Raw genomic sequence first — 115,343 nt, forward strand, 5'->3', positions numbered from 1 at the left:
AGCGCGGTGGTCCCACCTGACCCCATGCCGAACTCAGAAGTGAAACGCCGTAGCGCCGATGGTAGTGTGGGGTCTCCCCATGTGAGAGTAGGGAACTGCCAGGCATCAAATAAAGCAGAAGGCTCAGTCGAAAGACTGGGCCTTTTGTTTTTGCGTTTTAACAAGAACCCCGTCCCGAAAGGTGCGGGGTTTTTTGCTGTGTGGGGTATATATCTCCCCGGTGGCGCTGCGCTTTACGGGGCTACGGGTCCGACATGGAGCCACGCCCCGGTAGCCCGGCCAGGGGGGCTCAGCACCGCCTCCGGCGAAAATCCCACCATATCTCCCTCATCATCTTCATTCAAAGCAACATAAAACCCCGTCGTGGCAATCCCTTCGCCATAATCCACTTTTTCCTTGCTCCTGCGCTGGCGTTGATCGCGAAAACCGTGCTTACGAAAAAAAATGTGAATGCAATCACATATAAAGATATAACAATTATATAACATTTAGTTTACTAACTAATTTGTCTGCGTGACGTGGTACGCCCGACAAGACAGATTGCAGTCTTTGCTGGAGCAATATAACAATGACAGAGAGTAGCATTACCGAACGGGCCGCGCCGGAGCAGGCTGACACCCGTCGTCGTATTTGGGCAATTGTTGGCGCTTCCTCGGGAAATCTGGTTGAGTGGTTTGATTTTTACGTCTACTCATTCTGCTCGCTCTATTTTGCCCATATCTTCTTTCCATCCGGAAATACCACCACTCAACTTTTACAAACGGCAGGCGTATTCGCCGCCGGATTTCTGATGCGTCCTATCGGTGGCTGGCTGTTTGGTCGGATCGCTGACCGCCGCGGACGTAAAACTTCCATGCTTATTTCGGTCTGCATGATGTGCTTTGGTTCACTGGTAATTGCCTGCCTGCCGGGCTATGCAGTCATCGGCACCTGGGCTCCGGCGTTGCTTCTGTTGGCCCGTCTGTTCCAGGGGCTGTCGGTCGGGGGAGAATATGGCACCAGCGCGACCTATATGAGTGAAGTGGCGATTGAAGGAAAGAAAGGCTTCTACGCCTCTTTCCAGTACGTCACGTTAATTGGCGGACAGCTACTGGCGGTATTAGTGGTCGTGGCGCTCCAGCAGGTGCTGAGCGACGAAGATCTGCATGCATGGGGATGGCGTATTCCTTTTGCTCTCGGGGCAGTACTGGCCATCGTCGCGCTGTGGCTGCGTCGCCAGCTGGACGAAACCTCGAAGCAGGAGACCCGGGCGCTGAAAGAGGCTGGCTCATTTAAAGGGTTGTGGCGTAATCGCCGGGCCTTCGTGATGGTGTTGGGCTTTACCGCCGCCGGATCGCTGACCTTTTATACCTTTACTACCTATATGCAAAAGTATCTGGTCAACACGGCGGGAATGACGGCCAGCACCGCCAGCGTGATCATGACTGCGGCGCTGTTCGTTTATATGCTGGTTCAACCGCTGTTCGGCGCTTTTTCGGATAAAGTAGGCCGCCGTACCTCCATGCTGTGCTTTGGCGTACTGGCGACATTATTTACCGTGCCTATCCTGAGCGCCTTGCAAAAAGTGAGCTCCCCCTATGCTGCCTTCGGCCTGGTGATCTGCGCCTTGCTGATTGTCAGTTTCTATACCTCGATCAGCGGCATCCTGAAGGCCGAGATGTTCCCGGCGCAGGTTCGTGCGCTTGGGGTAGGGCTTTCCTATGCCGTCGCGAATGCCCTGTTTGGCGGCTCGGCGGAGTATGTCGCGCTGTCGCTTAAATCGGCGGGGATAGAGCACGCTTTTTACTGGTACGTAACGGTGATGGCGGCCATCGCCTTCCTGGTCTCCCTGATGCTGCATCGCAAGGGCAAAGGCCTGCGTCTTTAGCCGCTACTGGTGCGCCAGTTGCCACACAGCGTAGCCGGTGGTCGCGCCGGCTACATCCCAGGCGAAATCCTTCCAGCTCCAGCCGCTCCCTGCCGGGCGGCTGTCCCAAAGCTCTTTTGAGGCGCCGAGGCTGACAGAAAACATCAGGCCGATAGCGGCGCTGCGGTCCCGGCTGTAACCCTGATGTTGCGCATATTCATTGCCCGCGGCAGACAGCATCGCCGAGGCCAGAAAATGCTGGGCTTTGTCCTGACCGGACCATGCATCATTTGCCATGTGGCTGCAGCCCGTTAACATCAGCGAAGCAATCACGATTATTGTACGCATAGTGCTTCCAGAAAAAAGCCCCGTCGAGGCGGGGCTGATTGTCAGAGAATACGGCTGATCAGCCGGTCGATGCGGATCCGCCGCAGTCGGCGGATCAGTTTACGCACTTTCACCGGGTAGTCGGCAATACTTTGCAGATCCCGATAATGTTTCACCACCGTGGTGTGGGTGCGGATGAGATTCAGCTCTTTCTCCCGCATGGCCCCCAACTGCTGCTTTGGATCGTGGATCAGAATGGCATTTTCCAGATCGAGTCGCCAGGCGCGCGGGTTAAGGTTGTTGCCGGTGAGCAGCATCCACTCATCGTCAACCCACATGCCTTTCAGGTGGTAGCTGTTATCGTCATCCTTCCACAGGCGTACGATCAGCTGATCGGTATTCACATAATACTGCAGCCGGCTGAGGAAACGCCGCAGGTTGATTTCATACAGATAAGGAAGCGCGCCGATGATTTTAAACGGCTGATCTTCGGGAATATAGAAATCGTTAGCGGTTTTATCGCCGACAATAATCTCCACCTGTTTACCGTCGCGTAGCAGCTGGATGATATTTCTTACCAGCACGGCAGGAAGGTTGAAGTAGGGGGTGCAGATCGTTAACTTGTGCTCGGCACAGGGCATCAGGTGAAAGATAGTTTTGTTCAGCAGGCTGGATTTCCCCAGGCCTACCAGCGGGGTGACGGAGAGTTCTTCGTCACCGGCGGTGCCGACAAAATGGTAGCTGCGGTCGCGGAGCTCCTGACGGTACTGGCGAATGTCGTTTTTGATTTCCGGACTTTTTGGCCGATCCGGTCTGTCGAGACGATTCACACCGCGTCCCTGAACCAGATTATTGTCGACCCAGTCAAACATGACGTCCGCCATTTTGCCGTTTCGGATGCACTGATATCGATCATAGCGGTACTTATCATGCTGATGCAGATAAACATCGTTCAGGCTGGCGCCGCTGTAGAGGACGCAGTCATCGATAATAAAGCCTTTGAAATGGAGAACGCCGAGCGCCTCCCGGGTGTTAATCGGCACGCCGTAAACGGGGATCTCTACGCCCGGATTTTCAGTGGCCATCCGGCAATACCAGTCGGCGTTGGTGTTGGAGGCGGCGGCGCCGATACGGCCACGTTGAGCGCGGTGCCAGTCCACGAGGACGCGAACATCCAGTTGCGGACGCTGACGCTTGGCGTCATACAGGGCCTGCAAAATTCCTTTTCCGCCATCATCTTGCTCCAGGTAGAGCGCAATAATGCATATACGCTGAGTGGCGTTGGCAATCCGGGTCAGTAACGCTTCCCTGAAATCCGCAGGGGCGTAAAAGAACTCTACATCATCAACTGACTGAGAAAGCTTAGGGAGTTGGGCAAGGTGTTGTTGATGTTTATTACGCTTAAATTTTGACAACATCACAGTGCGTTTCTTCTCTGTTTATTGAAGGGTCTTCTGTACCATGCAGACGACGTAAGCGGGCAATAATACCATTACTACCCGCTAATGTGGTCAACAATTGCGGTCAGCGTCGCGCGATTATCCCTGATTCAGGGGCAGCGACAGACTGACAATCCCATCTTCCAGCTGAATATCAACGGTGAATCCCAGCTTTCTGGCGAGGCCGATCATGCCTCGGTTATTCGGCATCGTAATCCCATTCAGCCGTTGCAGGCCATGGCTTTGCGTATAGGCGATCAGCTTTTCCAGCAGCCTTCGGCCCAGGCCTAACCCTTTCAAATCTGAACGGACCAGCACAGCAAACTCGGCATCAATATTATCAGGGTCGGAGATCGCCCGCGTCACGCCAAGGATCTCGCTCTGTTCCGCGGTGGTCCTGACGGCGACAAACGCCATTTCTCGATCGTAGTCGATCTGGGTCATATTGGCTAAGTCGTCATGGGTAAATTCGTTGATCTCACTAAAATAGCGATAATAGAGATCTTCTTTGGTGACCTGGGCGATAAACGCGAGCAGCTGCGGTTCATCTTCCGGCAGGATCGGCCGGAACAGACAGCGATCGCCATTTTTCATCACCACCCACTCCTCCAGCTGGTGCGGATAGGGACGAATAGCGAGACGGCTTTCACTGTCGCCGCTGAAGGGAGCAAGCCCAAGGGTAACATCCAGCGCCGTAAACTCGTTGCCGGAGGCGAGCAGGGGATGAATATCCAGGCGCTGGATCTCCGGGCAGTCGACGATCAGGTTCGAGACCTGAACCAGCAGCTGGCTTAAGCCCGCGATATCCAGCGGTCGCAATGCGCTGCGGCCGCGGATCTTCTTATTTTTGATCGCCTGGATCACCAGATAACGCGCCAGGTTCATATTCAGCGGCGGCAGCGCCACGGCGGCCTGGTCCTCGGCCCGCCACTCCACGCCGCCTTCGCCCAACATAATCAACGGGCCGAAGAGAGGATCGTGCTCAACCACCACTCTCAGCTCCTGGGCGCCGGCGCGATTGGCCATACTCTGCACCAGCAGGCCATGAATGCGCGCCCGGGGCCAGGCCAGCCTGACGCGATCGATCATCGCATCCGCTGCCTGCTGCACTTCTGCCGCGGTACGTAGATACAGCATGACCCCCTGTACTTCTGATTTGTGGGGAATATCCGGGGAACGCAGCTTCAACGCAACCGGATAGCCTATCTGCTCAGCAATATGCACCGCTTCCGCGCTGTCAGCGGCGATCCAGGTTGGCAGTGTGTGGATGCCGTAGGCCCGGAGTACCGGGCTGACCTCGTGGGTATCCAGCGTGGTGGCACCGTCATCGATCGCTTGCTGGAGCAGGGCATGCGCCTCGCTGGTATTGGCGGTTAACGAGTCCGGCAGCACGGGGGTCTCGCGTAGCTGTTTCTGGTTGCGGCGGTACTCGACCATATGCATAAAGGCGGTGATGGTCCCCTCCGGCGTACGATAGGTGGGAAGCCCGGCATCGCTGAACAGCCGTCGCGCCTCCTGGGAGGAGAATTCGCCGCACCAGTTGGTCAGCACGGTGACATATTTGCCACGCGGATGGTGCTTCAGGGCGTCGATCAGCGCCAGGGCGCTCTCGGTGCCCGGCGCGGCGGCGCTGGGAGAGTGGATCACCAGCAGCGCGTCATAGTCCTGGCTGTTAAGCAGAATATTCACCGCCCGCTGATAATGTTCGCTGCTGGCGTCATCGCGTAGATCCAGTGGGTTGGCGATCTCGACGCCGCCCGGCAGCGCCTGGCGCAGGGCGTCGCGCGTCTCCTCGCTGAGGGTCGCCAGCTTACCGTTACGCAGCCAAAGCTCATCCAACGCCAGCGCCGCCGGCGCCGCGCCGTTGCTGATGATCATCAGTTTTTCACCGCGCAGCGGGCGCATATGGCTCAGGGTTTCTACGGCGGAGAAGAGCTCATGGGTATCCTGGACCCGCAGTAGACCAGCACGCTGGATGGCCGCATCCCATGCCGGATCCATCCCGGAGTTGACGTGCAACAGCTTCTGAGCCGCGGGACTACGGCCGCTTTTAATCACCAGGATCGGCTTGTTTCGCGAGGCGCTGCGCGCGGCGGAAACAAACCGGCGCGCGTCGCTGAGATGCTCAAGGTAGAGCAAAATGGCGCTGGTTTTGCTGTCGCGGGCCAGAAAGTCCAGCAGGTCATCGACATCTATATCCAGACTATCACCCAGCGCGATAAAGTAGGAAAACCCCATCTCGCGCTGTTGCGCCCAATCAAGGATGGTGTTGGAGACGGCAGCCGATTGCGAGATAAAGGCCAGTTTACCGCGATGGATCGGCACCGGCGAAAAGCTGGCGTTCAACCCTTGCCACGGCGCCAGCAGGCCGAGACTGTTGGGGCCGAGCAGGCGCATCTGATGGCGGGTGGCGCACGCCAGCAGCGCCGGATACTGCTCAGGCTGCGAAGAAAGAATGATGCAGGTCTTGCAGCCTTTCTGCCCCAGGGCTTCAAGCAACTCGAGATTACGCCGCGCGTTGGTACAGAGTACCGCCAGATCCGGCGTAAAGGGCAGGCTCTCGATGGTGGGCCACGCCAGCACCCCGAGCACCGCCTTCCAGGCGGGGGTTACCGGCAGCACCGGGCCATTGAAGCCACCGGCTAGCAGGTTGCGCATCATGAGATAGCCAGCGCGCTGCGGTTTCATTGATGCGCCAATAACGGCGATGGACTTTGGTCGCAGCAGTGCTTCCAGGCCTCGTTGGCTCATACCGGTCTCCTTTCATCCCAGTGACCGAATGATTTTAAACGTTTTCCACCTGGTCCGCTGTGATACTGCCCTTATGCTGGGTTTTTCCCGCCAGGTAACGGGTCCGGAAGCGGGTGAAGTGTTCGCCAAGCGCTGCGGCGGCCGGTGCATCGCCCGCCAGGTCCAGCAGGGCGATGGCCACTTCCGCGGTACAATATTGTCCATCGGCGTGCGCCTCGCGCAGATGGTAGGCTGAGATGCGGGACAGATCGACGGAGATTATCGGCAGCGCGTCCAGATAAGGGCTCTTACGGAACATTTTACGCGCTTCGGTCCAGGTGCCGTCGAGCATGATAAACAGCGGCGGTTTGCCAGACGGCGGCGCGCTCAGGACCTGGCGCTCCGGCCCGGCGTAGGAGGCGGGGAACACCACCATCGGCTGGTAATCGGGATGGGCGACCAGGTCAAGCAGCCCCTGCGGCGGCTCGGTTCTCGACCATTGATAAGCCTCGGTATTCGGCAGAATATCGGCGATGAGCCGACCGGTGTTGCTGGGCTTCATCGGTTCCGTATCAAACATCACCAGGCAAAAGCGGCTGGTGGACTGCGCCGGCGTTAACGTGGCGCACAGACACTGCTTGAGCGGCAGCAGACAGCGCTGGCAGCGGCGGATGCGATTACCGCGCGCAAGGAAAGGGCGGGTGGCTCGCGCGAGACGTTCGGCGCGCAGGCGAAGGACAGCGTTATCAGTCATGGGAGTCGCTAATGAAAAGCGCTATTGTCGCAGAGGCTAAAACGGGGCACAAGCGGTGCCCCGGAAGGATTACTGCTGTCCGGCTTCGTTCAGCCAGCTATCAAATGGCGCTTTTGGCACCGCGCCATTGAGCATGTCGATCACTTCGCCATTTTTGAACATCATAATGGTCGGGATGCTGCGGATACGAAACCGTGCGCTAAGCTCACGTTCCGCTTCGGTGTTAACTTTCACAAAGCGCATCTTCCCGCTACGCTCTTCCGCAACGTCTTCAAAGATCGGCGCGAAGCTACGGCAGGGACCGCACCATGGCGCCCAGAAATCAACAACGACCGGCAGATCGTCCTTTAAGAGTTTATCCAGCGTTGCCCCGGTCGCGTTGATGACGTCGCCGTCAAAAAGATCGTGACCGCAGCGTCCGCACTTTGCGCCATCCGCGCTACGATCGTCCGGGAGGCGGTTCAGAGCCTGACAACTGGCACAAACGGTATTCATAACTAACCTCTGGTTATGGGTTGCAACGTGGCACGTGGCCGATATGTTTCTGTGATGTTACATATTATCGATTAAGTGTTATTTAAGGACAATGCGTTTTGTTCGATGAGTGCAATAGAGGCCGGCTTTTAAACGAAATCATGGCGAAGCGATGACACATCGGGTAATCTGCGCGCTTCGCGCAGCGCAGGTGGAGAAAATTGATGAGCGACGAACTGAAAAATAAAAGCGGCAAGGTCAAAGTGATGTATGTCCGCAGTGATGATGATTCTGACAAACGCACCCATAACCCACGTACCGGGAAAGGGGGAGGTCGTCCAGGAAAATCTCGTGTTGACGGCCGCAGCCGCCCTGCGCGTGACGAACGAAACAGCCGCGGTGACGATCGTAAACGCGATGACCGCAAGCGTGATGAGCGCAAGCGCGATGATTTTCATCGTGACGATGCGTCCCCGTGGCGTACCGTTTCCCGCGCCCCTGGCGATGAGACGCCGGTAAAAGAAGATCACGGCGGGATCAGCGGGAAGAGCTTTATCGATCCGGAAGTGCTGCGTCGCCAGCGCGCGGAAGAGACCCGCGTGTATGGTGAAAACGCCTGTCAGGCCCTGTTCCAGAGCCGCCCGGAAGCTATTGTCCGCGCCTGGTTTATTCAGAGCGTGACGCCGCGTTTTAAAGAGGCGCTGCGCTGGATGGCGGCTAACCGTAAAGCCTATCATGTGGTTGATGAAGCCGAGCTGGCGAAAGCCTCCGGGACCGATCACCACGGCGGCGTCTGCTTCCTGATCAAAAAACGCCACGGCACCTCTGTTGCCCAGTGGGTCGCGAAGGCCGCAGAAGAAGATTGCGTTCTGGCGCTGGAAGACGTGGGTAACCCGCACAACCTCGGGGCGATCATGCGCAGCTGCGCGCACTTCGGCGTGAAGGGCGTTGTGGTTCAGGATGCCGGCGTGCTGGAGTCCGGCGCGGCGATCCGTACGGCGGAAGGCGGTGCGGAACATGTTGAGCCGATCACCGGCGACAGCTTCATCGATACTCTTGATCAATTCCGTCAGGCGGGCTACGCGATTGTCTCGACCTCCAGCCATAATGGTACCCCGCTGTTTAAAGCCGAGCTGCCGAAGAAAATGGTGTTGGTGTTAGGCCAGGAGCGCGATGGCCTGTCGGATGCAGCGATCTCCAGCGCGGACCTCAGCGTCGCCATCGATGGTACCGGCAATGTCGAAAGCCTGAACGTCTCTGTGGCGACCGGCGTTCTGCTGGCGGAGTGGTGGCGTCAGAACAAGGCGTAATACCTGTCCCTGAATAAAAAAAGCCAGCTGATGCTGGCTTTTTTTATGGCTGTCGATCACTCGCTTTCGGCGGGAAGGACCGGCATCCAGTCAATCGGCGCTTCGCCGCGCTCGGTCAGCCACTGATTGGTCTGCACGAAATGGTTGCTGCCAAAGAAGCCGCGATGTGCAGAGAGCGGTGACGGGTGCGGCGCCTTCAGTACGCAGTGGCGCTGGCGATCGATAATCGCGCCTTTCTTCTGTGCATGGGAGCCCCACAGTAGAAAGACCACCCCCTCGCAATGCTCATTGATTAACGCGATAACCTTATCGGTAAACGTCTCCCAGCCGAGACTGGCGTGCGAGTGCGCCTGCCCGGCGCGGACGGTCAGGACCGTATTCAGCAGGAGCACTCCCTGGCGCGCCCAGCTTTCCAGGTAACCATGGGTAGGGCGGGTAAAGCCAGGGATAGTGGCCTCGAGCTCTTTGTACATATTTAGCAGCGAGGGCGGGATGGCGACGCCCGGGCGAACCGAGAACGCCAGACCGTGGGCTTGCCCCGGGCCGTGATAGGGGTCCTGGCCGAGAATGACGACTTTGACATCGCCCAGTTCGGTAAAGCGAAACGCATTGAAGACGTCTTTTTGCGGTGGATAGATGGTGATCCCGGACTGGCGCTCTTCGGCGACGGTCTTCAGAGTATTGAGAAAATAGGGTTGTTGCTTTTCATCCGCCAGCACGTCATGCCAGGTTAAAGGGGTGGTCATCTTGCTCTCCTGCAAAGGGTCATTGCTATAGCTTAACGGCTTCTTTCTACAGAACAAAATCGGCACGGCTCAACGCGGGCCTTCATGCAAAAAAAATTGAAAATTTACAAAATTATTTATAGCAGCGCATGGCGTAACTTGATGTAAAACAATAAAATCCTTGCATACCCACTTAGAGTGAGTGGTTTTTATTGATTTACATCAAAGAATGCCGAGGGTACGGCTGATATATATACACTCATACAACAATGGTTTTACCAATTGGCCGCGAAGAGGCCAAAATCGAATAAACACTGCCTGGGAGGCATCAAATGATTACTGGTATCCAAATTACTAAAGCGGCAAACGACGACCTGCTGAACTCTTTCTGGCTGCTGGATAGCGAAAAAGGCGAAGCGCGCTGCCTGTGCGCCAAAGGTGGTTTTGCGGAAGATGACGTGGTGGCGGTCAGCAAACTGGGTGAAATCGAATACCGTGAAATCCCGGTAGACGTGAAACCAGAAGTTCGCGTGGAAGGCGGTCAGCACCTGAACGTTAACGTGCTGCGTCGTGAAACTCTGCTGGACGCGGTTGAGCATCCGGAAAAATATCCGCAGCTGACCATTCGTGTTTCTGGCTACGCGGTGCGCTTCAACTCCCTGACGCCGGAACAGCAGCGCGACGTTATCGCTCGTACCTTTACCGAAAGCCTGTAAGGCTAACGCCAGATGTGAAAACGCCGGGATAACCCGGCGTTTTTTTTTACTCTTCGTTGGGCGCTGATGGCGTCCCGGCTGCGCTTGGTTTCCGGCGCTTACCGATATTTTTTGTATCGCGGTGGCGCTTTTTCACCCGCGGCTTTTCTTTTTCTTTCTCTTTTTTCTCGGCGCGTTTCGCCAGCACTTTCTTCGATGGTTTACCGGTCAGCTTCTCGCTTGGCGCGCGGGTTTTTGGTCGCAATTCATCAATCACCCGAGCTTTCAGCGGTTCTTCAACGTAGCGGCCGATCTTGCCCAGCAACAGGTGGTCGTGCGCTTCAACCAGCGAAATCGCGGTGCCTTTCTTACCTGCACGCCCGGTACGACCGATACGGTGTAGATAGATGTCGGCGGTGCGCGGCATATCGAAGTTAAAGACGTGGCTGACGTCCGGAATATCGATACCGCGGGCGGCGACGTCGGTAGCGATCAGCACGTTTACGCGGCCATCGGTCAGACGCTTGATGGCTTCGTTACGCTTGGCCTGCACCATCTCGCCTTCCAGCCAGCAGGTGTTAATCCCGGCTTCACGCAGCCAGTTGGCCAGCTCATGCACGCGCTCGCGCTTGCGCACAAAGACGATAGCGCGGGTAGCTTCCGGCTGTTGCAGCAGATTCACCAGCAGTTTGGTTTTATGTTCGATATCGTCAGCGCGGTAGTACCATTGATGGATTTTCTTGCGCTCGCGAGTCGACGGGTTAGCGGAAACTTCAACCGGCTCCTCCAGAAGACGTTCGGCGAAGTCTTTGATCGCATCGCCTTCGAGCGTCGCGGAGAACAGCATGGTCTGCTTGCGCCAGCGGGTTTCACCGGCGATGGTTTCGATGTCCTGCGCAAAGCCCATGTCCAGCATGCGGTCGGCTTCATCGAGGATTAGGGTCTCGACGGCGCGGCAGTCGAAGTTCTCTTCTTTTATATACTGCAGCAGGCGACCAGTGGTGGCGACCACGATGTCCTGGTTTTCGCTGAACACTTCCGCGTGGTTCATGTAGGCTACGCCGCCGGTAATGGTGGCGATATCCAGATGGGTATGCTTTGCCAGCTCGCGGGCGTGGTCAGCCACCTGCATCGCCAGCTCGCGGGTCGGCGTCAGGATAAGAATACGCGGCGGGCCGGATTTCTTACGCGGGAAATCGAGCAGGTGCTGCAACGCTGGCAGCAGATACGCCGCCGTTTTACCAGTGCCGGTCGGCGCTGAACCGAGGATGTCACGGCCATCGAGCGCAGGCGGAATAGCGGCGGCCTGAATGGCTGTCGGGCGAGTGAAACCTTTATCCTGGAGGGCCTCCAGCAGGTTTTCGTCGAGTTCAAGTTCGGAAAAAGTCGTTACAGTCATGTTCTACCTCTGAGTGGGCCGCCGATTATAGACGTTACTGACGTAATGTTCATCTGTTTGTAAGGCTATCTGTTCTCCGGTATTGTGCATAGCCTTACGTTCAGGAGTTTTTGTCGGCAAGGTTATTGAGGATGTCTCAGTCGAAGTTTGCGCTGCCGCGCAATGGTTTTACCTTCAAACAGTTTTTTATCGCCCACGATCGTTGCGCGATGAAGGTGGGTACCGACGGCATTTTGCTCGGCGCCTGGGCGCCGATTGCCGGGGTGAAGCATGTGCTGGATATTGGCGCCGGCAGCGGCCTGCTGGCGCTAATGCTCGCCCAGCGTACCGGCGATGATGTATGTGTCGATGCGGTTGAACTGGACGCAGAGGCCGCCGCCCAGGCGCAGGAAAATGCTCTCGCGTCGCCATGGGCTTCGCGGGTTGAGGTCTGTCAGGCCGATATTCATCAGTGGCAGCCGCCGCAGACCCGACGCTATCAACTGATAATCAGTAACCCGCCCTTTTTTGCGGAAGGGGTGCCTTGCGCCACCTCGCAGCGGGAGCAGGCGCGGTATACCACTACGCTCGATCACACTTCTCTGCTGACCTGCGCCGCTGAACATATCACCGAAGAAGGCTTTTTTTGCGTGGTGCTGCCGGTAGATATCGGTAATGCGTTTATCGAACGGGCAACCGCGATGGGCTGGCACCTGCGACTGCGCACTGACGTGGCGGAGACCGAGCTGCGGCCGCCGCACCGGGTGCTGCTGGCTTTCTCCCCGACGGCGGGGGAGTGTTTCAGCGACAGGCTGGCGATTCGCGGGCCAGAGCAGCAGTATTCTGAAGGCTTTACCGCTCTGACCGAGGATTTTTATCTCTTTATGTGAGCCAGGGGCGACAGTATCGACGGGCCGCTGTTCGGCAGCGGCTGCGGATAGTCGAGGGTGTAATGCAGACCGCGGCTCTCTTTGCGCAACATCGCGCAGCGTACGATAAGCTCCGCCACCTGCACCAGATTGCGCAGCTCCAGCAGATTATTCGAGACGCGGAAGCGGGCGTAATACTCATCCAGCTCCTGCTGCAGCATGGTAATGCGCCGCAGGGCGCGCTCCAGCCTGCGGGTGGTGCGCACAATCCCCACGTAATCCCACATCAGCAGCCGCAGCTCGTGCCAGTTATGCTGGATAACCACCAGTTCATCCGGGATCTCCACCTGACTTTCATCCCACGCCGGCAGGGTGCTAACCTTCTGGGCCAGCGGCAGGCGTCGGGCAATATCTTCCGCGGCGGACCAGCCGTAAACCAGGCACTCCAGCAGCGAGTTCGAGGCCATACGGTTCGCGCCGTGCAGCCCGGTATAGCTGACTTCGCCGATAGCGTATAACCCATCGACGTCGGTGCGGCCATTATCATCCACCATCACGCCGCCGCAGGTGTAATGTGCGGCAGGGACGACCGGTACCGGATCTTTGGTTAAATCAATTCCCAGGCCGAGCAGCTTCTCGTAAATCATCGGGAAGTGCTGGCGAACAAACGCCTCGGGTTTATGGCTGATATCAAGGAACATACAGTCCACGCCAAGGCGCTTCATCTCATGATCGATGGCGCGGGCGACGATATCGCGTGGGGCCAGCTCGCCGCGCTCGTCAAAGTCCGGCATAAAGCGGGTGCCGTCCGGGCGTTTAAGGTGGGCGCCTTCGCCGCGCAGCGCTTCGGTAAGCAGGAAGTTGCGCGCCTGCGGATGATACAGCGCGGTGGGGTGAAACTGATTAAATTCCAGATTCGCCACCCGGCAGCCCGCCCGCCAGGCCATCGCGATACCGTCTCCGGAAGAGACGTCGGGGTTAGTGGTGTATTGATAAACCTTGGCGGCTCCGCCGGTGGCGAGCACCACCGCCTTCGCGCTGCAGGTTTCCACGCGCTCTTTATTGCGGTTCCAGATCCACGCTCCGACCACCCGGCGCGTGCCTGGCAAGCCAATCTTATCCGATACGATCAAGTCGACGGCATTGCTGCGCTCAAGGATGCGGATATTGGGGTGGGCGAGGGCTTTATCGACCAACGTCGTCTCCACCGCTTTGCCGGTAGCGTCGGCGGCGTGGAGAATGCGCCGATGGCTGTGGCCCCCTTCGCGCGTGAGATGATAGCTCTCTTCGCCATTGGCCTGGACCTGAGTGTCAAACAATACGCCCTGATCGATAAGCCACTGGACGCATGATCTGGCATTGCTGGCGACGAAGGTGACCGCATGGCGATCGCATAACCCTGCGCCGGCAATCAGGGTATCTTCGACATGGGATTCAATACTGTCCGTCTCGTCGAAAACGGCGGCAATCCCGCCCTGGGCATAGAACGTAGAACCTTCGCTGATCGGCCCTTTACTCAGCACGGTCACCGAACTGTGCTCTGCCAGGCGCAGCGCAAGGGAGAGGCCGGCAGCGCCGCTGCCGATAATCAACACATCACAAGAGAAGTCAGGAGTGGTATTCATCGTCTTTGTTTAATTTACTAAACACATTTAGCTCACAATAGCACCAGCTCGTGAGGAATCGTACATTTTTTTTGGCGGGCGTTGTGACGGCTAAACAGCAGGCGAGCGGAAACGGTCTGGAGCACGGCGAAAATGAGACGCGTGGCAGGTTGATAGCATTGGATTTTATAGTGAAATAAACGCCGTGTTACGATACCCTTCAGACGGGCCTGCGCTTTTTCTTATTGACTAACCTATCGTTTAGCAACCAGGGCATATAATGATTGATAACGATCTGCCGCCGTTGCCAGACAAAAAACAAAAAGCGTAACGGAACTTTATTGTTTTCATACACTCCAACAGTCAGCTTGCTCATAATGCAGATTTTGGGTGGTGTTTTGAAGACGCATGGGAATTGGGTTTGGGGAGACATTACCTCGGATGAGCGAGCAGTTAACGGATCAGGTCCTTGTTGAACGGGTCCAGAAAGGAGATCAGAAAGCGTTTAATTTGCTGGTAGTGCGCTATCAGCATAAGGTCGCGAGCCTGGTTTCCCGCTATGTACCGCCGGGCGATATCGCTGACGTCGTTCAGGAATCGTTCGTTAAGGCATGGCGTGCGCTGGACTCTTTCCGGGGAGATAGCGCTTTTTACACCTGGTTATACCGTATCGCCGTCAATACGGCGAAGAATTATCTGGTTGCTCAGGGACGCCGTCCGCCGTCCAGCGATGTTGACGCCAACGAGGCGGAAAACTTCGAAAGCGGCGGAGCGTTGAAAGAAATTTCGAACCCTGAGAACTTAATGTTGTCAGAAGAACTGAGACAAATAGTTTTTCGTACCATTGAATCGCTCCCGGAAGATTTACGCATGGCAATTACGTTACGGGAGCTGGATGGCCTGAGCTATGAAGAGATAGCCGCTATCATGGATTGTCCGGTTGGGACGGTGCGTTCGCGTATCTTCCGGGCGCGAGAAGCTATTGATAATAAAGTTCAACCGCTTATCAGGCGTTGACGATAGCGGAATACTGGAAAAGGGTATCAGGCATGCAGAAAGAAAAACTTTCGGCTTTAATGGATGGTGAAACGCTGGATAACGAACTGCTCAACGAGCTGAGTCGTTCTTCTGAGATGCAAAAAACCTGGGAGAGTTACCACCTTATCCGCGATACGCTGCGTGGCGATACCGCAGAGGTGCTGCAATTTGATATCTCCGCCCGGGTGATGGCCGCCATTGAAAATGAGCCCGTTCGTCAGACGGCGCCGCTTATTCCTGAATCTCAGCCCGCACCACACCAGTGGCGGCAGATGCCGTTCTGGAACAAAGTGCGTCCGTGGGCCAGCTCACTGACCCAGATGGGCGTTGCCGCCTGCGTATCGCTTGCGGTTATCGTCGGCGTCCAGCACTATAATGGGCAGTCTGATGCCGCTCAGCAGCCAGAGGCGCCGGTGTTCAATACGCTGCCAATGATGGGCAAAGCGAGCCCGGTAAGTCTTGGCGTACCGGCTGACGCATCAGCAGGTAGCGGCCAGCAGGCTCAGGTCCAGGAACAGCGCCGGCGGATTAACGCCATGCTGCAGGACTACGAACTGCAGCGCCGCCTGCACGCTGAGCAGCTTCAGTTTGGCCAGGCCCAGACTCAGCAGGCCGCAGTCCAGGTGCCGGGTTATCAAACTTTAGGAACGCAATCGCAGTAATGAAGCAACTTTGGTGTGCCATGTCGCTCATGGCAGGCAGTCTGTTGTTCTCTGTCAACGCCTCGGCTGATACATCGTCCGGGGCGTTGTTGCAGCAGATGAACCTGGCCAGCCAGTCCCTCAACTATGAGCTCTCGTTCGTCAGCATCAGCAAACAAGGCGTTGAGTCGCTGCGCTATCGTCACGCGCGACTGAACAATCAACCGCTGGCGCAGCTTCTGCAGCTGGACGGTCCGCGCCGGGAAGTGGTCCTGCGCGGTACGGAAATCAGCTATTTTGAACCCGGCCTCGATCCGTTCACCCTGAACGGCGACTATATCGTCGATTCGCTGCCGTCGCTGGTTTACAGCGATTTCAAACGTCTCAGCGCAGCCTATGATTTTATCTCCGTGGGCCGTACCCGTATCGCCGACCGCCTCTGCGACGTGATCCGCGTCGTGGCTCGCGACGGCACGCGCTATAGCTTTATCGCCTGGCTGGACGCTGAGACTAAGCTGCCGCTGCGCGTTGATTTACTCGACCGCGACGGTGAAACACTGGAGCAGTTCCGGGTCGTCTCTTTCAACGTTGGTGATAACGTTAGCGCCAGCATGGAGACGCTGGCAAAAGCGAATTTGCCGCCGCAGCTGTCGGTGCCTGAAGGGGGCGACAAAGCCAACTTCAACTGGGCGCCGACGTGGCTCCCTCAGGGCATGACTGAGGTTTCCAGCAGCCAGCGTCGTCTACCCACCTTTGATGGTCCGGTAGAATCACGTCTCTATTCCGACGGCTTGTTCAGCTTCTCGATCAATATCAACCGCGCCACCGCGGCCAGCAGCGACCAGCTGTTGCGCACCGGCCGACGCACCGTCAGCACGACGGTACGCGATAACGCGGAGATCACCGTGGTGGGCGAACTGCCGCCGCAGACGGCGAAGCGTATCTCAGACAGCATTAAATTCAAGGCAGTACAATGATCAAAGAGTGGGCCACCGTGGTTTCCTGGCATAACGGCGTGGCGCAGGTGCACTGCGACGTTAAAGCCTCCTGCAGCAGTTGCGCCTCCCGCGCCGGCTGCGGCAGCCGGGTATTAAACAAGCTGGGGCCGCAGACCAGCCATACCATCAGCGTGCCCTGCGAGCAGCCGTTGACGGCGGGGCAAAAAGTGGAGCTGGGGATCGCCGAGAGCAGTCTGCTGGGTTCGGCGCTGTTGGTCTACATGGCGCCGCTGGTGGGGCTGTTTGTGATGGCGTCGATTTTCCAGGTGCTGTTTGCCAGCGATATCGCGTCACTTTGCGGCGCGCTGCTGGGCGGCGTCGGCGGGTTCCTGGTGGCGCGCGGTCTGTCGCCGCAGCTGGCAGCGCGCCAGTCGTGGCAGCCGGTGATCCTGAGCGTCGCGTTGCCGCCGGATCTGGTGCGTATCGAAACGCCTTCCTCCGACATGGGTCAGTGATTTCACTGGCCCTTATCTGTATTTACCCTTCCTGTTACAACGCCACAATTTCTGCGGTTATGCTGGATCTAACAGCATTTCCTGGTTTCAAGGATGTAGTGTAGAATGCGGCGTTTTCGGATTAAAAAACGTCAGGCACAGTACAGCGGCCTCATGATACTCGTAAGGCATAATTAACTCTAAATATGAAGAATATACGTAACTTTTCGATCATCGCTCACATCGACCACGGTAAGTCGACGCTGTCTGACCGTATCATCCAGATTTGCGGTGGCCTTTCTGATCGTGAAATGGAAGCCCAGGTTCTGGACTCCATGGATCTTGAGCGCGAACGCGGGATCACCATCAAGGCGCAGAGCGTCACCCTGGACTATAAGGCCAACGACGGTGAGACCTATCAGCTGAACTTTATCGACACCCCGGGCCACGTGGACTTCTCCTATGAAGTCTCCCGTTCCCTCGCCGCGTGCGAAGGCGCGCTGCTGGTGGTTGACGCCGGGCAGGGCGTAGAAGCCCAGACTCTGGCCAACTGCTACACCGCCATGGAGATGGACCTGGAGGTCGTTCCGGTACTCAACAAGATCGACCTGCCTGCGGCCGACCCTGAGCGCGTAGCGGACGAGATTGAAGATATCGTCGGGATCGATGCCCACGATGCGGTGCGCTGCTCGGCGAAAACCGGCGTCGGCGTGACCGACGTGCTGGAGCGTCTGGTGCGCGATATTCCGCCGCCGGAAGGCGATCCGGACGCGCCGCTGCAGGCGCTGATTATCGACTCCTGGTTCGATAACTACCTCGGCGTGGTGTCGCTGGTGCGGATTAAAAACGGCACCATGCGCAAGGGCGATAAGATCAAGGTCATGAGCACCGGCCAGGTCTATAACGCCGACCGTCTGGGCATCTTTACCCCGAAACAGGTTGACCGTACCGAGCTGAAATGCGGCGAGGTTGGCTGGCTGGTCTGCGCGATCAAAGACATCCTCGGCGCGCCGGTGGGCGATACCCTGACCGCCGCCCGCAACCCGGCAGACAAAGCGCTGCCTGGCTTTAAGAAGGTGAAACCGCAGGTGTATGCCGGCCTGTTCCCGGTGAGCTCCGATGATTATGAAGCTTTCCGCGACGCGCTGGGCAAACTGAGCCTCAACGACGCCTCTCTGTTCTACGAGCCGGAAAGTTCTACCGCGCTGGGCTTCGGCTTCCGCTGCGGCTTCCTCGGCCTGCTGCACATGGAGATCATTCAGGAGCGTCTGGAGCGTGAATACGATCTCGACCTGATCACTACCGCGCCGACGGTAGTGTACGAAGTGGAGACCACCTCCAAAGAAGTTATCTACGTCGACAGCCCGTCCAAGCTGCCGCCGCTGAATAATATTCAGGAGCTGCGCGAGCCGATCGCCGAGTGTCACATGCTGCTGCCGCAGGAGTTCCTCGGCAACGTGATCACTCTGTGCGTGGAGAAACGTGGTGTGCAGACCAACATGGTTTACCACGGTAAACAGGTGGCGCTGACCTACGAAATCCCGATGGCGGAAGTGGTGCTCGACTTCTTCGACCGTCTGAAGTCTACCTCCCGCGGCTATGCGTCGCTGGACTACAACTTCAAACGCTTCCAGGCGTCGAACATGGTACGCGTCGATGTGCTGATCAACGGCGAGCGCGTCGATGCGCTGGCGCTGATCACCCACAACGATAACGCGCCGTATCGCGGCCGCGAGCTGGTGGAAAAGATGAAAGATCTTATTCCGCGTCAGCAGTTCGACATCGCGATTCAGGCGGCCATCGGCAACCACATCATCGCGCGCTCTACCGTGAAACAGCTGCGTAAAAACGTGCTGGCGAAATGCTACGGCGGTGACGTCAGCCGTAAGAAAAAGCTGCTGCAGAAGCAGAAAGAAGGTAAGAAGCGTATGAAGCAGGTCGGTAACGTTGAACTGCCGCAGGAAGCGTTCCTCGCCATTCTGCACGTTGGTAAAGACGGCAAATAACCCTAAGGAGTTGGCATGGCGAACATGTTTGCCCTGATCCTGGTGATTGCAACCCTGGTGACGGGCGTTTTATGGTGCCTGGACAAGTTCATTTTTGCACCGAAACGTCTTGAGCGTCAGGCCGCTGCTCAGGCAGCGACCGGCGAGCAGCTGGACAAAAAGACGTTGAAGAAAGTCGGCCCGAAACCGGGCTGGCTGGAAACCGGCGCATCGGTTTTCCCGGTGCTGGCGATCGTTCTGGTGGTACGTTCATTCATTTATGAGCCGTTCCAGATCCCATCCGGTTCGATGATGCCGACTCTGCTGATTGGCGATTTCATCCTGGTGGAGAAATTTGCCTACGGCATTAAAGATCCTATCTATCAGAAAACGCTGATCGAGACGGGTCATCCGAAGCGCGGCGACATCGTGGTGTTTAAATATCCGGAAGACCCGCGCCTGGACTACATCAAGCGCGCGGTGGGGCTACCGGGGGATAAGGTCACCTACGATCCGATTGCCAAGCAGGTCACTATTCAGCCGGGCTGTAGCTCCGGACAGGCCTGCGGCAACGCGCTGCCGGTGACTTACTCCAACGTGGAGCCGAGCGATTTCGTTCAGACTTTCTCCCGCAGCAACGGCGGCGAGGCGAGCAGCGGTTTCTGGCAGCTGCCGAAGGGCGAAACCAAAGCCGACGGCATTCGCCTCACCGAGCGTCAGGAGACGCTGGGCGACGTCACGCATCGTATTCTGATGGTGCCGATTGCTCAGGATCAGGCTGGCATGTATTACCATCAGAGCGGTCTGCCGCTGGCCACCTGGATTGTGCCGCCGGGTCAGTACTTCATGATGGGCGACAACCGGGATAACAGCGCCGACAGCCGTTACTGGGGCTTTGTGCCGGAAGCAAACCTGGTCGGAAAAGCCACCGCTATCTGGATGAGTTTTGAAAAGCAGGAAGGTGAATGGCCGACCGGTGTGCGGTTATCGCGCATTGGTGGAATTCATTAATTTCATCTGCTGAATTCACGCCGCTGCTGTTATCGCAGCGGCGTGAATTATTTAGTATTTAAATCCATTCAAACTAACGACATCCCGTGTCGTTGCGTATAGAATATCCCCCCGAAGTTTTTGGTTGTCGCTCTGCCGGGTGACACTGCACACGAAAGCGTATTGGTCTGTTTCAACTTCCTGTTTGAAGCGTATGCTCAGGTCGGTTTCGTGTGCTGCATCTTTGACGCATTCATTTATTGGTAACGCATGAACCCCATCGTAATTAATCGGCTTCAACGAAAGCTGGGCTACACTTTTCATCATCAGGAGCTGTTGCAACAGGCATTAACTCACCGCAGTGCCAGCAGCAAACATAATGAGCGCCTGGAATTTTTAGGCGACTCCATTTTAAGTTTCGTGATCGCTAACGCGCTGTATCATCGCTTTCCTCGCGTGGATGAAGGCGACATGAGCCGTATGCGCGCGACGCTGGTGCGCGGCAACACGCTGGCGGAAATCGCCCGCGAGTTTGAGCTGGGCGAATGCTTGCGCCTCGGGCCGGGCGAACTGAAAAGCGGCGGTTTCCGTCGCGAATCGATTCTCGCGGACACCGTTGAAGCGTTAATTGGCGGGGTTTTCCTCGACAGCGATATTCAGAACGTTGAACGCTTAATTCTCTCCTGGTACCAGACTCGTCTGGACGAAATCAGCCCGGGCGATAAGCAAAAGGATCCGAAGACGCGTCTGCAGGAGTATCTGCAGGGTCGTCATCTGCCGCTGCCGTCCTACCTGGTGGTCCAGGTGCGCGGCGAAGCGCACGATCAGGAATTTACTATCCACTGCCAGGTCAGTGGCCTGAGTGAACCGGTGGTTGGCACAGGTTCCAGCCGTCGTAAGGCGGAGCAGGCTGCCGCCGAACAGGCGCTGAAAAAGCTGGAGCTGGAATGAGCGAAGAAAAAAGTTATTGTGGGTTTGTCGCCATCGTGGGTCGTCCAAACGTTGGCAAATCCACGCTGTTGAATAAGCTGCTTGGGCAGAAGATCTCGATCACCTCCCGTAAAGCGCAGACCACCCGTCACCGCATCGTCGGCATCCATACCGAAGGGCCGTATCAGGCGATTTACGTCGATACTCCGGGCCTGCATATGGAAGAGAAGCGCGCCATTAACCGCCTGATGAACAAAGCGGCCAGCAGCTCGATTGGCGATGTTGAACTGGTCATCTTCGTGGTGGAAGGCACCCGCTGGACGCAGGACGACGAGATGGTGCTCAACAAGCTGCGCGACGCGAAAGCGCCGGTGATCCTCGCGGTCAACAAGGTAGATAACGTGCAGGAAAAAGCGGATCTGTTACCGCACCTGCAGTTCCTCGCCAGCCAGATGAACTTCCTTGATATCGTGCCGATGTCGGCGGAAACGGGGACCAACGTCGACACCATCGCGGCGATCGTGCGTAAGCATCTGCCGGAAGCGATCCATCACTTCCCGGAAGATTATATTACCGATCGTTCCCAGCGCTTTATGGCCTCCGAAATCATCCGTGAAAAACTGATGCGTTTCCTTGGCGCTGAGCTGCCGTACTCCGTCACCGTGGAAATCGAACGTTTTGTGACCAACGAGCGCGGCGGTTACGACATCAACGGCCTGATCCTCGTCGAGCGTGAAGGGCAGAAGAAGATGGTGATTGGCAACAAAGGCGCCAAAATCAAAACCATCGGTATCGAAGCGCGTAAGGACATGCAGGAGATGTTTGAAGCGCCGGTGCACCTTGAGCTGTGGGTTAAAGTGAAATCCGGCTGGGCCGATGACGAGCGCGCCCTGCGCAGTCTCGGTTATGTTGACGACCTCTGAGTTAACGCAACGTGGATGGATGGCAGCGCGCCTTTGTCCTGCATAGCCGACCGTGGAGCGAAACCAGCCTGATGCTGGACGTCTTCACGGAAGAATCCGGTCGCGTGCGCCTGGTTGCCAAGGGCGCACGCTCCAAACGCTCGAATCTTAAAGGCGCTTTACAGCCCTTTACCCCCTTGCTGGTTCGCTTCGGCGGCCGCGGCGAAGTCAAAACCCTGCGCAGCGCGGAAGCTGTCTCGCTGGCGCTGCCGCTCAGCGGCATCACCCTCTACAGCGCTCTTTACGTTAACGAGCTTATCTCCCGTGTGCTGGAGCACGAAACGCGCTTCTCCGAACTCTTTTTTGACTATTTGCACTGCATTCAGGCGCTCGCTGGGACCAGCGGCTCGCCGGAGCCGGCGCTGCGGCGCTTTGAGCTGGCACTGCTCGGGCACCTGGGCTATGGCGTGGATTTTCTCCACTGCGCCGGGAGCGGCGAGCCGGTGGACGACACCATGACCTACCGCTATCGCGAAGAAAAAGGCTTTATTGCCAGCCTGGTGATTGATAACAACACGTTTACCGGGCACCATTTGAAAGCGTTGGCGAGTCGCGAGTTTCCTGATGTTGATACGCTGCGCGCCGCGAAGCGCTTTACCCGTATCGCCCTGAAGCCTTATCTCGGCGGCAAACCGCTCAAGAGCCGGGAATTGTTTCGCCAGTTTATGCCCGCGCGAAAGGCGCGAGCGGATAATACGAAGAATGATTAACGAGGATTGTCATGGCTGAATTACTGTTAGGGGTCAATATTGACCATATCGCGACCTTGCGTAACGCCCGCGGCACCGCCTACCCGGATCCGGTTCAGGCGGCTTTCATTGCCGAACAGGCCGGCGCCGACGGCATTACCGTGCATCTGCGCGAAGACCGCCGCCATATCACCGATCGCGATGTGCGTATCCTGCGCCAGACGCTGCACACCCGCATGAATCTTGAAATGGCGGTCACCGAAGAGATGCTGACGATCGCCTGCGAAACCAAACCGCATTTCTGCTGCCTGGTGCCGGAGAAGCGCCAGGAAGTGACCACCGAAGGCGGGCTGGACGTCGCCGGCCAGCGCGACAAGATGCGTGATGCCTGTCAACGCCTGGCGGATGCCGGCATCCTGGTCTCCCTGTTTATCGATGCGGATGAAGCACAAATTAAAGCGGCAGCGGACGTTGGCGCGCCTTATATCGAAATCCATACCGGCTGCTATGCCGATGCTAAAACCGACGCCGAGCAGGCGAAGGAGCTGGAACGCATTGCCAAAGCGGCCGCCTACGCCGCCAGCCTCGGCCTGAAGGTTAATGCGGGTCACGGTCTGACCTATCACAACGTGAAAGCGATTGCCGCGCTGCCGGAAATGCATGAGCTGAATATCGGCCACGCGATTATTGGCCGCGCGGTGATGAGCGGCCTGAAAGAGGCGGTCGCGGAAATGAAGCGTCTGATGCTGGAAGCGCGCGGCTAATGGCCATTCTCGGGCTGGGTACCGACATCGTCGAGATCGCCCGCATCGAAGCGGTGATCGCCCGCAGCGGCGATCGCCTTGCCCGCCGGGTGCTGAGCGACCATGAATGGAGTATCTGGGAGCAGCATCAGCAGCCGGTGCGTTTCCTGGCGAAACGCTTTGCGGTCAAGGAAGCGGCGGCGAAAGCGCTGGGGACCGGGATCCGCAACGGGCTGGCCTTTAATCAGTTCGAAGTTTACAACGATGAGCTGGGCAAGCCGAAGCTGCGGCTATGGGGTGAGGCGCAACGGCTGGCGGAACGGTTGGGGGTGAGCCATATTCATGTCACGCTCGCCGATGAGCGCCATTACGCCTGCGCCACGGTGATTGTCGAAAGCTAAGCGCGACGGCGGTTAAATTTTATCCGCGTGGTGCATCAGGACGAATTTATCCCACAGCTGTTCTTCACTCTCGACGTGTGCCGGATCTTTCAGAATAGTATTCGGGATCGGGCACACCTTCTGGCAGGTGGGCGTATCGTAATGGCCCACGCATTCGGTGCAGCGGTCGCTGTTAATTTCATAAATGCTGTCACCCATCGAAATGGCCTCATTGGGGCACTCCGGCTCGCACATATCGCAGTTGATGCATTTTTTGGTAATTAACAGCGCCATCAGGAAAATCTCAGAAACAACACAAACAGGGCGGGCATTATACGCCCATTTTCTGCTCAGACCAGCTTTTTCACCAGCGCTTCGCTATGGCGAATGCGCTCCGGCGCCCGCTCCAGATCCTGCTGCACCAGCCCCATAAACAGCAGGTCGGTGAGCATCATTTGCGCGCTGGTGGAGGAGATGGCCGCGCTGCGCGTCGCCTGCTCTTCGGCGATAGTATACAGGCAGTGGGTCGCCTGCTGCTGCAGGGCGTTAGGGCTAAAGCCGGTGATCGCCAGGATCTTACAGCCGACGCGCAGCGCTTCACCGGCCGCCATATTGATCTCCCGACGCTCGCCGGAGTAAGAGATCGCCAGCAGCAGATCGTCGCTGGACATGGCCTGCACCGTCGCCAGCAGAGCGTGCATATCCTGCTCAGAGACAGCGTTGACGCCGATCTTCATCAGCTTCCAGCTAAAGTTACGCGCCACCAGGCCGGACGCGCCAATCCCGGTGACGATCACCCGCCGGGCGTTGCGCAGCAGCGTGACGGCTTCCCGCAGCGTCTCTTCAGTGTTGACGTCCAGCGAGGCATGCATGGCGGCGACATTGTCTTTGATGAGTTTCTCGCCCACCAGACGTAGCGGGTCGTCACCGCGAATGTGGTTATGTACCGGGACGGAGTGCGGATCCGGGCTGCTGGCCAGCGCTTCACTCAGCGCCAGCTTCAGCGCCGGAAAGCCTTTGAACCCCAGTTTTTGGGCAAATTTAACCACGCTGGACTGACTCACCCCGGCTTCCGCCGCCAGCTGCTGCGAGCTGAGGTGCCGGGTGTCATCGGGTTGGCTCAGAATAAAATCGGCCAACTTTTTGTCGCTCGCCGCCAGGGTGGGATAGCGCTGACGAATACGCGTTAAACAGTTCATTGGAGCTCCACTGGAGCCGTCCGGCTCGTGACTGAAAGAATTTTTATTCGATTATAAGGGGTATACCACGAATTAAAAATTCATAAGCCACAATTTTTCCTTCGCCTGCTAATTTAATTCTTCCTTAACGGCAGGGATGTTTTCCCTCTTCATGGCATAAGACTGTTAAGCTTACCCTAACGAGAAGCGAATCCTGAGAGAAGGGGGCAGTTTGCAGCACAGTGAACGGAGAGTGGTGTTTTTCGATCTGGACGGAACCTTGCATCAACAGGATATGTTCGGCAGTTTTCTGCGCTACCTGCTGCGCCATCTGCCGCTGAACCTGCTGCTGGTGGTGGCGATGGGGCCGGCGATCCTTGCCGGGCTGGCGGTGTGCGGGCGGGCGGCGCGCTGGCCGATGAGCCTCCTGCTATGGGCGTCAACCTTTGGCCGTCGCGAGGCGGTACTGAAGCGGCTGGAAGCGGAGTTTGTCGGCTGGTTTCGTCATCATGTGACAGCGTTTCCCGTGGTTCATGCGCGGCTGACGGCCTACCTGACCAGTACCGATGCCGACGTCTGGTTGATCACCGGCTCGCCGCAGTCGCTGGTGGAACAGGTCTATCGCGATACCCTCTGGCTGCCGCGGGTGAATCTGATAGCCAGCCGCACCGCGCGCCGCTGGGGCGGCTGGGTATTGACCCTGCGCTGCCTGGGCCATGAAAAGGTGGTGCAGCTGGAGAAAAAGATTGGCGCACCGCTGCAGCTGTATAGCGGCTATAGCGACAGCGAGCAGGATAACCCGTTGCTCGGCTTTTGCCAGCATCGCTGGCGGGTCACTCCGCAGGGAGAGCTGCAGCAGCTGGAGTAATAGTGTGTAATTGATAGCTCCCATGTATAATGCGCCCCGCTTTTTCTGCTGGAGTGGCCGCTGTGTCTGACCTCGAACTCAATGATGAATACTGGATGCGTCATGCCCTGACGCTGGCGAAGCGCGCCTGGGAAGAGGGTGAGGTACCGGTGGGCGCGGTGCTGGTGCATAACAATCAGGTCATTGGTGAGGGCTGGAACCGGCCGATAGGCCGTCACGACCCTACCGCCCATGCGGAAATTATGGCCTTACGCCAGGGCGGACTGGTGCTGCAAAACTACCGCCTGATCGATGCCACGCTATACGTGACCCTCGAGCCCTGCGTGATGTGCGCGGGGGCGATGGTGCACAGCCGTATCGCCCGCCTGGTGTTTGGCGCCAGGGATGCCAAGACCGGCGCCGCCGGCTCGCTGATGGATGTTCTGCACCACCCGGGAATGAACCATCGGGTTGATATTAGCGAAGGCGTGCTGGCGGAGTCCTGCTCTGCCATGCTGAGCGATTTCTTCCGCTGGCGGCGGGAAGAGAAAAAAGCGCTGAAGAAAGCCCGGGAGCAGAACGGGGAAAGTTAATACAGGTGGCCCGGGAGTTTCATCCGGGCATTATCCATCTGTTTATCGGCGCGAAACTTGAAAAAGGGCAGGGTGGTCTCCTGCGGCTGTTCGAGCTCATTGGGGAGCACGGCCGGGTAATCTTCCGCCAGGGCCAGCGTTTGCTGCTGCTGGCGCTCCTTCTCTGACAAATAGCCGACAAGGCTTATCTGATATTTGCGGATGTTTTCCACATAGGCGTAGGCCTCATGGCCGCGGGCATAGCCGTATTTTAGTTTGCTGTAATAGGGTTTCTGGCTCAGCAGCGGTAAACGCAGCTTAACGTCCGCCCAGCTGTTAGGATTGCCTTTCTGTTTGCGGGTGAGCGCCATGGCGTCCAGCATATGGGCATAGCCCATATTGTAAGCGGCCAGCGCAAACCAGATGCGTTCATCTTTCGGGATCGAATCCGGCACTTTATCCATCATATCCTGTAGATAGCGCATGCCGCCGTCGATACTCTGCGCCGCATCGGTCCGGTCAGTCAGCCCCAGACTTTGCGCCGTATTGCGCGTGAGCATCATCATGCCGCGCACGCCGGTAGGCGAGGTGGCCTGTGGATCCCAGTGGGATTCCTGCCAGGCGATGGCGGCCAGCAGGCGCCAGTCGATCTCGCGGGCGTACTTTTCAAACAGCGGCTGCACCTCCGGAAGAATGTTTTCCACCGCGCGCAGGAAGGTGCGGGTATCGACGTAATCAAAATCGTTGCCGTGGCCGAGGTACTTCTCCTCGAGGCGCGCCAGGGTGCCGTCTTCATTGATGTTGTTGAAGAAATCAAGCATCGCCGCCGACAGGGAATTATCATCGTCCCGGGCGCTGAACCAGGTGACCGGCTGTTCGTCGGTGATATCGAGGGCTACCGCCAGCTCCGGATGGACGCGCTGAAACAGGCTGACGGCCACCGAGTCGGCGATGGTGTAATCGAGTTTGCCGTCAATCACCGCCTGCATCAGCGCCGTGGTGCCGCGCTTTTCGTCCACGCGCCAGGCAAGATCTGGGTATTTCTCCGCTTTCAGTACCTGCAGGTCGTTGATCGCCACGTGGCCCGGAGCGATGGCGAGCTGCTCGGCGGTCAGCGCCGCGAGGGTGCGCGGCCGGGTATTGCCGACGCGGTAGACCAGCTGTTGCGAAACAGAATAGTAGGTGGGGCCGGCCTGATAGTTTTTCACCCGCTCCTGGTTATAGACCAGCCCGGCAGCCAGCATATCGGCCTGACCGTCGTCGAGGTCGTCAAACAGCTGGCTGATGTTCTGCCGGACGGTTATCTTAAGCGTCACGCCGAGGTAGTCGGCAAACTGCTTCGCCAGTTCGTAGTCCAGGCCGAACGTTTTATTGTTCATGGTGGTAAAGGTCATCGGCGAGTTGATGGTGCTGATGCGCAGCTCGCCGCGAGCGATAATACCCGCCACCCGGTTCTCGGGTTTACCGGACCAGGGGATCGACGGCCACAGGGCAGCCGCCAGCAAAAGGGTGACAATGCCGATCAGCAGATAATTAATCTTTAATTTTTTCAGCGCGTTAATCTTCTGCAGCTTCAGGTTCCTCAGCAGGCGATGTCCGGAAAAAACGCAAGGTTGTCGTCGAATGAGCGGCATTCTGCTTAAGAATGCGCCAGTTGGCAACTTATTCGCGATAGGCGTCACATTTATTGATAAACAGCATCAATGATTTTATTTCTACGCAAACGGTTTCGTCGGGGCGCAGGATTCACTATAATGACGCCCGTTTCCCCCCCTGGCTCACCCTGAAAGCTTCGAAGACGAGAGACTTATGATGGAAATTTTGCGTGGTTCACCTGCACTGTCGGCATTCCGTATTAATAAACTGCTGGCACGATTTCAGGCGGCCAACCTTCCGGTAAGCGCCATATACGCCGAGTATATTCATTTTGCCGATCTGAACGCCCCGCTGAGCGCTGACGATCGCGAGCGCCTGGCGCGACTGCTTAAATATGGCCCGAGCTTAAACAGCCATACCCCGACCGGTAAATTACTGCTCGTGACCCCTCGCCCTGGCACCATCTCTCCCTGGTCTTCTAAAGCTACCGATATCGCCCATAACTGCGGCCTGGCTCAGGTTGTGCGTCTGGAGCGCGGCGTGGCGTATTATGTTGAAGCCTCGACCCTGAGCGAAGCGCAGTGGACCGCGGTGGCGGCGGAACTGCACGACCGCATGATGGAGAGCGTCTTCGACGCGCTGGAAGCGGGCGAAAAGCTGTTCGCTCACCATCAGCCGACGCCGGTGACCAGCGTTGACCTGCTGGGCGAAGGGCGTCAGGCGCTGATTGACGCCAACCTCCGTTTGGGTCTGGCGCTGGCAGATGACGAAATTGACTACCTGCAGGACGCGTTTACCCGTCTGGGACGCAATCCGAACGACATCGAGCTGTACATGTTCGCCCAGGCGAACTCAGAGCACTGTCGCCACAAGATTTTCAACGCCGACTGGATCATCGACGGCGAACAGCAGCCAAAGTCGCTGTTCAAAATGATCAAAAACACCTTCGAAAAAACGCCGGACTACGTCCTGTCGGCCTATAAAGACAACGCCGCGGTGATGGAAGGGTCTGAAGTGGGGCGCTATTTTGCCGACCACCAGACCGGGCGCTACGACTTCCATCAGGAGCCGGCGCACATTCTGATGAAGGTGGAAACCCATAACCACCCGACGGCCATCTCCCCATGGCCGGGCGCGGCAACCGGCTCCGGCGGCGAGATCCGCGATGAAGGCGCCACCGGCCGCGGCGCGAAGCCGAAAGCGGGTCTGGTGGGCTTCTCGGTTTCCAACCTGCGCATCCCGGGCTTCGAACAGCCGTGGGAAGAAGATTTCGGGAAACCGGATCGCATCGTCACCGCCCTGGACATCATGACCGAAGGCCCTCTGGGCGGCGCGGCGTTTAACAACGAATTTGGTCGTCCGGCGCTGAACGGCTACTTCCGCACCTATGAAGAGAAAGTCACCAGCCATAACGGCGAAGAGCTGCGCGGCTACCACAAACCGATCATGCTGGCCGGCGGTATCGGTAACATCCGCGGCGAGCACGTGCAGAAGGGCGAGATTACCGTCGGCGCGAAGCTGATCGTGCTGGGCGGCCCGGCGATGAACATCGGCCTCGGCGGCGGCGCGGCGTCTTCCATGGCCTCCGGTCAGTCCGATGCCGACCTCGATTTCGCCTCCGTCCAGCGTGACAACCCGGAAATGGAGCGTCGCTGTCAGGAGGTGATCGACCGCTGCTGGCAGCTGGGCGACGCCAACCCGATCCTGTTTATCCACGACGTCGGCGCCGGCGGTCTCTCCAACGCCATGCCGGAGCTGGTCAGCGACGGCGGCCGCGGCGGTAAATTCCAGCTGCGCGATATCCTGAGCGATGAGCCAGGCATGAGCCCGCTGGAGATCTGGTGTAACGAATCGCAGGAACGTTATGTCCTGGCGGTCGCCCCGGAGCAACTGCCGCTGTTCGACGAGCTGTGCCGCCGCGAGCGCGCGCCTTATGCGGTTATCGGCGAAGCCACCGCCGAGCAGCACCTGAGCCTGAGCGACAGCCACTTTAACGATCAGCCGATCGATCTGCCGCTGGACGTCCTGCTTGGTAAAACGCCGAAAATGACCCGCGACGTGCAGACTCTGAAAGCCCAGGGCAGCGCGCTGGATCGCCAACCGATCACCATCGCCGACGCGGTTAACCGCGTACTGCACCTGCCGACGGTGGCCGAGAAAACCTTCCTCGTGACCATCGGCGATCGCACCGTGACCGGCATGGTCGCTCGCGACCAGATGGTCGGCCCGTGGCAGATCCCGGTGGCCAACTGCGCGGTAACCACCGCCAGCCTCGACAGCTACTACGGCGAAGCGATGGCGATGGGCGAGCGCGCCCCGGTTGCTCTGCTGGACTTCGCCGCCTCCGGCCGTCTGGCGGTTGGCGAAGCGCTGACCAACATCGCTGCCACGCAGATTGGCGAGCTGAACCGCGTGAAGCTGTCGGCTAACTGGATGGCCGCTGCCGGCCACCCGGGCGAAGACGCTGGCCTGTATGAGGCGGTGAAAGCGGTGGGCGAAGAGCTGTGCCCGGCGCTGGGCCTGACCATTCCGGTCGGCAAAGACTCAATGTCGATGAAAACCCGCTGGCAGGAAGGCAGCGAGCAGCGTGAGATGACCTCTCCGCTGTCGCTGGTGATCTCCGCCTTCGCCCGTGTCGAAGATGTTCGTCATACCGTCACGCCGCAGCTCTCGACGGAAGATAACGCCCTGCTGCTGATCGACCTCGGTAAAGGGCACAACGCGCTGGGCGCGACGGCGCTGGCGCAGGTCTATCGCCAGCTCGGCGACAAGCCGGCTGACGTGCGCGATGTCGCGCAGCTGAAAGGCTTCTGGGATGCGATGCAGGCCCTGGTGGCGCAGCGTAAACTGCTGGCCTACCACGACCGCTCCGACGGCGGCCTGCTGGTCACCCTGGCGGAAATGGCCTTTACCGGCCACTGCGGTGTGGAGGCGGATATCGCCGCGCTGGGCGACGACCGTCTGGCGGCGCTGTTCAACGAAGAGCTGGGGGCGGTGATCCAGGTCCGCGCCGCAGACCGTGAGGCGGTGGAAGCCATTCTGGCGGTTAACGGTTTGGCGGACTGTGTGCATTACCTCGGTAAAGCGGTCGAGGGCGATCGCTTCGTGCTGACCGCCGGCGGTCAGACGGTGTTTAGCGAAAGCCGCACCACGCTGCGCATGTGGTGGGCGGAAACCACCTGGCAGATGCAGCGTCTGCGCGACAACCCGGCCTGCGCCGATCAGGAGCACGAGGCGAAAGCCAACGACGCCGACCCGGGCCTCAATGTGAAGCTCTCGTTTGATATTAATGACGATGTCGCCGCACCGTACATTGCCACCGGCGCGCGTCCGAAAGTGGCCGTCCTGCGCGAGCAGGGTGTGAACTCTCACGTTGAAATGGCGGCGGCCTTCCATCGCGCTGGCTTTGACGCCATTGACGTGCATATGAGCGACCTGCTGGCGGGCCGCACCGGTCTCGGCGATTTCCATGCCCTGGTGGCCTGCGGCGGCTTCTCCTACGGCGACGTGCTGGGGGCAGGTGAAGGCTGGGCGAAGTCGATTCTGTTCAACGAGCGCGTGCGCGATGAGTTCGCGACCTTCTTCCATCGTCCGCAGACCCTGGCGCTCGGCGTGTGCAACGGCTGTCAGATGATGTCCAATCTGCGCGAGCTGATCCCGGGCAGCGACCTGTGGCCGCGCTTTGTGCGCAACCACTCTGACCGCTTTGAAGCGCGCTTCAGCCTGGTGGAAGTGACGCAAAGCCCGTCTCTGCTGCTGCAAGGCATGGTTGGCTCACAGATGCCGATTGCGGTCTCCCACGGCGAAGGTCAGGTGGAAGTGCGCGACAGCGCGCATCTGGCCCAGCTGGAGAGCAAAGGCCTGGTGGCGCTGCGCTTCGTGGATAACTTCGGCAAAGTGACCGAAACCTATCCGGCGAACCCGAACGGTTCCCCTAACGGTATCACCGCCGTGACCAGCGAAAGCGGGCGCGCGACCATCATGATGCCGCACCCGGAACGCGTCTTCCGCACCGTAAGCAACTCCTGGCACCCGGAAAACTGGGGCGAAGACAGCCCGTGGATGCGTATCTTCCGCAATGCGCGTAAACAGCTGGGTTAATTTTCCCGCAGCGTGTCACGCGAACGTATCGGCCCCCTGCTCAGGCAGGGGGCTTTTTTTTATCTGTGACGGCCGGCACGCCAGGGTGTCGGGAATCACCGACAACCGGCATATTGCAGTGTCGCCAAAAGGCGACACTTAAGTTATTGATTTAAATGATGAGTAACTTGGGATACATTTGGTGTCGCTAATTGGCGACGCTATGGATAAAAAGTGTACTGCGCTGGGGTGGCTGGCTTTTATGGTTAAAGCCATATATATCAATGTGTTAATAAAATGTTTGGAAAGGTGGCATAGTTCATGCATAATAATAACCAGTGGCTCATTCACCTTCTTATGTCAGCCCCTTCGGGACGCGCTACATAAACTTCGAATGACGCACAAACAGGTGCCTGCCGTCCAACTCCTGATAATAGCCTGGCTTTATCAGACATCGGGCGAAACGTCGAGTAAGGCACCGCCTCATTTCTGAACAAAGCCAGGCCTTGCGCCTGGCTTTGTTGTTTCTGGGGCGCCGTGGCGACGGGTATCGCTTTTCTCCGGCGCGCTCCTCAGTTAGCATCGACCAGAGCTAATGATTGAGACCACACCTTTGAAGCGACTCTCTCTTTTTCCCCGTTCGCTGCGTCAGCTGGTGACGCTCTCCTTTGTGCTGATCCTGCTGCCGTTACTGGTGCTGGCCTGGCAGGCCTGGCAGAGCCTCAATGCCCTCAGCGCCCAGGCGGCGTATATCAACCGTACGACGCTGGTCGATGCCCGCCGCAGTGAGGCGATGATCAATGCCGCGCTGGAGATGGAACGCAGCTATCGCCAGTACTGCGTGCTGGACGATCCGACGCTGGCGCGCGTCTATCAAAACCAGCGGCAGCGCTACAGCCAGATGCTGGACGCGCACGCCGGCGTGTTGCCGGACGAAAAGCTCTGGCAGGCGCTGCGCCAGGATGTCAGCGATCTGGCGCAGCTGCAGTGTAACAACAGCGGCCCTGACGCCGAGGCAGCCGCCAGACTGGAAGTTTTCGCCAGTAATAACAGCGACATGGTCCAGGCGACCCGGGCGGTGGTCTATTCCCGCGGCCAGCAGCTGCAGCAGGAGATTGCCGAGCGCGGCCAGTTTTTCGGCTGGCAGGCGCTGGTGCTGTTTCTGCTGAGCCTGGCGCTGGTGCTGCTTTTCACCCGCATGATCATCGGCCCGGTGAAAGGTATCGAAAGAATGATCAATCAGCTGGGCGCAGGGAAGTCGCTGGACGACGCGGCATTGTTTACTGGCCCGCGCGAGCTGCGCTCGGTGGGCAAGCGCATCATCTGGCTCAGCGAGCGCCTGGCATGGCTGGAGTCGCAGCGGCATCAGTTTCTTCGCCATCTGTCGCATGAGCTGAAAACCCCGCTGGCCAGTATGCGTGAAGGCACCGAGCTGTTGGCCGACCGGGTCGCCGGACCGCTGACGCCGGAGCAGCAGGAGATCGTCGAGATCCTCGACAGCAGCAGCCGCAACCTGCAAAAGCTGATTGAACAGCTGCTGGACTACAACCGCAAACAGGCCGACGGCCCGGTAGCCCGGGAAGCAGTGGATCTGGTGGAGCTGGTGGAAAACGTCGTGGCGGCGCACAGTTTGCCTGCGCGGGCTAAACTGATGCATACCGAGCTGGCGCTGCGGGCGCGGCATTGTCTGGCGGAGCCTGCGTTATTGATAAGCGTAATGGATAATCTCTACTCCAATGCGGTGCACTATGGCGCTGAATCCGGTAACATTCGTATCCATAGCTACCGGCACGGAGAGCAGGTGCGTATTGATGTCGCCAACAGCGGCGAACCGATCCCGGCCGCGGAAAAGAATATGATTTTTGAGCCTTTTTACCAGGGAAGCCACCAGCGTAAAGGGGCCGTTAAAGGCAGTGGGCTGGGGTTAAGCATCGCCCGCGATTGTGTCCGTCAGATGCAAGGGGAACTCAGTCTGGTTGACGCCCCCGCCGGGCAGGTCTGTTTTCGCATTACGCTTCCCTCAGCGCCGGAATAATCCAACTAATGAATCGATATCGGGGAACTATGTCCCAATTCCTGGCCTGGCGCCGTTCCCTTAGCGGATGGCTGCTCTCAGGCATTGCTTGTCTGACGCTGGCGGGGTGTTCCGCCGGCTTCTCGCCGCATAGTGCGGAAGGTGCCGCCGCCCCCGGGCAGGCGCAGCACCAGGTGGCCGATTTTGTCGCCGTGGACTGCGCTGATATCTGGGCGCACAGCAGCGATGCCAGCGACAAAAACCCCCTCTACTGGCTGCGGGGCATTGACTGCGCCGATCGTCTCGCGCCGGTGCAGGCGCGAGCGGAGGCGAAACGCCATACCGACGACAGCTGGCAGGACGCATTCCGCCGCGGCATTCTGCTTGCCGATGCCAAAATTACCCCTGACGAGCGCCGCGAGCTGGTGGCGCGTCTCGACACCTTCAGCCCGCAAATCGCCGTTCAGGTCCGCCCGCTATATCAGCTCTGGCGCGACGGGCAGACCCGTCAGCTGCAGCTGGTGGAGGAGCGAGCCCGCTACGCGAAGCTTCAGCAGTCCAGCGATAGCGAGCTGGAGACGTTGCGCCAGCAGGAGCAGTCGCTGCGCCAGCAGCTGGAGCTGACCACCCGTAAGCTGGAGAATCTGACGGATATTGAACGCCAGCTCTCCAGCCGCAAGCCGGGCGGCAATTTCGGCAGCGAAAAAGTACCGGAGGTGATCCATGACGATCCGTAAACCGGCGCGTTTGCTGCTGGTGGATGACGATCCGGGGCTGCTGAAGCTGCTCGGCATGCGTCTGGTCAGCGAAGGCTATAGCGTGGTCACCGCCGAGAGCGGACCTGAAGCGCTGCGCGTGCTGGGACGTGAGAAAGTGGATCTGGTGATTAGCGATCTGCGGATGGATGAAATGGACGGCCTGCAGCTGTTCAGTGAGATCCAGAAGGGGCAGCCCGGCATGCCGGTGATCATTCTCACCGCCCATGGCTCGATCCCCGACGCGGTGGCGGCCACCCAGCAGGGCGTCTTCAGCTTCCTGACCAAGCCAGTTGATAAAGACGCCTTGTATAAAGCCATTGATGAGGCGCTGGAGCAGCGATCGCCAGCCACCGACGAAGCGTGGCGCCAGGCGATTGTCACCCGCAGCCCGCTGATGCTGCGCCTGCTCGAGCAGGCCGGGATGGTGGCGCAGTCCGACGTCAGCGTGCTGATTAACGGCCAGAGCGGGACCGGGAAGGAGATAGTCGCCCAGGCGATCCACAACGCCAGCCCGCGTCATGACAAGCCTTTCGTGGCGATTAACTGCGGCGCGCTGCCGGAACAGCTGCTCGAGTCCGAACTGTTCGGCCATGCTCGGGGCGCCTTTACCGGCGCGGTCAGCAACCGCGAAGGGTTATTCCAGGCCGCCGAAGGCGGCACGCTGTTTCTCGACGAGATCGGCGATATGCCTGTCGCCCTGCAGGTGAAGCTGCTCCGCGTCCTGCAGGAGCGTAAGGTTCGCCCGCTCGGCAGCAACCGCGATATCGAGATCAACGTGCGGATCATCTCCGCCACCCACCGCGACCTGCCGAAGGCGATGGCCCGCGGCGAGTTTCGCGAAGATCTGTTTTATCGCCTCAATGTGGTTAACCTGAAGATCCCGCCGCTCTCCGAACGCACGGAAGATATTCCGCTGTTGGCCAACCATCTGCTGCGTCAGTCCGCCGATCGCCATAAGCCGTTCGTGCGGGCATTTTCCAGCGATGCAATGAAGCGGCTGATGGCCGCCAAATGGCCGGGCAATGTGCGCCAGCTGGTGAACGTGATTGAGCAGTGCGTGGCCCTGACCTCGTCGCCGGTGATCGGCGATGCGCTGGTGGAACAGGCGCTGGAAGGCGAGAACACGGCGCTGCCGACCTTCGTGGAAGCGCGCAATCAGTTTGAGCTGAACTACCTGCGCAAGCTGCTGCAGATTACCAGAGGCAACGTCACCCACGCCGCGCGGATGGCTGGACGCAACCGCACCGAATTCTATAAGCTGCTGTCGCGCCATGAGCTCGACGCCAATGACTTTAAAGAGTAGCTCCGCAACATAGCGCAAGATATGATACGGTAAGCAACCGGTTACGCGACTAAGACAGGAACACCATGAAAAAGATTGATGCGATTATTAAACCTTTCAAACTGGATGACGTGCGTGAAGCGCTGGCCGAAGTCGGCATCACCGGGATGACGGTAACGGAAGTGAAAGGCTTTGGCCGCCAGAAAGGGCACACCGAACTCTACCGCGGCGCGGAATATATGGTGGATTTTCTGCCGAAAGTGAAAATTGAAATCGTGGTGACCGACGATATCGTCGATACCTGTGTGGATACCATCATCCGTACCGCGCAGACCGGTAAAATCGGTGACGGCAAGATCTTTGTCTTCGACGTGGCGCGGGTCATTCGTATCCGTACCGGCGAAGAAGACGACGCGGCGATTTAACGCTCGCCGCTCGTTGCAGTATTGCCGGGTGGCGCTGCGCTTACCCGGCCTACAAATCCCCGCGGCGTCGGGGCTTACAGCACCTTATGCGGGCCGAAGCATTCGTAATGAATGTGGTCTTTATTGACCCCTAATTCTACCAGCTGCTTCGCTGCAAACTGCATAAACGCTACCGGGCCGCAGAGATAATACTGCATCTGCGGGTCGCGAATAGTTTCCGCCACCGCCGCTAAATCCATCAAACCTTCGCTATCAAAACGTCCTGCCTGACGGTCAGCCTCGCTCGGGTTGCGATACCAGACGTGAGCGGTAAACGCCGGCAGCGCCGCGCCGAGCGCCTGCACCTCATCGGCAAAGGCGTGGACCTCGCCATTTTCCGCCGCATGGAACCAGTTCACCTGACCCTGATGATGGCTCTTCGCCAGCGCATCCAGCATCGCCAGCATCGGCGTTTGCCCGACGCCGCCGGAGATCAGGGTGACCGGCGTCTGCGGTTCGACGTTAAGGAAGAAGTCCCCGGCCGGCGCGGCCAGATAGACCACATCGCCTTCGCTGGCATGGTTATGCAGCCAGCTGGAAACCTGGCCGCCTTCCTCGCGTTTAACCGCGATGCGGTAGCCCTTGCCGTCCGCTTTGCGGGTCAGGGAGTACTGGCGAATTTCCTGATATTCGAAGCCTTCCGGCTTCAGCCAGATGGCCAGATACTGGCCAGGCTGGTAATCGGCGACCGGCTGGCCGTCGACCGGCTCGAGCTCAAAGCTGGTGATAAGCTGGCTGCGCGGGGTTTTCTTCACGATGCGGAACGCGCGGGTCCCTTCCCAGCCGCCGGTTTTACGGGCGTTTTGCTGATAGATCTCGGCTTCGCGGCCGATAAAGACGTTCGCCAGCACCCCGTAGGCTTTACCCCAGGCATCGAGCACTTCCTGGCCCGGACTGAACATTTCATCGAGGGTCGCCAGTAGATGGCTGCCAACAATATTGTACTGCTCCGGTTTGATCTGGAAGCTGGTGTGTTTCTGGGCGATCTTTTCCACCGCCGGCAGCAGGGCAGGCAGGTTATCGATATTGCTGGCGTAGGCGGCAATGGCGTTGAACAGCGCTTCACGCTGGTCGCCGTTGCGCTGGTTGCTCATATTGAAGATCTCTTTGAGCTCCGGGTTATGCGCGAACATCCGATCGTAGAAATGGGCGGTTAACTTTGGTCCAGTCTCTACCAGCAGAGGGATGGTGGCTTTGACCGTAGCGATGGTTTGAGCGTCGAGCATAGTGTGCTTCCTTGGGTGTTATCTTAATGATGTATTTTAAATGCATCTTAAGGAAATAACCCTGCGTTGTAAATGGTTCTTTAACACTTTCCGCCGTTGCAGTTACAACATGAAGAATTTGCATCACAATCCTGAAAAGAAATCCGTTGATACTGAGAGAGGCGTTATTGCTCAAAGCCTTGTGTCATGCGGAGCCAAACGTTTGCGTAAAATCCTTTGTCAAGACCTGTTATCACAGAATGATTCGGTTATACTGTGGGCCGTTGTCCAATCGGACCGCCTTTTTAGGCCGAAATTTTATTGTTAGCTGAGTCAGGAGATGCGGATGTTAAAGCGTGAAATGAACATTGCCGATTATGATGCCGAACTGTGGCAGGCTATGGAGCAGGAAAAAGTACGTCAGGAAGAGCACATCGAACTGATCGCCTCCGAAAACTACACCAGCCCGCGCGTAATGCAGGCGCAGGGCTCTCAGCTGACCAACAAATACGCTGAAGGATATCCGGGCAAGCGTTACTACGGCGGCTGCGAATACGTCGACGTGGTTGAGCAACTGGCTATCGACCGCGCGAAAGAGCTGTTCGGCGCTGACTATGCTAACGTCCAGCCGCACTCCGGCTCCCAGGCTAACTTTGCCGTCTACACCGCGCTGCTGCAGCCGGGCGACACCGTGCTCGGTATGAACCTGGCGCAGGGCGGCCACCTGACTCACGGCTCCCCGGTTAACTTCTCCGGCAAACTGTACAACATCATCCCTTACGGTATTGATGAGTCCGGCAAAATTGACTACGACGACATGGCGAAGCAGGCTCAGGAACACAAACCGAAGATGATCATCGGTGGTTTCTCCGCTTACTCCGGTATCGTTGACTGGGCAAAAATGCGTGAAATTGCTGACAGCATCGGCGCTTACCTGTTCGTCGATATGGCGCACGTGGCAGGCCTGATTGCCGCTGGCGTATACCCGAACCCGGTTCCGCATGCTCACGTCGTGACCACCACCACCCACAAAACCCTGGCGGGTCCGCGCGGCGGCCTGATCCTGGCGAAAGGCGGTAGCGAAGAGCTGTATAAGAAGCTGAACTCTGCGGTATTCCCAAGCGCGCAGGGCGGCCCGCTGATGCACGTTATCGCGGCGAAAGCGGTGGCGCTGAAAGAAGCGATGGAGCCAGAGTTTAAAGTTTACCAGCAGCAGGTTGCGAAAAACGCCAAAGCAATGGTGGAAGTGTTCCTGAACCGCGGCTACAAAGTGGTGTCTGGCGGTACTGAGAACCACCTGTTCCTGCTGGACCTGGTGGATAAAAACCTGACCGGTAAAGAAGCTGACGCTGCCCTGGGCCGCGCCAACATCACCGTCAACAAAAACAGCGTGCCGAACGATCCGAAGAGCCCGTTCGTGACCTCCGGTATCCGCATCGGTTCTCCGGCTGTGACTCGTCGCGGCTTTAAAGAAGCGGAAGTCAAAGAGCTGGCTGGCTGGATGTGTGACGTGCTGGACAATATCAATGACGACGCGGTCATTGAGCGCGTGAAAGGTAAAGTGCTGGATATCTGCGCCCGCTTCCCGGTATATGCGTAAGCGTTAGCGTTGACATCAAAAAGGCCGCTTATGCGGCCTTTTTTGCATCTGCAGATTAGCGGCGGTCGAGGGAGATCGCCCCGGGGCCGGTTACCGCTAGCAGCAGGAAGGCGCCGGCGATGCTGACGTTTTTCCAGAAGTTAATCATGTTCGGCAATACCGCATCGCCAGTCATATCCCAGTAGTGATGGCCAATCACCGCCGTGCCGAGGGTGTAGAAGATAAAGATGACCGCCAGCGGGCGGGTGAAAAAGCCCAGCACAATTAAAATCGCGGCAGGCACTTCCATAATGACGGCGATAATCGCCGCCAGGGTCGGCATCGGCGCGCCGGAGGCGGCCATGTATTGCACCGTACCGCTAAAGCCCAGCAGTTTGGGGTAGCCAAAAAGTAGAAACAGAACCACCACGGCGATGCGGGCGATGAGCAGTAGCAGAGAGCGGGATGCGCCAAAATCAAAATAGCGGAGTGTGTTCATAATCAGCTCGTTATGAGAGACGTGTGATTTAAACGTAATACACAAAGTTGCCAGCCGCCATAGCAGGAAAATAATAATGTCGCGCTTCGTTTCATTAGGATTTCGCCGTATCGTTGGTCGCACTTTGATGCCCGGTTATCGGATTTTATTTAATACAACCGGTGACGGAGTGGGGAGTGCTCCGTGATGCGCGTCACGATTTAAAGACAAATGTACTCAACTTCCATATAGAGAGTGAGACACAGGTTTACTCACGATGGGGTTTATCGCCAGACTATCGCCACCATTCGGGAGGAAATCATGGTCTTGCACTCCACGCGCTGGCTGGCGCTCAGTTATTTCACTTACTTTTTTAGCTACGGTATTTTTCTGCCCTTCTGGAGCGTCTGGCTGGCCGGCAACGGGCTGACCCCGGAAACCATCGGCATTTTGCTTGGCGCCGGTCTGGTGGCCCGTTTTCTCGGCAGTCTGCTGATTGCCCCGCGGGTGAGCGATCCCTCCCGGCTGATCGCCGCGCTGCGCGTGCTGGCGCTGTTAACCTTGCTCTTCGCGCTGGCCTTCTGGGCCGGCACCCACGTAGCATGGCTGCTGGCGATTATCATCGGCTTCAACCTGTTCTTTTCACCGCTGGTGCCGCTGACGGATGCTCTGGCCAATACCTGGCAAAAGCAGATCACCATGGACTATGGCCGGGTGCGGCTATGGGGCTCCATCGCCTTTGTGATTGGTTCGGCGCTGACCGGTAAGCTGGTGAGCCTGTTCGATTACCGGGCGATCCTGCTGATGCTAAGCCTGGGCGTCGCCTCGATGCTGCTCGGCATGTTGCTTAAGCCGTCGGTGATGCCTCAGGGGGCGTCGCGCCAGCAGCAGGGGGCCGGAATGGCGGCCTGGCTGACGCTGGTGCGCCAAAGCTGGCGCTTTCTCGCCTGCGTTTGTCTGCTGCAGGGGGCGCACGCCGCCTACTATGGCTTTAGCGCCATCTACTGGCAGCAGGCCGGCTATTCTGCCTCGGCGGTCGGTTATCTGTGGTCGTTAGGTGTGGTGGCGGAAGTGGTGATCTTCGCGCTAAGTAAAAAGGTGTTCCGCCGCTTTAGCGCGCGGGATCTGCTGCTGCTCTCTGCCCTGTGCGGGCTGGTTCGCTGGACGCTGATGGGCTGGACCACAGCGCTGCCGGGGCTTATCCTCGCGCAGATCCTTCACTGCGGGACCTTTACGGTGTGTCATCTGGCGGCGATGCGCTATATCGCCGCCCGCCAGGGCAGCGAAGTGATCCGCCTGCAGGCCGTCTACTCCGCGGTGGCGATGGGCGGGAGTATTGCCATCATGACCGTCTTCGCCGGTTTCCTCTATCAGCACCTGCACCAGGGCGTATTCTGGGTGATGGCCCTGCTGACGCTTCCGGCGATGGCTATACGGCCAAAAGCGGTGGCGGCCTAGTCCTCGAGCATCGCGCAGATATGCTGCTGCTGGCGTTCGGTGAAGCAGTTCTCCGCGTGGATCAGCGGCGGTGAAAACAGCGGCAGCGCCGTCGCATAGGGAGTGACGATAAGCGTCACCCCTTTGGGCGCGCCTTCCTTCTGAAAGCGCTCTACGCTCTGGTATTTGATATTCAGCGGCAGCAGCGTCAGTTCGCGCAGCTGCTGCTCCAGGGCCGCTTCCATATCCGGATTATCATCGGTCAGCAGCAGAACCTGCTTCTCATGCAGGTCGCTTTTCTGCATCAGCCAGGCGCCAAAGATCACCGCGATTAAGCTGGTCTCTTCCTCATTAAAACGGACGTGCCAGGCCTCCTCGAATTCGCTCAATGCCGCCTGGGTGGTGCGTAGTAAACGAGGATAGAGCCGGCTCACTTCCTCCGTGAGCGTGCTGTCGATGCCGATGGCAAACACGCTGCGGATCAATGCCTGCGACAAGTGAATATAAAGCTGGTCGCTCAGCCCCTGCTCGTCACTGAACGACCTGCCGGCGAGCATCTGGAAGCGGTGGATCAGGCCGGAAATAGCCAGCCGCAGGCGTCGATCCTGCGGGTGACCATCGCGAAGCGGATCGGGGGTTTTGAGCATCATAAACAGCAGCGAGAGGAAAAAAGGCTCTCCGACATGCGGCGGAGCGCCGACCCGGCGCTGCCAGTGGCGGACAATCTCCTGCGCCAGAGTGAACTCGGCGGCGGTCTGCGCCCAGCGTTGCTGTTCATCATTGAAGTCGGGTGAATAGCCCCGGTGATGCTCAAGCAGGCAGTACTGCAGGTACAGGCGCAGAAACTGGACGTCCCGGCAGTCGAACTGGCGATTGAGCGCTCGCGCGCAACGGTTCACCAGCGCCTGCAGGTTGGTATCATCGTACAAGGTACGGGCGATGCCTTCCTGTTTAAGCTGCGTTTTCAGCGCCGGGGTAAAATGATGGTTAACGAACTGCGGGCACAGGCGCAGGCCCCGCCGCAGCGCATGCAGCAGGCATAAACGTTGGTCGAGCGCGGCGCCTTCAATCCGATAGCTGCCGTCCACCTGTGACCGAAGGGTCAGGCGGTGGTAACGCTGAATTTCGCGTCCGGTCTCCTCGATATCCTGCCGGGCCGTGGTCTCATCAACGAGGTTGATTCTGCCAAGCCGTTCAGTCGTTACCGACTGTCCGGGCAGATAAAACATCAGGAGCACCTGGCTACGGCGCTGTGGACTGGAAAGCGCAGATGGTGGTTCAATGACGGTCATCATCTGGTAAGTTCCAGTTAGGGTTTCCGCTAAGGATAGACAATGACGGCGGCGGGGGCAGGGAAGTGCGCCCGCTTTAGCTCAGGATTGCTGGCGAAGTTCACAGAATTTTTCACGTGAGGAACAGATGAACAGAGTGAAACAATGCACCAGCGCGGCGTTTTTCATGGTTTTATCATGGACAGCCGCTGCGCATCCGCATAGCTTCATCAGTTTGCAGAGCGAGCCGGTGGTCAAAGACGGCCTGCTGAGCGCCTTTAAAATGCGCTGGACAATGGATGAAATAACCTCCTCGGATCTGCTTTACGACGCCGGAAACGCTAAACCGGGTAGCGAAGTATGGAAAAAACTGGCGGCGGAGGTGATGGCCAACGTGCTCGGCCAGCACTATTTCAGCGAGCTGTGGCACAACGGCCAGCGGGTGAAATTTGACAATCGCCCCGACGGATACGGTCTTGAGCGCGACGGCCTGCAGGCGGTACTGACCTTTACCCTGCCGCTGGCGACGCCGCAACCCGTTGCCGGGCAGACGTTTACCTTTTCCACTTTCGATCCGACCTACTATGTCGATATGTTTTATGACAAAGATAGCGATTTTTCCCTGCCCGCCGCGCTGCAGGCCGTCTGTAAGGCAACGGTGATGACGCCAAAACCGAATGACAAAATGCTCTCATACGCCCAGTCGCTGGATAAAGCGGATGCGCCGCCTGAGGATATGGCGCTGGGCAGCTATTTTGCCCAGAAGGTGACGCTGACATGTCAGTAATTTTTACCCTTCGCGCGCGAACTTCGCGCTGGAAAGCGCTGTGGCCGCTGGCGCTGCTGCTGGCCGTGAGCGTAACGGGCGGCATCTGGCTGTGGCTGGCCTGGCCGCAGGTGCTGATGCAGAGCGCGGTCTGGCAGCGCGCGCTCAATCTGGAGCTCAGCCGCCTGCTGCAGGCGGTGGCGGAGAACCCGGCTGCGGCGGGGCTGTCGCTGCTTGGATTCAGCTTCGTTTACGGGGTGCTGCATGCCTTAGGGCCCGGCCACGGCAAAATTGTCATTACGACCTGGCTTGCCACCCATCCCTCAAAGCTGAAATCGAGTATTAACCTGACGCTGGCCGCCTCTTTGTTGCAGGGGCTGGTGGCTATCGCGCTGGTGGTGGTGGTGCTGGCGCTACTGCAGCTGCCAGCGCGCCAGCTGCATCTCAGCAGTTTCTGGCTGGAGAAGGGCAGCTATTTGCTGGTGGGCGCGTTAGGTCTGCTGCTCTGCTGGCGGGCGCTGAAAAAGCTGCGTCTGCTGCTGAGCCGGCCAACGTTTACCGCGTTCACCCCGCATCATGTTCATAACGAACACTGCGGCTGCGGGCATCAGCATCTCCCGGCCCCGGAGCAGCTGCAGGCCGGCGACGACTGGCGGGCTCGCACCGTGATTGTCCTGTCGATGGGCATGCGTCCCTGCTCGGGGGCGATCATGGTCCTGCTGTTCAGCAAAGTGATCGGAGTGTTCAGCTGGGGGATGGCGGCGGCGCTGGCGATGGCGGCAGGGACCTCATTGACTATCACGGCGCTGGCGCTGCTGGTGCACAGTTTTCGCCAGCTGGCGGTGAAGCTGGGTCAGCATCAGGCACCGCCGCTGTGGCGCCAGGTAGGCTGGCTGACGCTGGCGCTGGCCGGCGGCGTCATTTTGCTGGCGGCGGCAGGCGTGATGTGGTTCAGCGCCGTCCCGGCCGGCGGCGGGATCCGTCCGTTTTAGCCAGGCGTCGGGCGCAAATCCGAAAGTGGGCGCCGGCGCTTGCCGCTGACGCGGCGATGCTCTAGTTTTCCGCTTTTCGGCGGATGACAAGGAGTCGCTATGGCCGCAAATATCGTTTCTCCCGCGCAGAACGGGCGGTTCTATTATGGCTGCGCCGGCGCCGCCGGGCTGCTGGCGGGCCCGGCGATCGTCTTCTGGTTTCCAGCCCTGGCCAGCTGGTGGCCGTCCGATCTGGTGCGCGTCTACCACGCCATGCCGTATGTTATGCGATTCGGGGTGACGAGTGTCGCGGATATCCCGCTGGTGGCCTACGCCACCCTGACGCTGTCAGGCTTCGTGCTGGCCTTTTGCCATCCCGGGCACAGTAAACTGCCCATCGTCGCCTGGGCTGTGCATAACCAACCCTCGCCGCGGGAGATGGTCGACTGGATCCTGCGCAGCTGGGCGTTGCAGTTGGGTTTTCTGGTGATCATTTTCTGGCGTTTCGCGTTTATGAGTAAGCTAAGCAGCGACAGGCTAATGCAGATTGCGGGCATCTGTAACGACGTTTGCTATCTGGCCACGCTGGTGCTGGCAGCAATACTGCTGCGCGACGGCTGGCGCGGCGTTAAAGGCGTTGCCGCACCGGCAGGCAATATTCGCATTCCGCTGATCGTTGCCCTGAGTTTTTATCTGCCGTTTCAGCTGGTATGGATTTTACTCAGTGCGCAGCAGTATGAGCTGCCGCTGTGGGGATGGCTGCTGCTGGTTCCGGCGATGGTGGGCGTGCTGCTCGCTCGCCTGGCGACGGTAGGAATCGCGCTGTGTTTCCGGTGCTGGCTGGGGCCGCAGGGCTGCCTGCGCTGGCGCGGACCGCTGGCTTTATTTAGCGGCCTGACGGTGCTCTGTATTGGCGGTAATGCGGTGATTCGCCAGATCCTGAGGATGCTGTCATGACATAAAAAAAGGAAGCCGCGGCTTCCTTTTTGACATCAGTAAGAGATTAACGCTTCAGCGCATCGCTCAGCTGCTCGCGCATGTTCGCCAGCATCGCTTTTACCACGCGCGGGTTACCGGCAACGATGTTGCCCGTCAGCATATAGTTATGACCGCCGGTGAAGTCGCACACGATAGCGCCTGCTTCACGAGCGATCAGCTCGCCTGCGGCGAAATCCCATGGTTTCAGGGCGATTTCAAAGTAACCGTCAACGCGGCCGGCGGCAACGTAGGCCAGATCCAGTGCGGCGGAGCCGGTACGGCGGAAATCGGCGCATTCGGTGAACATGTTGCCGAGAATATTCATGTAAGTGGTGGCGTGCTGCTTCGCCTTGAACGGGAAGCCGGTCGCGATGATGGTGCCGTCGAGGTCGCGAGCGTTGCTGCCGCGCAGACGGTAGCCGTTCAGCTGCGCGCCCTGGCCGCGGGTCGCGGTGAACAGTTCGTTACGCATCGGATCGTAAACCACCGCGACTTCAGTACGGCCTTTGATGCGTACGGCGATGGAAACAGAGAAGTGCGGCAGACGTTTAACGAAGTTGGTGGTGCCATCCAGTGGATCGATAACCCATTGAACATCCTGCTCTTCACCAGCGTGTTCACCGCTTTCTTCGGTGATAATGGTGTGCTGCGGGTAAGATTTGCGAATGGTTTCGATAATAATCGCTTCGGCGGCTTTATCGACGTTGGTCACAAAATCATTGCTGCCTTTCTGGCTGGTTTCTACGGTGTCTGGCGTTTCGTAGTGTTTGGCAATTAAATTACCCGCCTTGCGCGCGGCGCGCACGGCGATGTTCAGCATCGGATGCATCGGTCTCTCTCACTGGATGTTAAAGAACGGGAAAAAACGGCGCATATAATAACAGCGAAATCTGCTTATGTCTCCGTTTTATGGTAGCATGCCCGAATAATCTTTAGCCGAAGAACCATAATGCTGCAAAATATTCGAATCGTACTGGTAGAAACTTCCCACACCGGCAATATGGGCTCCGTTGCCCGCGCGATGAAAACCATGGGCTTAACCAACCTGTGGCTGGTCAATCCGCTGGTGAAGCCTGATTCCCAGGCCATTGCGCTGGCCGCGGGTGCCAGCGACGTCATTGGCAACGCGCAGATCGTCGATACCCTTGATGAAGCGCTGGCGGGCTGTAGCCTGGTGGTTGGCACCAGCGCGCGCTCCCGCACGCTGCCGTGGCCGATGCTCGACCCGCGCGAATGCGGTCTGAAAAGCATCGCCGAAGGCCAGCATGCGCCGGTGGCGCTGGTGTTTGGCCGCGAGCGCGTTGGCCTGACTAACGATGAACTGCAGAAGTGTCACTACCATGTGGCCATCGCCGCCAACCCGGAGTACAGCTCGCTGAACCTGGCGATGGCGGTGCAGGTTATCGCCTACGAAGTGCGGATGGCCTGGCTGGCGGCGCAGGAGCAAGCGCAGCCGGCGGTTGAGCACGAAGAAGCGCCGTACCCGCTGGTGGATGACCTGGAGCGTTTCTACGGCCATCTTGAGCAGACGCTGCTGGCGACGGGCTTTATCCGTCCGAACCATCCGGGGCAGGTGATGAATAAACTGCGTCGTCTGTTCACCCGCGCGCGTCCGGAAAGCCAGGAGCTGAACATCCTGCGCGGCATGCTGGCGTCTATTGAGCAGCAGAATAAAGGTAAGTAAGAGCGTTAACGCCGGATGGCGCTTCGCTTATCCGGCCTACGAATCTACATCTCTGTTGTAGCCCGGGCGAGGCCTTTGGCCGACCCCGGGAGCGGCTCGAAATTAATAACGGCACGGAAAGCCAAATACCTGACTAAAACAGTCAAGTAAATAGTTGACCAAATTACTCGGGAATGTCAGACTTGGCCCTGCTATGCAATACCCATATTAATAAAAAGCCCGGCCAGGGGCGAGTTTGAGGTTAAGTAAGACATGAGACTGACATCTAAAGGGCGTTATGCCGTGACCGCGATGCTTGACGTTGCGCTCAACTCTGAAACGGGCCCGGTGCCGTTGGCAGATATTTCAGAGCGTCAGGGAATTTCGCTTTCCTATCTGGAACAGCTGTTCTCTCGCCTGCGTAAAAATGGCCTGGTTTCCAGCGTTCGTGGCCCAGGCGGTGGTTATCTGTTAGGTAAAGATGCCGGCAGTATCGCCGTCGGCGAAGTCATCAGCGCCGTGGACGAATCCGTTGACGCCACCCGTTGCCAGGGCAAGGGCGGCTGTCAGGGCGGCGATAAATGCCTGACTCACGCGCTGTGGCGCGATCTGAGCGAGCGTCTGACCGGCTTCCTGAACAATATCACCCTCGGAGAACTGGTGAATAACCAGGAGATCCTCGATGTTTCCGGTCGTCAGCATCAGCACGAAACCCAGCGCAATGCGCGCACCCAGGACGCGATCGACGTTAAACTGCGCGCCTGAGTGACCCGTCCCGTTTCGGGCTGCGGCTGACAGGGCGAGGCAGCGCGAAACGGCGGGACAACGATTATAAAGAGCTTTCAGAATCAGGCCGGGATGCTCCGACATTCCGTGTACTCGGTCGTACATCAAGCCGGTTGCCTGATTCCTTGCATTGAGTGATGTACGGAGTTTAAGAGCAATGAAATTACCGATTTACCTCGATTACTCCGCAACCACGCCGGTGGACCCGCGTGTTGCCGAGAAAATGATGCAGTTCCTGACCATGGACGGGACCTTTGGTAACCCGGCCTCCCGTTCCCACCGTTTTGGCTGGCAGGCTGAAGAGGCGGTTGATATCGCCCGCAATCAGATTGCCGAGCTGGTCGGTGCCGACCCGCGCGAAATCGTCTTTACCTCTGGTGCGACTGAATCCGACAACCTGGCGATCAAGGGTGCTGCCAACTTTTATCAGAAAAAAGGCAAGCACATCATCACCAGCAAAACCGAGCATAAAGCGGTTCTGGATACCTGCCGTCAGCTGGAGCGCGAAGGCTTCGAAGTGACCTACCTGGCGCCGCAGAGCAACGGGATTATCGATCTGAAAGAGCTGGAAGCGGCGATGCGTGACGACACCATCCTGGTTTCCATCATGCATGTGAATAACGAAATCGGCGTGGTGCAGGATATCGCTACCATCGGCGAGATGTGTCGCGCCCGCGGTATCATTTACCACGTAGACGCCACCCAGAGCGTGGGCAAGCTGCCTATCGATCTCAGCCAGCTGAAAGTGGACCTGATGTCCTTCTCCGGTCACAAAATCTACGGTCCGAAAGGCATCGGCGCGCTGTACGTGCGTCGTAAGCCGCGCATTCGTATCGAAGCGCAAATCCACGGCGGCGGCCACGAGCGCGGTATGCGTTCCGGTACTCTGCCTGTTCACCAGATCGTCGGCATGGGTGAAGCTTACCGTATCGCCAAAGAAGAGATGGAAAGCGAGATGGCGCGTCTGCGCACGCTGCGCAACCGTCTGTGGAACGGCGTGAAGGATATGGAAGAAGTGTACCTCAACGGCGACCTTGAGCAGGGCGCGCCGAACATTCTTAACGTCAGCTTCAACTATGTTGAAGGCGAGTCGCTGATTATGGCGCTGAAAGACCTGGCGGTTTCCTCCGGTTCAGCCTGTACTTCCGCGAGCCTTGAGCCATCCTACGTGCTGCGCGCGTTAGGCATGACTGATGAACTGGCGCACAGTTCTATTCGTTTCTCTTTAGGTCGTTTCACTACCGAAGAAGAGATTGACTACGCCATCAACCTGATTCGTAAATCCATTGGCCGTCTGCGCGAGCTTTCTCCACTGTGGGAAATGTTCAAACAGGGCGTGGATCTGAACAGTATTGAATGGTCACATCACTAATTCGGCACCAATAAGGAGAATTCATCATGGCATACAGCGAAAAAGTTATCGATCATTACGAGAACCCGCGCAACGTCGGCTCTTTTGACAACAGCGACGAGAACGTCGGCAGCGGCATGGTCGGCGCGCCGGCCTGCGGCGACGTGATGAAGTTGCAGATTAAAGTCAACAATGAAGGTATCATTGAAGACGCGCGCTTCAAGACCTACGGCTGTGGTTCTGCTATCGCTTCCAGCTCCCTGGTCACCGAGTGGGTGAAGGGTAAATCCCTGGACGAAGCGCAGGCGATCAAGAACACCGATATCGCCGATGAACTGGAACTGCCGCCGGTGAAAATTCACTGCTCTATTCTGGCGGAAGACGCGATTAAAGCCGCGATTGCGGATTACAAAAGCAAACGTGAAGCAAAATAATTAGTTGAGGTTTTGTTATGTCGATTACTCTTAGCGACAGTGCAGCAGCGCGAGTCAATGCCTTCCTGGCAAACCGCGGAAAAGGGTTTGGCCTGCGCCTGGGCGTGAGAACCTCCGGCTGCTCAGGTATGGCCTATGTACTGGAGTTTGTTGACGAGCCGGCGGCTGAAGACACCGTGTTTGAAGACAAAGGCGTGAAGGTCGTGATCGACGGCAAAAGTCTGCAATTCCTCGACGGCACGCAGCTGGACTTCGTCAAAGAAGGCCTTAACGAAGGGTTTAAGTTCACCAACCCGAACGTCAAAGATGAGTGCGGCTGCGGCGAAAGCTTTAACGTATAATCGGTACACCCCAACCCCACCGCGGTCACGCCGCGCGTGGGGTTTTCGTTTAGATGCATGACCCTGAGGTTACTATGGACTATTTCACCCTCTTCGGGTTACCAGCCAGCTATACCCTCTCGCTTGAACAACTGGCTGTCCGGTATCAGGATCTGCAGCGCCAGTACCATCCGGATAAATTTGCCAGCGCGCCCGCTGCGGAGCAGCTTGCGGCGGTTCAGTATTCCGCCACCATTAACCAGGCCTGGCAGACGCTGCGCCATCCCCTGACCCGCGCAGAATACCTCCTCTCGCTGCATGGCTTCGATCTGGCCAGCGAGCAGCATACCGTTCGCGATACCGCGTTCCTGATGGAACAGCTGGAACTGCGCGAAGAGTTGGATGAGATCGGCCAGGCGAAAGACGAAGCGCGGCTGGAAAGCTTTATCAAACGAGTGAAAGCGCTGTTTGATACCCGCCATCAGCTGATGGTTGACCAATTGCATAATGAGAGCTGGGAGGCGGCGGCGGACACGGTGCGTAAGCTCCGTTTCCTCGATAAACTGCGCAGCAGTGCTGAAGAACTCGAAGAAAAACTGCTCGATTTTTAATTTTCGGAAGCAATTATGGCCTTATTACAAATTAGTGAGCCCGGCCTGAGCGCCGCGCCGCACCAGCGTCGTCTGGCGGCCGGTATCGACCTGGGCACCACCAATTCTCTGGTGGCTACCGTGCGTAGCGGCCAGGCCGAGACTCTGCCCGATCATCAAGGCCGCTATCTGCTGCCGTCGGTGGTGAACTACCACGCATCGGGGCTGACCGTCGGCTATGACGCCCGGCTGAACGCCGCCCAGGATCCCGCCAACACCATCAGCTCCGTGAAACGGATGATGGGGCGCTCCCTCGCCGATATCCAACATCGCTATCCGCATCTGCCGTATCAGCTGCAGGCCAGTGAAAACGGCCTGCCGATGATCCAGACCGCCGGCGGCCTGCTGAACCCGATTCGCGTCTCCGCCGATATTCTGAAAGCGCTGGCAGCCCGGGCCACTGAAGCGCTGGCCGGCGAGCTCGACGGCGTGGTGATCACCGTTCCCGCTTATTTTGATGACGCCCAGCGTCAGGGGACCAAAGACGCGGCGCGTCTGGCGGGTCTGCACGTGCTGCGCCTGCTTAATGAACCGACCGCGGCGGCTATCGCCTATGGCCTTGATTCCGGCCAGGAAGGGGTGATTGCGGTCTACGATCTCGGCGGCGGTACCTTCGATATCTCTATTCTGCGCTTAAGCCGCGGGGTGTTTGAAGTGCTGGCTACCGGCGGCGACTCGGCCCTCGGCGGGGATGATTTCGATCATCTGCTGGCGGACTACCTGCGCGAGCAGGCGGGCTTCAGCGACCGTAGCGACAACCGCCTGCAGCGTGAGCTGCTGGATGCCGCCATCGCGGCGAAAATTGCCCTTAGCGATGCCGAGGTGGCGCACGTTGAGGTCGGCGGCTGGCAGGGCGATATCACTCGCAGCCAGTTTAACGATCTGATCGCCCCGCTGGTAAAACGCACGTTAATGGCCTGCCGCCGGGCGTTGAAAGACGCTGGCGTTGAGGCGCAAGAGGTGCTGGAAGTGGTGATGGTCGGCGGTTCGACCCGCGTGCCGCTGGTGCGCGAGCGCGTAGGCGAATTCTTCGGCCGCACTCCGCTGACCGCCATTGACCCGGACAAAGTCGTCGCCATTGGCGCGGCGATCCAGGCCGATATTCTGGTCGGCAACAAGCCGGACAGCGAACTGCTGCTGCTCGACGTTATCCCGCTGTCGTTAGGGCTGGAAACCATGGGCGGTCTGGTGGAGAAAGTGATCCCGCGTAATACCACCATTCCGGTGGCCCGCGCCCAGGAGTTCACCACCTTCAAAGATGGCCAGACGGCGATGTCCATTCATGTGATGCAGGGCGAGCGTGAGCTGGTGCAGGATTGCCGTTCGCTGGCGCGCTTTGCGCTGCGCGGTATCCCGGCGCTGCCGGCGGGCGGGGCGCATATTCGCGTCACCTTCCAGGTGGATGCCGATGGCCTGCTGAGCGTCACGGCGATGGAAAAATCGACCGGCGTGGAAGCCTCTATTCAGGTGAAACCGTCTTACGGTCTGACCGATGGCGAAATCGCCACCATGATTAAAGATTCGATGAGCTACGCCGAACAGGATATTCAGGCGCGCATGCTGGCTGAACAGAAAGTAGAAGCCGCACGCGTCCTGGAAAGCCTGACAAGCGCGCTGGCCGCCGACGCCGCGCTGTTAAGCGCCGCGGAGCGTCAGGCTATCGATGCTGCTGCGGAGCAGGTACGCGCCGCCGCGGCAGGCGACGACGCCGACGCCATTAAAGAAGCGATTAAAAATATCGACACACAAACCCAGGAATTCGCCGCCCGCCGTATGGATCAGTCGGTCCGTATCGCGCTGAAAGGCCAATCCGTGGACGAGGTTTAAAATGCCAAAAATTGTATTTCTGCCCCACCAGGACCTGTGTCCGGATGGCATCGTTGTGGAAGCTGAGACCGGTGAGACTATTCTGGATGCGGCGCTGCGTAGCGGCATCGAGATTGAACACGCTTGCGAAAAATCCTGTGCCTGCACCACCTGCCACTGCATCGTACGTGAAGGCTTTGACTCGCTGGCGGAAAGTACCGAAGATGAAGACGATATGCTGGATAAAGCCTGGGGACTGGAGCCTGACAGCCGCCTGAGCTGCCAGGCGCGCGTCACCGACGAAGATCTGGTCGTTGAGATCCCGCGTTACACCATCAACCACGCACGCGAGCACTAATATGGCACTGAAATGGACCGACAGTCGTGAAATCGGCGAAGCGCTGTATGACGCTTACCCTGACCTCGACCCAAAAACCGTTCGCTTTACCGACATGCATCAGTGGATTTGCGATCTGGAAGAGTTTGATGATGATCCGAACGCATCCAATGAAAAAATTCTCGAGGCGATTCTGTTAGTCTGGTTAGACGAAGCCGAATAATTTTCGCGTCATGATTTATGCGGCGGTATAAAGTCGGATGAATCATCGAGCGAGAGAACGTTACGGGCTGCCATACGGTGGCCCGTTTGCTAAGAAGGATAATGATAATGACCGAAGCCATGAAGATTACGCTTTCCACTCAGCCAGCCGATGCGCGCTGGGGAGAGAAGGCGTCTTACAGCATTAATAATGATGGCATTGCCCTGCATCTCAACGGTAAAGACGACCTGGGCTTGATTCAGCGCGCGGCGCGTAAAATTGACGGCATGGGCATCAAGCATGTCGCGTTAAGCGGCGAAGGCTGGAACACCGACCGCGCGTGGGCGTTCTGGGCGGGCTATAAAGGCCCGAAAGGCACCCGAAAAGTTGAATGGCCGACCCTGGACGATGTGCAGAAAAGCGAGCTGGATAACCGTCTGACCATTATTGACTGGGTGCGCGACACCATCAATGCGCCGGCGGAAGAGCTGGGCCCGGAGCAGCTGGCGCAGCGCGCCGTCGACCTGCTGTGCAGCGTGGCGGGCGAAAAGATGAGCTATCGCATCACCAAAGGCGAAGATCTGCGTGAGCAGGGCTATCTCGGCCTGCACACCGTCGGCCGCGGCTCCGAGCGTCCGCCGGTTCTGCTGGCGCTGGACTATAACCCGACCGGCGATAAAGAAGCCCCGGTATACGCCTGTCTGGTAGGTAAAGGCATCACCTTTGATTCCGGCGGCTACAGCATCAAACAGAGCGCCTTTATGGATTCAATGAAGTCTGATATGGGCGGCGCGGCGACTGTCACCGGCGCTCTGGCTTTCGCCATTACCCGCGGGCTGAATAAGCGCGTGAAGCTCTATCTGTGCTGCGCCGACAACCTGATCAGCGGCAACGCTTTCAAACTGGGCGATATTATTCATTATCGCAACGGCAAAACCGTCGAAGTGATGAACACCGACGCCGAAGGTCGTCTGGTGCTGGCGGATGGCCTGATTGACGCTTCGGCGCAGAAGCCTGAGCTGATCGTCGATGCCGCCACCCTGACCGGCGCGGCGAAAACCGCCCTCGGCAACGACTACCACGCGCTGTTCAGCTTTGACGATGCGCTGGCGAATCGCCTGCTGGCGAGCGCCCAGGCGGAAAATGAAGCGTTCTGGCGTCTGCCGCTGGCCGAATTCCACCGTAATCAGCTGCCGTCTAACTTCGCGGAACTGAACAATACCGGCAGCGCCGCCTATCCGGCCGGCGCCAGCACCGCGGCGGGCTTCCTGTCCCACTTCGTGGAAAACTACCACCAGGGCTGGCTGCATATCGACTGTTCGGCAACCTACCGCAAATCGGCCGTTGAGCAGTGGTCGGCGGGCGCGACGGGGCTTGGCGTACGTACTATCGCCAATCTGCTGACGGCTGAGTAATGGCCTTGCCGGGTAGCGCTACGCTTACCCGGCCTGGAAAATCCGCAGGCCCGTGCGGACGTCGCGCCGCCGGGCGATTTTTGAAGTAGCCAAACTATGTCCGAAACCAAAAACGAATTAGAAACCCTGCTGGAAAAAGCGGCTACCGAGCCCGCTCATCGTCCGGCATTTTTCAGCGCGCTGCTTGAGGCCACCGTCTGGGTACCGGGCAGCGCAGCCGATGGCGAGCAGATTGTCGAAGATAGCGCGCTGGATCTGCAGCACTGGGAAAAAGATGACGGCACGTCGGTCATTCCGTTCTTCACTTCGCTGGAGGCCCTGCAGCAGGCGGTGGAAGACGAACAGGCTTTCGTGATGATGCCGGCCCGCACGCTGATGGCGATGACTCTCGGCGAATCGCTGTTCCTCAACCCGAAGCTGCCGAGCGGTAAAGAATTCACCCCGCGGGAAATCAGCCATCTGCTCGGGGAAGAGGGCAGCCCGCTCAGCACCCAGACGGTGCTGGAGGGGGGCGAAGCGCTGCTGCTGTCTGAAGTCGCCGAGCCGCCGGCGCAGATGGTGGATTCGCTGACCACGCTGTTCAAAACGCTGAAAACCGTCAAGCGGGCGTTCCTGTGCTCGATCAAAGAGCACGCCGACGCGCCTGCTAATCTGCTTATCGGCATTGAAGCGGAAGGGGATATCGAGTCCATTATTCAGACCACCGGCAGCGTGGCCACCGATACCCTGCCCGGCGATGAGCCGATCGATATTTGCCAGGTGGTAGACGGCGAGAAGGGCATCAGCCACTTTATGATTGCCCATATCACGCCGTTCTATGAAAAGCGCTGGGGCAGCTTCCTGCGCGATTTCAAACAAAACCGCATTATCTGACAGCGGGGGCGGCAGCCCCCGGTTTCGCTATACTTTCAGCTCGATGCCAAAGCGGGTTGGTAAAGATTAATGCAGGGCGGCAACGATTCGCGGATAGGCTGACACCATGTGATAGAGCAGAAATCCCGCCACGCACAGCGTGACGATGCCGTTGAAGAGCGCCATATCCCCGCGCCAGGCCCGGCACCTTTCCTCTCCCAGCAGATAGCGTAGCGCTGCTACCAGCCCGGCGACCAGCATAAACGCCAGTAACACCCCCACCATCTGCGCGCTGACAATATACCAGCCCAGCGGCGTGGCGTATTCACGCCCCGGGCGCTCATCAGCGCGATCTGCGCCGGCAAAATCGTCTGGAACCCGAGGGTGAGGAGCATCAGAAGGCGCAGATCCGCCAGCTGAGCATCGAATCTGCGGGCCAGACGTCGGGCGTCACGCAGCAGCAGCCCTCCTGACGTCACCGCCGCGGCAACGCTGATGTGCTGGAGAATAAAAATATATAACGCCAGGGTCCCGGATCCGACCCGGGACAAAAAGAACAGATTGCAAAAGACCATGACCAGCAGGCCAAATTTCGTCACCCAGGCACGGAGTACCTCGCCGGGCCAGCGGCGGCTTGACGCCGGGTTGTGCATCATCCATGCGGCAAGCGTCGATTTACCGTAACCGGGCGCGAGCAGCACCATCAGAAAACCCAGCAGCGCCTGATGACCATAGGTGATCAGCGGGACGTCTGCCAAAGTGACGCCGATAAAGCGGGTATAGGCGGAAACGGGCGCGGGAACCAGGCTTAACCATGTTCGGTTCCATTGCGGCCAAAAATAGAGGATCGCGCCGCCGACCAGCAGGCCAGCGATGCCTCCCAGCCAGGGAAGGCGCGGGGAATAAGCAGAATGTGGGTTGGAGACTAATGCCATTTTCACTCCTTGTGGTGACATCAGGTTAGGGATTAAGCGCTCCCTCCTGGAGCTGGCCCCGACGGCGCCCGTTAAGCGCGCTTTCGGCGGGAGATGGTGAATTAGTCAGGGCAACCTTCGAGCCTGGCGTAAAGATCCTCATGAAGATATTCCAGCTCCAGCAAGGCGCCATCGCGTGCCTGGTTGAGGGCTTGCTGATGCTGCCATTCGTCGTGGCTCTCCTCTCCACCGGCAAAAATCTCCTGCAAATATTCAATCAGTGACGATTCTGCCAGCCAAAGGTCATTCTCTTTACCCTCGAAGCGGACGACAGGATATTCACCCTGTTCATCACGCTCGGTGACATAGATAAATACCTGCTGATCCCCAGGATGGCAGAGGCGAATCAGGGCAGGAAGACGCGGATCGTCGTTCCAGACGGGCATCAGCTCTTCAATATCCAGCCCGATCATATCAAGGCCATTCATATAATAAGCATCTTCATCCAGCGAGTCGGAAAGCAGGACGCCATGTTCATCAATGGCGTCCAGAACCGATTCCAGCACCCGTTGACCGTGGGGGCTTGTCAGCTGGCAATCGTAAGCCAGCAGCGCTTTCAAACTTTCCGGAAGCGCCACGGTTTCGCTATTTTGCGGATCGCGGTATTTCCGTACTCACAGGCGATCCACTTCCTCTACGGGCATCGGTTTTGGGGTGGGATTGCGGTTGTGCTTGTGTACGACATCCATGAGATCCGGTAATGAAAAAGCCATCATTCAATTTCCTTATATAGTGGGCGGCAGTAAAGCGAACACGGCAGGCGCAAGCCCTGCGGCAGCACAGAGTAACCGGTTTAGCGGCTGGCAGGAGAAAGAGGCGGGGAAAATCAGAAATTATTTAGTGGCCGCGGAACGGGGCGCCCGCGGCCATACGGCGTTTACTGAGCGGCAGGAGCCGGTTCAATCGGCAGATCGCTGCGCGCCCCCCATTCGCTCCATGAGCCGTCGTACAGGCAGACGCCGTTCACGCCAAGCGTGGTGAGCGCCAGCACCACCACCGCCGCCGTCACGCCGGAGCCGCAGCTGGCGATAATGGGCCGGTCAAAATCGACGCCCTGACGCAAAAAGATGTCGTTCAGCTCGTCGACGGTCTTCAGCTCGCCGTTAATCACCAGATCCGTCCACGGCACGTTAAGCGCGCCGGGGATATGCCCGCGCCGCAGGCCCGGGCGCGGTTCGTCAGCCTGGCCGTTAAACCGGGCCGCCGGACGCGCATCGACAATCTGCGCCGACCCTTCATGGCTGACCAGCAGCACGTCGGTCAGGCGCTTAATTTGCTGAGGATCGAAGCGCACGTCGAATTCCCCTTCGGCCACCTCCGGCACCCCTTGTTCCAGCGGCAGTTCGTCGCGGCGCCAGCCCTCCAGTCCACCGGCCAGAATCGACACCTTCTCCACGCCAAAGGCGCGCAGCATCCACCAGGCGCGAGGCGCGGAAAACAGATTGCCTTCGTCATAAACCACGAGGTGCTTATCGCTGCAGACGCCCAGTTCGCGCATGGCGACGGCAAACGCCTCGGCGCGCGGCATCATATGCGGCAGCGGGCTGGTGTGCTCGGACAGCGCCTCGATATCGAAAAACAGCGCGTTCGGCACATGGCCGGCGCGGTACTCCGCGGCCATATCGCGCAGGGCCTCCTGTCCGGCGGGCGCCATGCGGGCGTCGATAATCTGGATCTCCGGGTCATCAATATGTTCCGCCAGCCAGTCGGCGGCGACAAAAAACGAGGTGGACATAGGTGCCTCCGTTTTACTATTCATGACTGAATTGTCGGCGTTTTATCGGGTGCTGACAAGTTAAGGACGCCAGAGTGGGGACGACGTCACGGCACTTTTCTGATTAATCGGCAGAAACCCGCGTCATCACTGTTGAGAAGCGCCGCCTTAACGCATAATAAAAAGTGATAATTTGCATCAGGCCCACCGGCCGAGGGGTTAGAAGGATGAAACCATTTCGTTTAGCGGCGCTGTCACTGGCGCTCCTTACCGCATTTTCATTAACCGGGTGTGATGACAGCGGTGCACCGCAGGCTACGGCCCCGACGCCGGCCGCCGATAGCGGCCCTGGCGCGGCGGCAAAACCGGACAGCGCCCAGCTGGCGGCGCTGGCGGAAAAAAGTCAGGGCAAAGCGCTGACGCTGCTCGACGCCTCGGAGGTGCAGCTGGATGGCGCCGCGACCCTGGTGCTAACCTTTTCCGTGCCGCTGCAGCCGGACCAGGATTTCTCCCGCAGCGTACACCTGGTGGATAAGAAGAGCGGTAAGGTAGATGGCGCCTGGGAGCTGGCGCCGAACCTCAAAGAGCTGCGTCTGCGTCACCTGGAGCCAAAGCGCGAGCTGATTGTCTCGGTCGACCCGACGCTGGTCGCCCTGAACAAGGCGACGCTCGATAAACCATTCGAGAAGACTCTGACCACCCGTGATATCGCGCCAAGCGTTGGGTTTGCCAGCCGCGGCTCGCTGCTGCCGGGCAACGTGATCGCCGGGCTGCCGGTGATGGCGCTGAACGTCGATAACGTCGACGTGAACTTCTTCCGCATTAAGCCGGAATCGCTCTCGGCCTTCGTCAGTCAGTGGGAATACCGCAATTCATTAAGCAACTGGGAATCCGACGAGCTGCTGAAGATGGCCGATCTGGTATACAGCGGCCGCTTTGACCTCAATCCGGCGCGCAATACCCGCGAAAAGCTGCTGCTGCCGCTGAGCGACATCAAGCCGCTCCAGCAGCCTGGCGTCTACGTGGCGGTCATGAACCCGGCGGGTCATTATAGCTACAGCAACGCGGCGACGCTGTTTACCCTTAGCGACATCGGCGTGTCGGCGCATCGTTACCATAACCGGCTGGACGTCTTTACCCAGAGCCTGGAAAACGGCGCCGCCCAGTCTGGTATCGACGTCCAGCTGCTCAACGCCAAAGGGCAGACCCTGGCGCAGGCGAAAAGCGATAGCCAGGGTCACGTCACCCTGCAAACCGATAAAGAAGCCGCGCTGCTGCTGGCGCGCAAAGAGGGGCAGACCACGCTCCTTGACCTCAAACTGCCGGCGTTGGATCTGGCGGAGTTCTCCATTGCCGGCGCGCCTGGCTTCAGTAAACAGTTCTTTATGTTTGGCCCACGGGATCTCTATCGTCCGGGCGAAACGGTGATCCTCAATGCGCTGTTGCGCGATAGCGACGGCAAGCCGCTGGCGGAACAGCCGGTGAAGCTGGAGGTGGTCCAGCCGGATGGCCAGGTGATCCGCTCGGTGATGAGCAAGCCGGTTAACGGCCTGTACCAGTTTACTTATCCGCTCGACAGCGGCGCGGCCACCGGCATGTGGCACATTCGCGCCAGCACTGGCGACAATCAGCCCCGCGAATGGGATTTCCACGTCGAAGACTTCATGCCGGAACGCATGGCGCTGAAGCTGACGCCGCAGGCGGCGCCTGTCGCGCCGAATGCCGATGTCGCCTTTGGCGTCAGCGGCGCTTATCTCTACGGCGCGCCGGCCAGCGGCAACCAGCTGCAGGGCAAACTGTTCCTGCGCCCGCTGCGCGACGCCGTCGCCGCTCTGCCGGGCTTCCAGTTCGGCGATATCGCGGAAGAAAATCTCTCCCGCAGCCTTGATGAAGTCCAGCTGACGCTGGATGAAAACGGCCATGGTGAAGTGACGACCTCAAGCCAGTGGCAGGATAGCCATTCGCCGCTGCAGGTGGTGTTGCAGGCGAGCCTGCTGGAGTCCGGCGGGCGTCCGGTCACCCGTACGGTTATGCAGCCGATCTGGCCTGCCGAGGCGCTGCCGGGGATCCGCCCGCAATTTACCCTGCAGGACGTTTACGACTACCGCACTGACACCACGGTGAAGCAGCCGGTGGTGGATGAAAACAGCAACGCCGCGTTTGATATCGTCTATGCCGACGCCAAAGGCGAGAAAAAAGCCGTTTCCGGTCTGCAGGTACGGCTGATCCGCGAGCGCCGCGATTATTACTGGAACTGGTCCGACAGCGAAGGCTGGCAGTCGCAGTTCGATCAAAAAGATCTGCAGGAGGGCGAGGAGTCGCTGGATTTGCAGGCCGGCCAGATCGGTAAAGTGAGCTTTCCGGTAGAGTGGGGCTCCTATCGCCTGGAGGTGAGAGGACCGGACGATGTCGTCAGCAGCGTGCGCTTCTGGGCGGGCTACAGCTGGCAGGATAACAGCGAAGGCACCGGCGCAGCGCGCCCGGACCGGGTCACCATGAAGCTGGATAAACCGAGCTATAAGCCGGGTGACACCATCAGGCTGCACATTGCTGCCCCGGCGGCGGGTAAAGGCTACGCGATGGTGGAATCCAGCGAAGGGCCGCTGTGGTGGCAGGAGATTGACGTACCTGCCGAGGGGATGGACCTGTCGATCCCGGTGGATAAAGCCTGGAATCGCCACGACCTCTACCTCAGCACGCTGGTGGTTCGTCCTGGCGATAAATCCCGCTCGGCGACGCCGAAACGCGCGGTGGGCCTGCTGCATCTGCCGCTGGGCGATGAAAACCGTCGCCTGACGCTGGCGCTGGAGGCCCCGGATAAAATGCGCCCCAACCAGCCGCTGACGGTGAAAGTGAAAGCCAGCGTCAAAGAGGGCGAGGCGCCGAAACAGGTGAACGTTCTGCTCTCGGCGGTCGATAGCGGGGTGCTGAATATTACCGATTACGCCACCCCGGATCCGTGGAACGCCTTCTTTGGCCAGAAACGTTATGGGGCGGATATCTATGATATTTACGGCCAGGTCATTGAAGGACAGGGACGTGTGGCCAGCCTGCGCTTCGGCGGCGATGGCGACGAGTTAAAACGTGGCGGTAAACCGCCGGTTAACCATGTGACCATCATCGCCCAACAAGCGCAGCCGGTGGTGCTGAACGATCAGGGCGAAGGGACGGTGACGCTGCCGATCGGTGATTTTAACGGCGAACTGCGGGTGATGGCTCAGGCCTGGACGGCGAATGACTTTGGCAGCAGCGAAGATAAAGTGGTGGTGGCCGCCCCGGTCATCGCCGAGCTGAACACTCCGCGCTTCCTCGCCAGCGGCGACACTACGCGTCTGGCGCTGGATCTCAGCAACCTGACCGATAAACCGCAAACCCTGCAGGTGCATCTTGCCGCCAGCGGGCTGGTGTCCTTGACCGAGGGTCAACTGCCGCCGGTGCAGCTGGCGCCGGGGGCACGCAGCACGCTGTTTGTGCCGGTGAGCGCGCTGGCGGGCTTCGGCGATGGCCAGGTGAACGCCACGATCAGCGGCCTGAGCCTGCCGGGGGAAACCTTCGCCCCGCTGCAGAAACAGTGGAAAATCGGCGTTCGTCCGGCGTTCCCGGCGCAGACCGTCAACAGCGGCGCCGTGCTGCAGCCCGGCGAAAGCTGGCAGGCGCCAGCGGCACAATCGGCAGGTTTCGCCCCGCAGACGCTGCAGGGCCAGCTGCTGCTCAGCGGCAAGCCGCCGCTGAATCTCGCGCGTTATATCCGCGATCTGAAAGCCTATCCTTACGGCTGCCTTGAGCAGACCGCCAGCGGTCTGTTCCCGTCCCTGTATACCAGCGCGGCGCAGCTAAAGGCGCTGGGCATCAGCGGCGATAGCGACGAAAAACGCCGCGCGGCAATCGATGTCGGCATCTCGCGCCTGCTGCAGATGCAGCTGGAAAACGGCGGCTTTGCGCTATGGGATAAAGAGGGGCCGGAAGAGTACTGGCTGACCGCTTACGCCATGGATTTCCTCGTTCGCGCCGGCGAGCAGGGTTACAGCGTGCCGGTCAACGCTATCAATAAAGGCAATGAACGCCTGCTGCGCTACCTGCAGGAGCCGGGGCTGATGACCGTACGCTACAGCGACGACGCCCAGGCCAGCCGCTTTGCCGCTCAGACCTATGCCGCGCTGGTGCTGGCGCGTCAGCAAAAAGCCCCCCTCGGCGCCTTGCGTGAAATCTGGATCCGTCACGACCAGGCGCGTTCCGGCTTGCCGCTGCTGCAGCTCGGCATCGCGCTGAAAACCATGGGCGATGCGCCGCGCGGCGACGCCGCCCTGAAGCTGGCGGTTGCCACCCCGCGTCAGGATGAGAATCGCTGGCTGGGCGATTACGGTAGCCCGCTTCGCGATGACGCCCTGAAGCTGGCGCTGCTGGAAGAGAATAAGCTGCTGCCGGAGGTGCAAAATCAGCTTTTGAGCACGCTGTCGGAAGAGGCCTATGGCCAGCGCTGGCTGTCGACCCAGGAAACCAACGCCCTGTTCCTTGCCGGACGGACGCTGGCCGACCTGCCGGGCAGCTGGCAGGCGCAAACCTCGCTGCAGGCGGAGCCGCTGACCGGCGACAAAGCGCAAACCCGCAACCTCGACGGCGATCGGCTGGCGGCACTGCAGGTGAGCAACACCGGCAGCCAGCCGCTGTGGCTGCGCCTCGACAGCAGCGGCTATCCGCAAAGCGCGCCGCAGCCGGGCGGTAACGTCCTGGGGATTGAACGAACTATTTTCGATACCCAGGGGCAGCAGAAATCGCTGTCATCACTGCGCAGCGGCGAACTGGTACTCGTCAAGCTGGAGGTGACCGCCAAACGCAACGTGCCTGACGCGCTGGTGGTTGATCTGTTGCCAGCCGGTCTGGAGCTGGAAAACCAGAATTTGGCCAACAGCAGCGCCAGCCTGCAGGAGAATGGCGAAGCGGTGCAAAACCTGCTTAACCAGATGCAGCAGGCGGATATTCAGCATATCGAGTTCCGCGATGACCGCTTCGTCGCCGCAGTCGCGGTCAATGAAGGTCAGCCGGTGACGCTGGTCTATCTGGCGCGAGCGGTGACGCCGGGCACTTATCAGGTCCCGCAGCCGCAGGTGGAATCGATGTATGTGCCGCAGTGGCGGGCGACCGGAGCGGCCAGCGGCCCGCTCACCGTGACGCCGTAAATGCGCGTATTGCCTCGGGTAAAACGCTGCTGGCGCGGGCTGGCGGCGTTTATTTTTCTGCTGTGGCTGGCGGTGCTGGCTGCCGATCGCCTGTGGCCGCTGCCGCTGCGGGACGTTACGCCCGCCCGCGTGGTGGTGGCGGAAGACGGGACGCCGCTGTGGCGGTTTGCCGACGCGCAGGGCGTCTGGCGTTATCCGGTCACTCTCGCCGACGTGTCGCCGCGTTATCTTCAGGCGCTCATCCAGTATGAAGACCGCTGGTTCTGGCGCCATCCGGGGGTCAATCCCTTCGCTGTAGTGCGCGCCGCCTGGCAGGATCTTACCTCCGGGCGGGTCATTTCCGGCGGCAGCACGCTTACCATGCAGGTGGCGCGCCTGCTCGATCCCCACCCCCGCACTTTCGGCGGCAAGCTGCGCCAGCTATGGCGTGCGCTGCAGCTGGAGTGGCATCTGTCAAAAAGCGACATTCTGACCCTCTATTTGAACCGCGCGCCGTTTGGCGGCACCCTGCAGGGTATCGGCGCGGCCAGCTGGGCCTATCTCGGGAAGCCGCCTGCCAGGCTTAGCTACGGCGAGGCGGCGCTGCTGGCGGTGCTGCCCCAGGCGCCCAGCCGTTTACGTCCGGACCGCTGGCCGCAGCGGGCCCAGGCGGCGCGCGATAAAGTGCTTGCGCGTATGGTCAGTCAGGGCGTCTGGCCGGAGCAGGCGGTAAAGGAGGCGATGGAGGAGCCGGTGTGGCTGTTTCCGCGCCAGATGCCGCAGCTGGCGCCGCTCTTCGCCCGTCGGGCGCTGGCGAGCAGTGGTGATGAAAAGGTGGTGACGACCCTCGATGCCGGACTCCAGCGGCAGCTTGAGGATCTGGCGCTGAACTGGAAATCGCGCCTGCCGCCGCGCAGTTCGCTGGCGATGGTCGTGGTCGATCACACGGATATGAAAGTCCGCGGCTGGGTGGGTTCGGCGGATATTACGGACGACAGCCGCTTTGGCCACATTGATATGGCGTCGGCGGTCCGTTCGCCGGGGTCGGTGTTGAAACCCTTCATTTATGCGCTGGCGATGGATGAGGGGCTGATTCATCCGTCGTCGTTATTGCAGGATGTGCCGCGGCGCTTTAGCGATTATCGCCCCGGTAACTTTGACAGCGGCTTTCACGGCCCGGTGAGCGCCAGCGAGGCGCTGGTGCGCTCCCTGAATCTGCCGGCGGTCCAGGTGCTTGAAGCCTACGGGCCCAAACGTTTCGCGGCGAATTTGCGCAATGCCGGGTTGCCCCTGATGCTGCCCGCCGGCGCCGAGCCAAATCTGTCGTTGATCCTTGGCGGCGCCGGGGCGAGGCTGGAAGATATCGTCGCGGCATACAGCGCCTTTGCCCGCCACGGGAAGGCGGCGCGGCTGCGCATGAAGCCCGGAGACCCGCTGGTGGAAAAGGCGCTGCTATCCCCGGGGGCGGCGTGGATCGTCCGGCGCATCCTGGCCGGCGAAGCGCAACCGGTTCCCGATGCCTCACTCCCGCAAGTGGCGCCGCTGGCCTGGAAGACCGGCACCAGCTACGGGTATCGCGATGCATGGGCGGTGGGTCTCAATGCGCGTTATCTGATAGGCATCTGGACCGGGCGTCCGGACGGTACGCCGGTGGTGGGGCAGTTTGGTTTCGCCAGCGCGGTGCCGTTGCTCAATCAGGTCAATAATCTGCTGCTCGCCCGCCCGGCGATGAGCCGCGGCGGCCTGCCGGTCGATCCGCGCCCGGCAACGGTCAGCCGCGGGACGCTATGCTGGCCCGGCGGCCAGGCGCTGCCGGCGGGCGACAGCAACTGCCGTCGTCGCCTGGCCAGCTGGCTGCTGGAAGACAGCCAGCCGCCGACCCTGCTGCTGCCGGGGCAGGAGGGCGTGCGCGGGATCCGCTTCCCAGTGTGGCGTAATGAACACGGCGAACGGGTGGCGGCGGATTGTCCCGGGGCGCGCGAAACGGTGGTTGAGGTTTGGCCGCTGCCGCTGGAACCCTGGCTACCGCCGGGTGAGCGTCGCGCCGCGCGTCTGGGGCCGGCATCAAGGGCATGTCCGCCGCTGCAAACTCAGGATGTCGCACCGCTGGTGCTCTCCGGGGTCCGCGAGGGGGCGGTGATTAAACGTCTGCCGGGCGAGGCGCGGGTGATGTTGCCCCTGCAAACCAGCGGCGGGGAAGGGCGGCGCTGGTGGTTTATCAACGGCCAGCCGATAGATGCCGCCGGCGCGAGAACCACGCTAACCCTGGATAAGCCCGGCGAGTGGCAGCTGGTGGTGATGGATGAGGCAGGGCAAACGGCGGCCGCGCGTTTCACCCTGCAATAACCAGGGTAAATTTGTTGTTGGCGGTTTGTGTTTTCAATACTCATCTTATTTTAACAAAATGTTACCTTCATCCGTAGGCAGGGGCGGGGATGCTCATTATAATGCGCGCCAGGCCATACGATCGTATGTGCAACAACAGAACATTTAATTAGAGGTAATCATGGCTATTGAACGTACTTTTTCCATCATCAAACCAAACGCGGTGGCAAAAAACGTTATTGGCAGCATCTTTTCCCGCTTTGAAGCTGCAGGGTTCAAAATCGTCGGCACCAAAATGCTGCACCTGACCGTTGATCAGGCTCGTGGTTTCTATGCTGAGCACGAAGGTCGCCCGTTCTTCGACGGTCTGGTTGAGTTCATGACCTCCGGCCCGATCGTGGTTTCCGTCCTGGAAGGCGAAAACGCGGTTCAGCGTCACCGTGACCTGCTGGGCGCGACCAACCCGGCAAACGCGCTGGCGGGTACCCTGCGCGCTGACTACGCTGACAGCTTCACCGAGAACGGCACCCACGGTTCCGACTCTGTAGAATCCGCTGCTCGCGAAATCGCGTTCTTCTTTGCTGAAGGCGAGGTTTGCCCGCGCACTCGCTAATCCTCGTCGTCTTTTCGACCGTCGCGGCGTTGGCTGCGCGCGTTCACCCCGGTCACATAGTTATCTATGCTCCCGGGGATTAATGAGAGGCTCCTGCCTCTCACCGGAGGCCAGCCTACGGCTGGTCAAATTCGTTCCCGACGAATTTGTCACTTGCTTGCCGCCTTGCGACAATCGAAAAGCCTTAGAGGATTGAGCAGTCAGTTACAGATTTTTTATCATTGCTTTGTGCAAACGTGGCAATGATGCGCCAGAATTTGTAGAATATAGCGCCCCTGGACGAGCTGTCGCTCTCCGGGGCGTTTCTTTTTCAACCCACCTGGGGCCATAACGTGTAATAACGAGGCCGGAAAACATTATGTCTGAACAAATTGTCACGCCTGATACCGCCGCTCTGACGGTGCCGAACAAAGATGCCAAAATCAACCTGCTGGATTTAAACCGTCAGCAGATGCGCGAGTTTTTCAAAAACATGGGCGAGAAGCCATTCCGCGCCGATCAGGTGATGAAATGGATGTATCACTACTGCTGCGACGACTTTGATGAGATGACTGACATCAACAAAGTCCTGCGCAGTAAACTGAAAGAAGTGGCGGAGATCCGCGCCCCGGAAGTAGTTGAAGAACAACGCTCAACCGACGGGACCATCAAATGGGCGATTGCCGTTGGCGATCAGCGCGTCGAGACCGTCTATATCCCGGAAGAAGACCGCGCCACCCTGTGCGTCTCCTCCCAGGTAGGCTGCGCGCTGGAGTGTAAATTCTGCTCCACCGCCCAGCAGGGCTTTAACCGCAACCTGCGGGTTTCCGAAATTATCGGCCAGGTCTGGCGCGCGGCGAAAATCGTCGGCGCGGTGAAGACCACCGGCGTACGTCCGATCACCAACGTGGTGATGATGGGCATGGGCGAGCCGCTGCTGAACCTCAACAACGTCGTTCCGGCGATGGAAATCATGCTCGACGATTTCGGCTTTGGCCTCTCCAAACGTCGCGTCACCCTGTCGACTTCCGGCGTGGTGCCGGCGCTGGATAAACTCGGCGATATGATCGACGTCGCGCTGGCGATCTCCCTGCACGCGCCGAACGATACCATTCGTGACGAAATCGTCCCGATCAACAAAAAGTACAACATCGAGACCTTCCTCAACTCGGTGCGCGGCTATATTTCGAAGTCCAACGCCAACCAGGGCCGGGTGACCATCGAGTACGTGATGCTGGATCATGTCAACGACGGCACCGAGCACGCCCACGAACTGGCGGCGTTGCTGAAAGATACGCCGTGTAAGATCAACCTGATCCCATGGAACCCGTTCCCGGGCGCGCCGTATGGCCGCAGCTCCAACAGCCGCATCGACCGTTTCTCCAAAGTCCTGATGGAGTACGGCTTTACGACCATCGTGCGTAAAACGCGCGGCGACGATATCGACGCCGCCTGCGGTCAGCTGGCGGGCGATGTTATCGACCGTACCAAGCGCACGCTGCGTAAGCGGATGCAGGGCGAAGCGATTGACGTAAAAGCGGTCTGACAAATGATGGCCCGTGCAGCGCAGGCGGCACGGGCCATATTTATGACCTATAGCCAGGCGAAATACGCTGATTCGGTTAATAATTACGGTGCGTTTTTGTCGACTTTGAGGCAGTATGTAGCGGCACAACAACCGCTTAGCATTCAATTTTGATTCGTCTCTGTGATCGCGCGGCTGACAGTCCTATACTGTGAGGCTGACGTACCACAGATGTCTCGCGGCGCCGGCTTTTTCCCGCGCTGAACTTTAAATTTCACGTACCAGTAGTTGTAGCGAATGAATACTGAAGCCACTCAAGATCATCAAGAAGCAAACACCACGGGCGCGCGTCTGCGTCACGCCCGCGAACAACTCGGACTTAGCCAGCAAGCGGTGGCAGAACGCTTATGCCTGAAGGTGTCCACGGTTCGTGATATTGAAGACGATAAGGCGCCTGCCGACCTCGCTTCCACCTTCCTGCGCGGGTACATCCGCTCCTATGCTCGCCTCGTACATATTCCAGAAGACGAGCTGCTGCCGATGATGGCCAAGCAAGCGCCCATCCGTGCGGCGAAAGTCGCGCCAATGCAGAGCTTCTCTTTAGGTAAACGTCGCAAAAAACGCGACGGCTGGCTGATGAGCTTCACCTGGCTGGTGCTGTTTGTGGTTATCGGCCTGAGCGGCGCCTGGTGGTGGCAAGACCATAAGGCGCAGCAGGAAGAGATCTCCACCATGGCCGATCAGTCTTCCGCTGAGCTGAACAGCGGCGACACCAGTAGCCAGAGCGTGCCGCTGGATACCAGCGCCCCGGCAGCCCCGACCGCCGATAGCGCTGCGAACAGCGCGCCAACCGATACCGCCAGCGCCCCGACCACCAGCGCACCGGCTCAGACGCCAGCGGACAATAACGCCGTTGTCGCGCCTTCCCAGGCCAATGTCGATACCGCAGGCGCAGCCCCGACGGCGCCGGCTACCCCGGCCACGCCATTGCCGACCGATCAGGCGAACGTGACGAACCCGGCGGCATCGGCGCAGGATCTGGTGATGAACTTTTCCGCCGACTGCTGGCTGGAAGTGAGCGATGCTACCGGCAAAAAATTGTTCAGCGGCCTGCAGCGTAAAGGCGGAAATCTGAACCTGAGCGGTCAGGCGCCGTATAAGCTGAAAATTGGCGCCCCGGCTGCGGTAGAGATCCAGTATCTGGGCAAGCCTGTCGATTTAAGTCGTTTTATCAGAACTAACCAGGTTGCGCGTCTGACCCTTAATGCCGAATCATCACCGGCGCAGTAACAGACGGGTAACGCGGGAGATTTTTCATGCATAACCAGGCTCCGATTCAACGTAGAAAATCTAAACGTATTTACGTTGGTAATGTGCCAATTGGCGATGGGGCCCCCATCGCCGTTCAGTCAATGACCAATACGCGCACCACTGATGTGGCTGCGACCGTAAATCAAATCAAAGCGTTAGAGCGCGTAGGCGCGGATATTGTCCGCGTCTCTGTTCCGACGATGGACGCCGCTGAGGCGTTCAAATTGATCAAACAGCAGGTCAACGTCCCGCTGGTCGCCGATATCCACTTTGACTACCGTATTGCGCTGAAAGTCGCAGAATATGGCGTCGACTGCCTGCGTATCAACCCAGGCAACATCGGCAACGAAGAGCGCATCCGCATGGTCGTAGATTGCGCACGGGATAAAAACATCCCGATCCGCATTGGCGTCAACGCCGGCTCGCTGGAAAAAGATCTGCAGGAAAAATATGGCGAGCCGACGCCGCAGGCGCTGCTCGAATCTGCCATGCGCCACGTTGATCATCTCGATCGCCTTAACTTCGATCAGTTTAAAGTCAGCGTTAAAGCCTCTGACGTCTTCCTGGCGGTAGAGTCTTATCGCCTGCTGGCGAAACAGATCGATCAGCCGCTGCACCTCGGGATCACCGAAGCGGGCGGTGCGCGCAGCGGCGCGGTGAAATCGGCGATCGGTCTTGGGCTGCTGTTGTCCGAAGGGATCGGCGATACGCTGCGCGTCTCGCTGGCGGCGGATCCAGTGGAGGAGATCAAGGTTGGCTTCGATATCCTCAAATCGCTGCGTATCCGTTCCCGCGGTATTAACTTCATCGCCTGCCCGACCTGTTCGCGTCAGGAGTTTGACGTTATCGGTACGGTGAACGCCCTGGAGCAACGTCTGGAAGATATCATCACCCCGATGGATGTTTCGATCATCGGCTGCGTGGTGAACGGCCCGGGCGAAGCGCTGGTTTCCACCCTCGGGGTGACCGGCGGCAACAAGAAAAGCGGCCTGTATGAAGACGGCGTGCGTAAAGATCGCCTAGACAACAACGACATGATCGACCAGCTTGAAGCGCGGATCCGCGCCAAAGCCTCGATGCTCGATGAAGCCCGTCGGATTGACGTTCAACAGCTTGAAGCAAAATAACGTGTTGGGAAGCGATACGCTTCCCGTGTATGATTGAACCTGCGGGCGCGAGGCGCCGGGGTTCATTTTTGTATATATAAAGAGAATAAACGTGGCAAAGAACATTCAAGCCATCCGTGGCATGAACGATTATCTGCCGGGCGAAACCGCTCTCTGGCAGCGCATTGAAGGCTCACTGAAGCAGGTGCTCGGTAGCTACGGTTACAGCGAAATCCGTTTGCCGATTGTAGAGCAGACCCCGTTATTCAAACGCGCGATCGGCGAAGTGACCGACGTGGTTGAAAAAGAGATGTACACCTTTGAGGACCGCAACGGCGACAGCCTGACGCTGCGTCCGGAAGGGACTGCGGGCTGCGTACGAGCCGGCATCGAACATGGTCTGCTGTACAATCAAGAACAGCGCCTGTGGTACGTCGGGCCGATGTTCCGCCACGAGCGTCCGCAGAAAGGCCGTTACCGCCAGTTCCATCAGATCGGCGCCGAAGTTTTTGGCCTGCAGGGGCCGGACATCGATGCGGAGCTGATCATGCTGACCGCGCGCTGGTGGCGTGAGCTGGGCATCTCCGATCACGTTAGCCTTGAGCTGAACTCCATCGGTTCGCTGGAAGCCCGCGCCAACTACCGCGACGCGCTGGTGGCTTATCTCGAGCAGTTTACCGATAAGCTTGATGAAGACAGCAAACGCCGGATGTATACCAACCCGCTGCGGGTGCTGGACTCCAAAAACCCGGACGTGCAGGCGCTGCTGAACGACGCGCCGGCGCTCGGCGATTATCTCGACGAAGAGTCGAAAGCCCACTTTGCCGGCCTGTGCGCGTTGCTTGACGATGCCGGGATCCGCTATACCGTCAACCAGCGCCTGGTGCGCGGTCTCGACTACTATAACCGCACCGTGTTTGAGTGGGTGACCACCAGTCTCGGTTCCCAGGGCACCGTCTGTGCCGGCGGCCGTTACGACGGTCTGGTTGAGCAGCTTGGCGGTCGTGCCACCCCGGGCGTGGGCTTCGCCATGGGGCTGGAACGTCTTGTTTTACTGGTCCAGGCAGTGAATCCGGAATTTAAAGCCGATCCTGTTGTCGATATATACCTGGTAGCCTCCGGAACCGATACTCAGTCCGCCGCCATGCGTCTGGCTGAGCAGGTTCGCGATGCGCTACCCGGCGTGAAACTGATGACCAACCACGGCGGCGGCAACTTTAAGAAGCAGTTCGCCCGCGCTGATAAGTGGGGCGCACGCGTCGCGCTGGTGCTGGGTGAGTCAGAGATCGCTGACGGAAACGTGGTAGTGAAGGATTTACGCTCAGGTGAGCAAACTACCGTAACGCAGGAGAGCGTTGCCGCGCATTTGCGCACACTTCTGGGTTAATCTCCCGGGAATTATTAGTCAGGAGAAGGACTGCGTGGAAACTTTTAACAACGAGAACGATCAGGTCGATGCGCTGAAGCGCTTCTTTGCCGAAAACGGCAAAGCGCTGGCGGTCGGGGTGATTTTAGGGATTGGCGCGCTGGTTGGCTGGCGCTACTGGACCTCCCATCAGCAGGATACCGCCAGAGACGCGTCGCTGGCTTACGAACAGGCGACTTCCGCGCTGAAATCAAATACGCCAGAAGTGCTGTCAGGGGCGGAGAAGTTCGCGGCTGACAATAAAAATACCTACGGCGCCTTCGCTTCTCTCGAGCTGGCACAGCATTTTGTTGAACAGAACGATCTGCCGAACGCCGAAAAGCAGCTTCAGCAGGGGCTGGCTGCCGCGTCTGATGATAATCTGAAATCGGTTATCAGTATGCGTCTTGCCCGCGTTCAACTGCAGATGAAGCAGGCTGATGCGGCGCTGAAAACCCTCGACAGCATTAAAGGTGAAGGCTGGACCGCTATTGTGGCTGATTTGCGCGGCGAAATTCTGTTGAGCAAAGGCGATAAGCAAGGGGCCCGTGCGGCGTGGGAAGCTGGCGTGAAAAGCGATGCTTCTCCTGCGCTCAGCGAAATGATGCGTATGAAAATGAATAATTTGTCCATCTGAGAGGGACTCGATGCAATTGCGTAAATTACTGTTGCCAGGGCTGCTTTCCGTTACCTTGCTGAGCGGGTGTTCGCTGTTTAATAGCGAAGAAGATGTGGTGAAAATGTCACCGCTGCCGACGGTAGAAAACCAGTTTACGCCGTCCACGTCCTGGAGCACCTCGGTTGGCGATGGTATCGGCGAATTTTACTCTAACCTTCATCCGGCCTTCGCCGACGGCGTGGTTTATGCCGCTGACCGTAAAGGCACCGTCAAAGCGCTGAACGCCGACGACGGTAAAGAGGTATGGTCGGTGAATCTTGCGGAGAAAGATGGCTGGTTCTCGCGTACCCCGGCGCTGCTTTCCGGCGGTGTGACCGTCTCGGGCGGCCATGTTTATATCGGCAGTGAAAAAGCGCAGCTGTATGCGCTGAATACCAGCGATGGTACCGTGGCCTGGCAAACCCGCGTCGCCGGCGAAGCGCTGTCGCGCCCGGTGGTGAGCGATGGCATGGTGCTGGTCCACACCAGTAACGGCCAGCTGCAGGCGCTGAATGAGACCGATGGCGCCGTGAAATGGACGGTGAACCTGGATATGCCTGCGCTCTCCCTGCGCGGCGAATCCGCTCCGGCCACCGCCTACGGCGCGGCGATCGTGGGCGGCGACAATGGCCGCGTCAGCGCGGTATTGATGCAGCAGGGGCAGATGATTTGGCAGCAGCGTATTTCCACGGCCACCGGGCCGACGGAAATCGACCGTCTGAGCGACGTCGACACCACGCCGATTATCGTCAACGGCGTTGTCTATGCGCTGGCTTATAACGGTAACCTGACCGCGTTGGATCTGCGTAGCGGCCAGATTATGTGGAAACGCGAGCTGGGTTCGGTGAATGATTTCATCGTCGATGGCAACCGTATCTATCTGGTTGACCAGAATGACCGCCTGCTGGCGCTGACTACCGATGGCGGCGTGACCCTGTGGACACAAAGCGATCTGCTGCACCGTTTGCTGACCGCGCCGGTGTTGTATAATGGCAATCTGGTGGTCGGCGATAGCGAAGGCTATATGCACTGGGTGAACCCGGAAGATGGCCATTTTGTGGCGCAGCAGAAAGTGGACAGCTCCGGCTTCCTGACCGACCCGGTTGTGGCCGATGGTCGACTGCTGATCCAGGCGAAAGACGGTACGCTGTACGCGATTACGCGTTAATTACCGCTGTCGTGAGTGATTAAGAAACGGCCCCTGGCAGACAGGGGCCGTTTTGACTTTTTTAAAAACGTCGTTATGACGATGTTGCTTAGTGATTGTATGAGGCATTTAACATGATACCTGTGGTCGCGCTTGTCGGGCGCCCTAACGTTGGAAAATCCACGCTCTTTAACCGCCTGACGCGCACTCGTGATGCGCTGGTTGCGGATTTCCCGGGGCTGACTCGTGACCGTAAGTACGGTCGGGCCGAAGTCGAAGGCCGCGAATTCATCTGTATCGATACCGGTGGTATTGATGGTACGGAAGAGGGCGTGGAAACCCGGATGGCGGAGCAGTCGCTGCTGGCAATCGAAGAGGCCGATGTGGTGCTGTTTATGGTCGATGCGCGCGCGGGCCTGATGCCGGCGGACATCGCGATCGCTAAACACCTGCGCTCTCGTGAAAAGCCCACCTTCCTGGTGGCTAACAAAACCGACGGCATCGACGTCGACCAGGCGATGGCGGACTTCTGGTCGCTTGGCCTGGGCGATATCTATCCTATTGCCGCTTCGCACGGCCGCGGCGTGACCAGCCTGCTGGAGCAGGCCCTGCTGCCATGGGTAGATGAGGTTAATCCGCAGGAGGAGGTGGATGAAGACGCCGAATACTGGGCAAAATTCGAAGCTGAGCAGAACGGTGAAGCGGAAGAAGAGCCTGAAGATGACTTCAATCCGCAGGATCTGCCGATCAAACTGGCGATTGTCGGACGTCCCAACGTCGGTAAATCGACGCTCACCAACCGCATCCTCGGCGAAGATCGCGTGGTAGTTTACGATATGCCGGGCACTACCCGCGACAGCATTTACATCCCGATGCAGCGTGACGAGCGCGAATACGTGCTCATCGATACCGCCGGGGTGCGCAAGCGCGGCAAAATTACTGACGTGGTGGAGAAATTCTCGGTCATCAAGACCCTGCAGGCGATTGAAGACGCCAACGTCGTGCTGCTGGTGATTGATGCCCGTGAAGGCATCTCCGATCAGGATCTGTCGCTGCTGGGCTTTATCCTCAACAGCGGTCGCTCCCTGGTGATCGTCGTCAACAAATGGGACGGTCTGAGCCAGGAAGTGAAGGAGCAGGTGAAAGAGACCCTCGACTATCGTCTGGGCTTTATCGACTTTGCCCGGGTGCACTTCATCTCCGCCCTGCACGGCAGCGGCGTCGGCAACCTGTTTGAATCGGTACGTGAAGCCTACGATAGCGCTACCCGCCGCGTAAGCACCGCGATGCTGACCCGGATCATGAACATGGCGGCGGAAGATCATCAGCCACCGCTGGTTCGCGGCCGACGCGTGAAGCTGAAATATGCCCATGCCGGGGGCTACAACCCACCTATCGTGGTGATCCACGGTAACCAGGTGAAGGATCTGCCGGATTCCTACAAGCGCTACCTGATGAACTATTTCCGTAAATCCCTGGACGTGATGGGCACGCCAATCCGTATCCAGTTCAAGGAAGGGGAAAACCCGTTCGCCAACAAGCGCAACACCCTGACGCCGAACCAGATGCGTAAACGTAAGCGCCTGATCAAGCACATCAAGAAAAGCAAATAATCATTAAACCCGCTTCGGCGGGTTTTTTGTGGCCGCCGCGCCGGTAAATGTCAAAACCTTGCGCCATAATCCCGCGATACTTCGCCGGAAACAGACCGGCTCAAAAGTGGACTTATTATGCAGATTGGTTTTATCGGCCTTGGCGCGGTGGTGGAAACTGCCTATTTACCGGCGCTGCGCCGCCTGGGATACCGTATTGATAGCTGCCAGGGCTATGATCTGGATAGCAGCAGAGCGCTGCCGGGGATCCAGCGCCGCAATTCGCTGTCGGCGCTGCTGGCCGAACCCCTGGATACGCTCTTCATTACCACCTCATCTCTCCAGCACTTGCCTGTGCTGGAGAGGGCGTTAGCCAGCGCCATTCCCCGCATCGTGGTGGAGAAACCGATTGTGGCCAACCTTGAGCAGGCCGCCCGGCTGCGGGCGCTGCTGGCGCCGGCCAGGGAGGCCGGTCGCGTGCTGGCCCTCGACCACTGGATGGCGCGTGGGTTAGCGCTGAACGCTCTTGCTCCGCCGTGGCAGGCGGAAGAGGAGGCCAGCGGCCTGCCGCCGCCGCACCTTTCAGCGCAGGATATCGTCTGGATCGAAGGCTATTTGCTGGAGCCAAGCGGCTTTAACGCTGCCGGAGAACCGGTCGCGCTCAACTTTGCCACCGGCGAGCTGGATACCCGGCAGCTGCGTCATCCCGACGGCGTGATCCTCGATATCGGTACCCATGTCCTGGCGATGCTGCGTGAAACCCTGCTCGGCTGCGGAGGCGATGTGACGCTGGAGCTCGCCGTCCGGGCGGTGAAAGACCGTCTCGGCCGGGACATTGCTCATGGGGATATGGTCACCGCCGAGGGAGAGGCGCATCTGCAGGGACGTCTGGGCGATATCCCGCTGAATATCTGGCTTAACAAATATGCTGGTCCCGCGGGCGGGCAAAAGGGAATGCGGATAGGGCTGCGGGATGGGCGAATGCTCGCCCTCGATCGCGCCCCTGATGGCGAGGTGGCGACGCTACAGGACGGTGAGCGGATCCAGCGCTGGACCCGGCCCGGAGCGATCTATGCGCACTGTCTCGATGAGCAGATCCTTGGCGCGGAGAATGTGTTTACCCGGGCGACCGAAAGCGTGGCCGGGCTGACGCGGCGTCGGCTTGAGGAAGTGGAGTGGCTGCTCAGGTTGCAGCAGCAATTACGCGGCCCTCATTAAACCCGGAACATGGTAAAATAGATGCAGATAAACGTTGAAAGGAATGGTTATGGAACTTGATTGCCCTCTGTGCCACGCGCCGTTAGATGTCAAAGGCAGCAGCGCGCATTGCGCTCAGTGCGAAAGGGTATTTGCCCTTGAAGCGCGCTGCCCGGAATGCCACCAGCCGCTGGAGGTGCTGAAAGCGTGCGGCGCGGTGGATTACTTTTGCCAGCACGGGCACGGCCTGATCTCAAAAAAACGGGTGGAATTTATTCCGCTGGTTTAGGCGGCGATGGCTTTCTGGCCCGCGTTTTTTTCACCGGCGCAATCTGCCTCACTTCGCTTTCGACCCAGCCGTCTTTCAGGCGGGTGGTGAGCAGATCGCCGGTTTTGACCTGTTTTGTCTGCTTTAGTACCGTGCCGTCGCTCACCGAAGTGACGCTATAGCCGCGCGCCAGGGTGGCTAAGGGACTCACCGCCTCCAGATGGGTCACCGCGTGACCAAACCGTTCACGCCGCTCGCTGAGGCGGCCACGCATCGTTTCCGCCAGCCGGTATTCCAGCTGCTGTAGGCGCGATTGCGCCCGGTGGATGCGCGGCTGCGGGTTGTAGTGATTCAGGCGCTGAACAGTACGCTTTTGCCGCTGATCGGCGCGTTTAAGCTGCGATTCCACGGCGATGCGCATCCGCTGGCGCAGGCGTTCCAGAGCGGTCTGCTGGCGGGCCAGCCGCAGCTGCGGGTGCTGCTGCTGCAGACGATGGAACAACTGGGTAAAACGGCGCTGGCGACTGGCGAGGAAATAGTCCATCGCCATCTCCAGCCGCTGCTGCCCGGCCTGCAGCTGGCGCAGCAGCTCCTGCTGATTGCGGCTGACGATCTCTGCGGCGGCAGAAGGGGTCGGCGCGCGCAGGTCGGCAACAAAATCAGCGATAGTGACGTCGGTTTCATGGCCAACGGCGCTGACGATAGGGATCTGGCTGGCGAAGATAGCTCGCGCCACCCGCTCATCGTTAAAACTCCACAGATCCTCCAGCGAACCGCCGCCGCGTCCGACAATCAGCACGTCACACTCCCGGCGCGCGTTGGCCAGCGCGATGGCGCGCACAATCTGCCCGGGAGCATCGTCACCCTGAACCGCGGTCGGGTAGACGATCACCGGCAGCCCGGGGTCGCGGCGCCTGAGGACATGAAGAATATCGTGCAACGCGGCACCGGTTTTCGAGGTGATGACCCCGACGCAGCGGGCGGGGGAGGGGAGCGCCTGCTTATGTTTTTGATCGAACAGCCCTTCCGCGGTTAACTGCGTTTTCAGCTGCTCATACTTCTGCTGCAGCAACCCTTCGCCGGCGGGCTGCATGCTTTCAACGATAATCTGGTAGTCGCCGCGCGGCTCATACAGGGTGATGTTGGCGCGAACCAGCACCTGCTGCCCGTGCTGCGGGCGGAACGTGACCCGGCGGTTGCTGTTGCGGAACATCGCGCAGCGCACCTGGGCGTTATCGTCTTTTAAGGTGAAGTACCAGTGGCCGGAAGAAGGCTGGCTGAAGTTAGAGATCTCGCCGCTGATCCAAACCTGGCCCATTTCGCGCTCAAGCAGCAGACGCACCGTCTGATTGAGGCGGCTTACGGTAAAAATTGCGGGGGATTGAGAGGGTAACATGTGAGCAAGATCAAACTTTAAATCAGCAGGTTATTCAGTCGATAGTAACGCGCTCAGAGGGGATGGCAAGTATTATTTGCAAAAAAGGGTAGATGCAATCGGTTACGCTCTGTATAATGCCACGGCAATATTTATCCACCCTGGTCGAGATATTGCCCATGCTACGTATCGCTAAAGAAGCCCTGACGTTTGACGACGTCCTCCTCGTTCCCGCTCATTCTACCGTTCTGCCGAATACAGCCGATCTCAGCACTCAGCTGACGAAAACCATTCGTCTGAATATTCCTATGCTCTCCGCAGCCATGGATACCGTAACGGAAGCGCGTCTGGCTATTGCCCTGGCACAGGAAGGCGGCATCGGCTTTATTCACAAAAACATGTCCATCGAGCGCCAGGCGGAAGAAGTTCGCCGCGTGAAGAAACATGAGTCCGGCGTGGTCACCGACCCGCAGACCGTTCTGCCGACCACCACCCTGCGTGAAGTGAAAGAGCTGACCGAGCGTAACGGCTTCGCCGGCTACCCGGTGGTTACCGAAGAGAACGAGCTGGTCGGCATCATCACCGGCCGCGACGTGCGTTTCGTTACCGATCTGAACCAGCCGGTCAGCGTCTATATGACCCCGAAAGAGCGTCTGGTCACCGTGCGTGAAGGCGAAAGCCGTGAAGTGGTCTTCGCTAAGATGCACGAAAAACGCGTTGAGAAAGCGCTGGTTGTGGATGAGAGCTTCCACCTGCGCGGGATGATCACCGTAAAAGACTTCCAGAAAGCGGAACGTAAACCGAACGCCTGTAAAGATGAGCAGGGCCGTCTGCGCGTAGGCGCTGCGGTTGGCGCCGGCGCGGGCAACGAAGAGCGCGTTGACGCGCTGGTGGCAGCGGGCGTTGACGTCCTGCTGATTGACTCCTCTCACGGCCACTCCGAAGGCGTTCTGCAACGTATTCGTGAAACACGTGCGAAATACCCAGACCTGCAGATCATCGGCGGCAACGTCGCCACTGGCGCAGGCGCGCGCGCGCTGGCGGAAGCCGGCTGCAGTGCGGTGAAAGTAGGCATTGGCCCGGGCTCCATCTGTACTACCCGTATCGTGACCGGCGTAGGCGTGCCGCAGATCACCGCCGTTTCCGACGCGGTGGAAGCGCTGGAAGGCACCGGAATTCCGGTTATCGCCGACGGCGGTATCCGTTTCTCCGGCGACATCGCCAAAGCGATCGCGGCCGGTGCGGCGGCAGTGATGGTCGGCTCCATGCTGGCCGGTACCGAAGAATCCCCGGGCGAAATCGAACTCTATCAGGGGCGCTCTTACAAATCCTATCGCGGGATGGGTTCCCTCGGCGCGATGTCGAAAGGCTCCTCTGACCGCTACTTCCAGAGCGATAACGCCGCTGACAAACTGGTGCCGGAAGGTATCGAAGGCCGCGTGGCCTATAAAGGCCGCCTGAAAGAGATCATTCACCAGCAGATGGGCGGCCTGCGCTCCTGTATGGGTCTGACCGGCTGTGGTACCATTGACCTGCTGCGTACCAAAGCTGAATTCGTACGCATCAGCGGTGCGGGCATCCAGGAAAGCCACGTTCACGACGTGACCATCACCAAAGAGTCCCCGAACTACCGCCTGGGCTCCTGATTTCTTCGCCCGACCTTGCGTCGGGCGATTTATTTACTCTGTTTCACTTGCCTCGGAATTAGCGTCAATGACGGAAAACATTCATAAACATCGCATTCTCATTCTCGACTTCGGGTCACAGTATACTCAGCTGGTGGCGCGTCGCGTGCGTGAACTGGGCGTCTACTGTGAGCTGTGGGCATGGGATGTCACGGAAGCACAGATCCGCGAATTTAATCCAAGCGGCATCATTCTTTCCGGCGGCCCGGAAAGCACCACCGAAGAGAACAGCCCGCGCGCGCCGCAGTATGTGTTCGAAGCCGGCGTGCCGGTATTTGGCGTCTGCTACGGTATGCAGACCATGGCGATGCAGTTGGGCGGCCATGTAGAAGGCTCTAACGAGCGTGAGTTTGGCTACGCGCAGGTTGAAGTGGTTAACGACAGCGCGCTGGTGCGCGGTATCGAAGACTCCCTGACCGCGGACGGCAAACCATTGCTGGACGTGTGGATGAGCCACGGCGACAAAGTCACCGCCATCCCGTCTGACTTCGTCACCGTCGCCAGCACCGACAACTGCCCGTTCGCCATTATGGCCAACGAAGAAAAACGCTTCTACGGCGTGCAGTTCCACCCGGAAGTGACCCACACCCGTCAGGGTATGCGTATGCTGGAGCGCTTCGTGCGCGACATCTGCCAGTGCGAAGCGCTGTGGACCCCGGCGAAAATCATCGACGACGCCGTTGAGCGTATTCGCCAGCAGGTTGGCGATGACAAAGTAATCCTCGGCCTCTCCGGCGGCGTGGACTCTTCGGTGACCGCGATGCTGCTGCACCGCGCCATCGGCAAAAACCTGACCTGCGTATTCGTGGATAACGGTCTCCTGCGTCTGAACGAAGCCCAGCAGGTGATGGAGATGTTTGGCGACCACTTTGGCCTGAACATCGTTCACGTGGAAGGCGAGCAGCGCTTCCTCGACGCGCTGGCAGGTGAAAGCGATCCGGAAGCGAAACGTAAGATCATCGGCCGCGTCTTCGTGGAAGTGTTCGACGAAGAAGCGCTGAAGCTGGACGACGTCAAATGGCTGGCGCAGGGCACCATCTATCCTGACGTTATCGAATCTGCCGCTTCCGCCACCGGTAAAGCGCACGTCATCAAATCTCACCACAACGTGGGCGGCCTGCCGAAAGAGATGAAGATGGGGCTGGTTGAGCCGCTGCGTGAGCTGTTCAAAGACGAAGTGCGCAAGATCGGTCTGGAGCTGGGTCTGCCGTACGATATGCTCTACCGTCATCCGTTCCCGGGCCCGGGCCTCGGCGTGCGCGTGCTGGGCGAAGTGAAGAAAGAGTACTGCGACCTGCTGCGTCGCGCGGACGCTATCTTCATCGAAGAGCTGCACAAAGCTGACCTGTACAACAAAGTGAGCCAGGCGTTCACTGTATTCCTGCCGGTTCGCTCCGTCGGCGTGATGGGCGATGGCCGTAAATACGACTGGGTGGTTTCCCTGCGTGCGGTGGAAACCATCGACTTCATGACCGCGCACTGGGCGCACCTGCCGTATGATTTCCTCGGCCGCGTCTCTAACCGCATTATCAATGAAGTGAACGGTATCTCCCGCGTGGTGTATGACATCAGCGGTAAGCCGCCAGCAACGATCGAGTGGGAATAATCCCCGGCGTTAGTTGAATAAAATGAAACCCTCTGTTGTTACAGAGGGTTTTTTAATTTATGCCCAGCCTCAATCCCGTCATCCCTCACCGCTATCCATCACTGGGTGGTTTCCTGTGTCCCCGGTGAATGTACCCGTTTATGGTTCCGGCAGATGTTCAGCCGGCCCACGTTTTGCCCCCGGGCAGAGGGCTGGACGCTTGTCCGGCTCTGTTTTACCCACCGATCGCGCCATCGCCAGCGCCAGTCCGGCAACGATCAGCGTTAACCCGGTGGAAATCCACATTCCACCCACGATACCCAGCCGATGGTTCAGCCATGCATAGGTAAAGGGGGCGGCCGCCGCCATCAGTTGCCCGGGGATCAGCAGGAGACCCGTGCGGCTGGCGTAGCTTTCTGCGCTAAACAGCGCCAGCGGCAGCGTCGCTTTCACAATCGTCACCAGCCCATTTATCGCGCCATAGCCGAGCACAAACCCGGCTGCGCACCCGGCATACGCCGTGCTGCTGACACCAAGGAGAAAACAGAGCGGCATGGCGAGCGCGGTAAAACGCGTCAGCGCGAGCGGGGTGATGCGTCGACCGGCCAGCACTTCCCCCAGCCGGGCGCCGGTCTGGCCAAATCCCCACAGCATTCCGGTGGCAACCGGCAGGCCAAAGTGGCTGATAAACTCCGGCAGATGGGTGGAGGTGCCGGTGGAGATGAAGGTGATCAGCGCAATAAAGAGCGCATAACGTATGCCGTTACGCCGATCGCCATCCGCTGTTGGGGCTTTCGCTTTCGTCGATGAGCCGAGCCGCTGACGAGGCAGCTGATAACTCAGCCATGCGCTCAGCAGGCCAAACAGCGCATAGACCCGCAGGGCATCCTGCCAGGACATCACGGTGAGTAAAGCCTCCCCCAGCGGCCAGAAGAGGGCAGAGGCCAGACCGCCGGCGAGGGTGATTTGAGAGATGGTTTTCCGCGCCTGCTGGCCGTAAAGGTTCACTACCGCGGCGAACAGGGCATCATACAACGACAGCCGCATGCCGACGCCGGTCAGCAGCCAGGCGCCGTACCAGCCGACCAGCGAAGGGCTCCAGGCCATCATCGCGCAACTGGCGGCTATCAGTAAGGTTCCGCTGGTGACCACCAGTCGTCCGCCAAAGCGAGCCAGCAGCCTGGCGACCAGCGGGGAGACCGCCGCCATGATCAGCATCGCAAGCGTCAGGCCAAGATAGATCTGCGGCGAGCTCCATCCCTTGTCGGCGGCGATAGCTCCGGCAAAGGTGCCGGGCATATAAAAAGAGATACCCCAGTTGATCAGTTGCTGAGCGCCCGCGGTGAAGGCGAGGCGTCGGGGAATAGCCGGTGTTCCCATGGTTTTTCATTCCGTTAAGAGAGTTGTCCTGAGCATACCCGGCAGGCTATTGTTCTGGCAGAGCGGCCACCTTATGCGCGGTATAAGAGAAACTTTGCATGACAACACTGAACCTGGGAAACCTGGCGACCTTCCGGCTGGTCGTACAGCGCGGCAGCTTCTCAGCCGCCGCCGACGCGCTGGGGATCTCCCAGCCTGCCGTCAGCCTGCAGGTGCGTCAGCTGGAGCAATTTTTACAGACCCGACTGCTGGAGCGCACCGGGCGCGGGATCAAGGCGACGACGGCGGGAATGGCGCTGCTGGCCCACGGCGAGCAGATCGATCGGGCGGTGAATAGCGCGGTGCAGTCGGTCAGCGCATTTAGCCAGGAAGTTAATGGCTCGTTGACGCTGGGGACCGGCGCGACGGCCTGCATTCATCTTCTTCCGCCGCTGCTGCAGCATCTTCGTCAGCAGCACCCGCTGCTGACGGTGGGGGTAACCACCGGCAACACGCTGGATATCGTCCGGGCGGTGGAGGAAAACCGGCTCGATCTTGGGCTGGTCACGCTGCCCGTTCAGGGACGCAGTCTGGCGGTGACCGCCGTGGTGGACGAGGAGTTCGTGGTCATCCATCCCAGCCACGAGGCGGGGATCCCGGCGGTGTGTACCCCTGAGGAGCTGCAGGCGCTGCCGCTCATTGCCTTCGAGGCGGGCAGCGGCACGCGGGATCTGATTGACCGCTGGTTCCGTTCGGCGGGCCTGGCGGTCACGCCGGTGATGCAGCTGGGGAGCATCGAGGCGATCAAACGCATGGTGCGGGCCGGGCTGGGCTACAGTATTGTGCCCCGCATGGCGGTAGAGCAGGCGGAGGATCGCTATGGCTTAACGGTACATTCTCTGGCCCCGTCGCTGTACCGTCAGCTGGCGGTTGTCATGCGTCAGGATAAAGTGATTACCAAAGGAATGGCGGAAATGCTGCGTCTGCTGCAGGCCGTGCGCTTATAAATCGTCAGCGGCAAAACATGCCTCGTCAGGGATAGTGCCTCGGAAACGGGCGTCTCTACCTGCGGATAGTGGCGTATCCGGCATCAGGATCAACGGGTTACTCGCGGGCGGAGGGCTCGACGGTGAGCGTTGACTCCTGCGACGCTTTTTTATCCTGGTGATGATACCAGGCGCCGATGGAGGAGTAGACAAAGCGTCCAAAGAAGAAGAGAAAGCTGATAAGCAGTACGATACGGGTCATGCGACGGTTAAATCGATGTCGTTTACGCATACTGGGTGCCTGACTCACAAAAGGTTCCTTGAAGTATACCCGAAGATGGGCGATGGGGGTATTAAGGCACAGGAACGAGGTGGGGTCAATTGATGCAGATGTAAAAGTGCGGCAGTGAAAACATTAATTAATGTTATATAAGATAATCCTCGTATTTACATGCTCTCTTTATTAGCCACGAAAAGCTGAAAAAATAAGTTTTATTAATGTTGGTGTCAGCATTTGTTGATTTACATCAACAGCCTCATTCTCTTCACCACTAAAATCAGCGGACGTTACCGTATCGTTATTACTTATGCGGTCAGCATGGGGTGGTTGGATGCCTGCCTGAATATGCCTCGCAGGAGCAGAGGCTCTCTGTAGAGCACCTATGAATTTATTAAAATACTATCAACAATATCGCGACAAATGGTGGGCCTTACCGCTTCTCCTGCCTGTGTTATTATTACCCCTTGCCAGAGGGATGAATACATATACCATGCTGAATGGGCATATGGTTTATCTTTATTATCTTCCCCTGGCGCTGGTGCTCAGCCTGATGATGTTTTTCGGCTGGGCGGCGATCCCCGGAATTATCGTTGGTCTGCTGCTAACGCTGGCCCGGGGCATGACGCCGGAGCAGGCCGTTGGCGTACTGTTCCATTTCCTGATCCCCTGCGTGCTTTGCTGGGGCGGATATCGCATCTTTGTTCCCCAACGGCAGCAGGTATCGCACGGTAACGTCAGGCTGATGCCGCATCGTCTGTTCTGGCAAATGCTGCTCCCTTCGGTCATTTTTCTGATTTTGTCGCAGATCGCCGAGTATCTGGGGCTACATCCGCGCACAACGGATATGACCGGCGTCTCGCCGTTTAGTTTGCGGTCGTTAATCACCTTTCAGGCGCTGATGGTGGGGTGCCTGACCGGCGTACCGTTATGTTATTTACTACTGCGGGTAATTCGTAACCCTTTTTATTTGCGCGGGTATATTTCTCAGGTTCGCTTACAAATTGATCCAAAAATAAAGAAAATTGAAATCATCAGTTGGGCGGCGATATTAACCCTGTTGCTGGGGCTATTATTGATGCCGCTTAATGATACCAGCACCATATTTAGTACAAATTATACATTATCCTTATTGATGCCGGTGATGCTGTGGGGGGCGATGCGTTTTGGCTATCGCTTTATCTCGCTGATATGGACGCCGGTACTGATCGCCGTGATCCATTTTCATTACCGTTATTTACCTATTTATCCAAGTTATAACACTCAGCTGGCGATCACCTCGTCAAGCTACCTGGTGTTCTCGTTTATTGTCGCCTATACGGCGATGCTGGCAACACAGCAGCGGCTGATCTACGCCCGCGTCCGACAGATGGCCTTCCTCGACCCGGTAGTACATATGCCGAATCTGCGGGCGCTGAGCCGGGCGCTGAACGGCGCGAGCTGGTCGACGCTCTGTTTTTTGCGTATTCCTGAGCTTGAACTGCTGGGCCGCCACTACGGGGTGCTGTTGCGTATTCAGTATAAGCAAATGCTGGCGAATCACCTGCGTGCGCTGCTGGAGCCGAACGAAGCGGTATATCATCTTGCCGGTCACGATTTAGTGTTTCGTCTCAACAGCGAAGGGCACCAGGCGCGCATTCACTTAATTGAGCGCTCCTTGCGACAGTTCCGTTTTCACTGGGACGGGGTCCCCCTGCAGCCGCGGATCGGCATGAGCTATTGCAACGTCCGCTCGCCGGTGAAGCATCTGTATTTGCTGCTTGGCGAGCTGAACACGATTGCCGACATGTCGCTGGCCAGTGGCCATCCGGAGAATTTGCAGCGCCGCGGCGCCGGGCATGTCCAGCAGGATCTGAAAGACAAAGTGGCGATGATGAACCGCATCCTCAAGGCGCTGGAGCAAGACTATTTTGTCCTGATGGCGCAGCCTATCCAGGGCATTCGCGGCGACAATTACCATGAAGTGTTGTTGAGGATGAAAGGCGAGTCGGGCGAACTGACGGGGCCCAACGAGTTCCTGCCGGTGGCGCACGAGTTTGGGCTGTCCACGCGCGTGGATCAGTGGGTCATTGAGCATACCCTGGCCTTTATGGATGCCAACCGGCGGGCGCTGCCCGGTCTGCGGCTGGCGATCAACCTCTCTCCGGTCTCGTTGAGCCGCAGTCAGTTTCCCGAGGAGGTCGAAAACCTGCTGCAGGCCTACAACATTGAGCCATGGCAGATTATTTTCGAGCTGACCGAAAACTATGCGCTCAGCAACCCCGAGCTAGTTTGCCAGACATTAGAGCACCTGCGGGCACTGGGCTGCCGGGTAGCTATCGATGATTTTGGTACCGGCTACGCCAGCTATGCGCGGTTAAAAACGATGAACGTCGATATTCTTAAAATAGACGGCAGCTTTATTCGCAATCTGCTCGCCAGCAGTCTTGATTACCAGGTGGTGGATTCAATCTGTCGTCTGGCGCGGATGAAGAACATGCAGGTGGTGGCCGAATATGTTGAATCGCCGGAGATACGCCAGGCGGTCATCGCGCTGGGGATCGATTATATGCAGGGCTATGATATTGGCGTCCCGGTGCCTCTGACGCAGCTGGCGGAGGGGATGAGCGCCTGAAGCTGTAAAAAAGCCGGGCGCGATGGCCCGGCTCGCATGATATCCATAGAGGCGATCAGGCGTCTGGCTCTTCTTCCGCAATTTTCAGCAGCCACTCCGGCACACCTTCCCAGTACTGCTGCTCTTTTTCCAGATCCAGCAGCACCAGCGCATTCTGGCTAAACCAGTTGTGCGGGAAGGTCAGCGTCCAGTGGTGAGCTTCCGTCTGCAGCCGTAGCGTCGGCGGCGTGGTGGTGGCCTGACGCTGGTTGTTCAGCAGCACGCCGAGGCGCAGCAGCTGGATCAGCGGCAGAAACTGCTTTTTCCTGAACAGCGTAAAGCGCGGCAGATCGTCGAGTTTTATCGCTTTGCGATGATAGCGCACCAGGGTGGCCATCAGCATCTGCTGCTCCTGGTTGAAGCCCGGCAGGTCGCTGTTCTGCAGAATATAGGCCGAGTGGCGGTGCATGCCGCTGTGGTTAATATTCAGGCCCACCTCATGGAGCATCACCGCCCACTTCAACAGCGCCGCCAGGTGCGGATTGGCCAGCTTGGGATTCTGCTCTTGCCACTGCTCCAGCATAAGGGTGGTGGTTTCCAGCACCCGGCGCGCCTGTTCGCGATCGATGTTGTACTGATTCGCCAGACTCTGCGCCGTACGGCTACGAATATCCTGGTGGCGGAAGCGGCCTTCCATTTCGTACAGCACGCCTTCACGCAGCGCGCCATCAGACAGACGAAGCTCTTTAATGGCTAGCGCGTCAAATACGCCGCACAGAATGGCCAGCCCCGGGGCAAAGACCGCTTTACGATCTTCCGAGAGGCCGGGCAGGCTGAGCGCGTCGAAGTTTTTATGCTTCAGCAGTTCACTGACCAGCATTTCGAGGCGCTCCGGCGTAATAAACCCGTCCTTCTCGCCCATAGCCACCAGCACTTCCTGGGCGGCCTTAATGGTACCGGAGGCGCCCAGCGCCACGGTCCAGCCCTGAATACGGAACTGCCAGGCCAGGGTTTCCAGTTTTTGCACCGCCGCCAGGCGAGCGCGCTGGAAATTTTCTTTATTGATGGTCCCGCCGGGGAAGTAGGCCTGGGAGAAACTCACGCAGCCCATGCGACGGCTTTCCACCAGCCGGGGCTCAAAATCTTCACCGATGACCAGCTCGGTCGAACCGCCGCCGATATCAATCACCAGCTTACGGCCGCGCTCCGGCTGCGTGTGCTCCACGCCCATAAAAATCAGGCGCGCTTCTTCATTACCGGAGATGATCTCGATCGGGTAGGGGATCACTTTTTCCGCGCGTTTAAGAAACTCTGCCGCATTGGTCGCCTGGCGCAGCGTATGCGTCCCGACGATGCAGACGCTGGAAGGGGAGAACCCCTGCAGGCGTTCGGCAAACAGCGACAGGCAGTTCAGCCCGCGGGTCATGGCTTCTTCGCTCAACACCGAGTTTTCATCGAGGCCATCGGCCAGATGTACGCGCTGTTTCAGGCGTCCGATGATCTGCATGGCGCCGTCGACGACACGGGCGATCACCATATGAAAACTGTTCGAACCAAGGTCAACCGCAGCGAACTCCTGCGGCCGAGGGGTTTTTTCGTTTATTGGCATAGGTTAGTCGGGTTGTTCGAGTGATTTGAGATAATCGTAAATCGCCATCTGAGCGCGCACTTTACGGCGATTGCCGCGCGGCACATAGCGATTACTCAGTTCTTTATCAAGATAGCGCGCTTTTACCGTATCGTTGAACAAGATATCAAAAATATCCAGCACCCGCTGTTTCAGGCGCGGGTCGAGCAGCGGGGCGGCAACTTCGATACGATAATCGATATTACGCGTCATCCAGTCGGCAGAGGAGAGCCAGACCTGCTTATCGCCACCGTTTTCAAAACAATAGACCCGGTCATGCTCGAGGAAGCGGTCCACAATGCTGATGACGCGAATATTTTCGCTGATGCCTTCCAGACCGGGGATCAGCGAGCACATGCCGCGGATTAACAGGTTGACCGGCACGCCGGAGCTGGAGGCGGCATACAGTCTGTCTACCAGTCCTTTATCCACCAGGTTGTTCAGCTTCAGGGTAATACCGGACGGTTGCCCGTTCTGCGCATTGGCGATCTCGCGGTCGATCATCTCATACAGCAGACGACGCGAGTTCTGCGGCGACACCAGCAGGTAATCGAAGCTGACCGGGCGGTAGGGGTTTTCAATAAAGTTAAACACCCGGCGAACTTCATTGGTAATGCGCGCATCGGCGGTTAACAGCGAATAGTCGGTATAGATCCGCGCGGTCTTCTCGTTGAAGTTACCGGTGCCGATGTGGGCGTAGCGCACGACCTCATCGCCTTCTTTACGCGAGATCAGGAACAGCTTGGCGTGGATTTTCAGGCCCGGCGCGGAGAAGATAACGTGGACGCCCGCTTCCGTCAGGCGTTTCGCCCAGTGAATGTTGGCCTCTTCGTCAAAACGCGCCTGCAGCTCCACCACTACGGTGACTTTTTTACCGTTGTGGGCGGCGTGGATCATCGCGTCGATGATGCGCGAATCCTTGGCCACGCGGTAGATGTTGATTTTGATCGCCAGTACGCTGGGGTCGAACGAGGCCTGACGCAGCAGCTCCAGCACATGCTCAAAAGTATGATAGGGGTAGTAGAGCAGCACATCGCGTTCGCGAATGGCGTCGAAGCCGTTGCGGAATTTATCAAACCACAGATGACGCAGGCGCGGCATAGGTTTATTGACCAGATTGGCCTTACCCACGTTCGGGAAGCCGATAAAGTCTTTGAAGTTGTGATAGCGGCCGCCCGGCAGCATTGAGTCATAGTTGGAGATGGAGAGCTTATCGCGCAGCATTTCGACCATCGCGTCCGGCATATCGCGCTGGTAGACGAAGCGAACCGGCTCGGCGGTCAGGCGCTGTTTCAGGCTGGAGGACATCAGCTCCATCAGGCTCGACTCCATCTCATGCACCAGATCGTACTCGGCGTCACGGGTCATTTTCATCGAGTAGGCGTTCAGCGCATCGTAATCAAAGAAGCCTTTAAAGATGTCGTCCAGGCAATAGCGCAGAATGTTATCCAGCAGGATCATTGGTTTACGGCGGCGAGGCGCTTCCGGCGGCAGGTTTACGAAGCGCGGGACCTTATCCGACGGAATTTCCAGCAGGGCATAGTTGATGTTCTCCCCGCGGATAATCTCCACCGCCAGATAGGTGTAATCATCTTTCAGGAACTGCACGAGGTCCGTTTCGCGGTTAATCAGGATCGGCGAGATATGCTGCCGCAAATACTGTTTAAAGTAGTTGCGCAGCCAGGCCTGCTGATTGACGGACAGCTGGCGCTCGTTGATCAGGAAGATCTGGTTGCGCGCCATCTCCAGCAGCAGTTCGTTATACAGACTATCGAATTCCTGATCGGCCTTCAGAACGCGGGCCTGGATTTTGCCTAACAGGTGGCGAGAATGGGCGGTACTGCCTTGTTCTTCACTGATAATAATCCGGCGCTTAAGCTCAGCGAAGCGCACTTTGTAAAACTCATCAAGGTTGTTGGAGTAGATCCCTAAGAAGCGCATGCGCTCAATCAGCGGGTTACTTTTGTCCGCCGCTTCCTGCAGCACGCGTTCGTTAAAAGATAACCAGCTGAGTTCTTTTTCGATGTATAGCTTTTCCTGGCCCATTACAACTCACACTCCGGATCATTGATGTCGCTTGTTTCATTATGGCGAGCATTGCCATTGAATGTCCAACTATGTCAAAGCAATATGACAGTTTTCTTTCAACCTGATGTCGGGAAAAAGCGGACGCGTTTGTTTGCTTACGTTATGTTCAATCATGAGTAAATGGGGGGCGAAACGATGTGGGAAACGCGGGCGCTGGAGCTCAATAATCAGGATATCTGGCACTGGCCGTCAGCTTGTCGCTTAATGGAATATGCCATAAAACATGGTTTTAATACCGTGGTGATCGGCCAGGCGGAGCTGTTCGGCAAGCTGGTATCGCCGCAGGGCTACACGCCGTTTGACTATAACGACCGGTTGTCGAGCCAGCAGCGAGCGCGCTGTATCTATCTCAACCGCCTGGCGCTGCGCTGTCGGGAACTGGGGCTGCGCTTTTATCTGCAGGCGAAAGAGCTCAGTTTCCCGACGGAGCTGTTGTTAGCGCATCCGGAACTGCTGGATAACCCGGGCGGTGTGCGTTTTGATGTGGATTTCTGGAGCCGTTGGTTGACCGACAAAGTCCGCGCCGTCTGCGAGGGCGTACCGGCGCTCACCGGCTTGATTATCGCCCTTTCCAGCACTGACGGCTTGTTGCCGATCTCCCGCCCGCAGTGGGATAGGCAGCGTCGCGAGGCGGGGGAAGGGCGCCAGCCGGCGCAGAGCTTCGTGCTGTATCGCCGCTGTTTTGGCGCCTTGAGCCAGGCCGTCGCGGCGCAAAACAAACATCTGGTAATACGCGTCTTCCCGGCAAGCAACGACGATCTCAGTACCGTGCTGGACGCTATTGAACCGCTGCCGCCGACGGTATCGGTATCGATTAAACTGACCCCGGAACGCTTCTGGCCAGCCTTTCCCAATAACCCGGCGCTGCTGGCGGTGCAGACGCGGGATGTGTGGGTTGATATCGATCTGGCCGGGGAGGAAGTTGGTTGGGGAGTTATGCCGTATCTGCGTATCGATGAACTGCAGGGGCGGCTGCTGTGGTGCCAAAGCCGGAATCCGCGTATCACCGGCGCTATCTGTAAAGCCAGCTGGGAAAGTATTGATAACCACTGGATCCCCGATACCTTAAGCGAATGCAACCTGTTCGCCTGCAGCCAGCTGCTGGGGGACGGGATGGCGAAAAACCAGCAGCAGTTGCTCGACCAGTGGCTGGCGCAGCGCTACGGCTGGTGTCCGCCTGACGACGTGGCGCAGCAGTTCCGGCAGCTTCTCGAGCAGGGAGCGCAAACGCTCTACCAGGCGATCTACGTGCGCGACCACGTCTTCCATCGCCACAGCCAGCTGCCGGAAAGCTACGGGCAGGCGGTGTGGAGCCTGTACGGTCAGCTGGCGCGTAGCCACTGGCTGCCGGGGTCGGCGCAGGATATTCATTTCACCCGCGACGACCCGCAGAAGTCGATGAGCAATCTGACGCAAATCGCGCAGGAAAAGGATGAGGTGGCCAGCGGCGCGCAGCGCCTGGGGGAAGAGGCGTTGGCGTTTGCCCACACGGCGGAGTTTCCTGCCGCGCTGGAGCGGCAGTGGCGTGAAGAGTGGCAGGGGCTGGCGCTCTATTGCCAGCTGTTTACCCATGCGCAAAAGGCCTTTTTTACGCTGCATTTCGCCCGCGAGGTGGAGAACAGCTGGAGCATGCGGGAGATCTGCCATATCAATGTGCAGGCGCTGTACCGTTGCGCGTCTGAGATGGAAACGCTCTGCCAGCAGATGAGCGACGCCTCGCCGGCGTTCTACGTCATGTTCGATCCCGGACGGGTGCGTAGCCTGGCGGATAGCCTGAGCACCGAACTGACGGCGCTCAGGTAACGCTTTTACAGCGTGCGATGCAGGGCTTCCACCAGGCACAGCATCGCCATCGCCTGGCCATAGGGCATGGCGGTGAGCGGGATGTGACGATAGTGATCAAGGTCGTGGCCCATCGCGGTGCCGAACGACACCTGCAACAGTTCACCCTGTGGTGAAATATGGTCGATAATTCCCTCGCACGCGCGCTCGGCCACCGGCAGATAATCCGCTTCCAGATAGCCGAGGCGTATCGCTTTGAAGATGCCGGCGGCAAACCCGGCGGTCGCCGAGGCTTCCAGATAGCTGTCGGGGTCGTTGAGCAGCGTTGGCCACAAACCGTTGTCACTCTGGCAGCGGGCAAGCGCGGCGACCTGTATCTGCAGGGTATTTTGCAATTGCCGGTAAACAGCATCATGCTCGTCGAGATCGAGCATCTCCAGCAGCTCCGGGATCGCCAGGGTTATCCAGCTGTTGCCTCGGGCCCACAGAGCGCCGGCGAAGTGGTGTCGGCCGGCGAAATGCCAGCCGTGATACCACAGGCCGCTCTGGCGGTCGCTGAGATAGTGCAGATGCTGTAAAAACTGGTAGATGGCCTCTTCCACCCAGCGCGGTTTATCAAACATTTTGCCCAGTATGGCCAGAGGCAATACCGCCATCATCAGCGTATCGTCCCAGATTTGTTGCTGATGCGCGCTCTCATAGGTGACATGCTGCAGACAGCCTTCATCGGTGCGTGGCATCTGGCGATAGATGGCTTCGCCCCAGCAGTCGAGGTAGGCGCGCCAGTCGCTGCGCGGCGCCTGCTGGTAGCGCAGCGCCAGCGTTAAGAACGGACAAGCCGTATTGATGTTTTTCTCCGGCGTTCCCTCGGCGAAGCGGGCGCTGAACCAGTCGTCAATCAGCTGACGGGCGCGGGGGGAACCGGTCAACTGCTGATAGCGAAACAGTCCGAACAGACCGATGCCGTGCGTCCATTCCCAGCCCTCCCAGCCTTTCGTATCAATGACCCGGCCATCGGCCAGCCGCTGCAGATACTGGCCGCTCTTATCGTTAATGGCGGTTAGGTTATCGATCAGCGCTTCAATACGCTGAAGGAGTTCAGGACGGTTGCTTTTCTGCGACATAATCACTCCCTTGCGGTAAGACGGCGTGTTGCCAGCGGGCATTGCGGTGCGGATGACCGGTTAGTAGTTCAATAGTTTCTCGCGTCTGCGGGCTGGCATCCTGCGGATGGCCGCCAGCGCGCAGGCGCTCCAGCTCGTTAATCAGAATTTGATGGCGCGGCTGGCTTAAGCGGAAACGAAATGCGCCATACATGGCCAGGATCGCCAGCAGGCCGGGGCCCACCAGGAAAACCCACCAGATGCCGTTAAGGGCGGCGGCGTTCTGCGCTTCAGCGCCCTTGGTGAAGCCAAACGCCTCCAGCGCCAGTCCGACGATAAACAGCGCCAGCGCCTGGGAGAACTTGCGCGTCAGCATCATCACGCCGGCGTAAATTCCCTCGCGGCGCACGCCGGTATAGGCCTCATCGACATCCGGCAGAAAGTTATAGACGTTCCACGGAATGAGATAGGTTCCCCCGCGGGCGACGCCCATTACCACCGCACCGCCGAGCAGCAGCCAGGAGAGATGGCTAAAGCCGGCGCTAAGCTGGCTGAACCACAGCAAAGCGCAGAGGATCAGCGCAATGGCCAGCTTATAGGCATTGCCGTTGCCAACGCGAATGCACAGCCAGGTGAAGAACGGGATGGCGAAGAACTGAAACAGCGTCATCAGGCTCATCGCCTGCGATGCCAGGGAGGTCCCGACGCGCAATACATAGGTCATGTAATGCATAAACAGCGAGCCGAAAATATCCAACGCCACCGCGCCGCCGACGTACATCATGATATGAATGCGGAAAGTGCGCAGATGAAACGTTGAAGCCATCTCCCGGTATAACGACCCCAGGGTTTTAAGCAACCCCTGGCGGGCCCGCGGTGGCGGAAGAGCGTCGCGCTCCCAGGTGCCGCGCCAGACAAAAATCCACGGCAGGGCGAAGAGCAGGGCGAAGACGATGCCGATATAGAGAAATGCCTGCGATTGGTCGGCGACGTGAGCCATGATTTGCCCGGGGATCAGCGCGGCGAGAAAGGCCGTCGCCTGCGCGAACAGCATCCTCGCGCCCGACATCTTAGAGCGCAGATCGTAGCGCGAGGTCATTTCTGCCGGCAGTGTATCGTAAGGCACCATCAGTAGCGTAAACACGGTGCTGAAAAGTAAATAAGTGCCGAGGTACCAGGCGTAACCGAAACCGCTCACCCACATCAGGGCGAAACAGAGCGACATCGGCGCGCCGAGAATAAAGAAAATCCGCCGGCGTCCCCAGCGGGTGCGGATGTTGTCAGTGATGTAGCCCATCACCGGATCGGTGATCCCATCCCAGATTTTGGCGATGGCGAAAATGGAGGCGGCGGCGGCGGGGGAGAGCCCGGCGACCTCAATATAGAAGTAGAGCAGCCACAGGCCGGTAATGGTCATCGCGCCGCTACCGAAAATATCACCCATCCCCCAGCAGAGGATATTGCGGGTTTTGACTTCTCGCGTTGGGGTTACTGTCCTCGTCATAAGCGTATCTCTTTGGTAAGGAAAGCGAGGTTGCACAGTAAAAGAGGGGGGGCGGGGGCGAAAATGCCGGATACGGGGATTTTGCGCCGTTCTGCGAGCAGCCTGCCAAATGGCGATGAAATGAAATAAATCCCGTGATATGGCTCACGGCTGACGCGATGGCCGCGGGCGGGAACTGTGCGGAGAGTACGCTTTTCGCGGTTGGCCGCGCAGGATTTGCGTTATCCATCACATTTTATCCCGGACGGACCTGGTGAATGTGAAATGCTGCGCAGATATTGCCCCGCGGGCAGTTTCTCCCCTACGCTGGTCGGGCAGGAGATGGTGTGATAGCTGCCTGTTTGATTTTCAGGATACGCTATGAATATTCATCTTTCTCAGCGCCATCCCCACGCGGATGGCGTCACTCCCGATACCGCTCTCTTTCAACAGGCGCTGGACGAGCTGGCGGAGGCCGGAGGAGGTACGCTGGTGGTCGATCACGGCAGGTACGCGCTCGGCGGCTTGCGGATAGGGTCAAATACCTGCCTGTGGCTGTCGCCGGGCGCCAAGCTGATCGTCAGCGAAAACGGCGATGATTTTACCCAAGCGGTCGCGCTGAGCCAGGCAGAGTGCTCCCACCGGGCCTTTCTTTATGCTCTCGATGCGCAAAATGTGAGTATCTGTGGCGGCGGTGAAATCTACGGTAGCGCCGACGGCTGGTTTTCCCGGGATGTCGATGCCATGGGGTACCGCCAGCCCGTCGAGCGGCGGCCGCGCATCATTTTGCTGGAGAACTGCCGCGGCGTGCGACTGGAAAATATTACCGTGCGCCATGCGCCGATGTGGACCATACATCTGGTCTCGTGTATCGGCGTGACGATTAACGGGATTACCGTGGATAACGATTTGACGATGGCCAATACCGACGCGCTGGATATCGACAGCTGCCAGCAGGTGCATATCGCCAACTGCTATTTCAGCGCCGCCGATGACGCTATCTGTCTGAAAACCACGGCCAAGCCTGCGCATATTCAGCGTCCGCTGCGTCAGGTTACGATCGTGAACTGTACGCTGCGGTCGAAAAGCTGCGCCTTAAAAGTCGGTACGGAAACCTGGCAGGATATTGAAGATGTGCTGGTCAGCAACTGCACCATCTTTGATTCCAATCGCGGGATCGGCTTGCTATCCCGCGACGGCGGCCAGCTGCGGCGGATGATCTTCAGCAACATAGCGTTTGCTTGCGTGAGCGCGCCAGCCTGTCACTGGGGGGAGGCGGATCCGGTTTTTCTTTCCGCACGCCATCGCGATCCGGCTATCGCCCCCGGCGCCATCACTCGGATCCAGTTTCGCGGTCTGGTCGGGGAGTGTGAAGGGGCGATTAATTTGCATAGTGAACCAGCGGGCCTGATCCAGCGCATTCTTTTTGACGGCATCCAGCTCCACCAGAAGCTTAATCCACAGGCGGAGCAGGGGCTTTATGATGTGCGTCCGCCGTGTAACCCGCAGTCGCCAACCGGCATGGGCATGGATAATGCCTGGTGTCTGAATCCGCACAGCGGCCGTGCCTGGGGGGTTGAGCCTTACCCGGGAGGGCTGCCGGTGATGTATGCCAACGGCGTGACTGACCTGACGCTACGTGAGTTTGATTACCAGCGGCCGACGCCATTGCCTGCGGGGTGGAACCACAACGCACTTTGCCTGGAAAACACAGATAAATAACCGGGGAGAAGTGAGAAAGTAGCCCCGGCAATGACCGGGGCGAGACGTGCTTATTCTTCAGCGGCATAGCCCTGGGGGGGAAGCTGTCGTTCATCCAGCCAGGCGTGGTTGCCCACCATGCGCAGACGCCCCTCGACGAACCAGCTTATCACCAGCGGATAAATGGCATGTTCCTGGGTCTGTACCCGCGCCGTAACCTCTTCCTCGCTGTCGCCAGCAAAGACCGGCACTTTGGCCTGCAGGATAACCGGACCGCCATCCAGCTCATCGGTGACGAAGTGCACCGAGGTCCCATGCTCCTCGTCACCGTTTTCCAGCACCTGGCGATGGGTATGCAGGCCAGGATACTTCGGCAGTAACGAAGGGTGGATGTTCAGCAGTCGTCCCTGATAGTGGCTGACAAAGGCCGGGCTAAGGATACGCATATAGCCCGCCAGCACCACTAGATCCGGGGCGTAGGCGTCAATTTCATGCATCAGCTGACGATCGAACGCTTCCCGGTCGGCAAACTGACTTTGCGCCAGCGCGTGGGCCGGGATCCCGGCCGCGCGCGCGCGCTCAAGGCCGAACGCATCGGCCTTGTTACTGAATACCGCACGCAGGGTGCCGTTTATCTGTTTCCGGCCACAGGCGTCGATGATCGCCTGCAAATTACTGCCGCTACCGGAAATCAGCACCACAATGTTTTTCATGCAATGACCACACGCTGTTCGGAATCGGAGGCTTTGATATACCCGATTTTCCACGCGTTTTCACCTTTCTCGTTCAGCAGGGCAATGGCCTTGTCTGCTTCTGCTGCCGGCAGGGCGATAACCATCCCCACGCCGCAGTTAAAGGTACGGTACATCTCATGCTGGCTGACGTTACCGGCGGTTTGCAGCCAGTTGAAAACGGACGGCCACTGCCAGGAAGACTCATCAATCACCGCCTGGGTGTTGTCCGGCAGTACGCGCGGGATGTTTTCCCAGAAGCCGCCGCCGGTCAGATGGGCGATGGCGTGGACGTCAACGCTGGCAATAAGGTCGAGAACCGATTTCACATAGATGCGGGTCGGCGCCAGCAGATGGTCGGCCAGCGGTTTGCCGTCAAGGTCGGTGGTCTGTGGGTCAACGCCGCTAACTTCAATAATCTTACGCACCAGCGAATAGCCGTTAGAGTGCGGGCCGCTGGAGGCCAGCGCCACCAGCACATCGCCGTCAGCGACTTTGCTGCCGTCGATGATTTCTGATTTTTCCACCACCCCGACGCAAAAACCCGCCACGTCGTAATCTTCGCCGTGGTACATCCCCGGCATCTCTGCGGTCTCACCGCCCACCAGCGCGCAACCGGACTGCAGGCAGCCTTCGGCGATGCCGTTGATGACGCTGGCTGCGGTATCGACGTCCAGTTTACCGGTGGCGTAGTAATCAAGGAAAAACAGCGGTTCAGCGCCCTGAACCACCAGGTCGTTCACGCACATGGCGACCAGGTCGATGCCGATGGTGTCGTGACGCTTCAGATCCATTGCCAGACGCAGCTTGGTACCGACGCCGTCGGTGCCGGAGACCAGTACCGGCTCGCGGTATTTCTGCGGCAGTGCGCACAGCGCGCCGAATCCGCCCAGTCCACCCATCACTTCCGGGCGACGGGTTTTCTTCACCACGCCCTTAATACGGTCGACGAGAGCGTTGCCTGCATCAATATCCACGCCGGCATCTTTATAGCTGAGAGAGGTTTTGTCGGTCACTGCGAAGTCTCCACGCGTTTGCGGTAAGCAAGAAAAATCGGCGCAATTCTAACAGGGAAAGCAAACGTTTGCGAGCCTGCTTTACAGTCGGCTTAAAACCGTTGGCGGATGGTCAAATTTGATACTGCTCACGAAAATGAAACCGGGTACAGCCTTGTGCTTGCCTCAGTGTCAGGTAATCCCCATCATATTACTGAAACCGGTTTCTGTGATTGATCGCCGTATGGATTACCGGTGATTTATGTTCGACAGGGGAGGGATGAATGAAGATTGCGGCATTTGATATCGGTGGCACCGCGTTAAAGATGGGCGTCATGACCCGCGACGGAAGGCTGCTGGAAACCGCGAAGCAGTCAATCAATGACAGCGATGGCGATCATATCTTACAGACCATGCTGTCGTGGCTGGCGGCCCACCCGTCATGCGAAGGCATTGCCATCAGCGCGCCGGGCTATGTCGATCCGCACAGCGGATTTATCACCATGGGCGGCGCTATCCGTCGCTTTGATAACTTCGCCATGAAATCATGGCTCGAGACGCGAACCGGGCTGCCGGTCTCGGTGGAAAACGACGCCAACTGTGTGCTGCTTGCCGAGCGCTGGCAGGGTAAAGCGGCGGAGATGGCCAATTTTCTGGTGCTCACTATCGGCACTGGCATCGGTGGAGCGATTTTTTGCCAACATCAGCTGATCCACGGGGCGCGTTTTCGCGCCGGCGAGTTCGGCTATATGCTTACCGATCGTCCCGGCGGACGCGATCCCCGTCGCTACTCGATGAATGAAAACTGCACCCTGCGGGTGCTGCGCTATCGCTATGCAGAACATATTGGCGCGCCGCTGGATAGCGTCACTGGCGAAATGATTTTTGACCGCTATGACGCCGGCGACCCGGTTTGCCAGCGTCTGGTCGCCGAGTTCTTCAATGGCCTGGGCCATGGCCTTTATAACCTCGTCAATATCTTCGATCCGCAGACCATTTTTATCGGCGGCGGTGTTGTGGAACGTCCTGGATTTCTGACGCTGCTGCGCCAGCATCTGGCCTGGTTCGGCATTGCCGACTATCTCGATACCGTCAGTCACGGCAACGATGCCGGCCTGATTGGCGCGGTTTACCATTTCAATCAGCACTATCGTTCGCCTGGCGACGATCGACCTTAGGGAGAGACTATGTCCGGATTTAAAGAAGGTTTTCTGTGGGGCGGCGCGGTGGCGGCGCATCAGTTAGAGGGCGGCTGGCAGGAGGGGGGCAAGGGGGTCAGCGTGGCGGATGTGATGACCGCCGGCGCCCACGGCGTGCCGCGGGAAATCACCGACGGCGTGGTGGCGGGAAAAAACTACCCGAACCATGAGGCGATCGATTTTTATCATCGCTACCCGCAGGACCTGGCGCTGTTTGCCGAAATGGGCTTCAAATGTTTCCGCACCTCGATTGCCTGGACGCGTATTTTCCCGCAGGGCGATGAACAGGAGCCGAACGAGGCTGGCCTGCAGTTTTATGACGATCTGTTCGACGAATGTCTGAAACACGGTATTGAACCGGTCATTACGCTGTCGCATTTTGAAATGCCCTATCACCTGGTCACCGAGTACGGCGGCTGGCGTAACCGCAAGCTGATCGACTTTTTCGTGCGCTTCGCCAGGGTCGTCTTCACCCGCTATCAGCATAAAGTGAAGTACTGGATGACCTTCAACGAGATCAACAACCAGGCTAACTACCATGAGGACTTTGCCCCTTTCACCAACTCCGGTCTGAAGTATTTACCGGGTGAAGATCGGGAACCGGTAATGTACCAGGCCGCACATTATGAGCTGGTGGCCAGCGCCCAGGCGGTGAAAGCGGCGCGCGAGATCAACCCTGCTCTGCAGATAGGCTGCATGATCGCCATGTGCCCTATCTATCCGCTGACCTGCGCGCCGGACGATATGATGATGGCGATGAACGCCATGCACCGTCGGTACTGGTTCACCGATGTCCACGTGCGCGGCCGCTATCCGCAGCATCTGCTCAACTATTTTGCCCGCCGCGGCTTTAGCCTGGACATCACCGAAGCCGATCGTCAGGCGTTAACCGAAGGCTGTGTCGACTACATCGGCTTTAGCTACTATATGTCCTTCGCCACCAAAGCCACCGAAGACAACCCCTTGCTCGATTATGATGAAACCACCAGCCTGGTCTCCAACCCGTACGTGAAAAAGTCGGACTGGGGCTGGCAGATTGACCCGGTCGGCCTGCGCTATTCTCTGAACTGGTTCTGGGATCACTATCAGCTACCGCTGTTTATTGTCGAAAACGGTTTTGGCGCGATCGATGTTCGTGAAGCGGATGGCAGCGTGGATGACCAGTACCGTATCGATTATCTCTCCGCCCATATCGCGGAGATGAAAAAGGCGGTGGTCGAGGATGGCGTCGATCTGATGGGTTATACCCCGTGGGGCTGTATCGATCTGGTTTCCGCCGGAACGGGGGAGATGAAAAAACGCTACGGCTTTATCTACGTGGATAAAGATAATGAAGGCAACGGCACGCTGGAGCGCAGTAAGAAGAAGTCGTTCGACTGGTATAAGAAGGTGATTGCCAGCAACGGGGAGCAGCTATAATTCCCCCGTGGCGCTGCGCTTATCGGGCCGGCGGGGTTTGCTGTCCGGGTAAGCGTTAGCGCCGCCCGGCAGAACCCCGCGCTAAAACCGGAGCCTCGCCTCCGGTTTTTTTTGTCTCTAAATCACTTTGCTTGATATACGTCAAGCAAGATGGGTATGGCCTAATCCGAAAAAAGCGGTATAATCCCGCGATTTTTTTTGTGGCTGCACCTCAGAGGAGAAAGAGAATGAAGATTGTGGAAGTCAAACACCCACTCGTCAAACACAAGCTGGGCCTGATGCGCGAGCACGACATCAGCACCAAACGCTTCCGTGAACTCGCCTCTGAAGTGGGCAGCTTACTGACTTATGAAGCCACCGCCGATCTGGCGACCGAGAAAGTGACCATCGAAGGCTGGAACGGCCCGGTGGAAGTTGAGCAGATCAAGGGCAAGAAAATTACCGTCGTGCCAATCCTGCGCGCAGGCCTCGGCATGATGGAAGGGGTACTTGAGCACGTGCCGAGCGCGCGTATCAGCGTGGTGGGTATTTATCGCAATGAAGAGACCCTCGAGCCGGTACCTTACTTCCAGAAGCTGGTGTCCAACATCGATGAGCGTATGGCGCTGGTGGTTGACCCGATGCTGGCCACCGGTGGGTCGATGATCGCCACTATCGATCTGCTGAAAAACGCCGGCTGCACCAGCATCAAGGTGCTGGTGCTGGTGGCGGCGCCGGAAGGAATTGCCGCGCTGGAGAAAGCGCACCCGGACGTTGAGCTGTACACCGCCTCTGTCGATAAGGGACTGAACGAGCACGGGTACATCATTCCCGGTCTCGGCGATGCCGGCGACAAGATCTTTGGTACGAAATAATCGCATAACGATAAATAAGCCGACTTTGAGAGTCGGCTTTTTTTTGAATAAAACACACATAACTAACCATCTCAGAGGAAAACACTATGACGCGCCGTGCTATCGGGGTGAGTGAAAGACCGCCGCTTTTACAGACTATCCCGCTTAGTTTGCAGCACCTGTTTGCCATGTTTGGCGCAACGGTGCTGGTGCCAATCATGTTCCACATCAACCCGGCCACCGTGCTGCTGTTCAACGGTATTGGTACGCTGCTGTACCTCTTTATCTGTAAAGGCAAAATCCCGGCGTATCTGGGATCGAGTTTCGCCTTTATCTCTCCGGTGCTGCTCCTGCTGCCGCTGGGCTATGAAGTGGCGCTGGGCGGTTTCATTATGTGCGGTGTGCTATTCTGCCTCGTCTCCTTTATTGTCAAAAAAGCCGGTACCGGCTGGCTGGATGTGATGTTCCCCCCGGCGGCGATGGGGGCCATCGTGGCGGTTATCGGTCTGGAGCTGGCAGGCGTGGCGGCCAATATGGCCGGGCTGCTGCCAGCCGACGGCCAGTCACCGGACAGCAAAACCATTATTATCTCGATGGTAACCCTGGCGGTGACGGTGTTTGGTTCGGTCCTGTTCCGCGGCTTCCTGGCGATTATCCCGATCCTGATTGGCGTTCTGGTGGGCTATGCGCTGTCGTTTGTGATGGGCGTGGTTGATACCACCCCGATCGCCGAAGCGCACTGGTTCGCGCTGCCAACCTTCTACACGCCGCGTTTTGAATGGTTCGCCATCTTCACCATTCTGCCCGCTGCGCTGGTGGTGATTGCCGAGCACGTCGGTCACCTGGTGGTGACGGCCAATATCGTCAAACGCGATCTGATCCGCGACCCGGGCCTGCATCGTTCGATGTTTGCCAATGGCCTGTCGACGATCGTTTCCGGCTTTTTCGGCTCGACGCCTAACACCACCTACGGGGAAAATATCGGCGTGATGGCGATTACCCGCGTCTACAGCACCTGGGTTATCGGCGGCGCGGCGATCATTGCGATTCTGCTCTCCTGCGTCGGCAAACTGGCGGCGGCGATCCAGATCATCCCGGTGCCGGTGATGGGCGGCGTGTCGCTGCTGCTGTACGGGGTGATCGGCGCCTCGGGGATCCGCGTACTGATTGAATCGAAGGTGGATTACAGCAAAGCGCAGAATCTGATTCTCACCTCCGTGATCCTGATCATCGGCGTCAGCGGTGCCAAAGTGCACATCGGTGCCGCTGAGCTGAAAGGGATGGCGCTGGCCACCATCGTCGGTATCGCACTCAGCCTGATTTTCAAGCTTATCAGCGTCCTGCGTCCGGAAGAGGTGGTTCTCGACGCCGCGGATAGCGAAGAGGTTAAATAACGATCGTCTGACCGGGCGGCGATCCCGCCCGGTTCTCTCCGGACCTAAATCTGTGATAAACTCTTCGCGTTTTTCTGTAAGCCTATGTTGAGGTCCATCTGAACGCACCGGCACAGCTCTCTTTGCCACTGTATCTTCCTGACGACGAAACCTTCGCGAGTTTCTGGCCGGGTGATAATCCTTCCCTACTTGCTGCCCTCCAGAACGTACTGCGCCAGGAACACAGCGGGTATATTTATATCTGGTCACGTGAAGGGGCGGGTCGCAGCCACCTGTTACACGCCGCCTGCGCCGAGCTTTCCCAGCGCGGGGATGCCGTGGGCTACGTGCCGCTGGATAAACGCACCTGGTTTGTGCCGGAGGTGCTGGAGGGGATGGAACAGCTGGCGCTGGTCTGCATCGATAACATCGAGTGCGTCGCCGGGGATGAGCCCTGGGAAATGGCCATCTTTAATCTCTACAACCGGATCCTGGAATCAGGTAAAACCCGTCTGCTGATCACCGGGGATCGGCCGCCGCGGCAACTGAATCTTGGTCTGCCGGATCTCGCCTCGCGGCTTGACTGGGGGCAGATCTATAAGTTGCAGCCGCTGTCGGATGAAGACAAGCTGCAGGCCCTGCAGCTGCGTGCCAGACTGCGCGGCTTCGAGATGCCGGAGGACGTTTGCCGCTTCCTGCTGAAGCGGCTGGATCGCGAAATGCGCTCGCTGTTTATGACCCTCGATCAGCTGGATCATGCCTCGATTACCGCTCAGCGCAAGCTGACGATCCCCTTCGTGAAAGAGATCCTTAAACTCTAGTCCGCCTGCGGAGTCAGTTCCTCCTCCGTCAGCCCGGTCAACCGGGCGACCAGATCGCGCGCCAGGCCACTGTGTAGCATAGCGGCGGCGATACGCTGCGCCTCTTCCTTCCGGCCTTCCTGACGGCCCTGCGCCAGGCCCTGCGCCAGGCCCTGCGCCAGGCCCTGTTGTTCCAGATATTCCGCAATTGTCATCAACGTCTCCTTGTGCTGCGGCGTACGTAACGCCAGCTCGCGAATGAACTTGATCGGCTCTCGCGCGTTGCCTGCCTGCACCAGATAGTGCATCAGGGCTTGTACCTGCGATTCCGTCGCCAGACCAGTCAATAATAATTCGCTCAGCTTGTCGAGGAGCTGCGCCAGATCGCGTTGTCGAATATGTTTTTGCAGTAACTCCAGCGTCGCCATGCGCTGATGGGTGGCAATGTCGTCATCCGGAATGACGGTAATGTCCGCCAGCGGAAACGCCCCGTGATAAAGGTGGCCGGCCAGCTCCGGAGCGACGAATTCATCGAGCCAGCGCAGCGAGAACGGGTAGGGGCTCACCAGACCGTGGTAGAAGAGAACAGGGATCACCAGCGGCAGCCGATCGTGGCCGGCATCAAGGTGGCGCTGCATGGCGGCGATGGCGTAGCGCATCAGACGAAAGGCCATATGCCGATCGGGCGTGCTCTGGTGTTCGATAAGCGCATAAATATAGCCGTCTCCCGCCGTGGTTTTCAGGGAATACAGAATGTCGGCGTAAAAGGGACGCAGATCGTCTTCGACAAAATGCCCGGACTCGAGATGCAGCGTACGCAGATCGCACACCTTAAGCAGCGTCTCGGGCAGGTACAGCCGCAGAAAATCGCGGGCGGTATCAGGATGGGAGAGATAGCTCTTAAATACGGCATCATGAGGCGTTGAGGTTGGTTTTTTCATGTTCATCCGTCCAGTGGATTGAGCGATAGATGAACAGTAGCACTGCAAGGCGGGCGGGAGGGATTGGCGTGGAAGATCTGGAATCGGCTACGTAAAAAAGCGCCGCGATAGCGCGGCGCGGGTGGGTTAGCTTACGATCTCGAGGACCTGCTCCGGCGGTCGGCCAATACGAGCCTGGCCGCGGCTAACGACAATGGGGCGTTCGATAAGCTTAGGATTGGCGACCATCGCCTGTATCAGCGCCGCGTCGCTGAGCGCCGGGTCGGCAAGATTGAGCGATTTATACAGATCCTCTTTCTGGCGCATGAGCTCGCGGGGGCTCTCCATACCCAGCAGCTGCAGCAGTTGACGCAGCGTCCCGGCATCCGGTGGCGTCTCAAGATAAAGCACCACCTCAGGATCGATGCCGTGGCTCTTCAACAGGCTCAGCGTTTCGCGGCTCTTCGAGCAGCGTGGGTTATGGTAAATTTTTACCGCGTCGGTCATGGGGTCTCCTTACATTTTTTGGTAGGGGCGGAAGCGGGCCTGTAGCTCACGTAGCTGGTCGATGCGGGCATCGTAGCGGGCCTGCTGCAGACTACCGAGTTTCACTTGCGAGCTGGCGCTGCTGAGCAGGGAAATCGCCTGTTCCAGCTGGCCGACCAGCGCCATGCTTTCTGCCCGCGCCGCCAGCTCCTGGTCGCGATTGCCCAGGGCGCCTTCCGCCTGAGCCAGCAGGTCCCAGCCGTTGCCATCCTCTTTATAGGTAAAGGTATAACGATTCAGGATGGTCGCCGCTTCCCCGGGCTGGCCACCCTGCAGCAGGGCGTTGGCCAGGTTCAACTGCAGCACCGGATTGGTGCGCAGCTCGCGGGCGTTTTTAAGGCGGTTGATGGCGTCGCCGGTTTTCTTCTGCCCGAGGTCGATATCGGTAGCCAGATCGAGATACCAGGGATTTTGCGGATCGGCGCTGAGCAGCGGCTGCAGCGTTTTGCGCGCCTGGTCAAAGTTGTTGCTTTCCATCGCCAGCAGGGCGCGGCCATACTGCGCGGCATGCTGCTGGCGGATATTGCCTTTATCCCAGGCGTTGAGCAGATCGGTGCCCAGCTTATTGTCGCCGTTGGTGTACATTCCGAGGGTACGCGCCTTCGCCAGATAGAAGTCCGCTGAGGACTGCACGACAACCGGGCGCATCTGGTTGGCGCGGTTACGGGCATCGGCAAGCCGGCTTTCCGGCAGGGGGTGGGTGAGCAGCATTTCCGGCGGCCGTGTCGAGTAGCGCGACTCATCAAGCAGTTTACCCATAAACATCGGCATGGCCTGCGGGTCGAATCCCGAGCGTTGCAGAACCTGAATACCAATCCGGTCGGCCTCTTCTTCGTTCTGGCGGGTGAAGCTGATCATGCCCTGTTGGGTACCGGCCAGCGTCCCGGTCAGCGCCGCCATCCCGGCCTGCGGGCTGGCCATCGCCAGCAGAATTGAACCCAGCGCGCCGACCCAGGTCAGCGGCGCATTGCGCTTCTGATCTTCCATTGCGCGGGCAAGATGCCGCTGCGTAACGTGGGAAATTTCGTGCGCCATGACAGAGGCCAGTTCGCTCTCATTATCGGAATAGCGGAACAGGGCCGAGTGGAGGACCACATTGCCGCCGAAGAAGGCGAAGGCGTTGATTTGGTCGTTATTAATCAAATAGAAGTGGAACGGGGTGCGCACCGAATTCGCATGCGAGACCAGACGCATGCCCAGCCCGTTGATGTATTGCACCAGCAGAGGGTCGTTGATCAGCGGCGCGCTGCCGCGCAGCTGGCGGACGTAGTAATCCCCCATCTGCATTTCCTGACCAATCGACAGCGTGCTTCCTGCGGAGGTCCCCATGTCCGGCAGGGTATCTGCGGAGTCAGCAAAAGCAGGGCCTAACGAACCCAGCGTCAGCGACGCGATCACGGTCGCCACCAGCGTTTTCTTCAACTGCCTGAACATAACCTCTGTCCTGTAATGTGGGTGTGCCAGTTTGACCGATTGTGCGACGCAATGTTCCCTGGCCGCATCCCAGCGAGTTTAGCTGGCGTTAGACACATTGAAAATAGGTTCTTCACGGCGGAGACGGGTTTGTCTGCTGCGCATCAAAAAGCGAAGTCTTTTTTGTGACATTTCGATACAATTCCCCCGTTTGTCGCCGCTTTGCGCTTCAGGGAAGGTTTTATGCTCGAGATGTTAATGCAGTGGTACCGCCGTCGATTCAGCGACCCTGAGGCGATAGCGCTGCTGGTTATTTTGCTTGCCGGTTTCGGCATCATGTTCTTTTTCAGCGGCCTGCTGGCCCCGTTACTGGTGGCTATCGTGCTGGCCTATTTGCTGGAGTGGCCGACTGTGCGCCTGGAGCGCATCGGTCTGTCGCGCACCTGGGCGACCTCGCTGGTGCTGATCCTCTTCGTGGGCATCCTGCTGTTGCTGGCCTTCGTGGTGCTGCCGGTGGCCTGGCAGCAGGGGATCTACCTTATCCGCGATATGCCGGGCATGCTCAACAAGCTCTCTGATTTCGCCGCCACGCTGCCGCGGCGCTATCCGGCGTTAATGGATGCCGGCATCATCGATGCGATGGCGGAAAATATGCGCACCCGGATGCTGACGGTGGGCGACTCGGTGGTCAAGTATTCTCTCGCCTCGCTGGTGGGGCTGCTTACGCTGGCGGTCTATCTGGTGCTGGTGCCGCTGATGGTCTTCTTCCTGCTGAAGGATAAAGAGCAGATGCTCAACGCGGTACGCCGCGTGCTGCCGCGCAATCGCGGCCTGGCCGGGCAGGTATGGAAGGAGATGAACCAGCAAATCACCAACTACATTCGCGGTAAGGTGCTGGAGATGATTGTCGTCAGCGTCGCCACCTGGATAGGCTTCATCCTTTTCGGCCTCAACTACTCGCTGCTGTTGGCGGTGCTGGTGGGCTTCTCGGTGCTGATCCCCTATATTGGTGCATTTGTGGTGACCATTCCGGTGGTGGGGGTCGCGCTGTTTCAGTTTGGCGCGGGCACCGAGTTCTGGAGTCTGTTCGCGGTCTATTTGATTATTCAGGGGCTGGACGGCAACCTGCTGGTCCCGGTGCTGTTCTCGGAGGCGGTGAATCTGCACCCGCTGGTGATTATCCTGTCGGTGGTGATCTTTGGCGGTTTGTGGGGGTTCTGGGGCGTCTTCTTCGCCATTCCGCTGGCCACGTTGATTAAAGCGGTGGTGCATGCCTGGCCGGATGGCCTGGTGGTCGACGACGACTAAGGCATTGAGGATAAAAAAAGACGCCGGGCGAGGTTCTCTCACCCGGCGTCTTGCTTTGCATCAGGCGTTTTCTTTCAGCCAGTTCAGCACCACGTCGTGGTGATTGCTGGTTTTGAAGTCATCAAAGACGTGTTCGATTTTGCCATCGGCATCGACGAGGAAGCTGATACGGTGGATCCCGTCGTAGGTTTTCCCCATAAAGGATTTTTCGCCCCAGACGCCAAACTGCTCGCAAACCTGATGGTTTTCATCAGACAGCAGCGTAAAGTTCAGCAGCTCTTTTTCGGCGAAGCGGGAGAGCTTTTCCGGTTTATCGGTGCTGATGCCCAGCACTTCCACACCGGCTTTCTTCAGGTCGTCCATGTTGTCGCGCAAGCCGCACGCCTGGACGGTGCAGCCCGGGGTCATGGCCTTCGGGTAAAAATAAACCAGGACACGCTGTCCCTGGAAGTCGGTTAAATTTACTTCCTCGCCGTCCTGGTCCGGTAAGCTAAATTTCGGTGCAAGATCACCGGCTTTCAGTGGGGTCATGGGTTAAACTCCATCCTGTTCATCATGCTGTGAATAATTAACGATGTTAATACTGCCTTGTGCGTTGAGTTCTGTACATAGGGCTTTGAACGCTTGTTCGATATTTGCTGCATTTTGCGTCGCAGGACTGTGGGCAGTTATCTGAATAAAAAGCTGCGCGGAATCACCGTCTCCCGGCTGCGTGCGGGAAACCAGTTCCGCGATATTCATATTCCATGTATCGCACAGGGCAGTGAAGCGCTCGATGATATGCGGTGAGTCCGGCACCTCAACCTGGACCCAGACGGTGTTTGGCATGGCCTGCGGGGGGCGCGCGGTGGTGCGTTTCATCACGATCAACAGCTCCAGCTCCGCGCCTTTCAGCGGCAGGGTTGATTCGATCAGGTTAATCGCATTCCACGACCCGGAAAGCAGCATGATAAACGTAAACTCATCACCGAGCATGGCCAGCCGGCTGTCTTCGATATTACAACCGCAGCTGCTGACGTGGCGAGTGATCGTATTCACGATGCCGGGACGGTCAGCCCCCAGGGCGGTAATAACCAGATAGTGTTGTAATGAGGCTGTCAAACCTGTTCTTCCTTTAAAAAGGTGAGGTAACATTAGGAAAGCATAAAAAAAACCGCCATACAACATCCCTGATGGCGTCGGGTCTCTTGCTTTTATTGCAGCTCCAAACGTAACATTGAGAATCTTGTCGCACTTCTGCTCTGAGGATGGCCCATGTTCACGGGAAGTATTGTAGCGCTTGTCACGCCGATGGATGAAAACGGTAATGTCTGCCGGACAAGCCTGAAAAAACTGATTGATTACCATGTCGCCAACGGAACCTCGGCGATCGTTTCGGTAGGGACTACCGGTGAATCCGCAACGCTGAGCCATGAAGAGCACGGCGACGTGGTGATGATGACGCTGGAACTGGCTGACGGGCGTATCCCGGTGATCGCTGGAACGGGAGCCAATGCAACCGCAGAGGCGATTAGCCTGACCAAGCGTTTTAACGACAGCGGCGTTGTCGGCTGCCTGACGGTCACTCCTTATTATAACCGTCCTACCCAGGAAGGCCTGTTCCAGCACTTTAAAGCTATCGCCGAACATACTGACCTGCCGCAAATTCTGTATAATGTGCCGTCCCGTACCGGTTGCGATATGCTGCCGGAAACCGTTGGCCGTCTGGCGGAAATTAAAAATATTGTCGGTATTAAGGAAGCTACAGGGAACTTAAGTCGCGTTCACCAGATCAAAGAGCTGGTTTCAGACGACTTTATTCTGCTGAGCGGTGACGATGCGACCGGTATGGACTTCATGCAGCTCGGCGGCGTGGGCGTGATTTCCGTCACCGCCAACGTGGCGGCGCGCGAAATGGCCGACATGTGCCGTCTGGCGCTGGCGGGTCAATTTGCCGAAGCCCGGGCGATTAACCAGCGTCTGATGCCATTGCATACAAAATTATTTGTCGAACCCAATCCTATCCCGGTGAAATGGGGATGCAAGGCGTTGGGTCTTGTGGCGACCGATACGCTGCGCTTGCCGATGACGCCTATCACCGACCAGGGTCGTGAAGCCGTTACCGCCGCGCTGAAGCATGCCGGTTTGCTGTAAAGTTTAGGGAGATTTGATGGCTTACTCAGTACAGAAGTCGCGCCTGGCGAAGGTTGCGGGTGTTTCGCTGGTTCTACTCCTCGCGGCCTGTAGTTCCGACTCGCGCTATAAGCGTCAGGTGAGCGGTGATGAGGCCTATTTACAGGCGTCACCGTTGAGCGAACTTCACGCGCCGGCGGGGATGATCCTGCCGATTCAGGTGGGTGATTACAACATTCCGGTGGCCAACAGCACCGGCGCGGTCGGCAAGGCGCTGGACATTCGCCCGCCGGCGCAGCCGCTGGCATTGGTTAGCGGCGCCCGCACCCAGTTCAACGGCGATACCGCGACGCTGATGGTCGAGAACGGCCGCAGCGGTTCGCTGTGGGCGCAGGTTACCAGCATTCTTCAGTCGAAGAACTACGTTATCGCCAAGCGCGATGATGCGAGCCAGACGCTGAACACCGACTGGGTTGAGTGGAACCGTCTTGATGAAGATCAGCAGTATCGCGGTCGTTATCAAATCTCCGTCAAACCGCAGGGCTATCAGCAAGCGGTGGTGGTCAAGCTGGTGAATCTGGAGCAGGCGGGTAAACCGGTTGCCGATCCGGCGTCACTGCAGCGCTACAGCACCGCCATGCTGAACGTCATTTCGGAAGGCCTGGACATGAACGCCACCAGCGCCCAGAACGCCGCCCAGCGCAGCGCGGGCGCCACCTTCGACGTGCAGAGCGCTGCCGACGATACGGGTCTGCCGATGCTCGTTGTTCGCGCGCCGTTTAACATGGTGTGGCAGCGTCTGCCAGGCGCCCTCGAGAAAGTGGGGATGAAAGTGACCGACAGCACGCGCTCTCAGGGCAGCATGGCGCTGACCTACAAGCCGCTGTCTGACAGCAGCTGGCAGGAGCTGGGCGCACGCGACCCGCAGCTGGCCTCCGGTGACTACAAACTTCAGGTCGGCGACCTCGATAACCGCAGTAGCCTGCAGTTCATCGACCCGAAAGGCCACACCCTGACGCAGTCGCAAAATGACGCCCTGGTAGCCGTATTCCAGGCCGCATTTAACAAGTAATCGAAAGGGCTGGAGCAATCCGGCCCTTTTAATATATAGTGACGCAAACGTGTGCGTATACACATCATCCTTCAAATTGCCTCTTTGTTGGCCGCCTTCGTTCACCCCAGTCACTTACTTTTGTAAGCTCCTGGGGATTCGCTCAGTTGCCGCCTCGATGCACTTTGAATGATTTTGTGTATAGGTGGAAACGTATTTTTAGGCTCAATATCACTGGAGTAGTGAAAGATGAAAAAGCAAGCTGAGTTGTATCGTGGTAAGGCGAAGACAGTATACAGCACCGATAATCCGGACCTGCTGGTACTGGAATTCCGTAACGATACGTCAGCAGGTGATGGCGCGCGCATCGAGCAGTTCGATCGTAAAGGCATGGTGAATAACAAGTTCAACCACTTCATTATGAGCAAACTGGCAGAAGCGGGCATCCCTACCCAGATGGAAGCGCTGCTCTCCGATACCGAATGCCTGGTAAAAAAACTGGATATGGTGCCGGTGGAGTGCGTGGTGCGTAACCGTGCGGCAGGCTCGCTGGTAAAACGTTTAGGCATTGAAGAAGGAATCGAGCTGAATCCGCCGCTGTTCGATCTGTTCCTGAAAAACGATGCCATGCACGATCCGATGGTCAACGACTCCTATTGCGAAACCTTCGGCTGGGTGAGCAAAGAGAATCTGGCGCGGATGCGCGAGCTGACCTACAAAGCCAACGACGTGCTGAAAAAGCTGTTCGATGACGCCGGTCTGATTCTGGTGGACTTTAAGCTGGAGTTTGGTCTGTTCAAAGGCGAAGTGGTCCTGGGCGATGAGTTTTCGCCGGACGGCAGCCGCCTGTGGGACAAAAACACCCTCGATAAAATGGACAAAGACCGCTTCCGCCAGAGCCTTGGCGGCCTGATCGAAGCCTACGAAGAAGTGGCTCACCGTCTGGGCGTTAAGCTCGACTAACCCGCCCGCCGCCAGAAGATGGCCTCATCTTCTGGCGTCTCTTGCTGTTTCCTGTGGTAATCCTGCGCTGAACCGCCTACGATCTCTGCTATTGATACATAACAGGGAATGAGGTGCTTATGCGCTGGCAAGGGCGTCGCGAAAGCGACAATGTTGAAGATCGACGTGGACAATCAGGCTCGCCGTTTGGCGGCGGCGGGGGCGGCGGCTTCCGTCTGCCGAGCGGGAAGGGCGGCATTGTACTGCTGATTATTGTGCTGGTGGCGGGCTACTACGGCGTGGATTTGACCGGCATGTTGACCGGCGAACCGATGCCGCAGCAGCAGACCTCCACGCAGCGCTCCATCAGTCCGAAAGACGATGAAGCGGCGAAGTTTACTTCCGTCATTCTGGCCACCACCGAAGATACCTGGGGACCGATTTTTGAAAAGATGGGCCGCCAGTACCCTCAGCCAAAGCTGGTGCTCTACCGCGGCGCGACCCGTACCGGCTGCGGTACCGGCCAGTCGGTGATGGGGCCGTTCTACTGTCCTGCCGACAGTACGGTCTATATCGACCTGTCATTCTACGATGAGATGAAAAATAAACTGGGCGCCGATGGCGACTTTGCCCAGGGGTACGTCATTGCCCATGAAGTGGGTCATCACGCACAAAAACTGCTGGGCATTGAGCCGAAGGTTCGCCAGCAACAGCAGCATGCCACCGAGGCCGAAGCCAACCGGCTGTCGGTTAAGATGGAGCTACAGGCAGACTGCTTCGCCGGCGTCTGGGGGCATAATATGCAGCAGCAGGATATTCTGGAAACCGGCGATCTGCAGGAGGCGTTAAACGCCGCCGAGGCCATCGGCGACGACCGTCTGCAGCAGCAGAGCCAGGGGCGGGTGGTACCGGACAGCTTTACCCACGGAACGTCAAAACAGCGCTACACCTGGTTCAAACGCGGTTTCGACAGCGGCGACCCGGCACAGTGCAACACCTTCGGCAGCGCGCTGTAATCGCCCCTGATGATGGACGCGCTGCTTGACCTCACCGCGCAGATGGCGCGGGAGGGGATTCGCCGCCTGCTGGTGCTCAGCGGCGACGAGGCCTGGACGCTGCAGCAGGCGCAGGCGCTGCGGGAGCGGCTCGGCGGCAATGGCCTGTGGGTGGGCTCCGAGCCGGTTTCTGCCCCCGGCGTGGCGCCTGGCGCCCTGAAGACGCTGCTGGGGCGGGAAGTGATGCACGCCTTTTTCGATGCCCGGCGCGGGTTTGATGTGGCCGCCCTGGCGGCCCTGAGCGGTACGCTGCGGGCGGGAAGCTGGCTGGTGCTGCTGACGCCCTCTTTCGCCGACTGGCCGTCCCGGGTGGATGAGGACTCCCTGCGCTGGAGCGATACGCCCGACCCGATCTCTACCCCCAACTTTGTTCTCCGCTGCTGTCGGCAGTTTATCGCCGACCCCGAGGTGCTGCTCTGGCGGCAGTCGGACTCGCCGCGGCTCCCGCTGGCCGTCCGGCGCCCTGACTGGCATCCCGCCGATGGTCACCCGCTGGCCGAACAGGCGGCGATCCTTGGGCAATTATTGCGTCTACCGCCTGGTATCGCAGCAGTGACGGCTGAACGAGGGCGAGGGAAATCCGCCCTCGCGGGCATGCTGCTGCGCCAGCTCGCGGGTGAGGCCATCGTTACCGCCCCGACCCGCAGCGCCGTCGACGTGCTGGCGAGCTTTGCCGGCGAGGCGTTTCGCTTTATGGCTCCTGATGCGTTGCTGTCGTCGAAGGAAAAGGCGTCCTGGCTGATTGTCGATGAGGCCGCGGCTATACCGGCTCCGCTTCTCCGGCAGCTGGTTAGCCGTTTTCCCCGCACGCTACTTACCACGACGGTGCAGGGTTATGAGGGCACCGGTCGCGGGTTCCTGCTGAAATTTTGCGCCAGCCTGCCCTATCTGCAATTGTTCAGCCTGAGCGCGCCGATCCGCTGGGCCGCAGGCTGCCCGCTGGAGTCGGCCATCAGCCAGCTGCTGATCTTCAGCGATGAGGCATTTCGCGACGCGCCGACGGGGGAGGTAGTCCTGGAGGCGGTCAATCAGTCCAGCTGGCAAACGCAGCCGGCGCTGCCGGAAGCGATGTACCAGCTGTTATCCGGGGCGCATTACCGCACTTCTCCTCTCGATCTGCGGCGCATGATGGACGCTCCAGGCCAGGCTTTCCGCTGCGCTCGCGCCGGCGGTGCGGTGGCGGGCGCCCTGTGGCTGGTGGCCGAAGGGGGACTTTCTCCCGAACTCAGCCGGGCGGTGTGGGCGGGTTTTCGCCGGCCGCGGGGGAACCTGGTCGCCCAGTCGCTGGCGGCGCATGGCGGCACTCCCCTGGCGGCGACGCTGCGCGGGCTGCGGGTCAGTCGAATCGCCATCCACCCCGCCCGCCAGCGCGAAGGGCTTGGGCAGCAGATGATCGCCGATATCGCCGCCGATGCCGCAGGTTATGATTATCTCTCCGTCAGCTTTGGCTATACCCCTGAGCTGTGGCGCTTCTGGCAACGCTGTGGGTTTATTCTCGTGCGGCTGGGCACCCATCGCGAGGCCAGCAGCGGGTGCTATACCGCGATGGCTCTGTTCCCGCTGACTGCAGCAGGGCATCAGCTCGCGCAACGGGAGGCACAGCGGCTACAGCGTGATGAATACTGGCTGCGCCCGTGGCGGCAAGCGTCCGCGCCGCTGCCGGCCGTTTCAGGGGCTATGCTTAGTGATGAGGACTGGCTGGAAGCGGCGAGCTTTGCTTTCGCCCATCGCCCGCTGGCCGCGGCGCTGGGTTGCCTCAATCGCCTGCTGTTGCAGGTCGACATCCCGTTGCCGGCCCTGCGCGGGCGTCTGCAGGGGGAAGAAGAGGCCGAACTCTGCGCCGCGCTGCAGCTAACAGGGCGTAAAACCCTGCTGGCGAGATGGCGTCAGGAGGCCGCTGACGCCTTGCGCTTCCTCGATGCAGCGCGCGCCGAGGCGCTGCATCAGCAGGTGGCGAACCTGCAATTTTTTTAACTAACTCATTCAGTTAAATGGCATGGTCATATCTGGCGAGCGGCGTACACTGCCCGCATACACTAAGGAGACAGCCATGAAACACGATCATTTTATTGTTCAAAGCCCTGCGACGCCTGCGCAACAGCTGTTGCTGCTGTTTCATGGCGTGGGGGATAACCCGGTCTCCATGGGGCAAATTGGCAGCTGGTTCGCGCCGCAGTTTCCTGATGCGCTGATCGTGAGCATTGGCGGGGTGGAGCCTTGCGGTCCTGACGGTCGGCAGTGGTTTTCGGTGCAGGGAGTGACGGAAGAGAATCGTCAGCAGCGTATCGACGCCATTATGCCGACCTTTATTGAAATTGTGCGCTACTGGCAGGAAAAGAGCGGCATCAGCCCACTGGCCACCGCGCTGATCGGCTTCTCTCAGGGGGCGATCATGTCGCTGGAAAGCATCAAAGCAGCGCCGGATCTGGCTTCGCGGGTGATCGCCTTTAATGGCCGCTATGCGACGCTGCCGGTTACCGCAACGACGGCCACCACCATTCACCTGATCCACGGTGGTGACGATCGGGTTATCGATCTGGCGTGGGCGGTGTCGGCACAGGAGGCGCTGTTGCAGGCGGGGGGCGACGTGACCTTAGATATTGTGGACGATCTGGGGCATGCCATTGACGATCGCAGCATGCAGTTCGCGATCGAGCGACTGCGCTACACCGTGCCGAAGCACTATTTTGATGAGGCGCTGAGCGGCAGTACGCCGAAAGGGGACGATATCATCGAAATGCTGTAACCCCGGCGGGCGGGGTTACAGGCGGGCGCTACCGCGATAACGGCAAACTTACG

100 protein-coding genes, 1 rRNA gene and 3 pseudogenes (1 of these 104 running past the window's edge) are annotated in these 115,343 nt (G+C 58.7%); 71 read left to right on the forward strand and 33 right to left on the reverse strand.

Annotated elements, in window-relative coordinates; all coding sequences use genetic code 11:
* Together rrf and ACLH1I_RS00010 are read left to right on the forward strand one after the other, a co-directional pair.
* Positions 1-104, forward strand: a 5S ribosomal RNA gene (rrf, locus tag ACLH1I_RS00005); the annotation flags it as partial.
* 464 nt (positions 105-568) lie between these two features.
* Positions 569-1,867: an MFS transporter gene (locus ACLH1I_RS00010; RefSeq protein WP_004201810.1), complete on the forward strand. Its 1,299-nt coding sequence runs from the start codon at positions 569-571 to the stop codon at positions 1,865-1,867.
* 3 nt (positions 1,868-1,870) lie between these two features.
* On the opposite strand, the gene ACLH1I_RS00015 is transcribed toward ACLH1I_RS00010, so the two are convergent.
* From ACLH1I_RS00015 to trxC, 5 genes are all read right to left on the reverse strand, one after another.
* Positions 1,871-2,194, reverse strand: a complete 324-nt coding sequence (locus ACLH1I_RS00015) for a YfiM family lipoprotein (protein WP_004201811.1) — start codon at positions 2,192-2,194, stop codon at positions 1,871-1,873.
* Between the two features lie 41 nt (positions 2,195-2,235).
* On the reverse strand, positions 2,236-3,591 hold the full coding sequence (pssA, locus tag ACLH1I_RS00020; RefSeq protein ID WP_049004355.1) for a CDP-diacylglycerol--serine O-phosphatidyltransferase: 1,356 nt from the start codon (positions 3,589-3,591) through the stop codon (positions 2,236-2,238).
* Between the two features lie 120 nt (positions 3,592-3,711).
* On the reverse strand, positions 3,712-6,363 hold the full coding sequence (locus ACLH1I_RS00025) for a bifunctional acetate--CoA ligase family protein/GNAT family N-acetyltransferase (RefSeq protein WP_198079913.1): 2,652 nt from the start codon (positions 6,361-6,363) through the stop codon (positions 3,712-3,714).
* Between the two features lie 34 nt (positions 6,364-6,397).
* Positions 6,398-7,096 (reverse strand): tRNA-uridine aminocarboxypropyltransferase, encoded by a 699-nt coding sequence (gene tapT, locus ACLH1I_RS00030; RefSeq protein WP_032456473.1) that lies wholly within the window; start codon positions 7,094-7,096, stop codon positions 6,398-6,400.
* 69 nt (positions 7,097-7,165) lie between these two features.
* Positions 7,166-7,591: a thioredoxin TrxC gene (trxC, locus tag ACLH1I_RS00035; RefSeq protein ID WP_002914091.1), complete on the reverse strand. Its 426-nt coding sequence runs from the start codon at positions 7,589-7,591 to the stop codon at positions 7,166-7,168.
* Between the two features lie 203 nt (positions 7,592-7,794).
* Here trxC and ACLH1I_RS00040 point away from each other — a divergent pair, with 203 nt between their 5' ends.
* Complete coding sequence (locus tag ACLH1I_RS00040) at positions 7,795-8,880, forward strand: tRNA/rRNA methyltransferase (RefSeq protein WP_023318890.1); 1,086 nt, start codon at positions 7,795-7,797, stop codon at positions 8,878-8,880.
* Between the two features lie 56 nt (positions 8,881-8,936).
* Here ACLH1I_RS00040 and ung read toward each other — a convergent pair whose 3' ends face one another.
* Positions 8,937-9,626, reverse strand: a complete 690-nt coding sequence (ung, locus tag ACLH1I_RS00045; protein WP_004201816.1) for a uracil-DNA glycosylase — start codon at positions 9,624-9,626, stop codon at positions 8,937-8,939.
* Positions 9,627-9,937: 311 nt separating this feature from the next.
* Between ung and grcA the strand changes: the two genes are divergently transcribed.
* A complete protein-coding gene (gene grcA / locus ACLH1I_RS00050) occupies positions 9,938-10,321 on the forward strand; it encodes an autonomous glycyl radical cofactor GrcA (RefSeq protein ID WP_002914084.1) in 384 nt (127 codons plus the stop codon).
* Positions 10,322-10,367: 46 nt separating this feature from the next.
* On the opposite strand, the gene srmB is transcribed toward grcA, so the two are convergent.
* Positions 10,368-11,699, reverse strand: coding sequence for an ATP-dependent RNA helicase SrmB (gene srmB, locus ACLH1I_RS00055; protein ID WP_004201817.1), 1,332 nt, complete (start codon positions 11,697-11,699; stop codon positions 10,368-10,370).
* Between the two features lie 131 nt (positions 11,700-11,830).
* Between srmB and trmN the strand changes: the two genes are divergently transcribed.
* On the forward strand, positions 11,831-12,568 hold the full coding sequence (trmN, locus tag ACLH1I_RS00060; RefSeq protein WP_043520102.1) for a tRNA(1)(Val) (adenine(37)-N(6))-methyltransferase TrmN: 738 nt from the start codon (positions 11,831-11,833) through the stop codon (positions 12,566-12,568).
* Here trmN and nadB read toward each other — a convergent pair.
* Positions 12,553-14,172, reverse strand: coding sequence for an L-aspartate oxidase (nadB, locus tag ACLH1I_RS00065; protein ID WP_017900412.1), 1,620 nt, complete (start codon positions 14,170-14,172; stop codon positions 12,553-12,555). The genes trmN and nadB overlap by 16 nt on opposite strands.
* Positions 14,173-14,500: 328 nt before the next feature.
* Between nadB and rseD the strand changes: the two genes are divergently transcribed.
* From rseD to acpS, 12 genes are all read left to right on the forward strand, one after another.
* Positions 14,501-14,596, forward strand: a complete 96-nt coding sequence (rseD, locus tag ACLH1I_RS00070) for a rpoE leader peptide RseD (protein ID WP_121980491.1) — start codon at positions 14,501-14,503, stop codon at positions 14,594-14,596.
* Positions 14,593-15,168, forward strand: a complete 576-nt coding sequence (gene rpoE, locus ACLH1I_RS00075; protein ID WP_002914074.1) for an RNA polymerase sigma factor RpoE — start codon at positions 14,593-14,595, stop codon at positions 15,166-15,168. The genes rseD and rpoE overlap by 4 nt, the downstream gene beginning before the upstream one ends.
* A gap of 32 nt (positions 15,169-15,200) precedes the next feature.
* Positions 15,201-15,851, forward strand: a complete 651-nt coding sequence (gene rseA, locus ACLH1I_RS00080) for an anti-sigma-E factor RseA (protein WP_004201820.1) — start codon at positions 15,201-15,203, stop codon at positions 15,849-15,851.
* The gene (rseB, locus tag ACLH1I_RS00085; RefSeq protein ID WP_004201821.1) at positions 15,851-16,807 is read left to right on the forward strand and encodes a sigma-E factor regulatory protein RseB; all 957 of its coding nucleotides are present in this window, start codon (positions 15,851-15,853) and stop codon (positions 16,805-16,807) included. The genes rseA and rseB overlap by 1 nt, the downstream gene beginning before the upstream one ends.
* Entirely contained in the window at positions 16,804-17,283 is a 480-nt protein-coding gene (gene rseC, locus ACLH1I_RS00090) for a SoxR-reducing system protein RseC (protein ID WP_004201822.1), read from the forward strand. The genes rseB and rseC overlap by 4 nt, the downstream gene beginning before the upstream one ends.
* 185 nt (positions 17,284-17,468) lie before the next feature.
* The gene (lepA, locus tag ACLH1I_RS00095; RefSeq protein ID WP_004201823.1) at positions 17,469-19,268 is read left to right on the forward strand and encodes a translation elongation factor 4; all 1,800 of its coding nucleotides are present in this window, start codon (positions 17,469-17,471) and stop codon (positions 19,266-19,268) included.
* A 15-nt stretch (positions 19,269-19,283) separates the two neighbouring features.
* The gene (lepB, locus tag ACLH1I_RS00100; protein ID WP_017900414.1) at positions 19,284-20,258 is read left to right on the forward strand and encodes a signal peptidase I; all 975 of its coding nucleotides are present in this window, start codon (positions 19,284-19,286) and stop codon (positions 20,256-20,258) included.
* A gap of 249 nt (positions 20,259-20,507) precedes the next feature.
* The gene (gene rnc, locus ACLH1I_RS00105) at positions 20,508-21,188 is read left to right on the forward strand and encodes a ribonuclease III (RefSeq protein WP_002914065.1); all 681 of its coding nucleotides are present in this window, start codon (positions 20,508-20,510) and stop codon (positions 21,186-21,188) included.
* Positions 21,185-22,090, forward strand: a complete 906-nt coding sequence (gene era, locus ACLH1I_RS00110) for a GTPase Era (RefSeq protein WP_017900415.1) — start codon at positions 21,185-21,187, stop codon at positions 22,088-22,090. Before rnc ends, era begins: the two co-directional genes overlap by 4 nt.
* An 11-nt stretch (positions 22,091-22,101) precedes the next feature.
* Complete coding sequence (gene recO / locus ACLH1I_RS00115) at positions 22,102-22,839, forward strand: DNA repair protein RecO (RefSeq protein ID WP_114466361.1); 738 nt, start codon at positions 22,102-22,104, stop codon at positions 22,837-22,839.
* An 11-nt stretch (positions 22,840-22,850) separates the two neighbouring features.
* Positions 22,851-23,582 (forward strand): pyridoxine 5'-phosphate synthase, encoded by a 732-nt coding sequence (pdxJ, locus tag ACLH1I_RS00120; protein WP_017900416.1) that lies wholly within the window; start codon positions 22,851-22,853, stop codon positions 23,580-23,582.
* Positions 23,582-23,962, forward strand: coding sequence for a holo-ACP synthase (gene acpS, locus ACLH1I_RS00125; protein ID WP_004201835.1), 381 nt, complete (start codon positions 23,582-23,584; stop codon positions 23,960-23,962). The genes pdxJ and acpS overlap by 1 nt, the downstream gene beginning before the upstream one ends.
* Before the next feature lie 12 nt (positions 23,963-23,974).
* Here the strand turns inward: acpS and ACLH1I_RS00130 are convergent, their stop codons facing one another.
* Positions 23,975-24,235, reverse strand: a complete 261-nt coding sequence (locus tag ACLH1I_RS00130) for a YfhL family 4Fe-4S dicluster ferredoxin (RefSeq protein WP_004144350.1) — start codon at positions 24,233-24,235, stop codon at positions 23,975-23,977.
* Positions 24,236-24,291: 56 nt separating this feature from the next.
* Positions 24,292-25,140 carry a MurR/RpiR family transcriptional regulator gene (locus ACLH1I_RS00135; protein ID WP_004201837.1) on the reverse strand — a complete coding sequence of 283 codons (849 nt, stop codon included), beginning with the start codon at positions 25,138-25,140 and terminating at the stop codon, positions 24,292-24,294.
* 211 nt (positions 25,141-25,351) lie between these two features.
* Here ACLH1I_RS00135 and yfhb point away from each other — a divergent pair, with 211 nt between their 5' ends.
* Both yfhb and tadA read left to right on the forward strand, forming a co-directional pair.
* Positions 25,352-25,987, forward strand: a complete 636-nt coding sequence (gene yfhb / locus ACLH1I_RS00140) for a phosphatidylglycerophosphatase C (protein WP_017900418.1) — start codon at positions 25,352-25,354, stop codon at positions 25,985-25,987.
* A 62-nt stretch (positions 25,988-26,049) separates the two neighbouring features.
* Positions 26,050-26,559, forward strand: coding sequence for a tRNA adenosine(34) deaminase TadA (tadA, locus tag ACLH1I_RS00145; RefSeq protein WP_017900419.1), 510 nt, complete (start codon positions 26,050-26,052; stop codon positions 26,557-26,559).
* Here the strand turns inward: tadA and mltF are convergent.
* The gene (mltF, locus tag ACLH1I_RS00150; protein ID WP_117131088.1) at positions 26,556-28,172 is read right to left on the reverse strand and encodes a membrane-bound lytic murein transglycosylase MltF; all 1,617 of its coding nucleotides are present in this window, start codon (positions 28,170-28,172) and stop codon (positions 26,556-26,558) included. The genes tadA and mltF overlap by 4 nt on opposite strands.
* 175 nt (positions 28,173-28,347) lie before the next feature.
* On the opposite strand from mltF, the gene purL reads away from it, so the two are divergent.
* From purL to glnB, 5 genes are all read left to right on the forward strand, one after another.
* On the forward strand, positions 28,348-32,235 hold the full coding sequence (gene purL / locus ACLH1I_RS00155; RefSeq protein WP_032456470.1) for a phosphoribosylformylglycinamidine synthase: 3,888 nt from the start codon (positions 28,348-28,350) through the stop codon (positions 32,233-32,235).
* Between the two features lie 592 nt (positions 32,236-32,827).
* Positions 32,828-34,249, forward strand: coding sequence for a sensor histidine kinase (locus ACLH1I_RS00160; protein ID WP_151628872.1), 1,422 nt, complete (start codon positions 32,828-32,830; stop codon positions 34,247-34,249).
* Positions 34,250-34,278: 29 nt separating this feature from the next.
* Entirely contained in the window at positions 34,279-34,965 is a 687-nt protein-coding gene (gene qseG / locus ACLH1I_RS00165; protein ID WP_004201847.1) for a two-component system QseEF-associated lipoprotein QseG, read from the forward strand.
* Positions 34,952-36,289 carry a two-component system response regulator GlrR gene (gene glrR / locus ACLH1I_RS00170; protein WP_004201849.1) on the forward strand — a complete coding sequence of 446 codons (1,338 nt, stop codon included), beginning with the start codon at positions 34,952-34,954 and terminating at the stop codon, positions 36,287-36,289. The genes qseG and glrR overlap by 14 nt, the downstream gene beginning before the upstream one ends.
* A 65-nt stretch (positions 36,290-36,354) precedes the next feature.
* A complete protein-coding gene (glnB, locus tag ACLH1I_RS00175; RefSeq protein ID WP_002914032.1) occupies positions 36,355-36,693 on the forward strand; it encodes a nitrogen regulatory protein P-II in 339 nt (112 codons plus the stop codon).
* A 74-nt stretch (positions 36,694-36,767) separates the two neighbouring features.
* Here the strand turns inward: glnB and hmpA are convergent, their stop codons facing one another.
* The gene (gene hmpA, locus ACLH1I_RS00180) at positions 36,768-37,958 is read right to left on the reverse strand and encodes an NO-inducible flavohemoprotein (protein WP_064794946.1); all 1,191 of its coding nucleotides are present in this window, start codon (positions 37,956-37,958) and stop codon (positions 36,768-36,770) included.
* A gap of 325 nt (positions 37,959-38,283) precedes the next feature.
* Between hmpA and glyA the strand changes: the two genes are divergently transcribed.
* Positions 38,284-39,537 (forward strand): serine hydroxymethyltransferase, encoded by a 1,254-nt coding sequence (gene glyA, locus ACLH1I_RS00185; protein WP_002914027.1) that lies wholly within the window; start codon positions 38,284-38,286, stop codon positions 39,535-39,537.
* A 55-nt stretch (positions 39,538-39,592) separates the two neighbouring features.
* On the opposite strand, the gene ACLH1I_RS00190 is transcribed toward glyA, so the two are convergent.
* Entirely contained in the window at positions 39,593-40,015 is a 423-nt protein-coding gene (locus ACLH1I_RS00190; RefSeq protein WP_048326434.1) for a DoxX family protein, read from the reverse strand.
* 300 nt (positions 40,016-40,315) lie between these two features.
* Between ACLH1I_RS00190 and ACLH1I_RS00195 the strand changes: the two genes are divergently transcribed.
* Positions 40,316-41,452: a 3-phenylpropionate MFS transporter gene (locus ACLH1I_RS00195; protein ID WP_087832030.1), complete on the forward strand. Its 1,137-nt coding sequence runs from the start codon at positions 40,316-40,318 to the stop codon at positions 41,450-41,452.
* Here ACLH1I_RS00195 and csiE read toward each other — a convergent pair.
* A complete protein-coding gene (csiE, locus tag ACLH1I_RS00200) occupies positions 41,449-42,726 on the reverse strand; it encodes a stationary phase inducible protein CsiE (RefSeq protein WP_017900424.1) in 1,278 nt (425 codons plus the stop codon). The two genes, ACLH1I_RS00195 and csiE, sit on opposite strands and share 4 nt — an antisense overlap.
* Positions 42,727-42,850: 124 nt before the next feature.
* Between csiE and ACLH1I_RS00205 the strand changes: the two genes are divergently transcribed.
* From ACLH1I_RS00205 to ACLH1I_RS00215, 3 genes are all read left to right on the forward strand, one after another.
* Positions 42,851-43,489 carry a DUF1007 family protein gene (locus ACLH1I_RS00205; RefSeq protein ID WP_004201860.1) on the forward strand — a complete coding sequence of 213 codons (639 nt, stop codon included), beginning with the start codon at positions 42,851-42,853 and terminating at the stop codon, positions 43,487-43,489.
* The gene (locus ACLH1I_RS00210) at positions 43,480-44,460 is read left to right on the forward strand and encodes a nickel/cobalt transporter (RefSeq protein WP_151628853.1); all 981 of its coding nucleotides are present in this window, start codon (positions 43,480-43,482) and stop codon (positions 44,458-44,460) included. Before ACLH1I_RS00205 ends, ACLH1I_RS00210 begins: the two co-directional genes overlap by 10 nt.
* Positions 44,461-44,559: 99 nt before the next feature.
* Entirely contained in the window at positions 44,560-45,396 is an 837-nt protein-coding gene (locus tag ACLH1I_RS00215; RefSeq protein WP_136084884.1) for a hypothetical protein, read from the forward strand.
* A 46-nt stretch (positions 45,397-45,442) separates the two neighbouring features.
* On the opposite strand, the gene suhB is transcribed toward ACLH1I_RS00215, so the two are convergent.
* Positions 45,443-46,246, reverse strand: coding sequence for an inositol-1-monophosphatase (gene suhB / locus ACLH1I_RS00220; protein ID WP_002913995.1), 804 nt, complete (start codon positions 46,244-46,246; stop codon positions 45,443-45,445).
* Between the two features lie 120 nt (positions 46,247-46,366).
* On the opposite strand from suhB, the gene trmJ reads away from it, so the two are divergent.
* The 11 genes from trmJ to sseB all read left to right on the forward strand — a co-directional run bounded on the left by trmJ (position 46,367) and on the right by sseB (position 55,254).
* Positions 46,367-47,101: a tRNA (cytosine(32)/uridine(32)-2'-O)-methyltransferase TrmJ gene (gene trmJ, locus ACLH1I_RS00225; protein WP_004201864.1), complete on the forward strand. Its 735-nt coding sequence runs from the start codon at positions 46,367-46,369 to the stop codon at positions 47,099-47,101.
* A 252-nt stretch (positions 47,102-47,353) separates the two neighbouring features.
* Positions 47,354-47,845 carry a Fe-S cluster assembly transcriptional regulator IscR gene (gene iscR / locus ACLH1I_RS00230; protein ID WP_002913993.1) on the forward strand — a complete coding sequence of 164 codons (492 nt, stop codon included), beginning with the start codon at positions 47,354-47,356 and terminating at the stop codon, positions 47,843-47,845.
* A gap of 178 nt (positions 47,846-48,023) precedes the next feature.
* Positions 48,024-49,238, forward strand: a complete 1,215-nt coding sequence (iscS, locus tag ACLH1I_RS00235; RefSeq protein ID WP_017900428.1) for a cysteine desulfurase — start codon at positions 48,024-48,026, stop codon at positions 49,236-49,238.
* A gap of 26 nt (positions 49,239-49,264) precedes the next feature.
* Complete coding sequence (iscU, locus tag ACLH1I_RS00240) at positions 49,265-49,651, forward strand: Fe-S cluster assembly scaffold IscU (RefSeq protein ID WP_002913991.1); 387 nt, start codon at positions 49,265-49,267, stop codon at positions 49,649-49,651.
* Positions 49,652-49,668: 17 nt separating this feature from the next.
* Entirely contained in the window at positions 49,669-49,992 is a 324-nt protein-coding gene (gene iscA / locus ACLH1I_RS00245; protein ID WP_002913979.1) for an iron-sulfur cluster assembly protein IscA, read from the forward strand.
* A 74-nt stretch (positions 49,993-50,066) separates the two neighbouring features.
* Positions 50,067-50,582 (forward strand): co-chaperone HscB, encoded by a 516-nt coding sequence (hscB, locus tag ACLH1I_RS00250; RefSeq protein WP_004201868.1) that lies wholly within the window; start codon positions 50,067-50,069, stop codon positions 50,580-50,582.
* Between the two features lie 15 nt (positions 50,583-50,597).
* Entirely contained in the window at positions 50,598-52,448 is a 1,851-nt protein-coding gene (hscA, locus tag ACLH1I_RS00255) for a Fe-S protein assembly chaperone HscA (RefSeq protein ID WP_004201870.1), read from the forward strand.
* Between the two features lies 1 nt (position 52,449).
* Positions 52,450-52,785: an ISC system 2Fe-2S type ferredoxin gene (gene fdx / locus ACLH1I_RS00260; protein ID WP_004201872.1), complete on the forward strand. Its 336-nt coding sequence runs from the start codon at positions 52,450-52,452 to the stop codon at positions 52,783-52,785.
* 1 nt (position 52,786) lies between these two features.
* Positions 52,787-52,987 (forward strand): Fe-S cluster assembly protein IscX, encoded by a 201-nt coding sequence (iscX, locus tag ACLH1I_RS00265; RefSeq protein ID WP_002913954.1) that lies wholly within the window; start codon positions 52,787-52,789, stop codon positions 52,985-52,987.
* Positions 52,988-53,094: 107 nt separating this feature from the next.
* The gene (gene pepB / locus ACLH1I_RS00270) at positions 53,095-54,381 is read left to right on the forward strand and encodes an aminopeptidase PepB (RefSeq protein ID WP_004201874.1); all 1,287 of its coding nucleotides are present in this window, start codon (positions 53,095-53,097) and stop codon (positions 54,379-54,381) included.
* A gap of 96 nt (positions 54,382-54,477) precedes the next feature.
* Positions 54,478-55,254 carry an enhanced serine sensitivity protein SseB gene (sseB, locus tag ACLH1I_RS00275; RefSeq protein ID WP_004201877.1) on the forward strand — a complete coding sequence of 259 codons (777 nt, stop codon included), beginning with the start codon at positions 54,478-54,480 and terminating at the stop codon, positions 55,252-55,254.
* A 66-nt stretch (positions 55,255-55,320) separates the two neighbouring features.
* Here the strand turns inward: sseB and ACLH1I_RS00280 are convergent.
* The 3 genes and pseudogenes from ACLH1I_RS00280 to sseA all read right to left on the reverse strand — a co-directional run bounded on the left by ACLH1I_RS00280 (position 55,321) and on the right by sseA (position 57,942).
* A pseudogene (locus tag ACLH1I_RS00280) lies at positions 55,321-56,168 on the reverse strand (hypothetical protein).
* 101 nt (positions 56,169-56,269) lie between these two features.
* Positions 56,270-56,920: pseudogene (locus tag ACLH1I_RS00285) on the reverse strand (DUF5066 family protein).
* Between the two features lie 164 nt (positions 56,921-57,084).
* Complete coding sequence (gene sseA / locus ACLH1I_RS00290) at positions 57,085-57,942, reverse strand: 3-mercaptopyruvate sulfurtransferase (RefSeq protein WP_151628851.1); 858 nt, start codon at positions 57,940-57,942, stop codon at positions 57,085-57,087.
* A gap of 206 nt (positions 57,943-58,148) precedes the next feature.
* Here sseA and ACLH1I_RS00295 point away from each other — a divergent pair, with 206 nt between their 5' ends.
* The 12 genes from ACLH1I_RS00295 to ACLH1I_RS00350 all read left to right on the forward strand — a co-directional run bounded on the left by ACLH1I_RS00295 (position 58,149) and on the right by ACLH1I_RS00350 (position 76,224).
* Positions 58,149-63,098 (forward strand): alpha-2-macroglobulin family protein, encoded by a 4,950-nt coding sequence (locus tag ACLH1I_RS00295; RefSeq protein ID WP_198079914.1) that lies wholly within the window; start codon positions 58,149-58,151, stop codon positions 63,096-63,098.
* Positions 63,099-65,423 (forward strand): peptidoglycan glycosyltransferase PbpC, encoded by a 2,325-nt coding sequence (gene pbpC / locus ACLH1I_RS00300; RefSeq protein ID WP_151628847.1) that lies wholly within the window; start codon positions 63,099-63,101, stop codon positions 65,421-65,423.
* Between the two features lie 160 nt (positions 65,424-65,583).
* A complete protein-coding gene (ndk, locus tag ACLH1I_RS00305) occupies positions 65,584-66,015 on the forward strand; it encodes a nucleoside-diphosphate kinase (protein WP_064187551.1) in 432 nt (143 codons plus the stop codon).
* Positions 66,016-66,373: 358 nt separating this feature from the next.
* Positions 66,374-67,540, forward strand: a complete 1,167-nt coding sequence (locus tag ACLH1I_RS00310) for a bifunctional tRNA (adenosine(37)-C2)-methyltransferase TrmG/ribosomal RNA large subunit methyltransferase RlmN (RefSeq protein ID WP_002913894.1) — start codon at positions 66,374-66,376, stop codon at positions 67,538-67,540.
* A 276-nt stretch (positions 67,541-67,816) separates the two neighbouring features.
* Entirely contained in the window at positions 67,817-68,809 is a 993-nt protein-coding gene (rodZ, locus tag ACLH1I_RS00315; protein ID WP_004201889.1) for a cytoskeleton protein RodZ, read from the forward strand.
* A 26-nt stretch (positions 68,810-68,835) separates the two neighbouring features.
* The gene (gene ispG, locus ACLH1I_RS00320) at positions 68,836-69,957 is read left to right on the forward strand and encodes a flavodoxin-dependent (E)-4-hydroxy-3-methylbut-2-enyl-diphosphate synthase (RefSeq protein ID WP_004201890.1); all 1,122 of its coding nucleotides are present in this window, start codon (positions 68,836-68,838) and stop codon (positions 69,955-69,957) included.
* Positions 69,958-70,048: 91 nt separating this feature from the next.
* Complete coding sequence (hisS, locus tag ACLH1I_RS00325) at positions 70,049-71,323, forward strand: histidine--tRNA ligase (protein WP_004201891.1); 1,275 nt, start codon at positions 70,049-70,051, stop codon at positions 71,321-71,323.
* A 34-nt stretch (positions 71,324-71,357) separates the two neighbouring features.
* On the forward strand, positions 71,358-71,978 hold the full coding sequence (locus ACLH1I_RS00330) for a YfgM family protein (RefSeq protein ID WP_004201892.1): 621 nt from the start codon (positions 71,358-71,360) through the stop codon (positions 71,976-71,978).
* 10 nt (positions 71,979-71,988) lie between these two features.
* Positions 71,989-73,167, forward strand: a complete 1,179-nt coding sequence (gene bamB / locus ACLH1I_RS00335; protein ID WP_004201895.1) for an outer membrane protein assembly factor BamB — start codon at positions 71,989-71,991, stop codon at positions 73,165-73,167.
* 113 nt (positions 73,168-73,280) lie between these two features.
* On the forward strand, positions 73,281-74,759 hold the full coding sequence (der, locus tag ACLH1I_RS00340) for a ribosome biogenesis GTPase Der (RefSeq protein ID WP_004144309.1): 1,479 nt from the start codon (positions 73,281-73,283) through the stop codon (positions 74,757-74,759).
* 117 nt (positions 74,760-74,876) lie between these two features.
* Positions 74,877-75,956: a Gfo/Idh/MocA family oxidoreductase gene (locus ACLH1I_RS00345; RefSeq protein WP_053810092.1), complete on the forward strand. Its 1,080-nt coding sequence runs from the start codon at positions 74,877-74,879 to the stop codon at positions 75,954-75,956.
* 49 nt (positions 75,957-76,005) lie between these two features.
* Positions 76,006-76,224, forward strand: a complete 219-nt coding sequence (locus ACLH1I_RS00350) for a zinc ribbon domain-containing protein (protein WP_004201901.1) — start codon at positions 76,006-76,008, stop codon at positions 76,222-76,224.
* Here the strand turns inward: ACLH1I_RS00350 and xseA are convergent.
* The gene (gene xseA, locus ACLH1I_RS00355; RefSeq protein ID WP_017900437.1) at positions 76,208-77,599 is read right to left on the reverse strand and encodes an exodeoxyribonuclease VII large subunit; all 1,392 of its coding nucleotides are present in this window, start codon (positions 77,597-77,599) and stop codon (positions 76,208-76,210) included. The two genes, ACLH1I_RS00350 and xseA, sit on opposite strands and share 17 nt — an antisense overlap.
* Positions 77,600-77,757: 158 nt before the next feature.
* Between xseA and guaB the strand changes: the two genes are divergently transcribed.
* Positions 77,758-79,224, forward strand: a complete 1,467-nt coding sequence (gene guaB, locus ACLH1I_RS00360) for an IMP dehydrogenase (protein ID WP_004151980.1) — start codon at positions 77,758-77,760, stop codon at positions 79,222-79,224.
* A 67-nt stretch (positions 79,225-79,291) separates the two neighbouring features.
* On the forward strand, positions 79,292-80,869 hold the full coding sequence (guaA, locus tag ACLH1I_RS00365) for a glutamine-hydrolyzing GMP synthase (RefSeq protein ID WP_004201905.1): 1,578 nt from the start codon (positions 79,292-79,294) through the stop codon (positions 80,867-80,869).
* A 138-nt stretch (positions 80,870-81,007) separates the two neighbouring features.
* Here guaA and ACLH1I_RS00370 read toward each other — a convergent pair whose 3' ends face one another.
* Complete coding sequence (locus tag ACLH1I_RS00370; protein WP_198079915.1) at positions 81,008-82,228, reverse strand: MFS transporter; 1,221 nt, start codon at positions 82,226-82,228, stop codon at positions 81,008-81,010.
* A gap of 73 nt (positions 82,229-82,301) precedes the next feature.
* Between ACLH1I_RS00370 and ACLH1I_RS00375 the strand changes: the two are divergent.
* A pseudogene (locus ACLH1I_RS00375) lies at positions 82,302-83,214 on the forward strand (LysR family transcriptional regulator).
* Between the two features lie 97 nt (positions 83,215-83,311).
* Here the strand turns inward: ACLH1I_RS00375 and ACLH1I_RS00380 are convergent.
* A complete protein-coding gene (locus ACLH1I_RS00380) occupies positions 83,312-83,485 on the reverse strand; it encodes a YfgG family protein (RefSeq protein ID WP_017900441.1) in 174 nt (57 codons plus the stop codon).
* Positions 83,486-83,855: 370 nt separating this feature from the next.
* On the opposite strand from ACLH1I_RS00380, the gene ACLH1I_RS00385 reads away from it, so the two are divergent.
* The gene (locus ACLH1I_RS00385) at positions 83,856-86,084 is read left to right on the forward strand and encodes an EAL domain-containing protein (protein WP_043520153.1); all 2,229 of its coding nucleotides are present in this window, start codon (positions 83,856-83,858) and stop codon (positions 86,082-86,084) included.
* Positions 86,085-86,139: 55 nt separating this feature from the next.
* Here ACLH1I_RS00385 and ppx read toward each other — a convergent pair whose 3' ends face one another.
* Both ppx and ppk1 read right to left on the reverse strand, forming a co-directional pair.
* Entirely contained in the window at positions 86,140-87,672 is a 1,533-nt protein-coding gene (ppx, locus tag ACLH1I_RS00390; RefSeq protein ID WP_004201914.1) for an exopolyphosphatase, read from the reverse strand.
* Positions 87,673-87,675: 3 nt separating this feature from the next.
* Positions 87,676-89,736, reverse strand: coding sequence for a polyphosphate kinase 1 (ppk1, locus tag ACLH1I_RS00395; protein WP_002913838.1), 2,061 nt, complete (start codon positions 89,734-89,736; stop codon positions 87,676-87,678).
* Positions 89,737-89,913: 177 nt separating this feature from the next.
* Between ppk1 and ACLH1I_RS00400 the strand changes: the two genes are divergently transcribed.
* Entirely contained in the window at positions 89,914-91,581 is a 1,668-nt protein-coding gene (locus tag ACLH1I_RS00400; RefSeq protein ID WP_117263356.1) for a hypothetical protein, read from the forward strand.
* A gap of 5 nt (positions 91,582-91,586) precedes the next feature.
* On the opposite strand, the gene ACLH1I_RS00405 is transcribed toward ACLH1I_RS00400, so the two are convergent.
* The gene (locus tag ACLH1I_RS00405) at positions 91,587-92,684 is read right to left on the reverse strand and encodes a glycoside hydrolase family 105 protein (RefSeq protein ID WP_023318864.1); all 1,098 of its coding nucleotides are present in this window, start codon (positions 92,682-92,684) and stop codon (positions 91,587-91,589) included.
* On the reverse strand, positions 92,659-94,107 hold the full coding sequence (locus ACLH1I_RS00410; protein WP_198079927.1) for an MFS transporter: 1,449 nt from the start codon (positions 94,105-94,107) through the stop codon (positions 92,659-92,661). The genes ACLH1I_RS00405 and ACLH1I_RS00410 overlap by 26 nt, the downstream gene beginning before the upstream one ends.
* Positions 94,108-94,527: 420 nt before the next feature.
* Here ACLH1I_RS00410 and ACLH1I_RS00415 point away from each other — a divergent pair, with 420 nt between their 5' ends.
* The gene (locus ACLH1I_RS00415) at positions 94,528-95,868 is read left to right on the forward strand and encodes a glycoside hydrolase family 28 protein (RefSeq protein WP_004201919.1); all 1,341 of its coding nucleotides are present in this window, start codon (positions 94,528-94,530) and stop codon (positions 95,866-95,868) included.
* A 50-nt stretch (positions 95,869-95,918) separates the two neighbouring features.
* Here the strand turns inward: ACLH1I_RS00415 and purN are convergent, their stop codons facing one another.
* Entirely contained in the window at positions 95,919-96,560 is a 642-nt protein-coding gene (gene purN, locus ACLH1I_RS00420) for a phosphoribosylglycinamide formyltransferase (RefSeq protein WP_004201920.1), read from the reverse strand.
* Positions 96,557-97,594, reverse strand: a complete 1,038-nt coding sequence (gene purM, locus ACLH1I_RS00425) for a phosphoribosylformylglycinamidine cyclo-ligase (RefSeq protein ID WP_004201922.1) — start codon at positions 97,592-97,594, stop codon at positions 96,557-96,559. Before purM ends, purN begins: the two co-directional genes overlap by 4 nt.
* A 263-nt stretch (positions 97,595-97,857) precedes the next feature.
* Between purM and bglK the strand changes: the two genes are divergently transcribed.
* From bglK to ACLH1I_RS00450, 5 genes are all read left to right on the forward strand, one after another.
* The gene (gene bglK / locus ACLH1I_RS00430) at positions 97,858-98,751 is read left to right on the forward strand and encodes a beta-glucoside kinase BglK (protein ID WP_017900443.1); all 894 of its coding nucleotides are present in this window, start codon (positions 97,858-97,860) and stop codon (positions 98,749-98,751) included.
* 9 nt (positions 98,752-98,760) lie between these two features.
* Positions 98,761-100,191: a 6-phospho-beta-glucosidase gene (locus ACLH1I_RS00435; RefSeq protein ID WP_151628843.1), complete on the forward strand. Its 1,431-nt coding sequence runs from the start codon at positions 98,761-98,763 to the stop codon at positions 100,189-100,191.
* 227 nt (positions 100,192-100,418) lie between these two features.
* Positions 100,419-101,045 carry a uracil phosphoribosyltransferase gene (upp, locus tag ACLH1I_RS00440; RefSeq protein WP_004201927.1) on the forward strand — a complete coding sequence of 209 codons (627 nt, stop codon included), beginning with the start codon at positions 100,419-100,421 and terminating at the stop codon, positions 101,043-101,045.
* Positions 101,046-101,131: 86 nt separating this feature from the next.
* Positions 101,132-102,418, forward strand: coding sequence for a uracil permease (gene uraA / locus ACLH1I_RS00445; protein WP_048295277.1), 1,287 nt, complete (start codon positions 101,132-101,134; stop codon positions 102,416-102,418).
* Positions 102,419-102,516: 98 nt separating this feature from the next.
* Complete coding sequence (locus ACLH1I_RS00450) at positions 102,517-103,218, forward strand: DnaA inactivator Hda (protein WP_020947395.1); 702 nt, start codon at positions 102,517-102,519, stop codon at positions 103,216-103,218.
* Here ACLH1I_RS00450 and ACLH1I_RS00455 read toward each other — a convergent pair.
* The 3 genes from ACLH1I_RS00455 to bepA all read right to left on the reverse strand — a co-directional run bounded on the left by ACLH1I_RS00455 (position 103,215) and on the right by bepA (position 106,097).
* Positions 103,215-104,138 (reverse strand): Rpn family recombination-promoting nuclease/putative transposase, encoded by a 924-nt coding sequence (locus ACLH1I_RS00455; protein WP_065802927.1) that lies wholly within the window; start codon positions 104,136-104,138, stop codon positions 103,215-103,217. The two genes, ACLH1I_RS00450 and ACLH1I_RS00455, sit on opposite strands and share 4 nt — an antisense overlap.
* 126 nt (positions 104,139-104,264) lie before the next feature.
* Positions 104,265-104,624 (reverse strand): arsenate reductase (glutaredoxin), encoded by a 360-nt coding sequence (gene arsC, locus ACLH1I_RS00460; protein ID WP_004201931.1) that lies wholly within the window; start codon positions 104,622-104,624, stop codon positions 104,265-104,267.
* Positions 104,625-104,633: 9 nt separating this feature from the next.
* The gene (gene bepA, locus ACLH1I_RS00465) at positions 104,634-106,097 is read right to left on the reverse strand and encodes a beta-barrel assembly-enhancing protease (RefSeq protein WP_004201932.1); all 1,464 of its coding nucleotides are present in this window, start codon (positions 106,095-106,097) and stop codon (positions 104,634-104,636) included.
* A 51-nt stretch (positions 106,098-106,148) separates the two neighbouring features.
* Here bepA and ACLH1I_RS00470 point away from each other — a divergent pair, with 51 nt between their 5' ends.
* Complete coding sequence (locus ACLH1I_RS00470) at positions 106,149-106,265, forward strand: hypothetical protein (protein WP_032425793.1); 117 nt, start codon at positions 106,149-106,151, stop codon at positions 106,263-106,265.
* A 54-nt stretch (positions 106,266-106,319) separates the two neighbouring features.
* On the forward strand, positions 106,320-107,384 hold the full coding sequence (locus ACLH1I_RS00475; RefSeq protein WP_004201933.1) for an AI-2E family transporter: 1,065 nt from the start codon (positions 106,320-106,322) through the stop codon (positions 107,382-107,384).
* 60 nt (positions 107,385-107,444) lie between these two features.
* Here ACLH1I_RS00475 and bcp read toward each other — a convergent pair whose 3' ends face one another.
* Positions 107,445-107,915, reverse strand: coding sequence for a thioredoxin-dependent thiol peroxidase (bcp, locus tag ACLH1I_RS00480; RefSeq protein ID WP_004201935.1), 471 nt, complete (start codon positions 107,913-107,915; stop codon positions 107,445-107,447).
* A 3-nt stretch (positions 107,916-107,918) separates the two neighbouring features.
* On the reverse strand, positions 107,919-108,485 hold the full coding sequence (locus tag ACLH1I_RS00485; protein WP_002913804.1) for a glycine cleavage system transcriptional repressor: 567 nt from the start codon (positions 108,483-108,485) through the stop codon (positions 107,919-107,921).
* 153 nt (positions 108,486-108,638) lie between these two features.
* Here ACLH1I_RS00485 and dapA point away from each other — a divergent pair, with 153 nt between their 5' ends.
* The 6 genes from dapA to ypfH all read left to right on the forward strand — a co-directional run bounded on the left by dapA (position 108,639) and on the right by ypfH (position 115,290).
* On the forward strand, positions 108,639-109,517 hold the full coding sequence (dapA, locus tag ACLH1I_RS00490; protein ID WP_017900447.1) for a 4-hydroxy-tetrahydrodipicolinate synthase: 879 nt from the start codon (positions 108,639-108,641) through the stop codon (positions 109,515-109,517).
* Positions 109,518-109,533: 16 nt separating this feature from the next.
* Entirely contained in the window at positions 109,534-110,568 is a 1,035-nt protein-coding gene (gene bamC / locus ACLH1I_RS00495) for an outer membrane protein assembly factor BamC (protein ID WP_004201942.1), read from the forward strand.
* 228 nt (positions 110,569-110,796) lie between these two features.
* Positions 110,797-111,510 carry a phosphoribosylaminoimidazolesuccinocarboxamide synthase gene (gene purC / locus ACLH1I_RS00500; protein WP_002913801.1) on the forward strand — a complete coding sequence of 238 codons (714 nt, stop codon included), beginning with the start codon at positions 110,797-110,799 and terminating at the stop codon, positions 111,508-111,510.
* 119 nt (positions 111,511-111,629) lie between these two features.
* Positions 111,630-112,505, forward strand: coding sequence for a neutral zinc metallopeptidase (locus ACLH1I_RS00505; protein ID WP_198079918.1), 876 nt, complete (start codon positions 111,630-111,632; stop codon positions 112,503-112,505).
* A 9-nt stretch (positions 112,506-112,514) separates the two neighbouring features.
* Positions 112,515-114,518 (forward strand): tRNA(Met) cytidine acetyltransferase TmcA, encoded by a 2,004-nt coding sequence (locus ACLH1I_RS00510; protein ID WP_151628841.1) that lies wholly within the window; start codon positions 112,515-112,517, stop codon positions 114,516-114,518.
* Between the two features lie 76 nt (positions 114,519-114,594).
* Entirely contained in the window at positions 114,595-115,290 is a 696-nt protein-coding gene (gene ypfH / locus ACLH1I_RS00515) for an esterase (RefSeq protein WP_004201952.1), read from the forward strand.
* 48 nt (positions 115,291-115,338) lie between these two features.
* Here ypfH and ACLH1I_RS00520 read toward each other — a convergent pair whose 3' ends face one another.
* Positions 115,339-115,343: the end of a YpfN family protein gene (locus tag ACLH1I_RS00520; protein ID WP_002913768.1), read on the reverse strand. Its footprint extends 199 nt past the window's final position; 5 of the gene's 204 nt are visible here — the last part of the coding sequence; its start codon lies off the right edge, out of view; the stop codon is at positions 115,339-115,341.

Origin of the sequence: Klebsiella sp. 1SOBk10mer, assembly GCF_046602535.1 — a bacterium.
GTDB classification, from domain to species: domain Bacteria; phylum Pseudomonadota; class Gammaproteobacteria; order Enterobacterales; family Enterobacteriaceae; genus Klebsiella; species Klebsiella quasipneumoniae.

Bases quoted from the DNA above. Each gene is read 5' to 3' on its own strand.
- purL (WP_032456470.1), top strand. From the start codon at position 28,348: ATGATGGAAATTTTGCGTGGTTCACCTGCACTGTCGGCATTCCGTATT.
- ACLH1I_RS00215 (WP_136084884.1), top strand. From the start codon at position 44,560: ATGGCCGCAAATATCGTTTCTCCCGCGCAGAACGGGCGGTTCTATTAT.
- suhB (WP_002913995.1), bottom strand. From the start codon at position 46,246: ATGCATCCGATGCTGAACATCGCCGTGCGCGCCGCGCGCAAGGCGGGT.
- ACLH1I_RS00025 (WP_198079913.1), bottom strand. From the start codon at position 6,363: ATGAGCCAACGAGGCCTGGAAGCACTGCTGCGACCAAAGTCCATCGCC.
- bglK (WP_017900443.1), top strand. From the start codon at position 97,858: ATGAAGATTGCGGCATTTGATATCGGTGGCACCGCGTTAAAGATGGGC.
- bepA (WP_004201932.1), bottom strand. From the start codon at position 106,097: ATGTTCAGGCAGTTGAAGAAAACGCTGGTGGCGACCGTGATCGCGTCG.
- fdx (WP_004201872.1), top strand. From the start codon at position 52,450: ATGCCAAAAATTGTATTTCTGCCCCACCAGGACCTGTGTCCGGATGGC.
- ACLH1I_RS00400 (WP_117263356.1), top strand. From the start codon at position 89,914: ATGTGGGAAACGCGGGCGCTGGAGCTCAATAATCAGGATATCTGGCAC.
- upp (WP_004201927.1), top strand. From the start codon at position 100,419: ATGAAGATTGTGGAAGTCAAACACCCACTCGTCAAACACAAGCTGGGC.
- dapA (WP_017900447.1), top strand. From the start codon at position 108,639: ATGTTCACGGGAAGTATTGTAGCGCTTGTCACGCCGATGGATGAAAAC.
- ACLH1I_RS00295 (WP_198079914.1), top strand. From the start codon at position 58,149: ATGAAACCATTTCGTTTAGCGGCGCTGTCACTGGCGCTCCTTACCGCA.
- rseA (WP_004201820.1), top strand. From the start codon at position 15,201: ATGCAGAAAGAAAAACTTTCGGCTTTAATGGATGGTGAAACGCTGGAT.
- uraA (WP_048295277.1), top strand. From the start codon at position 101,132: ATGACGCGCCGTGCTATCGGGGTGAGTGAAAGACCGCCGCTTTTACAG.
- ACLH1I_RS00205 (WP_004201860.1), top strand. From the start codon at position 42,851: ATGAACAGAGTGAAACAATGCACCAGCGCGGCGTTTTTCATGGTTTTA.
- sseB (WP_004201877.1), top strand. From the start codon at position 54,478: ATGTCCGAAACCAAAAACGAATTAGAAACCCTGCTGGAAAAAGCGGCT.
- ACLH1I_RS00455 (WP_065802927.1), bottom strand. From the start codon at position 104,138: ATGAAAAAACCAACCTCAACGCCTCATGATGCCGTATTTAAGAGCTAT.
- ACLH1I_RS00310 (WP_002913894.1), top strand. From the start codon at position 66,374: ATGTCTGAACAAATTGTCACGCCTGATACCGCCGCTCTGACGGTGCCG.
- ACLH1I_RS00510 (WP_151628841.1), top strand. From the start codon at position 112,515: ATGATGGACGCGCTGCTTGACCTCACCGCGCAGATGGCGCGGGAGGGG.
- pbpC (WP_151628847.1), top strand. From the start codon at position 63,099: ATGCGCGTATTGCCTCGGGTAAAACGCTGCTGGCGCGGGCTGGCGGCG.
- rpoE (WP_002914074.1), top strand. From the start codon at position 14,593: ATGAGCGAGCAGTTAACGGATCAGGTCCTTGTTGAACGGGTCCAGAAA.
- ypfH (WP_004201952.1), top strand. From the start codon at position 114,595: ATGAAACACGATCATTTTATTGTTCAAAGCCCTGCGACGCCTGCGCAA.
- guaB (WP_004151980.1), top strand. From the start codon at position 77,758: ATGCTACGTATCGCTAAAGAAGCCCTGACGTTTGACGACGTCCTCCTC.
- rseB (WP_004201821.1), top strand. From the start codon at position 15,851: ATGAAGCAACTTTGGTGTGCCATGTCGCTCATGGCAGGCAGTCTGTTG.
- ACLH1I_RS00040 (WP_023318890.1), top strand. From the start codon at position 7,795: ATGAGCGACGAACTGAAAAATAAAAGCGGCAAGGTCAAAGTGATGTAT.
- qseG (WP_004201847.1), top strand. From the start codon at position 34,279: ATGTCCCAATTCCTGGCCTGGCGCCGTTCCCTTAGCGGATGGCTGCTC.
- ACLH1I_RS00345 (WP_053810092.1), top strand. From the start codon at position 74,877: ATGCAGATTGGTTTTATCGGCCTTGGCGCGGTGGTGGAAACTGCCTAT.
- guaA (WP_004201905.1), top strand. From the start codon at position 79,292: ATGACGGAAAACATTCATAAACATCGCATTCTCATTCTCGACTTCGGG.
- srmB (WP_004201817.1), bottom strand. From the start codon at position 11,699: ATGACTGTAACGACTTTTTCCGAACTTGAACTCGACGAAAACCTGCTG.
- ppx (WP_004201914.1), bottom strand. From the start codon at position 87,672: ATGCCAATAAACGAAAAAACCCCTCGGCCGCAGGAGTTCGCTGCGGTT.
- glnB (WP_002914032.1), top strand. From the start codon at position 36,355: ATGAAAAAGATTGATGCGATTATTAAACCTTTCAAACTGGATGACGTG.
- rodZ (WP_004201889.1), top strand. From the start codon at position 67,817: ATGAATACTGAAGCCACTCAAGATCATCAAGAAGCAAACACCACGGGC.
- trxC (WP_002914091.1), bottom strand. From the start codon at position 7,591: ATGAATACCGTTTGTGCCAGTTGTCAGGCTCTGAACCGCCTCCCGGAC.
- csiE (WP_017900424.1), bottom strand. From the start codon at position 42,726: ATGATGACCGTCATTGAACCACCATCTGCGCTTTCCAGTCCACAGCGC.
- rseC (WP_004201822.1), top strand. From the start codon at position 16,804: ATGATCAAAGAGTGGGCCACCGTGGTTTCCTGGCATAACGGCGTGGCG.
- trmN (WP_043520102.1), top strand. From the start codon at position 11,831: ATGTCTCAGTCGAAGTTTGCGCTGCCGCGCAATGGTTTTACCTTCAAA.
- purN (WP_004201920.1), bottom strand. From the start codon at position 96,560: ATGAAAAACATTGTGGTGCTGATTTCCGGTAGCGGCAGTAATTTGCAG.
- xseA (WP_017900437.1), bottom strand. From the start codon at position 77,599: ATGTTACCCTCTCAATCCCCCGCAATTTTTACCGTAAGCCGCCTCAAT.
- bcp (WP_004201935.1), bottom strand. From the start codon at position 107,915: ATGACCCCACTGAAAGCCGGTGATCTTGCACCGAAATTTAGCTTACCG.
- ACLH1I_RS00470 (WP_032425793.1), top strand. From the start codon at position 106,149: ATGTTCCCTGGCCGCATCCCAGCGAGTTTAGCTGGCGTTAGACACATT.
- sseA (WP_151628851.1), bottom strand. From the start codon at position 57,942: ATGTCCACCTCGTTTTTTGTCGCCGCCGACTGGCTGGCGGAACATATT.
- era (WP_017900415.1), top strand. From the start codon at position 21,185: ATGAGCGAAGAAAAAAGTTATTGTGGGTTTGTCGCCATCGTGGGTCGT.
- rnc (WP_002914065.1), top strand. From the start codon at position 20,508: ATGAACCCCATCGTAATTAATCGGCTTCAACGAAAGCTGGGCTACACT.
- hscB (WP_004201868.1), top strand. From the start codon at position 50,067: ATGGACTATTTCACCCTCTTCGGGTTACCAGCCAGCTATACCCTCTCG.
- ACLH1I_RS00435 (WP_151628843.1), top strand. From the start codon at position 98,761: ATGTCCGGATTTAAAGAAGGTTTTCTGTGGGGCGGCGCGGTGGCGGCG.
- hscA (WP_004201870.1), top strand. From the start codon at position 50,598: ATGGCCTTATTACAAATTAGTGAGCCCGGCCTGAGCGCCGCGCCGCAC.
- ACLH1I_RS00405 (WP_023318864.1), bottom strand. From the start codon at position 92,684: ATGTCGCAGAAAAGCAACCGTCCTGAACTCCTTCAGCGTATTGAAGCG.
- ACLH1I_RS00010 (WP_004201810.1), top strand. From the start codon at position 569: ATGACAGAGAGTAGCATTACCGAACGGGCCGCGCCGGAGCAGGCTGAC.
- mltF (WP_117131088.1), bottom strand. From the start codon at position 28,172: ATGCCGCTCATTCGACGACAACCTTGCGTTTTTTCCGGACATCGCCTG.
- purC (WP_002913801.1), top strand. From the start codon at position 110,797: ATGAAAAAGCAAGCTGAGTTGTATCGTGGTAAGGCGAAGACAGTATAC.
- iscA (WP_002913979.1), top strand. From the start codon at position 49,669: ATGTCGATTACTCTTAGCGACAGTGCAGCAGCGCGAGTCAATGCCTTC.
- iscX (WP_002913954.1), top strand. From the start codon at position 52,787: ATGGCACTGAAATGGACCGACAGTCGTGAAATCGGCGAAGCGCTGTAT.
- ACLH1I_RS00130 (WP_004144350.1), bottom strand. From the start codon at position 24,235: ATGGCGCTGTTAATTACCAAAAAATGCATCAACTGCGATATGTGCGAG.
- bamB (WP_004201895.1), top strand. From the start codon at position 71,989: ATGCAATTGCGTAAATTACTGTTGCCAGGGCTGCTTTCCGTTACCTTG.
- der (WP_004144309.1), top strand. From the start codon at position 73,281: ATGATACCTGTGGTCGCGCTTGTCGGGCGCCCTAACGTTGGAAAATCC.
- ACLH1I_RS00415 (WP_004201919.1), top strand. From the start codon at position 94,528: ATGAATATTCATCTTTCTCAGCGCCATCCCCACGCGGATGGCGTCACT.
- ACLH1I_RS00190 (WP_048326434.1), bottom strand. From the start codon at position 40,015: ATGAACACACTCCGCTATTTTGATTTTGGCGCATCCCGCTCTCTGCTA.
- ppk1 (WP_002913838.1), bottom strand. From the start codon at position 89,736: ATGGGCCAGGAAAAGCTATACATCGAAAAAGAACTCAGCTGGTTATCT.
- ACLH1I_RS00370 (WP_198079915.1), bottom strand. From the start codon at position 82,228: ATGGGAACACCGGCTATTCCCCGACGCCTCGCCTTCACCGCGGGCGCT.
- iscU (WP_002913991.1), top strand. From the start codon at position 49,265: ATGGCATACAGCGAAAAAGTTATCGATCATTACGAGAACCCGCGCAAC.
- ACLH1I_RS00410 (WP_198079927.1), bottom strand. From the start codon at position 94,107: ATGGGTGATATTTTCGGTAGCGGCGCGATGACCATTACCGGCCTGTGG.
- ACLH1I_RS00385 (WP_043520153.1), top strand. From the start codon at position 83,856: ATGAATTTATTAAAATACTATCAACAATATCGCGACAAATGGTGGGCC.
- iscR (WP_002913993.1), top strand. From the start codon at position 47,354: ATGAGACTGACATCTAAAGGGCGTTATGCCGTGACCGCGATGCTTGAC.
- bamC (WP_004201942.1), top strand. From the start codon at position 109,534: ATGGCTTACTCAGTACAGAAGTCGCGCCTGGCGAAGGTTGCGGGTGTT.
- ACLH1I_RS00135 (WP_004201837.1), bottom strand. From the start codon at position 25,140: ATGAACTGTTTAACGCGTATTCGTCAGCGCTATCCCACCCTGGCGGCG.
- ndk (WP_064187551.1), top strand. From the start codon at position 65,584: ATGGCTATTGAACGTACTTTTTCCATCATCAAACCAAACGCGGTGGCA.
- ispG (WP_004201890.1), top strand. From the start codon at position 68,836: ATGCATAACCAGGCTCCGATTCAACGTAGAAAATCTAAACGTATTTAC.
- ACLH1I_RS00350 (WP_004201901.1), top strand. From the start codon at position 76,006: ATGGAACTTGATTGCCCTCTGTGCCACGCGCCGTTAGATGTCAAAGGC.
- lepB (WP_017900414.1), top strand. From the start codon at position 19,284: ATGGCGAACATGTTTGCCCTGATCCTGGTGATTGCAACCCTGGTGACG.
- ACLH1I_RS00195 (WP_087832030.1), top strand. From the start codon at position 40,316: ATGGTCTTGCACTCCACGCGCTGGCTGGCGCTCAGTTATTTCACTTAC.
- ACLH1I_RS00475 (WP_004201933.1), top strand. From the start codon at position 106,320: ATGCTCGAGATGTTAATGCAGTGGTACCGCCGTCGATTCAGCGACCCT.
- ACLH1I_RS00505 (WP_198079918.1), top strand. From the start codon at position 111,630: ATGCGCTGGCAAGGGCGTCGCGAAAGCGACAATGTTGAAGATCGACGT.
- nadB (WP_017900412.1), bottom strand. From the start codon at position 14,172: ATGAATACCACTCCTGACTTCTCTTGTGATGTGTTGATTATCGGCAGC.
- ung (WP_004201816.1), bottom strand. From the start codon at position 9,626: ATGACCACCCCTTTAACCTGGCATGACGTGCTGGCGGATGAAAAGCAA.
- glrR (WP_004201849.1), top strand. From the start codon at position 34,952: ATGACGATCCGTAAACCGGCGCGTTTGCTGCTGGTGGATGACGATCCG.
- tapT (WP_032456473.1), bottom strand. From the start codon at position 7,096: ATGACTGATAACGCTGTCCTTCGCCTGCGCGCCGAACGTCTCGCGCGA.
- ACLH1I_RS00015 (WP_004201811.1), bottom strand. From the start codon at position 2,194: ATGCGTACAATAATCGTGATTGCTTCGCTGATGTTAACGGGCTGCAGC.
- ACLH1I_RS00210 (WP_151628853.1), top strand. From the start codon at position 43,480: ATGTCAGTAATTTTTACCCTTCGCGCGCGAACTTCGCGCTGGAAAGCG.
- lepA (WP_004201823.1), top strand. From the start codon at position 17,469: ATGAAGAATATACGTAACTTTTCGATCATCGCTCACATCGACCACGGT.
- pepB (WP_004201874.1), top strand. From the start codon at position 53,095: ATGACCGAAGCCATGAAGATTACGCTTTCCACTCAGCCAGCCGATGCG.
- grcA (WP_002914084.1), top strand. From the start codon at position 9,938: ATGATTACTGGTATCCAAATTACTAAAGCGGCAAACGACGACCTGCTG.
- pssA (WP_049004355.1), bottom strand. From the start codon at position 3,591: ATGTTGTCAAAATTTAAGCGTAATAAACATCAACAACACCTTGCCCAA.
- acpS (WP_004201835.1), top strand. From the start codon at position 23,582: ATGGCCATTCTCGGGCTGGGTACCGACATCGTCGAGATCGCCCGCATC.
- ACLH1I_RS00380 (WP_017900441.1), bottom strand. From the start codon at position 83,485: ATGCGTAAACGACATCGATTTAACCGTCGCATGACCCGTATCGTACTG.
- pdxJ (WP_017900416.1), top strand. From the start codon at position 22,851: ATGGCTGAATTACTGTTAGGGGTCAATATTGACCATATCGCGACCTTG.
- trmJ (WP_004201864.1), top strand. From the start codon at position 46,367: ATGCTGCAAAATATTCGAATCGTACTGGTAGAAACTTCCCACACCGGC.
- arsC (WP_004201931.1), bottom strand. From the start codon at position 104,624: ATGACCGACGCGGTAAAAATTTACCATAACCCACGCTGCTCGAAGAGC.
- hmpA (WP_064794946.1), bottom strand. From the start codon at position 37,958: ATGCTCGACGCTCAAACCATCGCTACGGTCAAAGCCACCATCCCTCTG.
- iscS (WP_017900428.1), top strand. From the start codon at position 48,024: ATGAAATTACCGATTTACCTCGATTACTCCGCAACCACGCCGGTGGAC.
- glyA (WP_002914027.1), top strand. From the start codon at position 38,284: ATGTTAAAGCGTGAAATGAACATTGCCGATTATGATGCCGAACTGTGG.